Origin of the sequence: Streptomyces griseus (assembly GCF_001715295.1) — a bacterium.
In the GTDB taxonomy this organism is placed as follows: domain Bacteria; phylum Actinomycetota; class Actinomycetes; order Streptomycetales; family Streptomycetaceae; genus Streptomyces; species Streptomyces griseus_G.
Genome location: NZ_MDKB01000004.1, coordinates 404,788 through 520,130, shown reverse-complemented (window position 1 = coordinate 520,130; position 115,343 = coordinate 404,788). Strand labels below are relative to the sequence as shown.

The following is a 115,343-nucleotide window of genomic DNA, read 5'->3' as shown; positions in this document are numbered from 1 at the left end:
TGACGTCGTCGGGGGTGGGGTACTGGATGTCCTGGCCGGCCTGCCAGGACCAGGGGGCGGTGGAGGCGTGTTCGATCACGATCAGCCGTCCGCCGGGTGCTACGGCCTGGGCGGCTCGCCGCAGGACGCTCTCACGGGCGATGGTGACGGGGGTGTGGAAGTAGGTGGCGGTGACCAGGTCCCAGGCGCCGTCGGGGAACGTCTCGGAGAGGTCGTGCTGCTGGGGGTGGATCCGGTCGGTGAGGCCGCTGGCCGCGGCGGCTGCCGCCACGCGGTCGAGGGCGGTCTGCGAGACGTCGACGGGTGTGACGTCCCAGCCCTGGGCGGCGAGCCAGAGTGCGTCGCCGCCGTGGCCGCAGCCCAGGTCCAGGGCTGTGCCGGGGGCGGGGGCCAGGTCGGCGAGCAGGGCGGTGAGGACGGCGTTGGGCTTGGTGCCCCACTGCGCGTCCATGCCGGCGTAGTGCTTCTCCCAGAACGCGGCGGACTCGTTGGTGCTGTTCATGTGCGGGGCCTTTCGGTGCGGGTGGTCAGGAGGTGGCGGCGCTGGTGCGGCGGCGGGTGATGAGCAGACCGGCGGCCGCGAGGGCGAGGGCGAACAGGGCGGCGCTGGCAAGGAAGGCGACCCGGTAACCGCGCACGTATCCTTCCAGCCGGACCGCCTGCGACACGGCGCCGGTGCGGTCGGCGAGAAACCCGGTGAGGGCGGAGACGTACAGGGTGTTGAGGAGGGCGGGGCCGACTGCGCCGCCGACCTGCTGCGTGGTGCTGATCATCGCGCTGGCGACACCGGTGTCGGACGGGGAGATACCGGCAAGGGCGGTGTTGGGCAGGGCGACGAAGAACGCGCCCAGACCGAGACCGGTCAGGATCATGGCGGGCAGCACGACGGTCAGGTAGCCCTCGGTGGGCTTGAGCAGCGTCAACACCAGGGTGCCGGCCAGGGTGACGGCCGTGCCCGCCGTCATCAGCGTCTTCGGACCGAGCCGGGTGACCAGCGGGGCGCCGAAGGCGGCCGCGGCGATGATGCCGGCGCTGAAGGGCAGGAACGCCAGCCCCGCGCGCAGCGGCTGGTAGCCGAGGTTGACCTGGAGGTAGTAGGTCAGGAACAGCAACAGGCCGAACATGCCCGCCCCGATCAGCAGGGAGGCGAGGAACGCGCCGCCGCGGTCCCGATCCCAGATGACGCGCAGCGGCAGCAACGGGTCGGCGGTGCGCCGCTCGACCAGGACGAACGAGGCCAGCAGCGCCAGGCCGGCGACGAGCAGGAGCCAGGTCGCCGGAGTGTTCCAGCCCGCTTCCGCGGCATGGGTGAAGCCCCAGACGACGGCGACCAGGCCGGTGGTGACCAGCAGGGCGCCAGGGATGTCGTAGCGGCGAGGGCCCTCGGCGCGGCTCTCCTTGAGGACCGGCAGGGCGGCCAGGGCCACGGCGAGGGCGATGGGGGTGTTGACGAACAGGCACCAGCGCCAGCTGGTGTACTCGGTCAGCAGGCCGCCCGCGATCAGTCCGACCGCACCGCCCGCACCTTGCAGGGCGCCGTAGACGCCGAACGCCTTGGCCCGCTCGCGTGGGTCGGTGAAGGTGACCGCGATCAGGGACAGTGCGGCGGGGGCCAGCAGGGCGGCGAACACGCCTTGCAGGGCGCGTCCGGCGAACAGCGTCATCCCGTTCGGGGCGATGCCCGCGAGCATGGAGGCGGCGGCGAAACCGACCAGGCCGATCAGGAAGACCCGCTTGCGGCCGACGAAGTCGACGACGCGACCCCCGAGCAGCAGCAGACCGCCGAAGGTGAGGGCGTAGGCGGTCACCGCCCACTGCCGGTTCGCGTCGCTGATGCCCAGGTCGGCCTGGGCGTGCGGGAGGGCGATGTTGATGACGGAGGCGTCCAGCACCACCATCAGCGTCGCCACCGAGATCACTGTCAGCGCCCACCAGCGCCGTGGGTCCGAAGCGTCCTCGCGGCGGTCCACCGCGTCGGTTTCCGTCGTCATCGCAGGGGTCAGTCCTCAGCAGATCAAGGGAAAAGGGCAGGTCATTCGCGGGCCGCCGGGCAATCGGGCGGGCCACCGGTACGACACTGCGATGGCCACTGCTGGAGTTGCAAAGCCTCATGCTGTTTCAGCATGCTGGTGGGTATGAGCGCCGCACAGCACATCGGGAAGAAGGACCGGCTGGCCGCGGTCGGGCCACGCCTGCGGGACCTGCGCCGACGTCACGGCCTGACGCTGGCTGCCCTGGCCGAGCAGACGGGGATCAACGAAAGCACGCTTTCCCGCCTCGAAGGCGGGGGTCGCAAACCGACCCTGGAGATGCTGCTGCCGCTCGCCGAGGTCTACGCCGTACCCCTGGACGAACTCGTCGGCGCGCCGCGCACCGGGGACCCGCGCATCCACCTCAAACCGGTCACCCGCGACGGCATGACCTTCGTGCCGCTGAGCCGGCCCGGCGGTGTCCAGGCCCACAAGCTCCTCATTCCGCCCCGGCCCGGCACCGAGCCGCAGCTGAGTACCCACGAGGGCTTCGAATGGGTCTACGTCCTCGCCGGCCGGCTGCGCCTCCTCCTCGGGGAGGAGAGGGTGATCCTCAAGCCCGGTGAGGCCGCCGAGTTCGACACCCATGTGCCGCACTGGCTCGGCCCCGACGACGAGCGGACCGTGGAACTCCTCGTTCTGTTCGGCTCCCAGGGAGAGCGGGCCCACCTCAAGGCCCGCACCACCTGAATCACGCCCCCGGCGAAGACGCCAGCACCGCTCGCGACCGTCCGCGAGACCCTCCAGGCCATGCACGCGCGGGCTCAGCACCCGCCGCGACACCTCGGCCTCCGAGCGCCGACCCGGCCCTCGACCACACCCGCGCCCAGACCAGCCAGCTGCTCCCCCTGCTCCTGTGCCAGCCCCGCGCCCTCGTGCAGGAACAGGGTGACTTCATGCCAACCGACCAGGCAACTCCTCTGCCGCACCTGGTGATCGACGGCCCGCGCCGCTGCCCGGGCCGGAAGCGATCCAGAATCTTGCCGAAACAGCATGGTTACTGGGCACCGGACAGGTGCCGGGTGAGGCTACTGGCGTGACGTCGCGGGCGTCTTCACACCCGAGGCGGAGGCGGCCCTTGCGAGCAGGTCACAGGCGAACGCCGCCACGGCCTGGACGGCCTGTTGCCTCTCGGGCCGTCACAGCGGGGCTGACGCACCCATGCCCGCCCCCCGGCCGTCAGGTGTTTCGGGCCCGCGGATGGGCGCGCTCGCCCTGGCTGCCGAACAGCACCAGCAGTTCGACCGGCCGGGCATCGGCCGGCCCTGCCGGACAGACCGCCACCGTCATCGCCATCCGCCGCCTCGCCACGTGGCCACCGACGGGCCACCGCCGACAGACACAGCCACCCCAAGGAGAACCCCAGATGCCCGACCTGTTCAGCCCCGTAACCGTCGGCAAGTGGACACTGCCCAACCGGATCGCCATGGCCCCCATGACCCGCAACCGCGCCGACGCCTCCGGCGTGCCCGGCGAGGCCACCGCCACCTACTACCGGCAGCGGGCCACTGCCGGCCTGATCATCACCGAAGGCATCCAGCCCAGCGCAACCGGACAGGGCTACTCGAACACCCCTGGCCTCCACACACACCGTCAGATCGGCGGATGGAGCGCCGTCGCCGACGGCGTGCACGAGGAAGGCGGCCACATTGTCGCCCAGATCATGCACGCGGGACGGATCGCGCACCCGGACAACAAGGACGGCCACGAAACCGTAGCCCCCAGCGCCCTCGCCGCGCCCGGCGAGATGTTCACCCCGAGTGGGCCCAGGCCACACCCGGTACCGCGGGCCCTGACCACGGCGGAGATCCCGTCCGTCATCGAGGAGTACGCGGACAGCGCACGCGCCGCCGTCGAAGCCGGCCTCGACGGCATCGAACTGCACGGTGCCAACGGCTACCTGATCCATCAGTTCCTCGCACCGTCCACCAACCACCGCACCGACACCTACGGCGGATCCACGACAGGCCGGGCACGCTTCGCGATCGACCTGGTGACGGCCGTGGCCGAGGCGGTCGGCAGCGAACGCGTGGGCCTGCGTATCTCGCCGGGCATCAACCTGCACGGAGCGATCGAGGACGACCCGGCCGAAACCGCCGCGACCTACCGCACTCTCATCGACGCGATCGCCCCGCTGGGGCTCGCCTACCTGCACACCATCGGTGACCCCGCCACACCCCTGCTCACCGACCTCCGGACCCGCTTCGACGGCACGCTCATCGTCAACGACGGCTGGTACCCGATGACCGACGCCACCGCTGCCCGCCGGCACATCGACAGCGGCCGGGCAGACCTCGTCTCCGTCGGCAGGGCCTTCATCGCCAACCCCGACCTCGTCCGGCGCTGGCAGAACCACGCCCCCGTCACCGAACCCGATCCCACCACGTTCTACGGTGGCGACACCCGCGGCTACACCGACTACACCACGCTCGCCGACTGACAGCGATACCGCGCAGGCAGAAGATGGCCCATGCGACACCTCGGCCACGCAGAAGCCGCACCAGGACCCGGGCAGGGGCGAGGGCCCCTCGACCGCCATCTGGCGGGCCGTCGGCATCCTGGTTGTGTGCACGATCATCGCAGTGATCTTCATCAGCACCGGCAAGCCGGGGACCGCCGCCCTGTCGTCAAACGATGGCACCCTCAAGTCGAGCTCGCCATCGTTTGCCGACAGGCAGGCGGCGCGTCCGATGAACCCCCGCAATCCAGGGTTCGCGGCGCCGCGAATCCCATCAGATCCGATGGCGATTGCTGACAGGGTTTAACGACAGACAGGGTCCGATCCTTCGTACGGAAGGGGCCTTTCGGTGGCGAACCTGGTTGGCAAGCGGGCCTCGACCGACCAGCAGTCCACCGCCCGGCAGGACCTCGTCCTGGAGGGATCGAAGACCCGGTCGTCTTCGTGGAGGGCCCTGGCACCTCCAGCCGCCTCCACCCACTCCGACGGCCGGAGTTCCGCGAGCCGCTCACCTCCGCGCGGCCGGGCGACACCGTGCACATCTCCGAGATATTCCGCCCCGTCCGCGGCACCGGGCACATCCTCGACATGCTCGACGTCCTCCACCAGGAGCAGCCGAAGCGGAGGAGCTGGAGCAGCTTGTCGAAGATGATCCGGTCGCTGATCCGCGCGCGGTGGCGGCCCAGTGGGTGGGTCGGATCGTAGACCGGCCGGTGGGGCAGCGCACGTGATCCACGCCGGAGACGAAGACCGCGTCGCGAGGCTGCGCCGCGAATGGACTACGGCCCTGCTCCTCAACCCTGCCGGCGCTCCCCTCGAGGTCCGGATCGCCGACCTCGACGCCGGGCCGGCCGACGTCGTCACCGTCGCCGCGGCCGCTCCGGCCAACCCAGACCTGGCGGCCCGCCTCCAGGCGGACGCCCCGCTGAACGCCCGCACGCACCCGCGCCGACGCAGCACCGCCTGGACGAGGTCGGCGATCCGTGCCCTCCCTACGCCGGGCTGTCCGGCGATCGGCAGCGGGAGGGCGGCGCCTCTCGCAGCCCACCCCGTGCTGGCGTGACCTACCCACATGAGCGATTCATGTGCGATCCAATGTGGGTATGATGTAGAGTATCCAGTGGAGGTGAGCCCTGTGCCCACTGAAGACGAGCTGCTCGGCAACGTGGACGCGCTGCTGGAACAGGTCGCCCAGGGCGGCCTGCCCCCGCCTGCTGAGCGCAGGCGCCTACGCGAGGCTGCCGGGCTGAGCCAGGCCCAGGTCGCGAAGACCCTCGACACGCGCCGCGAGGCGGTCGGGAACTGGGAGGCCGGCCGGACCGCGCCGCGGCCGCCGCAGCGCGCCGCCTACGCGAAGCTCCTGGAGAAGCTGGCCGAATGCTTCCCCGTCCCCGATGACGAGGCGCCCGGCGAATCCGTGTACGGCGACAAGCTCTTCTGGCTCTCGGTTGTGATTCAGCGCAAGTACGCCCAGATCTGTGCCGAGTTCGACCTGACCTCCTCGCAGGCCACGCTGCTCTGCGCAGTCAGGGACGAGCCGCGGCAGATGGCTGACCTCGCCGCGTCGTTGGGTATGACCAAGAACGCGTTGAGCCAGCTGGTCGATCGCACCGCGCGGCGCGAGTTGGTCGGCCGGGCAAGCTCGGCGCAGGACCGACGGGTCGTCATGCTCAGTGCCACGCCCACGGGGAAGGTGCTCGCCGAGGCCCTTTACGCCGAGGTCATCAAGCGCCTGCCCGAGATCGCGAGGAACCTCGACGCCGACGGGCAGCGCGACTTCGAGCGTGTGGCCACCGCCCTCGTGGACACCTCGGACCTCTCTTCGCCCACCTCGAACCAACCCGTCACACCGTGAGGTCCCGCTACACCCGCACCTTGACGACGTTCATGCCATGAACTAATTTCGTCCATGTCATGAACCAGTGAAGGGTGGCAGCGATGAGCACACGGACGACCGGCACCATCGCAGTCTTCGGCGCGACGGGGCGACAGGGCGGGGCGGTGGTCGACGCGCTGCTGGACCACAAGGCGCGGGTGCGGGCTCTGGTCCGTAACCCGCAGTCCGACCGGGCTCACGCGCTGGCCGCCCGCGGCGTCGAGCTGGCGGCCATCCGTATCGATGACCCGGCGTCGCTGGCCGCCGCGCTGACGGCGGTCGAGGCGTTCTGCTTCATGACCCCGGAAGCGAACAACCTCGAAGAGGTCGAGACGGAGATCCGCATCGGCACCGCGCTCGTCGACGCGGCGGTCGCGGCACGCGTCCCGCACGTCGTGTTCAACTCTGCCTTCGGCGCGGACCGGGAGCGGGGTGTGCCGCACCATGACTCGAAGCACTCGATCGAGGAGCACCTGAGGAAGTCCGGCCTCAGGGCCGCGATGGTTCGCCCGACCCCCTTCATGGAGGAGATGGCACCGAGCCTGGAGCACGGAGAGATCGTGGTGAGGCTGCCGCTGCCGGAGGACGTCGCCCTGAAGATGATCTCGGTCAGGGACGTCGGCAGGGTCGCCGCCGCGCTCCTGCTCGACACCGCGGAGGCACCCGGCGGAGCCGTCGAGCTCGTCGGCGACGAGCTGACGGGTCCTCAGATCGCCGCGGCGTTCGGCGCGCGCGCCGGGCTCCCGGCACGGTACGAGGCCCTCCCGTTGAGCGTGCTTCCCGACGACCTCGACAGGGCGATGTTCCGCCAGTTCGCGAAGGCGGCGGAACACCCGTCGGATCTTGCGGTGGTGCGGGCGATCGAGCCGGCCACCCTCGACCTGGCCGAGTGGATTCGATACACCGGCTGGACCGCGCCCACGAACGTGGCTGGTTCCTGAGCCCCCGAGCCGGAACCAGTCGACGTGCCGGTGCGGCCGCCACCGGTCCCGGCCAAGTCGATCTTTCCCCTGGAGCGAGACGCCGTGTACGACGCCGCGGGGGCAGGCGACCTGGAGGTGTCGATCGACCTGCGCGGGGCACCGACCGGATCATCACCATCGCCGATCTGAAGGCCGCCGAGCTGGGCGTCACCTTCTCCGGCCCCGGCGCGCCGTTCGGTTCCCGCCTCGGCGAGTACGCCCGCCTCGCAGCCGACGGCAAGCTCACGGTGCGCATCGCGCAGAGCCTTCTGCTGGAGGACGCCGCGAAGGCGCTGGAACTGAGCGCGAGCGGTCACGCCGCCGGGAAGCCCGTCCTGCGGCCGTAGCTCAGCGCCCGGCCGCGCTGGGGGGCCTGTTTCAGGACCCATGGGGCGACGTTCGCTCCGGCGCGACCGGTGCGGGTGCTGCCGAGAGTGATCGCGATCTTCGGCAACGTGACTCCTGTGGGTGAGAGGTTTCCGGGTGAGGGAGAGCTGGGTGCGGTGGGCGTGCCGGCCCTGGGTAAAGGCCGGTGGGGCCCGCCGCCGCGTGGTCGTAGGGGGGTGGGGGTTACGGGGCTGCCGGACCGGTGGTGAGGAACGCCGTCATCTGCTCCAGGCCTTGCGGGCCGAACATCGTTTCCAGGCTCCGGGCGGAGTCGGCGGCGGAGGCTTCGCTGCGCGGGAAGAGGGCTTCCTCGTAGGCGGTCAGGGCGGCCTCGGTGTCGCCGGGGTGTGCGGCGATGGCCAGGGCGAGTTCGGCGCCGTCGAACATGGCGAGGTTCGCGCCCTCACCGGCGAAGGGCGACATCACGTGGGCGGCGTCGCCGAGCAGGGTCACGCCCGGCACGCGGTTCCAGCGGTGGCCCACCGGCAGGGCGTGGATGCGGCGGGGGGTCATGGTGTCCGCGTCGGTGATCAGGCCGCGCAGGGCCTCGTCCCAGCCCTCGAAGCGGGCGAGGACGGCCTGCTTGGCCGCCGTCAGGTCGGCGAAGTCGACCGTGTCGAGCCAGCCCTCGTCCGCCTTGAGGGCGGTGTGGACGTGGAGGCTGCCGTCGGTCTCCTTGTGGGCGAGGAAGCCGCGCTCGTCGCCGAGGCAGATGAAGAACCCGCCGCCGATCACGGCCGCGCTGCGCGGGTGGCGGGTCTCGGCCTCCAGCAGGTCGGTCTCGACGAAGGAGATGCCGGTGTACGCGGGCCTGGCGTCGGAGAGCAGGGGCCGCACGCGTGACCAGGCGCCGTCGGCGCCGATCAGCAGGTCGGTGGTGATTGCGGAGCCGTTGGCGAAGGTCACCTCGTGGCGTCCGCCGTCCAGGGCGCGGACTCCGGTGACCTTCCTGCCCCAGCGGACGGTGCCGTCGGGGAGGGCGTCGAGGAGCAGGTCGCGCAGGTCGCCGCGGTCGACCTCGGGCCGGCCGCCGGTGCCGTCGTCGTCCTCCGAGACATGGACGGTGCCGTCACGCCCGAGCAGGCGCATCGCCTGGCCGCCCTCGTGAATGATCTTGAGGAAGCCGTCGTGGAGGCCGGCGGCGTGCAGGGCCTTCTGGCCGTTCTCCTCGTGGATGTCGAGCATGCCGCCCTGCGTGCGGGCCTCCCGCGACGGCTCCAGCTCGAAGACGGCCGCCTTGATGCCGTGGACGTGGAGGACACGGGCGGCGGTGAGGCCGCCGAGACCTCCGCCGATGATCGCGACGGGGTGGTGCGTGTTCATGGGGTCCTCCTCGGGGTGCGGGGAATGACGCTGCGGCCGCCCTGGCCGACCCGCACTTCCACCGTAACGAACATGTTCGTAGCGAACAAGTTCGTCCATGGGTTGCGTCCCTCGCGCGTCCTTCCTGTGCGGCATGGGCGCGGGCCGAAGCGCAAAGCGGCGTCCCGAGCGGGACGCCGCAGCCCTCGGAGCCTCCCGGAATCAGCCGGTGGCGCCCGGGACGGGGGTGTGGAGGATGCCGTTGATCACGAGATCGAAGCCCCAGGACAGCCGGGCGTCCTGGGTGCCGGACAGCAGCGCCGGCAGGTGCGCCTCGATCATCGGATGCTCGGCCTTGTCCACGCCGTGCGCGGCACGGGTGAGCGCGTCCCAGTCGTCCTGACTCATCGGGTCGCGCTCCTGGGTGCCGTGCTCGGCCGCGGTGGCGGTCGCGTACTGCAGGAGGTTGTCCACTCCCCAGGCGACCTGCTCGCGCGGGGCGCCGCTGCGGGAGAGCAGCAGCAGGAGGCGTTCGAGCAGGTCCAGGTAGTTCGCGCCGCTCGGGCGGGCGATCAGGGCGGAGCGGGCGAGCTGCGGGTGCTCGAAGAGCAGGCGGGTGTAGGAGGTCAGGACCGCGACAAGGTCGTCGCGCCAGCCGGCCCCGGACCGGTCGGCGGGCAGCTCCACCTCACCCAGGAGCGCGTCCAGGACGGCGGCGTGCAGCTCGGCGGTGTTGGCCACGTAGACGTAGAGCGAGGCGGGGCCGGTATCCAGCTCCTGGGCCAGGCGCCGCATGGTCACCTTCTCCAGCCCCTCGGACCGCATGACCCGCACCGCCACCTCGACGATCCCCCGCCGTGTCAGGGCCGGCTTCGCGGGTCGTTCACGCCGGCTGATCGGTTCTCGCTTGGCAGTCATACGCCGATCGTAACGAACATGTTCGCCGCCCAGAGCGGTGTGGAAACACGCCTTGCCCGCTCCGCCCGCCGAGCCGGCGCCCCCTGGGCAGGCTCCTTCGCCGCGGGCCGCCGGGCCGGTACGCCGGCCAGGCACGTGCGAGAACCGCCACCGGCCCCACGGTGCCGAAGCCCTCCGGGGCCCGTGCCCCGGGGCCGCCGCCAAGACGCCCACTACTCCCAGCGACGACCCTCCCGCCCGTGCCCGCCGGCTCCCGGCCACGGGGCCGTCGGCGCAACGCTCCGCGGTCTCCCGTTCCGGGCCAGGCCCGTGCCCCCGCCGTGCGGGTTGTGGCTCGTGTGCGGGTTGCGGACCGCGTCCCCCGTCCCCGCCGTGCAGGCCGACGTTTCAACGCCCGGCTCGGACCTGTCCGGTCGTCCGGGTTCCGCTATCCGCAACTGATCTCCGGCTGAGTCCTGGCCCTGACGTCCCCGACGGAGACGTTCGGTGCCAGTTCGACCAGACGCAGGCCCTCGGTGGTGACGTCCAGGACGCACAGGTCCGTGATGATGCGCTGCACGGCCCGCTTTCCGGTGATGGGCAGGGAGCACTCCTCGACGATCTTGAAGCTCCCGTCCCGAGCGACGTGCTCCATCAGGACGACGACCCGCCTGGCACCGTGCACCAGGTCCATGGCCCCGCCCATCCCCTTGACCATCTTTCCGGGGATCATCCAGTTCGCGATGTCCCCCTTCGCCGATACCTGCATGGCTCCCAGGACCGCTGCGTCGATCTTGCCGCCCCGGATCATGCCGAAGCTGGTCGCGGAGTCGAAGAACGAGGCGCCGGCGCGGACGGTGACGGTCTCCTTGCCGGCGTTGATCAGGTCGGGATCGACCTCGTCCTCGGCCGGGTAGGGGCCCGTGCCGAGGATGCCGTTCTCGGACTGGAGTACCAGCTCCACGTCCGCCGGGATGTGGTTGGGCACCAGCGTGGGCAGACCGATGCCGAGGTTGACGTAGTCACCGTCGGACAGTTCCGCCGCGGCACGGGCCGCCATCTGCTCGCGGGTCCAGCTCATCGCACCGTCCTCTTCTCGATCCGCTTGTCGGCGGCCTGCTCGGGCGACAGCGCGACGACACGGTGTACGTAGACGCCCGGCAGGTGCACGTGGTCGGGGTCGAGTTCGCCGGGCTCGACGAGTTCCTCGACCTCCGCGACGCAGATCCGGCCCGCCATGGCGGCCAGGGGGTTGAAATTGCGGGCGGCCCTGTCGAAGACCAGGTTGCCGTGCCGGTCCCCGCGGGCGGCCCGTACCAGTGCGGCGTCCGCCACGAGGGCGTGCTCGAGGACGTAGGTGCCGCCGTCGAACTCCTGGGTCTGCTTGGCCGGTGAGGCGATCTCGACGTCACCCGCGCTGTCGTACTTCCAGGGCAGGCCGCCTTCGGCCACCTGCGTGCCGACACCGGTGGCGGTGAAGAACGCGGGAATGCCGGAGCCGCCGGCCCGCAGCCGTTCGGCCAGCGTTCCCTGGGGCGTGAGCTCGACCTCCAGTTCACCGGCGAGATACTGCCGGGCGAACTCCTTGTTCTCCCCCACGTAGGAGGCGACGATGCGGCGGATCCGGCCTGCGGCGAGCAGGAGACCGAGTCCCCAGTCGTCGACACCGGCGTTGTTGGAGACGACCTGGAGCCGGTCGGCGCCCGACCGGAGGACGGCGTCGATCAGCACGGAGGGAATGCCGCACAGGCCGAAGCCGCCCACTGCCAACGTCGCTCCGGAACCGATGTCCTCGACCGCTTCGGCGGCGGAGGGAACCACCTTGTCCATCAGACCTCCCGGCCGTGTCGCGCGGCGACGATGCGCCCCCGCGCCTCACCGAAGCCGACGCGGGTGCCGCCGGCTCCGGGAGCGGTGGCGCGCAGCACCACCTCGTCGCCGTCCTCCAGGAACGTCCGCTGCTCCCCGGCGACCGTCACCGGCTCCGCCCCGCCCCAGGTCAGCTCGATGAAGGCGCCGCGCTGCCCCTTTGCCGGCCCCGAGACGGTGCCCGAGGCGAACAGGTCGCCGGTGCGGGTGGGTGCTCCGTTGACCGTGAGGTGGGCCAGCATCTGCGCGGGCGACCAGTACATGGCCGCGTACGGCGGCCGGGAGACGACCTGGCCGTTCCACTCGACCTCCAGGCCGATGTCCAGGCCCCAGGGCTCGTCGAGCGCGAGGTAGGGGAGGACCTCCGGTTCCTGGACCGGGGTGCGCACCTTGGCTTCCTGCAGGGCCAGCAGCGGAACGACCCAGGGGGAGACGGTCGAGGCGAACGACTTGCCCAGGTTGGGCCCGAGCGGCACGTACTCCCATGCCTGGATGTCCCGGGCGGACCAGTCGTTGAAGAGGACGGCGCCGAAGAGGTGCTTCTCCGCCTGCCCGGCCGCGACGGGCTCACCGGGCGCGCTGCCGGTGCCCACCACGAAGCCGAGTTCGGCCTCGATGTCGAGGCGTACCGACGGTCCGAAGACCGGTGCCGGGTCGTTCGGGCCCTTGCGCTGTCCGGCGGGGCGGATGATGTCGGTCCCGGAGACGACGATCGAGGCGGACCGGCCGTGGTAGCCGACCGGGAGGTGCTTCCAGTTCGGCATGAGCGGCTCGGGGTTGTCCGGGCGGAACAGCCGTCCGAGGTTGGCGGCGTGGTGCTCCGACGCGTAGAAGTCGACGTAGTCGGCCACGTCGAACGGCAGATGAAGGGTCACGTCGGCGACGGGGTGCAGCGCGTCCCGGGGGACGTCCTCCTTCAGCGCGGCGGTGACGGCGGATCGCACCTGGACCCAGCGGTCGTGGCCCTGGGCCATGAACGGATTGAGCGTCGGGCCCGCGAACACGTCGTCGCCCAGGAGCGTCGCGAGGTCGACGACGTGCTCGCCGTAACGGGTGCCGACCCGGGGGTCGCGGCCGGGCAGCGAGTACACCCCGTAGGGCAGGTTGTGGATACCGAACAGGTCTTCTCGGGGCACGTCGAGGCGGACGGTGGCGGATGCGGTCACAGGAGGTCCTTGGTCAGGTCCGGGCCGAGCAGGTCGAGAGCCGCGAGCTCACCGACCGGCTCGGCGAGAGAACAGGTACCGAAAGAGCGGGAAGGCCTTCCGGACTTCCGGCGACAGGGCGCGGACGAGCCCGGCGACCGTGGCGGCGACGTGTTCCAGGTGCGCGGGCACCGCCTCGGCCAGCGGCGTCTCGCCGGGCGGGAACACCGCGGCGTCGTCGCGGAACGAGGCGAACAGCTCCGGTGGGACCTTCCGGCGCCGGGAGTCATGCCCGTCACCTGCCCGTCTCCTTGCCGCTCCTGGCCCATGAATAGGCGTAGACGCCGTCGTCGCAGTCCCGTGCCGCCGCACCGAGTTCCAGCGGCCGGAAGGTGTCCACCATGACCGCCAGCTCGTCGAAGAACTCCGCTCCGACGGAACGCTCGTAGGCGCCGGGCTGCGGTCCGTGCGGGTGGCCGCCGGGGTGCAGACTGATCGAGCCCTGCCCGATCCCGGACCCCTTGCGGGCCTCGTAGTCACCGCCGCAGTAGAACATCACCTCGTCCGAGTCCACGTTGGAGTGGTAGTACGGGACCGGGATGGCGAGGGGGTGGTAGTCGACCTTGCGCGGCACGAAGTTGCAGATGACGAAGTTGTCGCCCTCGAACACCTGGTGGGCCGGCGGCGGCTGGTGGACCCGGCCCGTGAGGGGCTCGAAGTCTCGGATGCTGAAGACGTACGGGTAGAGGCAGCCGTCCCAGCCGACGACGTCGAAGGGATGGTGCGGCAGCGTGTGCACCGTGCCCGCGATTCCCCCCGGGCCGTTGCCGCGGTGCTTGATGTACACCTCGACGTCCTGCTCCGCCACGACCCTGGGGTTCTCGGGGCCGCGGAGGTCCCTCTCGCAGAACGGGGCGTGCTCCAGGAACTGCCCGTAACGGGAGAGATAGCGCTTGGCGGGGGTGATGTGGGAGTTGGCCTCGATGGCGTACAGCCGGACCGTGCCGTCCGGGACGATCCGGTACGTCGTCGCGCGGGGGATGACGACGTAGTCGCCGTCGTTCACCGGCAGATCTCCGAAGACGGTCTCGACCCGAGCCGCACCGGACTCGACGTAGAGGCACTCGTCACCGATCGCGTTGCGGTAGTACGGGCCGGCCGTACCGGCGACGACGTAGGAGAGCCGCACGTCCCCGTTGCCCAGCAACAGCCTCCGGCCGGTCACCGCGTCGGTCTCCGGAGCGTCCTCGCCGAAGAGGCCGTGCGTGGAGAGGTGGCGTGGTGTCAGCGGATGGTTCGGGACGAGCGACTGGTCCGGCAGCTCCCAGCTCCGGTACGCGGTGATCGCGGACGGGATGTTCACGTGGTAGAGCAGCGAGGAGTCGGACGAGAAGCCTTCCTCCCCCATCAACTCCTCGAAGTACAGCGACCCGTCGGGTGCGCGGTGCTGAGTGTGGCGCTTGGGCGGGACGCTTCCCGCCACGCGGTAGTACGGCATGTCTGTCCCTCCTGTCGGCGGTTCGCCCTGTGGCGGTGGACACCCGCAGCGGCGGACGCAGGCGGCACCGGGCAGGTGCGACGCGGGGAAGGGCTGCGAGCTGCGCCGGGTGGTGCGCGTAGGCCGTGCGGCCTGAGGACATGCCCGGCGACGTCGTGCTGGAGATGTCGCCACTGTTCCCAGATGTGCGCCTGGCGCACACTTTTGTGCGCTGTCCGCAACCTGGATGCAACATAGTTCGCGTCCAGGGTGCGGTCAAGAGCTGCTGTGCCGCTCATCGGCCGAGTCGGGGCCCCGTAGGCGCGGCCGTGGCGGCGGCGGACGCGGGGAGCCGTCGGCACGCCGGGCGGTGGGGGTGACTAACCTTCGAGTGGCCGCACTCCATGCCCGGAGCCGCGGCGCGCTACGCCCCGCGGAGCCGACACAGGAGGAAGCCCACGTGGCCACCTTGCAGAGCCTGGACCGTGGCCTGCGTGCCCTCAGCCTCATCTCCCTCGCCCCCGAGGGCCTCACGGTCGCCGAGATCGCGACACAGCTCGGCACCGACCGGGCGACCGCGTACCGCGTCGTCGACACGCTCGAGCAGCACGCGCTGGTGGCCCGGGGCGTGGGGAAGAAGATCCGGCTCGGGGCCGGCGCGGTCGTCTTCGCGAGCCGCTTCCAGCCCCAGCTGATTCGCGCGGCCGGACCGGTTCTCCAGGAACTCGCCGACGCCGCCGGGGTGGCCGCGTTCCTCTCCCTGGCCCAGGGGGACGACGCATGCGTCCCCGTGCTGTCCGCGGAACCCGCCCGGCAGACGATCTTCCAGGTCAGCTACCGCATCGGGGCCGGTCACCCGTTGGACCGGGGAGCCAACGGCATCGCTATCCTGGCGCTCCAGCCCGCGGCGGAGAGCGACTCCGAGGCCGTCGGACGAGCACGGGAGGCCGGGTACAGCGTCACCGCCGGGGAGCTTCAGCACGGAGCCGTCGGGGTGGCCGCGGGCTTCGAGGTGCCGCACCTGCTCGGCGCGTCCGTCGGCACGGTCGCCATGGGTGAGGTCGACGTCGATCGTCTCGGCGGGCTGGTGAGGGAGGCGGCCGCCCGGCTCGCACGGCTCAGCCGCGCCTGAACTCCGCCTCACCCGCACCCCGGACGCCGCGCCCCGGGACCGGCACGGTGTTCCAGCCTTCACGGGCGCCGCCCCGTCAGCAGACCCGCGGGCGGGCGCCGGACGCGCCGTCGTCGCGGCCGGCGCCCCGGGTGTCCGACGGGGGCGGTGCCGCGGACGTCGAGCGGGGCGGCGGCCGCCGGAGCGACCGGCCGGGCCCGTCAGCCGAGCAGTTCGCCCAGGCTCCTCGCGGCACGGGCCACCCTGGTGCCGAGCTGGTCGAGGTCGGTGTACTCGAAGACCGAGACACCGATGCTGGCCGCCGCCGTCCCGTTGCCCGACGGAACCGCGGCGGAGACGCCGGTCACGGCGGGGATGACCTCGCCCGTGGTGACGGCGTACCCCTTGGCGCGGGCCTCGGTGACCTCCGCGCGCTCACCCTCCCGGTACGGGCCGTGGGCGAGTACGGCGACGCCGCCGGAACCCTGCTCGATGGGATGGGTCTGACCGGGCCGGAAGGACACGTGGACCAGGGCGCCGCGCGGCTCCACCACCATGAGCGCGCGCATCTGGGTGACGCCCTCCTGGACCAGCAGGTGTGCGGTGGCCCCGGTGCTCTCGGCCAGCTCGTCCAGAACCGGACGGGCCAACGCGCGCAGATCCTGCTGTACGGGTTCGGCCAGCGACACCAGTCCCGTGCCCAGGACGATCCGGCGCTGGTGGTCGCGGCGGCACAGCTGATGTGCCTCCAGGGTCCGCACCAGGCGGTGTGCGACCGTGCGGTGCACCGAGATGGCGTCCGCCAGTTCGCTGACGGTCAAGCCCTGCTGCTGCTCCGAGAGGACTCTGAGCAGCAGCAGTCCGTGGTGCAGCGTCTTGGACATACCAGCATCGAGTTCGGGGACCGACCTGGTCGGCGGAGGTGAAGTCACGAATTCATCCCTTGACGGGTTTCAGCCAGCTACCTATGCTCCCATTATTCGCACAGGTGGTGCGAATATCGCACACCGCCTTGATGTCTCGCAAGCTCTCCTCTCCAGCGGCTCGGACGACTGCCGGAGCAGGACACGAGCCGAACGGATCTCCGTATGCACCCCAACGCGCCCGCGCCTTCAGCCAGCGCCCGGCTGGCCGAAATTCACCAGCTGTACCACGTCCAGAGCCACCTCATCGACGGTGGCCGCGCCGCGGAATGGGCAGCGACGTTCACCGCGGACGGCAGCTTCACCTCACCCTCCTATCCCGCCCCGGTGACCGGCACCGCCGAACTGACCGCGTTCGCGCAACGGTTCGCCGCCGACTGTGCCGCGGACAACGTGGTGCGCCGGCACGTGGTCAGCAATGTGGCGCTGACCGGCGACGACGGAGCCGGAACCTTGCGGGTGGCGGCGTATCTGCAGATCGTCGCGACACCCGGCGGCGGTACCCCGCACACAGAACGGTTCACCACACTCACCGACCGGGTCGTCCACGACGGCGCCGGCTGGCGGATCGCCGCCCGCGTCGTACGCCGCGACGACGCTCCCGCCGGCCCCCAGGCCTGACGCCCCGGGCCCGCACACAGCACGACACCCCTACGGCGACGTCCGGCCGGGCCACGACCCGGAGCGTCGGTGAGAAGTCCGGGCGACGACCGGCACCCCCTCCCGCCGAAAGCACCGGCACCCGTCCCGACCCGCACTGCCTCGGACATGTGACAGCGACCCCGCCCCGGAAGTCGCCCATGCCCTTCAGTGCTCCACCCAAGCTTTCGCGCGTTCTAAGGACCCATCCATGGCAGACCTGGCACCCGAGCCGACGCAGACGAACCGACCAGGAGAGGCGTTGTCCGAGGCCGCCGCGAACCCGGCCTCCACCCTGAAAGTCATCCGAGCGGCCATCCTCGGGACCGTCGTCGAGTACTACGACTTCGGCATCTACGGCTACATGGCCACCCTCCTCGCCGCGCACTTCTTCGTCGAGAGCGACCCGAACTCGGCACTGCTCTCCACCTTCGCCGCGTTCGCGGTCGCCTTCTTCCTCCGGGCACCCGGAGGCATCCTCTTCGGTCACATGGGCGACAAGTACGGCCGCAAGAAGGCCCTCACCTGGACCATCCTGCTGATGGCCGTCGCCACCACCGGCATCGGGCTGATCCCCTCGTACGCCACGCTCGGCATCTGGGCAACCTGCCTCCTGGTGCTGTGCCGCTGCCTCCAGGGCTTCGCGGCCGGCGGCGAACTCGGCGGCGCGAACGCCTTCGTGTCCGAACACGCCCCGGCCCACCGACGCGCGTTCCAGACCTCGTTCGTGAACACCGGCACCTACCTCGGCTCGCTGGCCGCCTCCCTGGTCGCACTGGTGCTGACCTCGGCTGTCAGCGAGGACACCCTGCACGACTGGGCCTGGCGCATCCCCTTCCTCCTCAGCGCGGTGATCGGCCTGATCGGCCTCTACATCCGCAGGCAACTGCCCGAGACCGAGCAGTTCGAGGCCGTACAGGAGAGCGACTCGGTCGAGGTGGCGAAGTACCCCATCGCCGACGTGTTCACCCACGCCTGGCGCCAGATCGTGCTGGTCATCTTCCTCGGAGCGCTGATCGTCGGCGGCTACTACGTGGCCGGAGTGTACGCAGCCAGCTACCTCCAGACCGAGGGGGGACGCTCGGCCGACTTCGCGTTCACCTCCACGTGCATCGCCATGGTCGCCGCGGTGATCAGCCTGCCCATCGCCGGGTACGTCGGCGACCGCATCGGCCGCCGGCCCGTGTTCTTCTTCGGCAGCGGCATCACCGCCCTCATCTCCCTCCCGGCCTTCATGGTGATGCGTGACGGCAGCCCGGTGGCCGCCGTCCTCGCCCAGTGCTCGTTGACCTTCTTCATCGGCCTGGTCAACGGCGTCTCGTTCGCCACCTACGCCGAGATCTTCCGCGCGCGCTACCGCTACAGCGGCATCGCGATGAGCAACAACGTCACCAACATGGCGCTGGGAGGCACAGCGCCCTTCATCGCCACGCTCCTGATCAGCACCACCGACAACAACCTGGCGCCGGCGGGATACCTGATCGCCACCGCCCTCATGACCTTCATCGCCACCTTCTTCCTCAAGGAGACCCGCGGAACGGAGCTACAACTGTGAACCGCACACGGACCGGCCGACGTAGGTTCGAAGGCTGTACCGTCCTGGTCACCGGCGCTGCCGGGGGCCTGGGCCGTGCCGACTGCCTGGCACTGGCCTCCGAGGGCGCGCACGTCTGGGCCACCGACATCGACGTCGCCGCAGCCGAGGCGCTCGTCCCCGAACTCGCGGCGGTCGGCGGATCGGGGCAGGCCACCCACCTGGACGTCGCCGACGCCGCGTCCTGGAGTGCGCTGGCCGACGAGGTGGAGGCCGCCGGGCCGCTCCACGGCCTCGTCAACAACGCCGGCGTCAGCCTGCGCGCGGGCATCGCCGACACCACCGTCGAACAGTGGCAGCGCGTCATGGACATCAACCTCTCCAGCGTCTTCTACGGACTCAAGACCCTCACCCCCGCACTCACGCGCGGGGCCGACGACGGCGGCGCCGCAGTCGTGAACGTCTCCTCCATCGCCGGGATGGTCGGCTACTTCTCCGCCACGTACGGCACCAGCAAATGGGGCGTCCGCGGGCTGTCGAAGGTCGGCGCGCTCGAACTCGCCGCGCACGGCATCCGCGTGAACTCACTGCACCCGGGACTCACCGCCACGCCCCTGCTCCACCAGGCCCCCGACACCGCCTTCGTGGACGAGAGCGTGCGGTCGGTCCCGGCGGGCCGACTCGCCACTCCCGAGGAGATCGCGCGCGTCGTCACCTTCCTGCTGTCCGACGACGCCACCTACATCACGGGCGAGGAAGTCGTCGTCGACGGCGGACTGACGTCCGGAGGGCTCTACCACCGCATCCTCGCGGGACTGGCCGAAAGGCCCTGAACCGCCCACCGGGACCGGCCGACGACCGACGCGCCGACGACCGGCGCGCGTCGGCACCGGTCCGCGACCCACCCCACCCCCACCTGAAGGACCTCCCATGACCACCACCAACGCACCCGACAGCAACCCCGGCCGCGTCAACCACGACGCCCTGCCCGCGATCAACCCCGAACTGGTCGGCCGCACCGTCGTCGTGACCGGCGCCGGCCGCGGCATGGGCGCACTCTTCCTCGAGGAACTGGCACGCCGAGGCGTCAACGGCGTCGGCGGAGACCTCGACCAGGAGGAGATGTCCTCCGTCGCCGAGAAGATCAATGCCCGCCTCGCCGGCACCAGCGGCGCGGGCCGCGTGGTCGGCGTCGGCGCCGACGTCACCGACCCGGCCGCCGGCGACGAACTGGTCGACACCGCCCTGCGCGAGTTCGGCCGCCTCGACCTGTGGGTCAACAACGCCGGCGTCTTCCCCCAGGCCGGGTTCACCGACATCACACCCCAGCAGCTCGCACTCACCTACGGCGTCAACGTCAACGGCGTCGTGTACGGCGGACAGGCCGCTGCCCGCCACTTCCGCACCGTCGGGGGCGGCGCGATCGTCAACATGTCCTCGGTCGCCGCCGTCCGCGCACGGCCGACCCGTGCCACGTACAACTCCTCGAAGGCCGCCGTGCGGCACCTCACGACCTGCATGGCCGTCGAGCTCGGCCCCGACAACATCCGCGTCAACTCCATCGCCCCGGGCTACATCGACACCGAGATGACCCGCTGGATCCGCGAGGACCAGGCAGCGATGGACCGCGCCCTCACCACGGTCCCGCTGCGCCGGATCGGCGCGCCCATGGAGGTCTTCGCCGCCCTGTACTTCCTCCTCTCGGACAGCGCCCGGTACATCACCGGCATCAGCATCCCGGTGGACGGCGGTTCCCAGCATGTCTGAACCCCACGACACCGCATACGACTACGACGTCATCGTGGTCGGCGCAGGCGGCGCCGGCCTGGCGGCCTCCGTCTCGGCCGCCCAGGCGGGCGCACGCGTACTGCTGCTGGAGGCCGAGGACGAGATCGGCGGATCCACCCAGCTCTCCGCCGGGCTGCTGACCGCCTCGGCCACCAGCGTCCAGGACAGCCTCGGCATCGACGACTCGCCGCTCCGCATGTTCCAGCACTACATGGACCTGAACGGCTGGCGGGTCCGGCCCGGCCCCGTCAGGATGTTCTGCGAGGAGTCCAGCAGCACCGTCGAGTGGTTGCTCGAACTCGGAGTCGAGATACCCGCCCAGGTCTCGCGCAGCGCCCACCAGCCGGGACTCACCCGAGCCGGCGTGGAGGACGTCTGGCGAGGCCACGTCCCCAAGGACCAGGGCTACGGACTGGTGCAGGTGCTCGACAAGGCCCGCGCACGACTCCATGTGGACCTGGCCCTCGGCAGCCGGGTGGAGGACCTGGTGGTACGGGACGGCGCCGTCCGCGGCGTCCTCCTGGACGGTGAGGAGGCGACCGCCCCGGCCGTCGTCATCGCCAGCGGCGGCCTCGCGGCCGACCCCGACCTGGTCCGCCGGTTCCTTCCCGACGCCGAGACCGCCGGGGACGCGCTGTTCGTGGTGGCCGCGCCCGGCTCACGGGGCGACCACGTCGGCATCGCCGAGCGACACGGCCTCGCACTGTTCGGCCAGGGCTGGGGCCTGCTCCTGGTGACCGCCGAATTCCAGCGGTACCACCACTGGCAGAGCGGATTCCCGCCCGCCTCCCGCATCCACGTCGGCCTGGACGGCCGACGCTGCATGGACGAGGACGCCCCGTACGCCGTCAGCCCGGGCATCCTCAAGGACCACGGCGGCTGGGTCTGGTCCGTGTTCGACGACGACGCCCGCCTGTCCCTGCCCTCCGGCTACGCCGACTGGGACGCCGACCGGATCCTGGAAGAGGTCGCCAAGGGCGTCGTCCTGCGCGCCGACACCCTCGAGCGACTCGCGGACCTGATGGAGGTGCCCCCGGATCACCTGACCGCGAGCGTCACCCGCTTCAACGCCCTGTTCGCCGACGGCACGGACGAGGACTACCTGCGCCACGAATCCCTCGCCGCCAAGGGCGCCGACCCACACCTCGCCCCGATAGCGAACGGACCGTTCTTCGCGGTGCGGATGCTCCCCGCCGAACTGGTCTGCACCCACACCGGCCTCGAGGTGGACGCCCGGACCCGGGTGCTGGGCACCGACGGCCGGGCTATGCCAGGCCTGTACGCGGCAGGCGAGGCAGCCGGCGGAATCCTCGGCGAACGCTATGTGGGCGGCGGCAACTCCGTAGCCCACGCGCTGGTACTCGGCCGGGTCGCCGGCCGTGAGGCGGCCGCCCTCGCGGTCGCGTCCTCATCCCCGACCGACAAGGCCCCCGCATGAGCCGCGCCGACGACCGTTTCGAGATCCAGGACGTCCTGTTCCGCTACGCCCGGGCGGTGGACCGACTGGATTACGACGCCGTAGCGGCCTGCTACTTCGACGACGCGGTCGACGTCCACGGCGGGTACACGGGGGACGCCGCCGGGCTCGTCGAGGACATCCGCGCCCGGCACCGCACCATCGACTCCTCCCAGCACTTCGTCTCCAACGTGCTGGTGGAATTCACGGGCGAGCACAGTGCCGACGTCGAGTCGTACTGCCTGTGTTTCCTGCGGCAGGCCCCCGCCGAACCCGGCGGGGGGCAGGATCTGGCGATCATCCGCTGCCGATACGTCGACCGGTTCGAGCGTCGCGACGGTTCCTGGGGCATCGCCGACCGGGTCGTCGTGTTCGACGAGTCGCGCGTCGTCCGCATGGCCGACGGCCTGGCTCCCGACTGGGTCGCCTCGCGACGTGACGGAACCGACCCCGTGTACAGCTGGGGGCATCGGAGCCACGCGTAGGCCGTGAGCAGTGGGGGCGAGCGCCCGTCGGGGCCGGCCGCGCGGCGCGGGATCGTGTGGCCGGCTTCCGCCGTGGCTGTAGCGACGCAGAGCCAGTGCGGTGGCCGGCCGGCGAGGGCGTACGGGTCGGGTCCGTCAAAGCCCGTGACCCCGAACCGGACTCGATCGGTACCATCTTGTTCCTCGGCGGTGCATACCTGAGCAAGACTGGCCATCAACCCACCGACCCCACCCTGAAAACCTCAGTGGTCGAGGTCAGCATGGGGGAGATGCACCACCCTGACCTTCTACGTGAGCCGGTGGAGCCCGGAGAGGATCGGCGACTTGATGGCCGGCGTCGAGGCCGTCGCCGACGAGACCGGCCTCCGGCATCCCATGCCGCCGGCCTCCCTCATCGGGGTCGAGTACCTCTTCATGCCGGACCTCCTCGTCGAAGTCGACGCGACCGCACTGCTGGACTGATCCCTCCGACAGGGCCCCCGGGCCGCCCCCGCGCGGCCGCGTGGAGAGGGCTTGGGCAGGCCGCCCGCCCTTGGGCCGGACGGACGTCCCCTCCGGCGGTTCGGGGGCCGGTGTGCCCGGGCGGTCGGTGGCCCCCCACCGCCCGGGGCCTCGTGTGTCCGGGCGATCGGACGGCTCCCTACCGTGGTCAGCGGCGCAACAGGAGGGAGGTGACCCGGAGCCGGCCGCTGTGGATCCAGACGTCGGAGTATTCGACGGGCCGGTCGTCGGCGAGATAGGTGACTTGCTGGAGGTACTGGACCGGGTCGCCCTCCGTGAGGTCGAGGGAGACGGCGACGTCGGTACTGGCGGCCTCGGCGCCGAAGGTGCGGCGGGCGGTGGCGATCTTCAGCCCGTAGGTGCCCTCGAGGACGCCGAAGAGGCTGGCGGAGGTGAAGTCGACCTCCTCGATGCCGGGCGCGAGGTCGGTGCGCACGAAGTTGAACAGCAGGGCGACCGGCCCTTGTTCGGTGCGCCGTACTCGTACCAGGCGCAGGACAGGGGTGCCCGGGGTCACGTCCAGCAGGGCGGCGACCGGCTTGGGCGGCGCGATCAGAGCGCACTCGCGTACCGTCGTCGTGGTCACCACGCCTTGGTCGGCGAAGTCCTCGGACAGGGTGCTCAGCTTCTGCGCGATGGCGGGTTCGATCGTTGTCGAGGTCACGAAGGTGCCCCGGCCGCGGACCTGGCGCAGCAGGCCCTCCTTGATCAGCGTGGTCAGCGCCCTGCGCAGTGTGCCGCGGCTGACCCCGAACTCCTGGGCCAGCTCCGGCTCGCTCTTGAGGCGGTAGTGCGGCGGCCACTCGCCACCGGCGATCCGCAGCCGGATGTGCTCCGAGATCTGGACGTGGATCGCCGTGGGGACGTCCCGTTTGATGCCGGGGAGCTCGCCTTTGTCGGCCGTCACCGTGGTCGCATCTCCTTCTTTCTGCTCTCACCGGGGGGCGGGTGTCGCTCCGGTGCGGAAGCCGTACCCCGGCCGCGGCGGGCGGCTGGGGTACGGCGGTGGCGGGCGGTCAGTAGCTGGCGGTGGACGCGTCGCCGGAGTCGGTGATGATCGCCAGGCCGGCGCTGGTCCCGAGGAGGGAGGCGCCCGCCCGCAGGAGCTCCACGCCCTGGCTGTAGCTCTTGATCGAGCCGGATGCCTTCACCCGGACCCCTTCCCGTGCCCGGTCAACAAGGTAACGAACGCTGGTGGGATTCGCAGTCTCGATCTGGCCGCTGCTGGCGTTCTTCAAGAAGGACGCCCCCGCCTCCATGGCGAGTTCGACTGCGGCCTCCTTCTCGGCGTCGGTCAGCAGAGGCAGTTCCAGCATGACCTTGACGGGCAGGCCACAGGCGCGAACGACGCCCGCGATGTCCTCGCGGAAGTCGTCGTAGCGGCCGCTCTTGAGCCAGCCGACCTGCACGCCGATGTCGAGCTGGTCGGCGCCGAGACGGGCGATCTCGGCGGCCTCGGCGGCCTTTCCGGCGCTGGTCATGACGCCGACGGTCGGGAAGTCCAGGGCGGAGGCCACCTCGACGCCGGTTCCCTTCAGTTCGGCGACGACGACCGGCAGCCAGGAGGCGGGAACCATCGCCGCGTTGAAGCCGTGGGTGACGGCTTCCTGGGCGTGGGCGATCATCTCGTTGCGCGTCGCGTCCGGGTCGATCTTGGTGTGCTGGATGAAGGGCGCCAACTCGGCCGGGCTGAGGTTGAGTTCGGCGGTATTGACGGTGGTCTCGGACACGGGGTGATCTCCCTTGGGTGGGTGGGGGCGGCAGGAGCCCGGCGGATCGGCCGCCGGCCTTCTTCCTTGGCTGCCGCCACGGGTTGACGACGGTGTCGGCGCGCGCGTGCGGGCCGGCGCGGCTCAGACCTTGGAGGCGTACTGCTCCGGGACGACGACGCCTTCGCCGCCGAACCAGCGGGGCGCGTCGACGCCGCAGTAGAGGCCGATGTTTCCCCAGGGCTCGAAGGCTCCGGTGCGCACGACCACTTTTGCCTCGCGGGCGAGGTCGCCGAGGACCTCGGCGTGCGGGCGGGTGGTGAACTCGGCGCCGGCGAAGCGCTCGTGCAGCCAGGAGTCGAGGCGGGGGTTGTGGCTCGGGACGTCCTCGGCGCGGACCACGCCTTCCACGACCAGTTCGTCGGCGATCAGGCCCAGGACGGTGCGCAGGTCGGGCAGGTTCTCGGCGAGGGCCAGGTCGATGCGGTGCGCGTCGCGCGGCACGGGGAAGCCCGCGTCGACGACGAGCAGCAGGTCGGTGTGGCCGAGGGTGGCGAGGGCCGCGCTGAGTCGGGCGTTGAGGATGCCGGAGCGCTTCACGGTGGGTTCCTTTCGAGTGGGGCGTGAGGGTGAGCGGCGGGTGTGCGGGGCGGGCGGGATCAGGCCGCGGCCGGTGCCGCCCCGGTGGCGAGGGTCATCACGGATTCCTCGGTGGCGTCGGCGGAGTCGACGACGGCCACCAGGCGGCCTTCGCTCATCACCGCGATGCGGTCGGTCAGGGTGAGTAGTTCGGGCAGGTCGGAGGAGGAGCAGAGGATCGCCAGGCCCTTGTCGGCGAGCGCGGTGAGCTGGGCGTAGATCTCGGCCTTGGCGCCGATGTCCACGCCGCGGGTGGGCTCGTCGAGGATGAGCACGCCCGGGTTGATGGCGAGCCAGCGGCCGAGGACGGCCTTCTGCTGGTTGCCGCCGGACAGGCTGGTGATGGGCTGGGTCATGGTGGCGGTCTTGACCCGCAGCCGCTGGGCCTGATCGGTGGCGGCGGCGTCGAAGGCGCGGCGGCGGATCAGGCCGAGCCGGCTGTACGCCTTGGTGGTGAGGGCGCCGACGTTCTCGCCGACGCTCATCGTGGTCAGCAGACCCTGGGCGCGTCGCTCGCCGGGGACGAACGCCAGACGGCGTTCGACGCTGGCTATGGGGTTGCGCCGTCGGTAGGGCTCGCCGAGCAGTTCCACGGTGCCGCCGGTGCCCGGGTCAGAGCCGAAGAGGTTGTGGAGCAGTTCGACGCGGCCGGAGTCGGGGAGGCCGGCGACGCCGAGGATCTCCCCGGGGCGCAGGCTGAAGGAGACGTCCGTGTGTCGTTTGCCGCTCAGTCCGCGGACGGTGAGGGCCGGTTCGGCGGCGGGCGTGGCGGTGGCCCCGGCGCGGCGGGTGAACTGGCCCAGTTCGCGGCCGACCATGGCGGCGACGGCCTGGTCGGGTGTTGTGTCCCGGCTGCGCCAGGAGGCGACGTGGCCGCCGTCGCGCAGAACCTGGATGTGGTCGGCGAGTCGGAAGACCTCCGGCATGCGGTGGGAGACGTAGAGCATGGTCGTCCCGGCGGTCTTGAGCTTGCCCATGAGGGCGAACAGGCGGTCGGCCTCGGCGGGGGTAAGCATGGCCGTGGGTTCGTCCAGGATCAGGACACGGCACCCGCGGGCGAGGGAGCGGGCCACCACGATGAGCTGCTGGGTGGCCAGGTCCAGAGTGCGCACGGAGGCGTTGGGGTCCAGGTGGAGGTCGAGTTCGGCGAGGAGTTCGGTGGTGCGCTCCCGCATGCGGCGCTGGGAGGGGAACCAGCGGTTGCCGGGTTCGACGCCGCTGAGGACGTTCTCGGCGACTGTGCGGTCGGGCAGCAGCGACAGTTCCTGGGGGACGATGGCCACGCCGTGCCGGCTGAGCATGGAGGCCGGTTCGAAGGAGGTGACCTCCTCGCCGAAGACGGTGACGCTGCCCTCGCTGGGCGGCTGGAGGCCGGCCAGGATCTTGAGCAGGGTCGACTTGCCGGCGCCGTTCTCCCCGAGGAGGGCGGTGATGTCACCGGCGGGGACGTCGAAGGAGACGTCGTGCAGGGCGCGGATCGGGCCGAAGTTGCGGGTGAGACCGCGGATCTGGACGGCCAGGCCGCCGGTGCCCGGGGCCGCGGTGCGGTCCGGGCCACCCGGGGAGGCGTCGTGGGGTGCGCGGGTCATCAGTCCTCCACGGTCGCGTCGGCGAGGTTGCCTGGGGTGACGAACTGGGCGCCGGTGTCCACGCCCTTGATCTCGGTGCCGTCGGTGAGGAAGTCGTGCAGCACCTTGACGGCCTGGTAGCCCTGCTCGGTCGGGTTCTGGCTGATGCTGAAGTTCAGGACGCCGCGCTCGATGTACTCGGCGGTCTGGGTGAGCAGGTCGAAGCCGCCCATGGTGATGTTGCCGGCCTTGCCGGACTGGGCCACCCACTTGGCGGCGGCCGTGGTGGAGCAGCAGTCGAGGCCGGCGACGGCGACGACGTCGGACTGGCCGGACATGGTGGACTCGACGGTGTTGTAGGCGCTGTTGGGCTCGTTGCCGACGTTGACCGGGCCGACGATCTTCAGTCCGCTGCCGTCCAGGCCCTCCTTGAAGCCGTTGAAGCGGTCGTGGGACCAGCCGGCGCCGGTGTCGACGGAGAAGACCACGACGGACTTGCCGTTGACGTCGCCCGTGAGGTCCTTGCGCAGCTGCTCGGCCTGGGCCTTGCCGGAGCCCTTGAGGTCCTGCCCGACGAAACCCATCTGCTCGGAGTCGGGGTTGTCGGTGTTGAAGGAGATGATCGGGATGCCCGCCTTGTACGCCTGGCTGATGACGGGCTTGAGGGCGTCGCTGGAGGCGGAGGAGACGGCAAGGCCGTCGACGGCCTTCTGCTGGATGAGCGTCTGGATCTCGGAGACCTGCTTGGCGGCGTCGCCGCCGGTGGGGCCGATGAGGGCGACGTCGGCGCCCAGCTCCTTGCCGGCCTTCTTCATGCCGGCGCCGATCGGCGTGGCGAAGGCGAGGGACGGGTCGTGGTAGCTGAGCTTGATACGCATCGGCTTGTCGTCGTCGAGCCGCTGCTGGATGTACGGGGCGAGCGTGAAGGAGCCGTCGCCGGAGCCGCCGGAGCCGCTGTCGGCGGAGGTGACGGCGCCACACGCGGTGAGACAGAGGGCCGCGGCGGCGGCGGTGGCGGCGGTGAGGCTTCTGAGGAGAGTGCGCGGGGACATGAGGGCTCCTTCGTCGGGTCCGTGGGTCTGTAGGAGGCGGGGGAGGAAGGGCCGGTGGGGCGGCGGTGGCGGGGCGGTCCGAGTCACCGGTGGTGCCGGTGTGCTGGCTTCCGCGGGGGTGTACGGGTGCGGGGCGGCGTGGGTCAGGCGCGGGTCTTGCGCTTGCGCTGCCAGGTGTCCGCCGCGACGGCGGCGACGATGACGAGACCGGTGACGACGGTCTGCCAGAAGGACGAGATGCCCTTGATGTTGAGGATGTTCTGGAGGAGGCCGATGAAGGCGACGCCGATGACGGTGCCCCACATCGTTCCGGAGCCGCCGAAGAGGGCGGCTCCGCCGATGATGACGGCCGAGATGACGGTGAGTTCCAGGCCCTGTCCGGTCACGCCCTGCACGTAGGAGAGGAAGGACAGGCCGAGGACGCCGGCGAGGCCCGCGGTGAAACCGGACAGGACGAAGGCGGTCAGCTTGACCCGCTTGACGTTGACGCCGACGAGCCGGGCGGCCTCCTGGTTGCCGCCGACCGCGTAGGTGTTGAAGCCGAAGCGGGAGCGGGCCAGCACCACGACACCGAGGGCGGCGACTGCGGCGAAGAAGACGAACTGCATGGGCACGAGGCCGAACAGCCGTCCCTGGCCGAGCAGGTTGAACTCGGCGACGCCGGGCCGGGAGGAGCTCAGCGAGATCGGGGCGCCGTCGGAGATGAGCAGGGCGATGCCGCGGAAGACGCTGAGCGTGCCGAGGGTGACGATGAAGGACGGGACGCCGAGGACCACAACGGCCAAGCCGTTGAGGAGTCCGGCGAGGACGCCGACCGCCAGGCCGACGAACATGGCCGCGGGCCAGCTCCAGCCGTCCGAGATGAGCATGCCGGTGGAGATCGCGGACAGCGCGTAGGTGGAGCCGACCGAGAGGTCGATCTCACCGTTGAGGATGACGAAGGTCGCCCCGACGGCCATGATGCCGATCTGTGCGATCTGCTGGCCCACCGAGAGGAGGTTGTCGGACTGGGCGAAGGTCGGCGAGAGCACGGTGCCCAGGAGGAAGAGCAGGACGAGCGCGGCGAAGACGCCGGCCTCCCGGGCGTGCAGCAGTCTGCGCAGCGCGAGCGGGGACTGCCGGGTGCTCGCGTCGGACGACGGTGCCGCGGTGGCGGGCGGCTTGGTGGTGGTCGAGGTCACGAGGCACTTCCAATCAGGGCGTTCAGCTGGGCTCTGGTGGGCAGGGCGGGGATGACGCCCGGGATCGACACGGTGTGCGAGCCCGCGACCGCGGCGAACTCCACGGCGCGGTCGACGGACCGGCCCTCGGCCAGGGCGACGGCGAAGGCGGCGGTGAAGGAGTCCCCGGCGCCCGTGGTGTCCACGACCGTCCGGGCCGGATGCGGGGGCACCGTGGTGACGCCGCTGTCCTGGGCGACCAGCGCGCCCTCGCCGCCCCGGGTGATGACGACGGTGCCGCCGGTGCGCCCGTGCAGCGCGCGGGCCAGGTCCTCGTCGCCGAGCCCGTGTCCCTCGTCGAGGCCGAGGAGGACGGGGGCCTCCGTCTGGTTGGGTGTGAGCACGTTGACGAGGGGCCAGCACTCATCGGGCAGCGGCCGGGCGGGAGCCGGGTTCAGCAGGGTGCGGGTGCCGCTCTCGTGTCCGGCGCGGAGGGCGGCGACGACGGCTTCCTCGGGGATCTCCATGGAGACGACGAGGATGTCGGCGGAGGCGATCTCGGCACGGAAGGCGTCGACGGCGGCGGCGCCCAGCTCGTCCAGGGCCCCGGGTGCGATGGCGATGCGGTTCTCCCCGGACGGCTCGACCAGGATGAAACCGACCATGGTGGGCGCCGTGGCGGTGACCACGTGTTCGGCGCTCACCCCTTCGCGCCGCCACAGCTCGCGCGCGGAGCGGCCGAACTCGTCGTCGCCGACGGCGGTGAGGAGTGTGACCTCCGCGCCCAGGCGGGCGGCGCCGACGGCCTGGTTGCTGCCCTTCCCGCCGGCGCCCGAGTCGAAGAGGCCGCCCGAGACGGTCTCACCGGCTGCGGGCGCCTTGGGGACCCGCATGGTGAGGCCGGCTCCGTAACTTCCGACAACCGCGATCTTCATCGGCACGCGCCTTTGTGTATGGACAACCATGGACAAGCGAGATCGTAGGTATAGGGATGTCCATAGTCAATGGTCGGGCGCGCAGGGAATGTCGGGCATGAGGCACCCAGCCCCCGGGCCCCTCCGCCGACGGTGAATCAGCAGCTCCGGAATCGCCGTCGCCCCACCTGTACGCCGCTCGGCCGCCCGCCGAGGTCTTCGCAGAGCAGCTACGCTCGCCGCAACAGTCCGGTGTTGCAACGACTGGTTGAACTCGCCCAGTCCGCTCACGGAAGTTCGTGTCCGTTCTCGCACGTCACGACCTGATCGGCTCCATGGGCCGGGTCGGTGCGGCCGGCAACAACGCGGCGACGGAGAGCTTCTTCGCGCTGCTGCAGAAGAACGTCCTCGACCGCCGTACCTGGGCCACCCGCCAGGAGCTGCGGATCGCGATCGTCACCTGGATCGTCTGCCAGGCCGTCGTCATCGCCACCGGCGTCATCCAGGACGGCGGCCGCGAAGTCGTCGGCGTCACGGTCGGCGACAGCGAGACCGAAGTCTTCTGGGCCCCGTTCCTGTGTCACCTGCGGGAACGCGGCCCGAGTGGCGTCCGCCCGGTCATTTCCGACAGCCACAGCGGTCTGGCCAAAGTGATCCGCACGGTCATGCTCGGCGCCGCCTGGCAGGGCTGCCGGGTCCGCTTGGCCCGCGTTACCCAAACGATTGGCGCAATCGTTTGGGTAGAGCATACTGGCCACCAGGGAGCATCCGGCTACGGCAACGGGGAGGCTTGATGAGGTGGTTGGGCAGACGGCGCGAAACAACGCCGGTGTCCCCTGACTTCATCGCGGCGCTGCGGGAGAGCAGCGAGACTGCGGAGCTGATCGGGCGTCAGGGCAACGCGGAGCTTGCGGCGGAACGGTACGGCGAACTGGTTGCGGAAGCGGAACGCGTTCTGGGCCGGCGAGATACGGATACCTTGGCGTTGCGACACCAGCTGGCCCACTGGACCGGTGAGTCAGGTCGGGGCGAAGCCGCAGTCCAGCTGTTCACGGATTTGTTGGCCGACCGGGAGCGGCTGCAGGGGCCGTGCCATCCGGACACCGAACTGGCCCGGCACCAACTCGCTCACTGGCACGGGCGGTCGGGCCGGCCGCAGGAGGCGGTGCGCCGCTACGAGGCCATGCGCCGGTTTGCCGAGCGGGAGAACCGTAGAGAGACCGCCCTCACCCTGCTGTGCGAGGTGGGGTACTGGCAGCAGAAGAGCGGGGACAACGCGGCGGCGCTGCGTGTGTTCTCCCAGATGCTGCAGACCGCGCAACGGGAGCTCGGCCCGGGCCACCGGCTGGTCGGCATCGCACGTCAGCGCTACGCCGAGGTCGCCGGCGTACTGCCGTTCGGCAATGAGGGCGGCCGCGAGGGGCTGCGGGACTTTTTCGCGACGGCTGCCGCGGTCGAGGCCGCCGGAGACTTCCCGCGCGCCGTCCGGATGTACGGGGAGACAGCCGCACGGTTCGAGGAGCTCGACGGTCCGGCCGGCTCCGAGACCCTCTCCGCGCACGTCGCGCAGGCCAAAGCGGCGGTGCGGGCGGAGGACTACGCGACGGCTGTCGGCTGTTTCGACCGGGTGCTCGCGTGCATGGAGCTCCAGGGGCAGCTGCCGGGCTCCTCGATGTATGACACCGTCCGCGGGCAGCGCGACGAACTCGCCCGTGCAGCCGGCCGCACGGTACTGCGCATCGCGGAACGGACCGCGACGCTGCTGGGGGAGGCGGTACAGGCGGCGCCGGATGCGGCATGTGCGGTGCTGGCACGCGAGGCCGGCGCAACCGACACGACCCGCCTTACGGTCGTCGACGACGGCGCGGACGACCCGGCAGGACACGCGTGGACAGCGGGGCAGTGGGGCGATGTGCTGCGGGATCTGGCAGGCCAGGGGTATGAGGCGACGGCCCTGTGCTTCGCCCGTGCCGACCGGCGGCCAGCGCCCGAAGAGGCCTCTGTATGCGCGGAGTTGGGACTGCCGGGTGTCTACGTGTCCCGCTTGAGTGACGAGCACGTAGAGGTCGAGGTGTTCGTCTTCGGGGAGGGCGGGCCGGAGAAGGCGCGGTTTGTCGTGGTGAAGGACGACCAGGACCAGCGGCTCACGACGAGTGACCTGGATGCGCGGCCGACGACGTCTGCGGGAACCGCGGGTGTGGGCAGGATCGCGGTGCACCCCCAGGCCGTGGCCCTGGGTGGCTGGCGCGAGATGGAGCGGGCGCGGCCCGCGGCCGGTACGGACCGGCCGCGGGCTTTCGGCACGTACGAGGTGCTGGAGTGTGTCGGCGAGGGCGGCTTCGGGAGGGTCTACCTGTGCCAGGACGCTGACGGGCTGATGGTCGCGGTCAAGACGCTGCACGCGCACCTCGCGGCGGCTCCCCCGATCAAGCGGGGCTTCGCCGACGAGGTGCGGGCGGCCCAGCGGGTCGACGGACGGTACACCGTGCCGGTGATCGCAGCGGACACCGGCGGTGCGACCCCGTGGATGGCGGTGCCGTACGTGGCCGCCCCTTCGCTGCAGGAACTCGTCGAGCACTGCGGCCGGCTGGAGGCCGACCTGGTGCGCACGCTGGGAGCGGGCATCGCCCTCGCCCTGGGCGCCATTCATATCGAGGGCATCGTGCACCTTGATCTCAAGCCGGCCAACGTACTGCTGACCGAGGACGGCCCACGCGTGATCGACTTCGGTATCGCCCAGATCGAACGGCTCACCGGACCCAGGCGTGGCTTCGCCGGCACCTACGCCTACGCCTCCCCCGAGCAACTGCGTGAGCAGCCCACCTTCACACCCGCGAGCGATGTCTTCTCCCTGGGCACCGTCCTTGCCCGCCTCGCCCTGGGGCGCAGCCCCTGGGGCCGGGACACGCCGTCCGTGGTCGCGAACATCCGGGCCGGCACACCCGATCTCGCCGGGCTGCCGAAGGACCTCATGCAGGTGGTCCGGTCATGCCTTCAGCCCGATCCGGACCAGCGGCCGACGGCCACCGCCGTGGCCGAGACACTGGTTCCGGGAGCCGGCGACGGCAGGATCGACCCGCCGCCGCTGCCGGAACAGGCGCGGGCTCTGGTCACGGAGCACGCCACCATGCCTGCCACACGCCATCACGAGACGCTCGCCCACACGCGAGCTCATGCTGCTGAAGACACCGCCTGGGCCGCGCTGCGGGCTTCCCCCGCGGTCGACGCCACAGCCACGGCCACAGCGTCCTCTCGCGATCCGGCCGTGCAGCCCGCCGAGCAGGGTGAGTGACTTCGTCGAGTCATAGCCGACGTCGAGGTGCACGCAGATGCAGTCGGGTAGCAGCCCGACTCCGGCCAGTGGATCCGGAGCATGGAGAGCTGTAAAGATACTCTCGTCGCGAATGCCCTGCCCTTGGAGGCCGCCGCCGAGCATGCCGGCGCGGTGACCCGGCCGCGGGTCCTGAGGCCGGCCTGCCGAACCCCTTGCGCCAATGGCGGTCGTGCGTACCAAGGAGGGGCTATCTATGGGCTGTCCCGCAATTCCCGGTGGATCAGTGTGCGGCGTCAGATGCGGTGCATCGCAAGGCGGATGGGCGTCCGCATACTGGATGTATGGGGACGTTCCGACAACGCGGCGAGGTGCCGTAGCTGCCGTCGCGCGCCCGCCGGGGATTGCGGGACAGTCCTTAGGTGGAAGTGCGGTCCGGCAGGGCGGGCCGCGTCGCGCTTTCCAGCTATCGCCAGGAGCATGCGGGCCACCGCCGTTCCGCCGTGCGGGACGGGGTGAAACTGCCGGAATCACCGAGGGCGCGCGGTGTGATGAAGCGCGCTGGCCAGTCGCCGGGCACCAACAGTACGGTCTCGGCGGTTGCGGGTTCGCTTCACGCTTCACCGTCGGCCGAGACCACCCGTACCCGCGCGGTCGCGCAGGTACGGGCGGAGCGGCGCGAAAGGTCACGGCACCAGGATCTGCTCTGCGGACTCCACCCGGACGATGTCCGAATTGCTCGGCTCCATTTCGTAGGCGGTCTGCGCCCATTCCTGTCGTGGGACGGCGCGTAGCGCCACGGGCATGCGCCGCCCTGACCGCAGTTCCTGCCCGCTCGTAGCGATCGGGTGATGAGTGCATCGGTGCGTCGAAGAGCCGCCGACCACGGTCACGCCGCAGATCGGTCCATGCGCCTGCGGGCGACGTTCTCAGCTGAGTGCGGGCCCGATGGGAGCGCCGCTGGAAGCACGGGTGACGAGCCCGGGGCGCAGGTGCTGGGAGGTGGCGGGTTCACCGGCGATGCGGTGCAGGAGTTGTCGTACGGCCGCGCGACCGAGTTCGGTCATAGGTGAGTGGACACTGGTCAACGGTATGGGCAGTTCGGCGGCGAGAGGGGTGTCGTTGAAGCCGACCAGGGCGAAGTCGCTGCCGGGGCGCAGGCCCAGGTCGCGGGCGGCGCCCATGGCGCCGAGGGCGGCGAGGTCGTTGACTGCGAAGAGCGCGGTGGGCCTGTCGGCGAGCGCGAGCAGCTCCTTCGCGGCCCGACGTCCGCCGGGGATGTCGAAGGAACAGTGGCGCAACTGGTGGCCCGGGACCGGCAGGCCGGCCTCACGGTAGCGGTCCCGGAAGCCTGCCGCGCGGTCGGTTCCGGTGCTGGCGAACGGTTCTCCGGCGATCACCGCGACCCGGCGGTGCCCCAGTCCCAGCAGGTGTTCAGCCGCCATCCGCCCGCCCAGGAAGTCGTCGCAGGTCACGGCGGGATGATCCCCGTCCGTGCGGCGGTTGACCAGGACGTACGGGACGCGTCGCAACGCGGGGTCGGCCAGCACAGCGCCGTCGAGATGAGCGTCACCGATGATCAGCCCGTCCACCCGGCGTCCCAGCACCATTGCGATCCGCTCCCGCTGCACGGCGGGATCGTCGCGGGTGTTGGTCACGAAGACCGACAGCCCGTGTGCAGCCGCCTCCTCCTCCACACCCTCGTAGATGGTGGCCACCACGATCTCCGACAGACGCGGAAAGAGCACACCCACCAGGTTGCTGCGCCGGGTACGCAGACTGGTGGCGTGCGGATTGGGCCGGTAACCCAACTCCCGGGCAAGGGAACGAATGCGCTGCGCCGTCTCCCCGGACGCCGCCCGGCCCTGCACGTCCGCCTTGCCGTTGAGGACCCGCGACACCGTCGAGACATGCAGCCCCAGCCGCTCTGCGATCCCCTGCAACGTGGCCGGCTCGTTCGTACCCGTCGTAGCGCCACCCATCTCATCCACGGTCCCATTGTGGCCGAGTCCGCCACAGCCCCTGACATGTGCGCACGCAGGACCCTCTCACCGCCACCCGCGGGAGCGGCCTGTCAGCCGAGCTCCGGCTGACCTGGGGTCTGTCCAGTCAACGGCTGATCTTGGTTGTTGATTGTCAGTAGCCTCGGAGGGGGAGACGCCCTTCGAAGGCGATCTGGAAGGCGTTCAGAGGCGCCTTCCAGCGCATCGTCCAGCGGCGCCGGCCCTTGCCGGTCGGGTCCAGGCTCATCAGCGCCATGCAGACGCACTTCAACGCGGCGGCCTCCGTCGGGAAGTGGCCGCGGGCCCGGACCGCCTTGCGGATGCGGGCGTACGCTCTCGATCGCGCTCGTCGAACAGATCACCTTGCGGATCTCGATGCCGAAGGACAAGAAGGGAGGGGACCATCTCGGCCCAGGCGTCGGACCACAGCTTGATCACGGTCGGATGCTTGCTGCCCCACCTCTCGGAGATCTCCAGGAACCGCTCGGTCGCGGCAGCCTCGCTCGGCGCGGTGTAGAAGGGCATCACATCACGCGCGACCTTGAGCTCTTTCCAACTTCAGGCTGACGCGTGGTGGTGAAGGACGAGGGCGGCCTTCACCATGTCGGTGATGCGGTTGGTGCTGAAGCGGAGCTTCCGCAGGAGCCGCCGGCCCTTGAGGGTGGCCATGGCCTGCTCGCCGAGGCAGCGGATCTTGGCGTGGGTGATGTTGTGACGGCGCTTCCGTCTATTGAGACGGCGGCCCCGAAACGGGCCTCGGACGGTTCCGCCGGCACCTTGATACGCCTGTCAGCCGAGCATCTGAGTCCCGCTTCAGCGAGGGCTTCGATAATCCCGTGCTGGCGCGCGGCGGTGAGGTCGTGAGTGGAGCCGGGCAGCGCGGGCGAGGCCAGAGCAGTCGTCCGAACGGGTCGGTGAGGACTGGGACGTTCATGCCGTGGCGCTTGTGTTTCCCGGAGTAGTACGGGGTGTCGGCGGCGATCCGGTCGATCGGCAGCAGGGTGCCGTCGAGGATGACGAACGCCTTCGCCCGGATCGTCTCGATCTTCCAGTGTCCCCTGATCCAGGCAGCGAGCTGGGCGCCGGTCACCGCGCCGGGCGGCAGGCGGGTGATCAGGTAGACGCGCTCGATGGTGAGCTTGTCGCTGTTGAAGTCCTTCCTCCAGCGCACGACTCGAGCGGCAGCGACACCGATACCGTACGGATATAGTCGCCGTTCATGGAGCTGCGCACGCTGCGCTATTTCGTGGCCGTCGCCGAGGAACGCCACTTCGGCCGGGCCGCCGTGCGGCTGCACATGAGCCAGCCGCCGCTGAGCCGAGCGATCAAGCGGCTGGAGAAGGACCTCGGTGTCGTACTCCTGCACCGCTCCGCCACCGGCGTGGCGCTCACCCCGGCCGGCGCGACGGTGCTGGACGAGGCGCGCACCCTGCTCCGCCAGGCCGACCAGATGCGCGTGCGCGTGGCTGCCGTGGCCGGCACCGCGACCATCACCATCGGCATGCTTGCGGACAGCGCCGACCCGGGAGCGATGCGGCTGGCCGTGGCGTATCGCCGAGAGCACCCCGGAGTCGAGGTCCGCATCCGCGAGACCGATCTGACCGATCCGACCTGCGGGCTACGCGCTGGGCTGGTCGACGTCGCCCTGACTCGCGGGCCGTTCGACGAGACGGGCCTGGCCGTGTACGAGTTGCGCGCAGATCCGGTGGGAGCACTGCTGCGCGCCGACGACCCGCTGGCCCACCGCGACAGCCTGGAACTGGCCGATCTGGCTGACCGCCGCTGGTTCCGGTTCCCGGAGGGCACCGACCCCGCCTGGCAGTCGTACTGGAACGGCGGCGAACCCCGCGATGGTGCGGTGGTGCGGGCCGTCCAGGAGTGCATCCAGGCGGTGCTCTGGAACGGCACTGTCGGGATGACCTTGATCGGGCATGGCCAGTCCGAGGAGTTGGCCGTGGTCCCGCTGATCGACATGCCGCCGAACCGCGTGGTGGCGGCGTGGAACAAGGGGGACACGAACCCGCTGATCCGGTCGTTCGTCGAGATCGCGCAGACCGCCTACCAGGAGTGATGTACGGGCTCTCGGCCGCATCTGTTCCGTCACGGCGTGATCGCGGTCTGGCTGCGGACGAGGTCGCCATCTCTTGCTTGCCCGCCATGAAACCTGGTGGGCTCCGGGTCCGGACGTTGACGTTGAACAACTCAGACGCCATTGAGCGCCGGTGAGTCGGGGTTGGTGTTGATCAGTTGAGCAGCTTCGGGATCCCGTCGTAGGCAGAGACGTCGTGCGACGGGACGATGTGCATGGCGTCCGCGAGTGCGATCATGCGAAGCATGTCCTCGCGCACCAGTTGGGGATCGGTGTCGGCGAGCATGCGCATCAGGAGGGGCCGCTCGGCACGACGGCGGATGGCATCGAGTTGCCAGGTCAAATCGCCGATGAAGGCGTACCGCTTACCGGTCGGCAAAGTGACGAAGACGATTACGGAGCCATTCGTGTGGCCACCGGCGGCGGCGACAACTACGGAGCCGTCGTCATAAACGTCAAAGGTCGACGAAAATCCAAGATAGGATGCCGTCTTGAACTGATATCGGTGCAACCTGCGACTTTCGGAAACCTCGCGGAAAACTCTTCCTCCCTTACCTTCACCCGCATATTGCAGTTCGTCGTCATTGATCCAGATGGGAAGCTGGAGATCGTCGAGACCGCTCACGTGGTCCCAGTGAGAATGCGTTACCAGCACACCACGGAGCCTGCCGTGGTCGTAGCCGCTGGCTTTCAATTGCTCGCTCACGGTCCGGGTCAACCGGTGAGGAGCGCGCTCCATCCGGGGGAGAGTCTGCATGTGCGCCGCAACCTGGGAGCCGAAGCCCGCATCGATCAGTAGGTCACCCTTGGGGTGCTGCACCAAGACCGACGTTGCGGCGAAATTGCGCTTTTCGTGGAATGAGCCGCCTTTGAATGCGAAGACCGCCCTGGTTTCGTAGGTCCCCGTAGGCAACTGGTAGACAGCCATGTCAGATGGCGGCGCAGCCTCGGGGAGGGGACCCGCCCAGGAAGATGGCATGGGAAGAGGTGACATGCTGGCTATTCTCTGGCGCCAGTACCCGGGTGTCCAATACCTGATCCGAAGGCCCGATACCCCTGAGGTATCGGGCTTCTCCGGGCCTTAGAGCGGTATTGGCGACGCCATTCCAAAGAGCACGCAGCACCCGCCGGCTCCTCGTCGGCGGCCGTCTCCTGCTGGGCCTGTGGGGCCCTCCCACTCTTCGGAGGGAATTCCCGTGTGAAGGGCTCTGCTGAGGAATGCGTGATTCGAGCAGGCCGAGTCGTTGGTCCCCATGGTGGTTGCGGTTGTGGCTGGGAGGGTCGGGAGAGATGTCGCTGGAGCCAGGGCTGATCACGGGGTGCCGGGACTGACGGCTAAGGGCTGTCCCGCAATTCCCGGCGGGCGTGCGACGACAGCTACGGCACCTTTGTCGGAACGTCCCCATACATCCAGTATGCGGACGTCCCTCCGCCTTGCGATGCACCGTATCTGACGCCGCACGCTGATCCACCGGGAATTGCGGGACAGCCCTTAGGAGGGCTTGGTCAGGTTTGTAGGGGTGTGGGTATGTCGCGGTGGCAGGTGGGGCAGGCGCCGGTCCAGGTGGCGAGGAGTGTCTGTAGCTCGCGGACGGCTTGGTAGAGGCTCAGGCCGGCGCCGTGTCTTTTGGGTGACGGGCCAGTCGTTGCAGGGTGCAAAAGGCGTGGGCGGCGGAGACGAGGGTGACGTGGTGGTGCCAGCCGGGGAAGGTGCGGCCCTCGAAATGGGTCAGGCCCAGGGCCTGTTTCATCTCGCGGTAGTCGTGTTCGATGCGCCAGCGGAGTTTGGCCAGCTGCACCAGGGTGGTCAGCGGCATGCCGGAGGGCAGGTTCGACAGCCAGAACTGCACCGGTTCTCTCTCGTCGGCACGATCTTGAAGTCCTGAGGGCTCGGCCCGCGCATTTCAGAGGGCCCGGCCGGTCTTCTGCCAACGGCAGACGACCGGCCGGGCCGGACTCGACGATCACTACAGTCCAGTCTCATGACGGCGATTACGACGCGTACGGTCGAGTACCCGGCGGACGGTTTGACGATGATCGGGCACCTCGCGCTCCCGGCCGGTGTCGACCGTCGGCCCGCGGTGTTGCTCGGACCGGAGGGCATGGGGCTCAGTGACGTCGAGCGCCGCCGAGCCGATGCTCTCGCCGAGCTGGGATATGGAGTGCTGGCCTTCGACCTTCACGGCGGGCGCTATGTGGGTGACCCCGAGGAGATGCTGGCCCGTTGCATGCCACTGCTCGCTGATCCCGACCGGATGCGGCGCATCGGCCATGCGGCACTCGACGAGTTGCGCACCGAGCCCCGGACCGACCCCGACCGGATCGCCGCCATCGGCTACGGCACCGGGGGCGCCATCGCGCTGGAACTTGGGCGAAGCGGCGTCAACCTGCGCGCGATCGGGACAGTCAACGCAACTACCACGGGCCGGCCGGGCGAGGCGGCGCGCATCCGCTGCCCGGTGTGGGCCGGGGTCGGATCGGAGGACCCGATCATGCCGCCCGCGCAACGAAACGCGTTCACCGCTGAGATGCAGGCCGCGGGCGTCGACTGGCGCCTCATGGTCTACGGCGGCGCCTTGCACGCCTTCCACCACCCGCCGGTCGACCACCCCGTGGTCCCTGGCGTCGGCTACCACCCACAGCACGCGCAGCGAGCCTGGCGCGACGTCGTCGACCTGCTCGCCGAGTGCCTGCCCGTGACGGAGAATCTGAGGGCATGAGCCAGGCAAAAGGCCTGGCGCCAGGCCTGGCCCGCGTCATGCGCTGACAGTCCCCTCCCCTCACGTCCGCACAGCAGAACCACATTCGAGGGGATGCTCGATAGATCCCGAACCGTAGGCACCGCGCTACTCGGTGCGCAGCGCCGTGGCTGTACGCGCCCTGGCCGCCCAGCCGGCCGGGATCAGCGCGCCCAGTACCGCGATCAAGACCCCGCCCAGCCCCAGCAGGAGCAGCTGGACAGGCTCGTACACACCGAGGACAGGCGACGGCAGACTGGTGCCTACGGCACGCCCCATCACCGGCATGACGAGGCCGTGCAGCGCGTACCCCGCCGGCACGCCGATCAGCGCGCCAATCACGCCGATCGCGGTCACCGAGGCGAGTACGAGGCTCATGGTCTGCCGCGGCGTCATGCCGATCGCCTTGCAGACGCCCAGGTCGTGGATGCGTTCCCGGGTGTCGAGGACCACGGAGTTGAGTACGCCGAGACCGGCCACGGTGATCAGCATGAGGGTGAGCAGCACCGCCATTGCGGCCATGACGAGGATGACGCCGTCCTGCCCCGACTCGGAGCCGGTCGTGGCGTCGCCCCCCAGCGGCTGTACGACCGCGGCGACCTTCTGGGCGTACTCCTCGGCGGAGACACCGGACTTCGTCTCGACGAGGAAGGTGCTGGGCTCGGCCGACGTGAAGTCGGCCATGTCCGCGTGGATCTCCAGTTGGCTGCCCGACGTGTCGAAGGACTCGCCCACGATCCGCAGGTTCGCGGTCTCCTTCTGGTAGGTCACCCTCACCGTGTCACCGAGCTTGGTGCCGGTCCTTTCCAGGAAGCGTGAGGGCACCACGACCTGCCCCTTACCCGTGATCCAGTGCCCGGAGAGCATGTCGTAGCTGCCGGGATGCGAATCGCCCTCGTAGAGGCTGGCCTGGATCGATGCTGAGACCCCGGCCACGGCGACCTCGGTCTGGGCTTTGCCGTAGTCCGACTTCATGCCCGGCTGCGACGTGACAGCGGACCGCACCTTCGCCGGGTCGGCGACCTTGGGCTTCTTGGACGTGCTCGCCGCTCTGTTCTCCACGGGAGGCGGGCCCGACTCGCTGCCGCCAGGGGAAGGCGGATCTCCCGCGTCGCCCCCCGCAGGAGGCGGCGGTGGGGGAGCGACGTCGATCGCCTTGGTCGTGGTGACCGTGACCGCGGCACGGTTCTCGGGGTTCTGTGAGGTGCCGATCGCGTTCAGGGACGAGGTCAGCCCCACCGCGAACGTCGCCGCGACGGTGCCGAACGCCACCGCGAGCAGCATCGCGAGGGTACGGACCGGATGCGTGCAGGGGGTGGCGAGACCGTAGGTCACCGGTCGCGGCAGCGGCAGCGTCCCCATCGCCCGGTGCGCCCACTGGCCGCGCCCCGTGCGCGGTGCCCGGCCGACCGCGATGGCCTCGATCGTACGCAGCCTTCCGGCCCGCAGCGCGGGAATCAGCGCCGCGAGCCATACGACGACCAGGGCGGCGGCCGGCACTGCGACGTCCACCCACCAGGCCACCGAGAGCGAGACGCCGCCGTACACCGACTCGGTGTCGGCCAGCAGCGGCACTGCCAGGACGTTGCCCAGGACGACACCCAGGGCGATGCCGACGACGGCTGGGATCAGCGCCTGGGCCACGTAGGCGCGTACGACCTCGCGCGGAGTGAAGCCGATCGCCTTGAGAATGCCGATCCTGCGCAGGCTGGTGCCGACCGCGCCACTGATCACACTGCTGACGATGATCACCGACATCACGATGCCGAGCGCGCCGAAAGCCATCACGAACGGGACGGTCGCCGCCGCACCCTGATCAGCGGCGCGCTTGGTGTCCAGCCAGGACTCGGTCCCGAGGAGCGCTCCGGATCCCACGGACGCGGCGAGCTTCTTCCGGTCGGCGAGGATCTGCTGCTTCGTGCTCGCGGAGTCGAAGCGGTAGAGCATCTGACTCGAGACCGGGTTGCCCTTCGAAGCCAGCGCGTGGATCTGCGCGGGGGCTGCCCAGGCCTCGGCGGACTTGCTGACCGACACGGCGAAGCCGACGATCGAAAGGGTCGGGGCGTCCTTGGCGCTCGACGTCCTCATGGGGGTGCCGACCCCGAGGACGGGCCCCTCGAACGACGCGTCGAGCACGATCTCGCCGGGCTTCTGCGACCACCGGCCGGACTTCAGAACCACCCGGTCCACGGCGCCGTCCGGAACGGACCGCCCGACCAGGGTCAGCGTCGGCAGGTGGAAGCCCGACCGGTCCACCGGGCGGATCGCCGTGGACGGGTACGGTCCCGCGCTCGCGGTGACGCCGGGCAGCTTCCCGGTCTTCGCCAGCTGCGCCGTACTCGCCTTGGCCGGATCGAACTGCGCGGTGATGTGTGAGCCCTGCTGCTTCTTGAATGCCTTGTCGAAGGGCGCGGCCGCGGCGACCATCAGCGACCCGGCGACCACGGCCGAGGCCACGGCCATCATCGTGGCCACGGCGATCACCACGGTCTGCACCCGCCGTCGACCGACGCCGGAACGTACGACTCGGCCCAGCGCGCCGGTACCGAGCAGGCTCATCGGACGGCCTGCACGTACGTGTCGAGGGCGACGTGACCGTCGACCAGGTGGATCGTGCGGCTCGCGCACGCCTCCGCCAGCGTCAGGTCATGTGTCACCAGCACGATGGTCTGTCCGGCGCGGTGCAGATCCATCAGCAGATTGCGGACGTCGTGGCCCGAGGCGGTGTCGAGCGCACCGGTGGGCTCGTCGGCGAGCAGCAGCGCGGGCCGGTTGACCAACGCCCGGGCGACCGCGACCCGCTGGCGTTCCCCTCCGGACAGGCGGCCCGGGTAGGCGCGGGCATGCTTCCGGATCCCCAGCACCTCCATCAGCTCACCCGCGCGGGCCGCGGCCTTGCGCCGACTGGTCCCGGCCAGCTGGGCCGGGAGCTGGATGTTGTCGGTGACGGTGAGGTCGTCGAGAAGATTGAAGAACTGAAAGGTCCCTTCCGGCAGCGGCAAGTCCACGCTGCTGAACCTTGTCGCCGGCCTGGACAAGCCGACCGTGCACCGCCTTCGCAGCACCTCCGGCCGCAGCACGGTCGCCCTCGCCTACGTGGACGCCGGCAACGGCTCGGCCACCTACGATGTCCTCACCGCCTGGGACCCGATCGACATCCCGCTTAAGCCCGACGTGGCGTTGCTACACACCGGCGCGATCGCATGCGCCGCGCCGGCGCCCACCCACCCACCACGAGATCGACTCTGTCCTCTCCAGCGCCCGGGCCCGACAAAACCTGCAGGCATGACCAGGAACGCGGTGCCCGCTGACCAGGCAAAACGGCACGTCACTGCAATCAAGAGCGCTCCGCTACCGCTGATTTCCGAACGGATCTTCCGGTCTACTCGATCGACTGCGTGGACAGGGTTCCTGTGGCCGGCGTCCTGGGTTGACGAGTCGCTTCGTCTACAACCTTGCTCCGGCTTCGACAGGGCCAGCGCTCGGCTGCGCGGAAGTGTTCGGCGTGCGGTTCTCGGCGGAGACCATCCATGCGAGCTGCTCGAGGCGGCCGATAAAGCCGTGGAGGAGGTCGGCGGTCGTCGGGTCTTCCTCGTCGACCTCGTCGTGGACGTCGCGTATGGTGCCGGTTGCCTGGTAGAGGCGCAGGGTCATCTGGTCGATGGCGTCGTGGGTCGTGATCTCGCCCTCGGGGAACTGGTCGAGGTGGCTGGAGGCGGCGACCGTGGAGGATCGCCCGTCCGGGACTGCGTAGAGCGCGCGCATGCGCTCGGCGGTGTCGTCGGCGAACTCACGAGCGGCGTCGACGATCTCGTCGAGCTGCAGGTGGAGGTCGCGGAAGTTGGTCCCGAGGATGTTCCAGTGGGCCTGCTTGCCCTGCAGGTGCAGGTCGATGAGGTCCACCAGGACGGCCTGGAGGTTCTTTTGAGGGTGGGCGATGCGTTCATGAGTGGTGTTCCCTTCGAGGGAGCGAGTCCAGCAGATCGGTGAGGAGGGCGGGGCAGTTCGGTCGCGGAGCCGCCCCGGTGTTGGAGTCGGGAGCGCGAGCCTGACCGGAGGCCACGCGTGTCGTTGGGGCGCTGCCCGATCGGGAATCGTTCACCGGAGGCTTTTGTGCGCCGGCGGCTTGAAGCGGGGAGGGCTGTTGATCCTGCGTGTGATTGCAGATGCCGACTCATCGCGAACGCGTGGCCTCCACGCTGTCGGCAAGGGGGGAAGGCTGAGCCGAGACATTCACGATCATCGGGCGCTTGGCGGGTGATGATCGTGGACGTCTCGGCTCAAGTACGGTCAGGGCTGCTGGACGAACGCGAGGATGTCAGGGTTGATGTCGCTGGCGTTCACGGTGAGCATGCCGTGCGACAGGCCCTCGTAGATCTTCAGGGTCGCATTCTGCAGGAGCTCCGCCTGCTTGAGGGCGGCTTCCTGGTACGGGACGACCTGGTCGTCGTCACCCTGGAGGACGAGCACCGGCACGGTGATGGCCTTGAGGTCTGCGGTCTGGTCGGTTTCCGAGAACGCCTTGATGCCCTCGTAGTGGGCAAGGGCGCTTCCCGTCATCCCCTGGCGCCACCAGTTGTCCACGACCTGCTGCGAAAGCGGGACGCCGTCCCGGTTGAACCCGTAGAAGGGGCCGGAGGCCACGGCGTGGAAGAACTCTGCCCGGTTGGCCGCCAGTGCGTCGCGGAAGCCGTCGAAGACCGAGACGGGAACACCGTCGGGGTGCTCTGCGGTCTGCACCATCAGCGGGGGTACCGCCGCGACGAGTACCGCCTTCGCGACGCGGCCCTGGGGCTGGCCGAACTTCGCCACGTACCGCGCGACCTGTCCGCCGCCGGTGGAGTGGCCGATGTGTACGACGTTGCGCAGGTCCAGGTGCTGCACGACGGCGTCGATGTCGCTGGCGTAGTGATCCATGTCGTGACCGGAGCCGATGTCGGAGGAACGCCCGTGTCCGCGACGGTCGCTGGCGATCACGCGGTAGCCGTGGGAGAGGAAGTACAGCATCTGCGCGTCCCAGTCGTCCGAGGACAGCGGCCAACCGTGGTGGAACATGATGGGCTGGGCGTCGCGCGGGCCCCAGTCCTTGTAGAAGATCTCGGTGCCATCTTGCGTGGTGACGAACGGCATGTCTTACTCCTTGTCTGTGCCGCCGGGATTTGGCGGCACGCATGGCGTCTCGACGGCTTCGCCGCGACGGTGAGCCGCGTCGGTAGGACGGCAGCGGCGAGGCGCCTGGCCGGGGGCGCCGGCTGGTCGGAGGCAGAGGCCGCATGGGGCTGAGCGGTCAGCCGCCCGCGGGTGCTGTGAAGTGGGGGGCGGACCCGGACCGGTCGCCTGACCGACGCCGGTTTGGGGTCTCCGCTCAGCGAGTGGGACCGAGCAGGCGCTGCTCGGTGCGGGCGACGATTCCGAGGAAAGTCGCGTCGCCGTATACACGCGCCAAGATCAGCCCGCCCTGTATTGGTGGCCGGTCAGAGGCCGAGGTCGCTCAGGCCGGGGTGGTCGTCGGGGCGGCGTCCGAGGGGCCAGTGGAACTTGCGCTCCGACTCCTTGATGGGGAGTTCGTTGATGGCGGCGTAGCGGTGGTGCATCAGGCCGTTGGCGTCGAACTCCCAGTTCTCGTTGCCGTAAGCACGGAACCAGTTGCCCGAATCGTCGCGGTATTCGTAGGCGAAGCGCACCGCGATGCGGTCGCCGTCGAAGGCCCACAGCTCCTTGATGAGCCGGTACTCCAGCTCCTTGTTCCACTTGCGGGTGAGGAAGGCGATGATCTCGTCACGGCCGGTGGCGAACTCCGCGCGGTTCCTCCAGCGCGAGTCCACGGTGTAGGCCAGGGCGACCTTCTGCGGGTCGCGGGTGTTCCAGCCGTCTTCCGCCAGGCGGGCCTTCTCGATGGCGGTCTCCCGGCTGAACGGCGGGAACGGGGGGCGTGCTTCGTCAGTCATGGCGCTTCCTTCGGGTCTGTGCGGTATCGCCGCCGACGGGTGTGGGTTCCGCCGACGTGGGTGCACCGTGCGAGAACGTACGTTCTCTCTGGCAGGAACGACGGTACGGGAACGAAGGTTCTCGCGCAAGACCGGACACCCACGACCTGGCAGCTCTCCCTCGGTCGGGCTATCGCGCGCCTCGGCTGGTGGAGCGGCACTTCCGAGGCAAGCCGCCGTGAACGGAGGGAGTCGACGGCCGGGCCCGCACTCGCAGCCGCCCTGTGCGGAAACCTGTCGTGCTGGGGCGGACAACGTGACGACGCAGTTCCAAGTTGTGAAGCGCACGACCCTCACCACGGTCTTGCCGGGCCACGCGATTGCCTCGGAACCGGGCATCCGTAGGAAGCAGCGTCGTTGTCATCCACCGGGGCGGCGCCTGTGTGACTGCCGCCGCCTTCGCATTCCGGCAGGCCTTGCTGGCGTGGCGACCCCCGCGCCGTAGATCCGGGCCCGACGCCGGATCCACGGCGCGGCCGTTCGTGCGTGAGGCTGTACCTGCGGCAGGGGTAGCCGCGCGCATCGAGGGCTTTGGGCTCAGGATTCCCTCGCAGCCTTGAAGACCCTCTCACCTGCGGTGAGCGTGGGCGTTACTCCGGATTCTCGGAAGTTCGGCGTATCCCTCCTGCGCGGAGAACGACCGTTCTGTAGGCTGGCCTCATTCAGTAGAATGATCGTTCTCAGCTGGAGGTTCACAACACTGTCATCGCTGGCCGGACGGATTGCCGGTTCGGTCGCCGCGAGTGCCGCAGGACCGCCGCCTGGGCCCTGACGCCGGCCCGCTCCAGGGCCGAGGGCAGAGAAGCTGCAGAACACGAGCCGGTTGATGGCTCGGAAAGTTCAGGTGGGTGATCCCATGACTCTCTCGCACACCGCGATGCGACCCCCGCCGATGGCGCTGCCCTTGTCCGGCGAGCAGCCCCGGCCGGCCTCCGTGACCCCGGCGCTGGCCCATGCCCGTACGGGCATGCACCGGCACGGCGTGATCGCCCTTCCCGCCCGAGGAGCGCTGGGTACACGCCGCCCGCCACTTCGCCGCATCCCTGCTCGCCCGATGGGACGTCGTCCCGGAGGATCGGGACTCCGTCCTGCTGATCGTCGGCGAGCTTGCGGGGAACGCGGCCCAGCACGGACGGGCCGACATGATCGTGAGCCTCACGTTCGAAGGCCGCGCCGTGCATATCGAGGTTGCCGACTCCGGCGCCACGGCGCCCTCGCCCCACCCTCGCTGCACCGGTGCCCCTGATGAGCACGGCCGCGGCGCGGGCATCGTCGAACTCCTGGCGGACTGGACCGAGACACTCGAGGAACGGGATCACCGGCGGGACCGCGCCGGTCTCCGCGTCGCCACCGCACCGGCTGAGCAGCCCAGGCAGACCTTGCGCTCGCTTGAGTGGGCAGCGGGCAACACGCCCGCCTCGATCCGGGCAGGCGCATTCGGCGACTGGCTGGCCCGCGCCCGGGAATTTGCCGTGCGACATGGTGGCTGTACCGTAGGAGAACGACCGTTTTCGAGAATGGGTGAGCGAAGTGGAACCCGAGAGGACCGAGCAGCGGATCCTTGACGCTGCCGAGGAACTGTTCTACGGCCGAGGCATTCAGTCGGTGGGAATGGATGCGATCCGCACCGCCTCCGGCGTGCCCCTCAAGCGCCTGTACCAGACCTTCCCTTCCAAGGACACTCTGGTCGAGGCGTACCTGAGGCGGCGGGACGCAAGGTGGCTCCGGGATCTTGCCCAGTACTCGGATACCTACGACTCACCCGAGCAGCGGATTCTGGCGGTCTTCGACTGGCTGTTCCTCTGGTTCAGCGAGCAGGGGTTCCGCGGCTGCGGCTTCATCAACTCCTTCGGGGAGCTGGGGGCAACGTCCCAGACCGTGGCCGACATCGCGAAGGCCCACAAGGATGCCTTCCGGCGATATCTTGCCGATCTCGTGGCCGCCGCAGACGCGCCCGCGTGGCTGACCGACCAGCTCGTCCTCCTCGCCGAGGGCGCGATGACCACAGCGGCCATCTCCGGGACTCCAGAGCCCGCCCGTCACGCCAAGGACGCCGCCCGCACCCTGCTGCGGGCCGCTCACGCAGAGGTGGTCACCGCTGCCTGAGCGCGCCGTCGCCTGCACTCACAGCCCCGCTTCCGTTCTCTCCGGGGTGCCACCCAGTGAGCAGGGCGCACCTTACGCGCCCAACACCTGCCTGATCTCCAACGGCCTGTCCGCAATGGGCTTCGCACTGCCCGGAGAGCTCGCCGTGGCCCTGGCTCCACCGGACGTCAAGGTGCTGGCCGCGGTCGGCGACGGTTCGTTCCTCATGCACTCCCAGGAGATCGAAACTGCCGTCCGCGAAGCCATCCCGCTTACCGTGCTGATCTGGGAGGACAACGGCTATGGGCTCATCGAGTGGAAGATGGACCTGACGCTCGGCGAACACCACGCCACCGCCTTCGGCAATCCCGACATCGTCCGCTACGCGGAGAGCTTCGAACCACGGGATACCGGATTGCCGACGCAGAGGAACTGCTGCCCACGCTGCGAACAGCACTGGACGACCCCGGAGTCTCCATCATCGCCTGCCCCGTCGACTACAGCGAAAACCTCAGGCTCACCGCCCGCCTCGGCCAACTGGACGCCGCACTCTGACGCCGTTCTGACTGATCCCGTGGCCCAAGAGAGCGCAAGGCCCCGCCGCCTCACCGCGCCCCCATGTCGTGCTGGGGGCGCGGGAAGCGGCGGGGGAGCCCTGTAATGGTGGCCCTGGTCGCCCGAAGCGAATCGGCGTGCCGGCCCAGGCGCCATATCGGCAGCGGTCGCCGGCACGGCGGACGGCTGGGTCAGAAGGGCTTGGTGGGCAGATACTTGCCGTCCAGGGTGATCACCGCGCGCTCGCCGCCCTCGGGGTCGGCGACCTTCTTCACGTCGAGCTTGAAGTTGATCGCGCTGATGATGCCGTCACCGAACTGCTCGTGGACCAGGGCCTTGAGCGTGGTGCCGTAGATCTGGACGATCTCGTAGAAACGGTAGATCGTCGGGTCGGTCGGGACGCCGCCGGGAATGGATCCGCGGACCGGGATGGCCTGAAGCAGCACGGCCGCCTCCTCATCCAGCTCCAGCAGCTCGGCGACCGCCCTGGCGGCGGCCTCCGGCAGCGGATGCTGACCCAGCAGCGCGGCGGTCGTGAACGCGACCGACAGGCCGCTGGCGTCGGCGAGCTGCTGCCAGGTCAGGTCCTTGCGCGTCTTCGCCTCGACGACTTCGGCAGCCAGAGCCTGGCGGGCAGTGGGGTCGAACTGGGCGTGCACCATGAGGTGTTCCTTCCTATGTGCCGGCCCGCTCCACGGCGGGCACAGCAAACTCGAACGGTCGGGGGACCAGAGCGCCGGACGGCGGCCTGGGGAAGAGAGGCAGGGCGGCTCAGGCCGTGAGGGCGGCGGATGAGCCGGTGCCAGGGTCGAGTTGGTCGACCGCGCCGGTGGGGATGTCGTAGACCCAGCCGCGCAGCGTGAGGGTCTTCGCCGCCAGTGCCCGGGCGACGCTGGGGTGTGTTGCCAGGTTCGCCAGCTGGGCGATCACGTTGTTCCGTACCAGGACGCTCACCTTGTTCTCGCCGGGCTCGGCACTGGCCGCGTGCGGCGCACGGGCCAGGGAGGCGTCCGCGTGTCGCAGCCAGTGGGCGACGGCCGGCAGGTCGGCGAGGTCGTGGCCGTCCGCCAGGGCGGTCATCGCCCCACAGGCGGAATGACCGCAGACGACGATGTCGGACACGCCCAGGACGGCGACGGCGTACTCGATACTCGCCGCGATCCCATCAGCGTTCGGGGTATAGGCGGGCACCAGGTTTCCGGCCGTCCGGATGACGAACAGCTCGCCCGGTTCGCTCTGTGTGATCAGCTCCGGTATGACGCGGGCGTCGGAGCAGCTGATGAACAGGGTGCTGGGCCGGTGCGTGGTGGCCAGGTGCTGAAAGTGCGCCGCCCGGGCGGGGAAGACGCCCCGCTGGAAATGTGCGACTCCCTCGGCGAGGTCTTGCATGATCACTCCTTTCGGCCAGTGCCCGACTGGTGCGGGTTGACGAAATCCACCATGCATGAACTGTGCTTATAGAGTCCAAGACGCCCTGAATATAAGACCTATTGGCCTCATCTATAGTGATGTCATGGGCTTCGAACTGCGTCATCTGCGCTATCTGCTCGCCGTCGCCGAACAAGGCAGCTTCACCCGCGCCGCCGAAGTCCTGCACATCTCCCAGCCGACCCTGTCCCAGCAGGTCAGACAGATGGAACGCCTGATGGGCACGCAGTTCCTTGACCGTACGGGTCGTGCCGTGCGCCTCACCGACGCCGGCGAGACCTACGTCCACTACGCCAGTCGCGCCCTTCAGGAACTCGCCGCTGCTGAACGCGCCGTTCACGACGTGGCCGACCTCTCCCGCGGCAGTCTGCGCCTGGCGGCCACCCCCACCTTCACCGCCTACCTCATCGGCCCCCTCACCGGACAGTTCCACGTCCGTCATCCCGACATCACCCTGAGCATCAGGGAGATGACGCAGGACCGCATCGAGTCCGCCCTCCTTGCCGATGACCTCGACCTCGGGATCGCCTTTCGCGGTGCCCACCTGCCCGGCATCACCACGGACGACTTGTTCACCGAAGCCCTCAGCCTCGTCGTCGGCACCCACCACCCCTACGCCGACCGGACAGACCCACTACCCGTGCGAGAACTGGAAGGCCGCCCCCTGGCCCTGCTCAGCAGCGACTTTGCCACCCGCAGGCACATCGACACCTACTTCGATCAGCACCGCACCACACCGCGCATCGCGCTGGAAGCCAACTCGGTCAATGCAGTCGCCGAAATGATCCAGCGCACCCCTCTGGCATCTGTGCTGCCCGAGGCCATCGCCCAGGATCACCCGCATCTGCGTGCCGTCCCCCTCGACCCGCCCCTGCCCGAGCGCACTGTTACTCTGCTCTGCCGCTCGGGCTCCTACCAAAGCGCTGCCGCCCGGGCTTTCACCCACCTCACCCGACAACGGGTCGCCTCCAGCGGATACTCCTCCTCCCCGTGAGGTCGCGGAGGCAGCGGTCGGTGGCCCATGGCGCAGGGATGCCGTCTGTCGAGCGGACAGGTCGAGCCGTGGAACTCTCCCTTCGTACGGCACACCCTCTGATCGGAGGAATAGTCAAATTCTGTGGACCGACCGGACAGTCCAATGACCGGTCGATCAAGCGAGCGGCTTGCGGTAACGGACATACTCGTTTTGTCTCCGGAACCCCACGCTCTCGTAAAGATCGTAGGACCGGTGCGGATTTGCCGTGCCCGTGTACAGCCTGGCAGTCGTTGCACCCTGCTCGCGTAGGCTTCGCAGCCCGTCCCGCAGCAGGATCCGCCCGATTCCGAGGCGTCGTTGGTCCTTTCGGACACTCAGCTCTTCCACCTCGCCCACGGTGTGGTCGTGACGGCGGATGGAGCAGAGGGCCACGCCGAGTATGTTCTGCCCGTTCCAGGCAGCCCTTCAACATGCCGGGTCGGCGGTGTCGACAAAGTCCTGGAAGGACCATTTCCGAGTGAAACCGGTGTCCGCATACGAATCGACGACCGTCCTCCAGGCCGCACGGTAGTGGCTGGTCCCGATCGGCCCCGTCCTTATACCGGCCGGGAGTTCGCTGCCCGGCTCGGGCAACTGCTGCAGATCGCCCAGCTCTAGCTCGACCAGACTGAAGACACGTCGGTAGCCGACTGCGAGCAGAAGCGCCGTGGCGTCCTGCTCGGAGACCATGGGGTTCGCACCGATCACTGCAGTCCGCGCCGTGCCATGTTTTTCGACGAGCTGACGGATCCGCTCTTCGGCCCAACTCAGCATGGCTGATCCGATGCCCCGGTCGCGATGCTCGGGCAAGAGGTAACCGCGATGCAGGTACAGCCACGTATCGTTCCGCTCCTGCCACCACCGGATCGTGGAGTAACCGACGACGCTCCCGTCGCGCACCACCAGGACCTGGTTCTATGACGGCTCGTCCAGCTTGGCAGATGCCTCGGCGATCCCGACCGCTGTCGGGAGCCCTTTCACAACCGAACGGGCGTCGACCCGGTCCCGTTCGACACATCCCAGCCGCACCGCGGCCATGGGGCCGTGGTCCTCGTCGCCCCGATAAGGCCGGAACCCAAAGACGGCTGGGAGGCCCTGTTCTGGCGTGTCATCCGACATGATCGGATGATCTCGAACTTCGAGGCAGGTCCGCCACCCTGTTCATGATGCATGCTGCGGTCGTCTGCGGCCGTTCCACCAGGTAGCCGCGTTCGACACGCGTGGGCGGCAGTGTCTGCCGCCCACGCGCTCGTCTGGGGGTCAGCGGCACTTTCCGGTCATCCAGGACCTGAACTCCTTCGGCCATGTGGTGACCATCGGTACCGAAGTGACCGGGGAGCCGTACTGGTTGAGCTTCTCCTGCCACTGGCCGTAGTTGCCGGAAGCCGCCGGGGCGGGCTCCTCCCAGCCGAACTTGTCGACCCAACGCGGGTAGTTCGTGAGTGTGCCGCCGAGACCGGCCGCTTCCATGCGCTTCTTCAGCTCGGCTCGCAGGTCGTCCGCGTCCACACTCCCGTAGATCATGATCTTCTGCGTAGCGGCACGCTCCGCGATGGGTGCGATGACCTCGTTCCATGCGGTCTCGCGGATGGACGCGTCGTCGTTGAGCAGCGACTGCCTCGCCTCACGCTTGAGCTCGACGAACGCGGCCATATTCTGCTGCTTGGCGCTGTCGAGCCATTCACGGAAGGTGTACACGGTCTCGCCGGCGTACGGACCGTGGTCGATCGTGCGGCCCTTGAGCTGATCGGCGCCGGTAGCCCACCAGATGTCCGTGATGCTGGCCTTGGGACCCGTGAGCCCTCTGGTCGTACTGTTGTGCCACATTACGCCCTTGGTGCCATCCTTGGTGAGCTGGAGGTCAGCCTCCACACCGCGCGCTCCCCAGCTCTTCTGTTGCGCGAGCCCCGCGGGGTGGTTCGGCTGGCGAACCTGGTCCCGCTCCCAGGCGTTGTCCCCGGTGGGGTAGCCGCCGTGCCCGTAGACCGTGGGGCAGAGGGGCGGGGAGCTGTTGTAACGCTCCACCATGTGGACCCTGGCGAAGGTCCAGCCGTTGTCGACGTTCCAGCTGTGCAGGGGGGCATCGAGGGTGCCGTCGGTCTTGGCGGTGAAGGTGATGGTCTTCGCCCGGCCGTCGCTGTACCCGTAGTAGGTGGCCAGGTCGTCGCGGCCGTCACCGTTGTAGTCGCCGGTCACGAGATACATCTGGTACCGCTCGTACCAGCCCTCCGGCGCGTTCATGAGCTCGCGCCGGTTGCCGAACCTCCCGGCGTCGTCGAGGTCGAAGCCGATCAGGGCGTCGTGCCCGTCGGCGTAGTCGTACCACGCGGCGAATTCGTCGCGGCCGTTGCCGTCGAAGTCACCGGCGTGCACGCTCACCCGGTCGAACTGCCAGCCGCTGGACTCCCAGCCGCGTACAGGCTCACCGAACCCGCCGTCGGCCTTCGCGGCGAAGGCCATCAGCCTGACGGTTCCGGCGGTGTAACTGTCCAGGACACCGATGTCGTCCCGGCCGTCACCGTTAAAGTCACCGGTGGCGAACTTCATGCGCTCGACCTCCCATCCTTCGGCGTCGGTGCGCGCGAAGGAGGAGAAGGGGCTGGAGAAGCCGCCGCCGGGATCGGAGAGGAACGTGAAGAGTTTGTCGTCGCCGTTCCGGTAGTCGTACCAGGCGGCGACGTCGTCCCGGCCGTCACCGTTGAAGTCACCGGCCTGGGCGTTGATGGCGTCAAAGGTCCAGTTGCCAGGTGCCACCGCCCAGGAGGAGAAATGGGTGGCGAAGGTGCCGTTGCCCTTGCCGAGCCAGGTGAAGAGGGTGACCCGTCCGTCGTCGTAACCGTAGAAGGCCGCGACGTCCCCCGTCCCGTCCCCGTTGAAGTCACCGGTCACGCGCTTCATGTGCTCGGCCCAGAAGTTCCCCGCGCCGGTCTCCCAGCCCACGCGGGGAGCGAGGAAACCGCCGTCCGGACCGGCGACGAAGGTCTGCATGGCATCGTGGCCGTCGGCGTAGTCGTACCAGGCGACCATGTCGCTTCGGCCGTCACCGTCGTAATCGTGACGGGGAGCGGAGCCGTCGGCCCGTACGTTCGCTGCTCGCGTTCCGTCCTCGGCCTGGGCGGAGACGGAGCTGACAAAGGGCACCTGTGGTGCGGTCGCGACACTGGCGCCGGCATCGGTGGTGGTGGACGCGACGGCCGACGCGAACCCCCTGTCCGCCATGGCACTTGCGTTGCCTGGACCCGTCTGCAGACCGAGCAAGGCGCACACGACAGCGGTGCATATTATGCCGATAGGTATCTTCATGCGGCTTTTCATTCCCCTTGTTCACTCTCGCTGTCACAGGACGGAGAGCGCGCCCGCCTTCCACAGGCGCGCGTCACTGTGCCGACCCGGGAGAGATTCCCCCCAGGCTGCCGGGCCCCCGTGACCCGGCAAAGCCGTCGACGATTACATCACCGCCACGTATTTGCGAACAGGTTGTTTCAGGCGGCTTCGGTGCCGGGTACCGAGCGCTGAATCGTTCCCAGGAGGCCGTGGCGGCCGGCCGGCGGGCTGTTGCCCTGCTGGCCGCAGCTCAGGACTGGTTCCGTACCAGGGAGGCGTGGGGTCAGCTCGCCGCTACCCTGGCCGCTGTCGGGGCCGATCCGTTCACACCGGCCCGGCCCAACGCATCGCATCAGAACTCACAGCACCAGCCGCCATGAGATGAAGCCCCACGACAGCAACGCCCACCCACGACCTCTGACCTCATGACAGGGCATGTGGTGATCGACGGTGAGCCGTGCGGCGTGTCCAGCGCGGTCGCGCCGGGGTTGTCGAGGCGGGCCCCAGCCAGAGACAGCACGCCGCCCACCCGAGCACGGGCCACTTTGACTTCTCCGTGGGCGGTAAATCCGTGCTCCAGGGCGAGGTCTGCGTGGACGCACAGGTTTTCGGCGTCCAGGCCGGGCAGGTGGCAGCCGGTCATGCGGATCAGAGGGACGGTGGCGTGAGAAGCCGTATCTCAACCATCGTGGAACGTGCGGGTCGAACAGGTTTCCCGCCGGGGTGATCTTCCCGTTGTGCGCGCATGAAGGCAGGGTTGTTCGGTAGCTCGGGGATGCGAATCCAACCGAGCAGTGCCGGGAGGCCCTGGTGTCGTTGTTGTACGCGTCCAGCCCGTTCAGTTCAACTCGGCAGCTCCATCGTGTGATTGGCGCATGTGTACGGCAACGCGGCCGACCGTCCGAACCCGGAACGCCGGTATCCCTCGGACGTGTCGGACGCGGAAGCCGTTGTTGACGTCGCGAAACTGCCAGAAGGTGGCTCCTGTCCCTGCTGAAATAGTGTCACACTTCATGTGATGCCCAACACGGGACGGGATTCATGTCCACAGCAACCACCACTTCCATCGACTCGCCTTCATTGCCGGCTCGATCACCATTGGTATCGTGGCTGGCGGTGATTTCGGTGATGTTGGGGATCTTCTCGATCATCACCACCGAGATCCTGCCGATCGGCCTCTTGACTTCGATTGGCTCGAGTTTCGCAATCTCCGATGGAATGGCTGGTCTGATGATGACCATGCCTGGTTTTCTGGCCGCGGCATCGGCGCCCGTGGTAACTGTCGCCACGGGGCGCATCGATCGTCGGCTCATGCTGGCTACGTTTATTCTGTTGCTGGCATTGGCGAATTTCCTGGCCGCGGCTGCGCCGAGCTACTGGCTGGTCCTGGTCTCACGTGTATTGGTCGGGGTCACCATCGGTGGTTTCTGGTCCATCGGCGCGGGGCTGGCAAGCCGGCTGGTTCCTGCCGAATCGGTGGGCCGGGCAACCGCCGTGATCTTCTCCGCGGTGCCTCTCGGGTCCGTGCTCGGAGTTCCGCTGGGTACGCTCACCGGAGACGTTGCGGGGTGGCGTACCGCGTTTCTTATCATGGGGATTCTGACCCTCTGTGTCTTCGCCATGTTGCTCCTGGTGGTCCCGCCGCTGCCGACCGATGAGCCGACTCGTCTGAGTGCGCTCACGGGCATGCTCAGGAGTGTCAATACTCGGTTTGCCTTGGTGATGACGTTCCTTGTGGTGCTCTCCCACTTCGGTGCCTACACCTATATCACTCCCTTCCTGGAGCAGGTGACTCATGTGAGCGCCGGGCTCATCACGGTCTATCTGCTCGTGTACGGAATTGCAGGAATTGCCGGGAACTTCCTGGGCGGATCGGCTGTGGCGCGGTATCCGATGGGCACCTTCGCAGCCGCCGCCCTGATGATCGCCGGCGCGACTGTGCTGCTCCCGGTGCTTGGCAAGGATGATCTCGGCGCCGTGGCCCTGCTGGTTTTGTGGGGCGTTGCCTACGGTGCCGTGCCTGTCTGCTCGCAGACCTGGTTCGCCAAGGCCTCACCCGATTCACCCGAGGCCTCTTCCGTGCTCTTCACGGCCTCGTTCCAGGCCACCATTTCCATCGGGGCGCTGGTCGGAGGCGTCGTGGTTGACCACTCCTCCCCATCCATGGTCATGACGCTCGCTGGCACAGCCGCTGCCCTGATGGTGCTGGTCGCCTGGTCCCACTGCGCCCGGAAGATTCCGTTGCCTGACCCGGCCAAGCCGTAAATAGCCGCATCTCAAACGATCTTGGAACGTGCGGGTCTGACAGGGTTCCTGGTCGGGTGGTCTTCCGGCGGTACGTGTATGAAGGCAGAGCCTCTTGGTAGCTCGGGGGTGCGACCCCATCCAGGACATGACGGACGCGGAATGGGTGGCGGTGCGGCCCTTGCTGCCCACGCCTTCCTGGCTGGAGGCCGGGGCGGGCAGCGAAGTAGGGGCCCATCTCCATGAGGAAGTCCCAGCCCTCGCGCTGGGTCGTGTCGTGAGGAAGCCAGCCTGCGCGCACCCGGCCATGTGAAAGCCGGTCAGGGCATGGGCTGCAAACGGGCTGGACAGCGCTGCCCGGCTCAGCGGATCCGGGGCAGCGCCTGTCGGGGTGCGCGGTGTGGACGTAGCGGACGGCGGTGCCGGGATGGATGCCGAACAGGTGCACCAGGCGTATCGGGCCGGCGGTCTGCCGGGCGCAGCGCCCGCCGGAACGTCGAGGGCACCATCTTCGGCGCGACCAGCGGCAGCGCGAGGCGTTCTTGTGCGAGCAGGAGATACGTCCAACACAGTTCTCGGACCTGCTGACATGCAACAGATCCCACGCAGAGATCATCTACGAACCCGTGTGTACTCCAGTTGTCAGGTGAGCAGGCTGCTTCCGGGCGGCGCGCTCGGCTTTGACGTCGCGGAGCCGGGCCCGGTGCTGCAGTGGGGTGAAGTTCAGTCTGCTGGTGTTCCAGACCACCAGTTCGGCGTCGACGACTGCCTCGACGCCGAGCGTGGCCGCGGTCTGGGTGATCTCCGGGAAGGCCGGTCCGAGATCGGCGCCGCGCCTGGACTGGAAGTACGGCTTGGGGCCGGGGAACACCCGGACGCGGAATCCGTCCGCCTTCTGCCCGAACAGCACCAGCCTTGCCCTGGAGGACGGCAGAGCCGTCACGGAGCGGGCCAGCATCGGCTCGACCGGCGGTGGGAGGTGCACCCTCTACGCCTACGCCTTCCGCGCCCTGACCGCCTGCGCGCCGCGCGGCCGGCGGCTCACCGGGTGTGTAGCGATCGGGCGGAAGGTGATCGGCTGCCCCGGCCCGGCCCGCGGCTGCCGGACGCCGGCGATTTGCCGACCACCCTGGGCCTGCGGAGCTCCCTCGGGGCGCCGCGGCCGAGCCCGGTCACAGCAGTCGCCGGACTGATAGACCCCGCACCTAAGGGCTGTCCCGCACTTCCCGGTGGATCAGCGTGCGGCGTCGGATGCGGGGCATCGCAAGGCGGAGGGGCGTCCGCATACTGGATGTATGGGGACGTTCCGACAACGCGGCGAGGTGCCGTAGCTGTCGTCGCACGCCCGCCGGGAATTACGGGACAGCCCTTAGCTTGACTCTGTCGGGGATCTTGGAGTTTCCCAGTGCGGCAGCATGGTCGACGGGCATGCTCGGGTAGTTCCGTCGTCCGATGAAGCTGTCGAGGTGCCCGTTGTCCCTGCGCCCCCGTTCCGGTGAGCACGTTCCGCCTCTGACCGCGCAAATCGCGCGGGCGAGCAACCCGGGTGGTACGACGGCGATATGGGTGCGTGACCGGCTGGACGGGCTGTGGTGCGACGAGGACTTCGCCGACTGGTACCCCAGGGACGGACGTCCAGGGCTTTCGCCTGCTCAATTGGCCACCGTCTGTGTACTGCAGTTCCTGCTTGGCCTGTCGGACCGGCAGGCCGCCGAGGCGGTCCGCTGCCGCATCGACTTCAAGTACGCGATGGCCATGGAGCTGGATGATTCCGGCTTCCACCACAGTGTGCTGGCCGACTTCCGCGACCGTCTCACCGGGGACGGCCGTGCCGACCGCCTCCTCGACCTCGCACTGTCCCGCCTCAAGGAGGCCGGACTGGTGCGCGAGCGCACCACGCAGCGCACCGACTCCACCCACGTGCTGGCGGCGGTGCGTGACCTGACCCGCCTGGAGCTGATCACCGAGGCGGTCCGCGCCGCCCTCGAAGAAGTCGCCGGCACCTCCCCTCACCTGCTCGACGGGCTCATCGATGAGGACTGGGGGCTCCGCTACGGCCGGCCGGTCCGTCTGGGCAAGAACCCCACCAAGCCCAAGACCAGGATCCTCACCACCGGGAACGACGCCGTCCGGCTTCTGAAGCACCTCTACCGGCACGCAGCAGGCCGCGCGTCCGGCCCCCGTGTCCAGGCCCTGCGCCAGATCATGGTGCAGAACTACCACCGTGACGCCGCAGGACACCTGTGCTGGCGCACCGCCGAGAAGGAAGGCGGGGCCGGGCTGCCACCCTCGTCCCGGGCTATCGTCTCGCCCTACGACACCTCGGCCCGCTACGCACGGCACGGACACATCATCAGCTGGAAGGGGTTCGCCGCCCATCTGACCGAGACCTGTGCGTCCGACACCCCCAATGTGATCACGGACGTGGCCACCACCGCGTCCACCACCCACGACAGCCAGGTCCTGCCTGGCATCCACGCCCGCCTGTCCCGCCGCGGGCTGCTGCCCGCCGAGCACCTGGTCGACGCCGGCTACACCTCCCTGCCTCATCTGGAACAAGCCGCGCGTGAACACCAGGTCACCGTCTTCGGACCGCTGAAGAGCAACCCCACACTCCAGCACCGTCGAGGCGAGGGCTTCGCCCGGGACGACTTCCACATCGACTTCGACCTTCGGCAGGTCACCTGTCCCCAGGGCCAGGTCAGCGCGGGCTGGCACGGCCCCTACCCGACATCCTCGCCCACCGCTGCCCCGCTGATCGTGGCACGATTCACCAAGAGCCAGTGCCGTCCCTGCCCGGCTCGCGCCCAGTGCACCAGCACGGCCGACAGCGCCCGCACCGTGGGCTTTCCCCCGCGCGAGCTCCGCGACCTGCAACTCCATGTCCGTGCCGAGCAGCAGACGCCCGAGTGGAAGGCCCGCTATGCGGTCCGCTCCGGAGTGGAGGGCACGGTCAATGAGTTCGCCCACGGACACGGCATGCGCCGCTGTCGCTACCGAGGGCAGAGCAAAGCCCACGTCCAGCACGTCCTGACGGCCATCGCCATCAACATCGAGCGCCTCAGCGGTCTCCCACCGGCCGGGGAAGCACTCCCTTCCCGACGACCGACCGCCTTCCAGAGCTACCTCGACCGGTGCGAGATCTTCAGGCCAAGATCCTGGCGCACCCTGGGCACCTGACCTCGGCAACTCCAAGATCCCCGACAGAGTCAAGTTAGCTAGCGGCGCCGGAGGTCGGCGACACACTGGAAGCGGTTCACCAGCGCGTCTTCCCGGCGAAATACTGCGCCGCTTTGTGCAGGATCTCCCGTTCCTCCTCCAGCTCACGGACCTTCTTCCGCAAGGCGGCGTTCTCCGCCTCCGGCGGCGCCGGCGGCAGGGCTGGTTCCCGCGTCCGCCGTCCTCGGGGACGGCTCACCCCGGCTCCCCGAACCCAGTTCCGCAGCGTCTCCGGGTTGATCCCCAGATCGGCTGCGACCGACCTGATCGTCGCTTCCGGCCGCGCTTCGTCCAGCGCGACCGCATCCGCCTTGAACTCCGGCGGATAGTTCTTCATGACCGCGAGATGTCCGTTCTCAGATCCTCAGGATCCAGTGTCTCGTGTGCTCAACATCCAGGGTCAAGGGCCATGAGGATGGCGCGGTGGCTTGAAATGCTCTCTGAGGGGCGCGTTTTGTTGACACTGATGTGGCGCCTGTGCCCTCTAATCAGGTATGAGATCTCACATGCACGACCGCACGACATGGCGGGTACTACTGACCGTGGCCCTCGCGTTGGCCACGTCGCTGACCATGGTCGTTCTCACGTCGAAGCCCGCGCGTGCCGAAGGCCTGGATGAGCGGACGACCATCACCTGGAATATGCAGGGCGAGAGCCTGGGTGGCGAGTCCGGTGTCAAGTGGCGGCACGTGCAGAACTACTTGCAACAGGCATCGGTCCTGCTGTTGCAGGAGACCGGCGCCGGTCCGCCGTCGAGCATGCGTGACGACGCGGGCCACCGCCTCAGCTCGACCACGTATACGACGGTGGACGGGCACCGGTACCAGAACAGCCTGTGGAACCCGGAGGGTTCGGACAGGGGCACACCGTACGAGGTGTTCTTCCTGCAGACGGATTCCAACGGCGGGACCGGCAGCGGCGGCCGGGTGAACGTCTCCATCATCACCCGCAGTACGCCGGACGAGGTCCGGGTGGTCGACAACCCCGTCAACGCCGGCCGCCGTGCCCTGGGCGTGCGTTTCGACAACCACTGGTACTTCACCTTCCACGGCCTGTCCGGTGGCGGCGGCGACTCCGCGACCATGCTCGACGCGATCGACCGCACTGTCCAGTCCTGGAACGACCACTTCGAGTGGACGGTGGGGGGCGACTTCAACACCACCCCGCAAGTACTCGAGAACCGGCGGGACTTCCCGGAGGTGGCGTGGACTCACACCACCGGTCTGCCGACCCACCGCGGTGACCCGCCGCGCGAGCTGGACTACTTCGTCAGCGACCAGTACCAACCCCACGTCATGATGCAACGCCTGGACCCGGGGGTCTCCGATCACTGGCCGGTGCAGGCGGGCCCCGACCAGCCCTACGAACCCCACTGGCCCGAGGACATGGACCTCATGGCCATGGGTGACTCCATCACCCATGGGGTCAACCACAGCCAGGACGACGGATACCGCAGCGACGTGAAGAACCATCTCCTGTGGTCCAACTGGGCCGACGACACAGGTAGCTACAGGAAGCGCGACATCGACATGGTCGGCTCCCAGCGCTCCGGGAACATGGAAGACCGCGACCACGAGGGCGTCCCGGGTGACCGGATCGACGAGATCGCGGACCGGGCGAAGTGCTCAGTCAAGGTGCACCGGCCCAATGTGGTCACCTTGCTCGCCGGGACCAACGACATGAACCAGAACCACCAGCTCGGAACTGCGCCGGAACGGCTGGGCGACCTGATCGACCAGATCCTGAACGATGCACCGGAAGCCGCGATCATGGTGGCCACGTTGCCTCCCTCCACCAAGGCGGGCATGCAGGACAAGATCGACCGGTACAACGCCGAACTGCCCCGCATCGTCCAGGACCGCCAACGGCAGGGCAAGCACGTCCGGCTCGTCAACCTGGGCGACCTGACCACCGCGGACGTCGACGGCTCGCACCCTCACGACGAGGGCTACCGAAAGATCGCCGACAAGTTCCACGACGCGTTGCTGCTCGCCGAGAATCAAGGGTGGATCAAGAAGCCCGTCCCGGGGGGCGGCGGCGAATGCGGCGACACGGACGAGAGCAAGGCCGGACCGGGCTGGCGCTCGCTGGGTGTCGTCGCTCCCGGCATGACCTATCCCTCGGGCCGCACCGACCTCGCGGACTTCGACGGCGACGGTCGCGACGACTACGTACGCGTCGACCAGAAGAACCGCACCCTGCGCATCGCCCTGAACCGCCCGAGCGACAAGCCCGGCTCCCCGGTATGGAAGCAAGTGGACACCGATGTCCACGGCGCCCTCGACAGCGCGTGGTTCCCGGGCCGGAAACTCGACTTCGCCGATGTCAACGGAGACGGCTTGGACGACATCGTCCTGATCCCGGCCTCGGACACCGACAAGGCAGTGCTGAGCATCCTGAACCAGGGCCTCAAGAGCACCAGCAATGGAAGCGCGATCTGGTGGGAAGGCAGTGGAGGGCCGATGGGCCTGAACCTTGACCACGTCGAGCAGGACGCCGTCCGGTTCGCCGATGTCAACGGTGACGGCCGCGACGACTACCTCAGGGTCGGCAGGGACGGCTCCGTGCACGCCTACTACAACGTGGAATCGGACACCGGCTACTGGAAGTGGGAGGAGCACCTGAACTGGGCACCCGGCGTCTTCTACGGCTCACGTGACAAGCTCCGCCTCGCGGACGTCAACGGCGACGGCAAGGCCGACTACCTCATGGTCGGAGGGCGCGGCAACGTCCACGCCTACATTAACGAGGGCGGCCGGGGCAACGGCGGCTTCACCGAGCACCGCGACTTCGTCAAAGAGACCGGATACCCCGGTGACAAGTCCACGTTCCGCGACGTCAGCGGCGACGGCAAGGCCGACTACGTCGTCGTCTACGACGGCGGATCCGTCCGGGCCTGGCTCAACCGAGGCGGCAACACCTAGAGCCCCCACCCGATGCCCCCGGTCGGGGCTCGGTGCATGCAGCCACCGAGCCCCGACCGGGACCGGCCTCGCTCTACGACCACTGGAACCCGGGCACCTTCGCCGCGCTGGATCGCTGTCGCACGAACCGGCGGCATGATGTACGACACCCTGGAGAGGCGCTGGACGGCCAGCTCCAGCAGCCGGTGCCCGCCCGCCGGCGCGCCACCACCGGCGCCGAGACCGACCTGCTGACCCGTGCCCGCGACGCGCTGGAGCACACCGGGCTACCAGTGTTCCCCTCGACGAGTAGCACATCCGCGCCCGCCTGCAGGAGGCGATGGCCCGCCCCGCCGTCCCAGAAGGCCCCGCCCCGGCGGCGGCCACCGCCCATGACGAGGCTCATGCCCAGGTCCTTGCCGCAGGTTCCGTTGCACCCGGAGTGGACCGGTGACCTGGGTGCTGAGCACCGTCATCTCCCTGCTACTGCGCGCGACCGGCCCCCTCCTCCGGCGCGGACTGCCCCACCTCGCCATGGCCGCCAGGCCGCGCACGTGTGCGGAGCATCCCTCGCCGCCGCACGCGGGCTTCTCTGCATACCCCTGTGGTCACCGGCCGAGGAGTGGCCGTTGGTCACCGTCCTGGTCGGACTGCTGGGAGCTACGGTCTGCCTGGCCGCGCTCGTGGGGCTGCTCGCGGTGGGCCTGCTCCTGCCGCTGGCCATCACGGCCGACTGCCTGAGCCGACGGCCGGGCACCGAGAGAGGATCGCTGGGGTCTTGAACGCGTTGGCCTGTGTGCTGAGCGCGAGTTGGACGCTCCTGCGTGACGGCGAAGCTCCTGGTAGATGGGTTCTCGACCAAGATCACCCGTGTCCGCCAGGAGCTTCGTGTGCTTGTCTATCCGTCGTCGATCGATCTGTCCACCCGCACCCTGCGGTTCCTGGCCGGGCAACTGACAGCCAGACGGAGGGAGATCGGCACGCGGTGGCGGCGGCTTCTCGCAGCGCGACAGGCTCTGCCGGCCCTGGCCCACCTGCGGTGCGGTGACACCTACGCACAGCTCGCGGTGTCGGCGTACTTCGTTGAGTGCTCCACGAAGTACGAAGATACGTGCACCACGCGAGGCGAGGTGGAGGGCAGGACGGAAGGACGTCAGATATCCCGTTGCCGTCGGCAACGGGGGCACCGACCATGTGCATCCAGGAAGAAGGGGTGCCATGGGGCTGTGTCTGTTCCCTGGTGACGGCGATCTCGATGGGCCGGATGCTTGCTTCTCGTATGGGGGCTTCGATCAGTTCCGCCGGCGTCTGGCCCACGCGGAAGGCTTCGACCTCGGCGAGATGGTCGGCTTCGGAGGAGACCGGCCATGGGCGGAGGTCTCAACCGAGCTCGAGCCGTTCCTCAATCATCCAGACGACCACGGCAAGGACTTGGCTCCCCAGGATTGCGCCGCGTTTCTCCCCAGGCTGGAGGCGATCTTGGGGCAGTGGACATTGGGAAGTCGCGATTCAGGCGTGGAGAGACACATCGAGGACATTCAGCGGCTTTCAGTCGTGCTGCGTGTCTGCATCCGGAAGAACGTTGATCTTTACTTTGGATGACGGATCGCAAGCAGTGGTGGCTCAGGCAGCGGCGTCCCGGTCTCGTTCGATGGCGGCGAGCCGGTTCTTGAGGCGGTAGCTGGGGCCGTTGATGGAGATGACGTCGCAGTGGTGCAGGAGTCGGTCGAGGATGGCGGTGGCCAGGACCTCGTCGCCAAACACCTGTCCCCCTTCGCTGAAGGGACTGCTGCATGATCAGGGAGTGGATACGGCCGACGCCGCATTGCTTGCCGTAGCTGTGCGAATAGATGATGCAGGGGCCAGTGCTAGAATCCGCAGCCCAAGCAGAGTTCTCCGCCCGGTACGCCAGAAGCTCTGCTGCCAGCGCCGCTGAGGACTCGTTTGGCATCTCGGTGTGAAGCCGCTGATCGCCCGCCGCGGCACCGCGCACGGTTTCGGCCTGGGGGCTCAACGGTGGGTGGTCGAACGCGCATTCGCCCACTTGCACTGGTTCCGCCGAATTCGGATCCGCTGGGAGAGACGCGATGACATCCATGAAGCGTTCCTCATCCTCGGCTGCGCTCTCATCTACCAGGGGCTTCACCACGTTGTCAGCCCAACCGGCTCGCTGCTGCAAGTTGGAAAGGGCTCAGTAGCTTGTGCACTGGAGGGGGGTCGCCGGCCTCCAGCCGTGCCGCGCGCCGTGCCTCGCCCCGGGCGCGGTGGTGCGCGCACCGGCACGCGGCGTCGGCGGCGAGCAGGCTGGGCGCGGCTCACACGACGAGGATGCCCAGCAGCCACTCGTGGTGGACGAGGAGCCAGCCCGCGGCGGCCAGCTCGGCGAGGGCGAGGGCGCGGCAGGCGCGGGCGACGGTGAGGTGTCGGGTCACCGGTGGCTCCCGGTGGATGGGCTGTTCATGATGCGATTGCGGATGCCCCGTCCGGCCCGCCTCAGCCCGCCGGACGGTCGCCCACGTGGTTCGGTGAGCGCCGGAGGCGGCCGTCCACGCTGCCCCGGCCGCAGCCGTCGTCGCCGTGCGCGAGCCGGGCCGGAACACCACCGTGCCGGTGCGCGACATGTCCGGCCGACGGCCCGTCCTCGGCCGGCGTCACTGCCGGTCTCGCGGCGTCGTCGGCCCTGTTGTCAGTGGTGTGCAGCATGATGCGGTGCAGGTGACGGCCCGTCCGACGGGGATTTCCGAGGCCGTCCTGGACGAGGGGGTGCTGTGCGCAGGCCGGTCACGGGCGAGGTGCACGTTCACTACGGTCAGATCTACGCCGAGAGCGATCCGGACGGTACGACGCCGGGTCTCCCGGAGGCGTTCGCGGGCCAGAGCGGCGGGTTGTGCGGAGCCGCGGTCCCGGGCGCGCTCTGGCTGCACACCGGACTGCACACGGGCAATGTCGGCTTCGTCGTGGAAGTCCACGACGTACCCCCGGCAGTGGACCCGGACTGGGAGGAGGTGGTGGAGGTGTCCTTCCGGCCGGTGTCGGAACGCACCAGCCTGGTGCAGTGGGCGGGCGAGGCCGTTTGGGACCTGGATCTCACCCGGACCGATTACCGGGTGCGGTACTGCGCCCGGGGAATGGACCGGGGACGGGAACTCGACACCCGAGTGACCGGGGAGCCGCAGGCGGACAGCTACCTCCTGCAGTTCTGGCCCGCGCCGCCCCGCCCGGACCGGGTGATCCGCCGGACCTCCCAAAACGCCGCGTACTGGCACCGCTACGCCAGCCAACTTCCGCCACCGCCCACACCCGAGCAGCGCGCCGAGTCCGAACGCCAGGCCCGCCAGGCGCAGGAGCGGGCCGCTGAGGAGCAGCGAGTGCACCACGAGCGCTGGCAGTGGGGCGGACGGCTGCCGAGCCGGGCACTGCGCGATGTCCGTGAGAGCAATGTCCTCGGGCTGCTCCGCTTCGACAGCGACCTGGTGCACGCCCTCGACGCGGCGGGACCCGGCGTCCAGCGTGCGGTGGCGCTGCTGACCGCGCGGCGGGCCTGCGAAGCGGCGGGCCTGACCGATGTGCCGTGGGTCGCCGAGGCGCTCACCGCGTTGGTGCAAGAGCGTCCGCTGCCGCCGCCGTTCGACGACACGGCCCGGATGTGGGAGACCCTTCGCTGCGATCCGCGCGTACCGGACCGGTCAGTGCTCGAGGCGATACCTCCGGAGCGAGCGCCGTACCGGCCGCCGACCCCTGCGGGCCGACCGCTGCTGCAGCAGGTCCCTCCGACGGCGGCGATGGCCGGAAGGAAGAGAAGGTGGGTCTCGGCCGTGGAGTCGGGCCAGGACGCACCGAGCCGGCCGGGCCTCGGCCGGGTACTGGGCACGCTCGCACCGATGCCACCCGCCGACCGGAGCACGACACCGGCCGCAGGCACGGGACACGATGCCGCCGTGGTGGTCCACGCCTCCGGTCCCCCGCGTGAACTCTCGCGGATCTCGCAGCCGCACTTCGCCCTTCCCGCCATACTCGCCGCGGCCGAGCCCGTCCCGCTCAAGGCGGCACTGGACGCGGTGTGGCACGCCCTGAACACCTATGGCGAGCACTACCCGGAACTGCTGGAAGAGATCCGGGCGGCGTGCGCCGAGCGGACGGGGGAGTAGGGCCACCCCTCCCTTCCGTCAACGGTGCCTCCACGGACCTTGACGGAAGAAGCCGAGCCGTCCATTTCTCGCCCTGCCCCCTGCCCGCAGGCTGCAGGCCGGCTCACCGCAGGCGTCGTGCACTACCTGCCGGGCCGTCCCGGACCGGCGGGCGGGCGGTGCAATCCGCGGGTAGTCGTCGGTAGGCTGCGGTGGTGCGCACGGTTGAGCTTCTGTTGGACGAGACGGCAGAACTGGCGGTCCGGGAGGCCTGGCGGCGGCTGGCGGATGCGGGGCTGCCCAGTCAGGCGCGCCACCGCTCACCGACGAACAGCCCGCACCTGACCCTGGCCGCCTGCCCGGAGCTGACCGCCCCGATTCGCTGGGAGCTCGCCGAGGCGGCTGCCACCCTGCCGCTGCCGGTGCACTTCACCGGCGTGGTCCGTTTCGAGCGGCCCACCTCCGTGCTGGCCTGGGCGCTAGACCACGACTCCGTGCTGGCCGGTCTGCACCGCCGGGTGTGGGAGGCGGTGGCCTCGGACAGCCCGCCCCAGACCCTCAACCCCTTCCACGCACCGGGGAGCTGGAGCCCGCACATCACCCTCGGCCGGACCCGGCGGGCCGGTGCCTTCGCCGGCCGGAGGGTCCCCGAACTGCTGCCGGCGCCACCGCTGTCGGCCCGGCTCACCACCCTGCGCAGCTACGACACCGAGACCGGCACCTTGGAGGTCCTGGCGCCACGCCCCTGACGAACGCCGTGGGGGCCGTAGGCGTCGAGACCCTGCTCCCCGCACGCGCGGGGATGGTCCCCCGGTCGGGCGTCGCGCGCTGCCATTCCCGGTCTGCTCCCCGCACCCGCGGGGACGGTCCCAGGGCCGCAGTCTCCTGCCACCCCTTCATAGTGCAGTGACGGGATCATTGTTGGCCGCACGGTGACGCAGTGGCGGATCTCGTGCTGAAGAAGATGGATACCGAGCAGCAACAGGTGCTCCTTGCCCGGCTTCTCACCGCGCACAGCGATGTGGCCAGCAGCTGAGCCGCAACACCCCAATAGGGCGCGGCCGCCCACATACGGCTCTGCCGACGGGCGACCGGATACAGCGAACGCCCCGCGACTCGAGGTCCGCGGGGCGTGCGGTGACAGGCAGTCCACGGTGGAGGCCTGCGTCGCCTTGCGTCCTGGTAACGACGGGCTCCGCAGTGCCGTTACGGTGCCGTCGCGCTCAGGGCACGGGTGGGCATGGCAGAACTCTCCTTCATGGGGTGGTGGCCTATCGCAGGAACAGCTTGGTCTGGGCGCTGTTGATGTAGTCGAAGGTGACGCTGAACGTTCTGCGAGTGCCGGAGCCGCAGGCCTCGAACTCCCGGGTGGTTCCGGCATCGGGGTCGATCCGGACGACCGCGCACTTGCCGTCGGTGCGGGTGTCGTCGACCCAGCCGTAGACCTTCAGGTCTCCGAGGTCGCATTCCGTCCCAAGTGGTACCCGCCCCCGGCTGTTCGGTGCCCAGGCGCATGCTGCGGCCACCGCCGGGCCGCTCCTCGAAGTGGATCCGCTGTACGTATCCCCGCTGCTGCAGGACGTCGGCAGTGACGGGCACACCGGGCCCGAGGATGACCTCCCAGAAGTCCTCGGCCCAGGCGACAGGCCGATTACGGTCCAGGTGCAGCAGGAAAGTCCGGCCGTCCTCCAGCCTGGCCGGCACCGCCGAGCCCATCGGTTCGGGATAGCTGAACTCGGCACCCACTCCCTGGGAGCTCAGCCATGCCGCCAGGTGAGCCTTCGCGAACAAGTGATTGGCGCTGTCCTTGCCCTTCGCCTTCCGGCCGCACCGCTCACCCGCCCCGCCGGACGCATAGTGGGCGAAATGAAAGATCCGGTCAGTACATAGACGTGTCGTCAGCCAGCGCCCGCACCCACCCTCGAACATGGTGCCGCACCAGATGGTGTCGTTCTTGTGCCCGAGCCGGAAAGCCTCCAACTCCTCCACGGTCTCCGGGCACACAGCAGGCTCGTCCGACCCCGGGTTCCCGAGAACCGCAGTCCGGATCAGGCGTCGATCCATGGTGCTCCCATCCCTCCGCCATGCCCCGACCAGCAGGATCAGCAGACCTCACGAAGCACTACCGAGACCGTGTCTCCCATGGTCGGTTCGAGGAGCCCGTTCGTAGCAGCGGGGGGCGGCTGCCGGTCCGGGAAAGGCCAGGTGGTTGCCTGGTTCGCGCCGGTAGCGGTGGTGGAGCCGGCGGTCGCTGGCCGGGACGTAGACGACCCGTCCGCGCCGGCCGGAGTCGGTGTCCTTGCGTGCGATACGGAACCGGGCACGGTCGGCCACGCGCGCGGCAGGGACCGGCTCCCGCAGGGGCCGGCCGCCGCACCGATGCGGCGCCCGGATCCGCCGGAGGGCTACCGCGAGGCCATCGCCGGCTACCAGGCGTCCGGCATCCCTGCCCGCACGGTGGCCTCCTGGCTCCAGCAGATCCGCACCGGCTCCGGGCTCAGCGGGATCGACGTCCTGGTCGTGGACGAGGCCACTATGGTGGACGACCGGGCGGCCGAGGTCCTCATGCGCGAGGCGGCCCGCACCGGGACCAAGGTGATCGGCATCGGCGACCCTCTCCAGCTCCAGGCCATCGGCGCCGGCGGATGGTTCAAGGACATCCACGAACTGGTCGGCGGGCTCACCCTCACCGAGAACCGCCGCCAGGAGGACGCCTCCGAACGCCACGCCCTGGAGGTGTGGCGCACCGGGGACCACGACCAGGCGCTCCGGCTGTTCGCCGAGCGCGGCCGCGTCCACCCCACCGAGTCCGCCGACGAGGCTCGCTCCCAGATCCTCACCGTTTGGGACGAGCTCCGGCGCGACCGCTGGCCCGACACCCATGACCTACTCGACAAGCTGGTCGTCCTCGCCGCCCGCAACAGCGACGTGGACGCGCTCAACGCCGGGGCGCAGCAGATTCGCCGCGCCGCCGGCGAACTCGGGGAGGAGCGCACCTACGCCCTGCCCGGCGGTGACCGGCTCACCCTCGCCGAGGGCGACGCCGTACGGGTCCGCGCCAACGACTACCGCAGCCGCCGCGGGGAGGGGCCTGACCTCCTCTACGGGTACCGGGCCGTCGTCTCCCAGCTCGCCGACGACGGGCGGGTCGAGGTCACGTGGCGCACCCGAGAGCGCGGCCCGGACGACGCCTACGCGTCCGCGTGGCTGACGCCGGACCAGATCGCGGGCGGAGCCCTGTCGCTGGGGTACGCCATGACGATCGCCGCCTCGCAGGGCATGACGTACGACACCAGCCTGATGTACGGGCACGGAGCCAACGCGTTCGCCGCGTACCCCGGGCTGACCCGGGCGCGGCGGGAGAACCACCTCTGGTTGCCCTTGCAGGTCATCGAATCGGAGAACACCCAAGCGAGGCTCGGTGCGGCCCGGACCGAGAAGGAGCGCCTGGAGCGCGCCGTCGACGCCTACGCCCGGTTCCTCGGGCAGTCGCGGCCCGACAGCATGGTGTCCGACCTGTTCCACGAACCGCCGGCCCCTGCGGTCGTCGTGCCGTCGCCGACGCCCATCCGAGCCGTCAGCAGCGCGGCCGCCCGCGCACGATCCCCACGGCACGTCCAGCAGCGAGAGGAAGAAGCCACCGCCCCGCGCGAGTACCGGCTCACCGACGAGCAGAAGCAGCGCCTGGAAGACATGCGAGAGGAACGAGAACTCGCCGGGACGCGGGCCTGGAACCAGCGCCCGTACGGCGGCCACACCGACCAGGAGCTGACCCGGCTCATCGCCACCGGCCCCGTCGACGCCCGCCGGGAGGACCGGGACGCGGCCGCCGCCGACGAAGCCAAGGCCACGCTGCTGCGGGAGATTGAGGACGCCGCCGCCGGCGGAACGACCCCGGGGCAGATCGAGGTCGCACCGATCTACGCGGTGCTGGACCAGGCCGACGAGCACCTGGCCCTCGCTCGTACCGAGCAGGCCCGGGAGACGGAGGCCGCCAAGGTCGCCGCGACCGCCGACGAGCACTTGCGCGTGCTCGCCCTGTCCGACGGCAAGGGCCGCTTGGCCCTACGGATGGCGGGCACCTCCCGTAAGGAGCACGCCCAGCTCAAGAAGCAGGCTGAGGCGGACCGGGCGGCCGGGCACAGTGAGGCCGCCGACGCACGGATGGCCGCCGGGTGGGCAGCCGCGGACGCCTGGAAGACCGTGCGAGAGAGCCCGTACGCCTCCGTCCTCGGAGCCACCGAGCACCGGGTGCCGGACGTCGACACCGTCGCGGCCCGGCTCGCCGAGATGCGCCAGACCAAGGTGCCCGCCCGCGCCCAGCAGAAGGACGCCGGCGACCAGAAGCGCATCGCCCGCTTCAACGCCACGGCGAACACGGCGAGGAAGGCCGCCTCGATGTACCGGGCCGTCGCCGACGACGCCCGCACCGAGAAGGCCCTCCGTCAGCGGATCGCCCAGCAGCACCCGGAGCTCCACCGCGCAGAGACCCGGGCACGGGCTGACATCCAGCAAGCGCAGCAGGCGCAAGCCGCCCGCGTCGAGCAGCAGAACCACCGGTACCAACCGCCCGCGCCAAGCCGCTCGGGCCCCAAGCGCGGTCTCTGAACAGGTACACGTATGGAACTCGTGAGACCGTCCCACGCGCGTGCGTGCGGGAAGTCCCATCCCTGGTCACGGGGTTACTGGACTTTCTGGACCGCTCTACGCGGGCGCGCGATGAGACCCGTGAAACCCGGCTTCTCGTCAGGGGGCGGGCGGCGCGTAGGTGATGCCGACGTCGCCAGCGGACGTCGCGGCGAGAGCCACCACCCGCCAGATCACTGCGGGGACGCCGTCCAGGGGCCCGTCACAGGCGTGGTTGAGGAGGTCCACGACCAGAGACACCGACGCGCCGTCCGGCCCGTGCGCCGACAACTTGGCCTGCTGCGCCGTCCAGGGCTGTCCCTTCGGCGCCGCGAACTCCACCAGGGCGTGGTAGGCCACGAGGTCCGTGCCGTCCTGGGTGAGGACGAGCGTGCCCGCCTGGAGGTCGAGGCCGACGGCGACTTGGGTGTCCTCCTGCGTCACGACGGGTTCGCCGGTGGCGCTCAGCTCCATGCTGCTCTCCAAGGTGAAGGCGGGCTCGTCTGCCGAGCATCGCAGCCGACCGTCTCCCGTGGGCGCCGGTTGGCCAGCATGCCAGCAAGCCGACGTGCTGGCGTGCTGACGCGTGATCCATTCGGAACGGGGGGCGGAAACGGTCCCCTCGGATCCCGAACCTCACTGCAACCGTCGATCCCCGAGCGTTGTCTTGAGCCTCATGGCAGCCAACCGCGGGCCGCGACCCGCTCCGAATGATCGAGAGTTACGACTGTGGAAGGTTGGCCGCGCGCTCGGTCTGGCCTTCGCCGGTGCGGTCCTGGCCGCGGGCGGCATCTTCTACACCCTGGTGGTGCTGCTGGACTTCAAGGAGATCGATTCCACCGCGAAGCTCGACGCGAAGACGCTCTTCGACTTGGTGAAGCTCTCCTTCGGGGTCGTGGCCGGGGCCGGCGCGCTCGTCGCCCTGGTCGTCGCGTACCGCCGCCAGCGCGTCGACGAGGCCGGCGCCCACCGCGAAGCCACCCGGCTGCACACCGAGCGCTTCTCTCAAGCAGTCGACAAACTCGGCTCCGACTCCCCGGCCGTCCGGCTCGGTGGCGTCCACGCCCTGGCCGGCCTCGCCGACGACGCCCCCGACGACAGCCTCCGCCAGACCTGCATCGACGTCCTGTGCGCCTACCTCCAACTCCCCTTCACCCCCGACCCAGGAACCGATCACACCCACCAAGAGGAGCACCACCGCTACCTGGCATTTCGCAAGGTGCGCCACACGATCCTGCGCCTCATAGGCGACCACTACCGACGCCAGCGGGGGGCACACCGCTCCTGGCAGGGCTGCGACCTAGACCTCACCGGCGTCATCATCGACGGCCCCTTGAACTTCGACGGCGCGAGTTTCTCCGGCTCCAGGGTGTCCTTCGACGGCGCAACATTCTCCGGCGGCACGGTGTCTTTCTACGAGGCGAGTTTCTCGGGCGGCAGGGTGTCCTTCGGCGGCGCAACATTCTCCGGGGGCGATGTGTTCTTCGGCGCCGCGACGTTCTCCGACGGCGAGGTGTCCTTCGGCGCCGCGACGTTCTCGGGCGGCACGGTGTCCTTCCCTGAAGCGAGGTTCTCCGGCGGCGATGTGTCCCTCCACAGCTCGGTGTTCTCCGGCTGCATGGTGTCCTTCGGCGGCGCGACGTTCTCGGGCGGCAGGGTGTCCCTCGGCGGCGCAACATTCTCCGGGGGCCATGTGTCCTTCCGTCGCGCAACGTTCTCCGGCAGCAACGTGGACTTCGAAGACGCGACGTTCTCCGGTGGCGGGATGTCCTTCTCTCGGGCGATAGGTGAAGCTCCGCGTGGGCTTCCTCTCGACAATCCCCCCGCGGAGGTGGGGGACATCCCCGCAGAGTGGCGAGTAAATCCGTAGCCAGTGGGGGCGGAAACGGTCGATTGCGCCCCCATGTCTACCGTCCATTCATCGAGTCCGCCAAAAGGGTCATACCCGGTCATGTATCCAATGGATTCCATTCGTGTATTGCCCCCCTTTTCGCCCCCAAGGGTGGCTGTCTCACCCGTCACCACCCCGAGGGGTCTCCATGGCTGACCTGCTCTACCTCCGGCACTCCACCGATAGCCAGACCGACGCACGGCAGCGTCACGCCCTGGCCCCGCTGCTGCCGCAGGCGCCCCGGTGTTCGAGGACCCGGCGACGTCCAGCCGGGTGCTGTCCATGGACCGTCCGGGATTCAAGCAGCTGCTTGATGCCGCGGCCGTCGGCGACACCATCCGCATCGCAGACGCCGCGCGGCTGTTCCGCTCCGTGGCGGACGTCCTGGCCCTGCGGCCCGTGCTCATCCGCCGGGGCCTGCACCTCAAGGTCGCGTCCGGTCTGCTCTCCGGCATCGACCTCGCCGCCGACGACCCCGGCACGAAAATGGTCGTCTCCGTCCTGGCCGCCGTGCTGGAGTTCCAGCGCGACATGATCAGCGAGAACACCCGGGAAGGCGTGGCCGCCGCTGCCGCATCCGGCAAGACCCTCGGACGCCCGAACTCTCTCAGCGAAGACCAGGCCGCCGAGGTGCTCAAGGCGTACCGCGACGGAACCGCCGTGAAGGCACCGGCCCGGCAGTACCAGGTCGACCCGAAGACGATCCGGCGCGTGCTGGACAGCGCCGGGGCCCGCGCCGTTCCCGACGACCTGGAGAAGCCGAGTCGCCCGCCACAGGGCCTGAGCGACATTGAGCACCAGGAGGAGAAGGCGGTCGCGCCCGAGCGCATCGTGACGATCGACGTCCCGGGCCTACTCGCCGACCACCTGCGGGACAGCGAGGACGCCGAAATCCGCGAAGTGCTCCGCGACGGCCAGACCATCCGGCGCGGACAGGGATTCTCCGTCCCGCTGGCCGTCCCGCTGTCGACACACCGGACCGTCCTGCACCTGTGCGCCGCCCTTGCCGGCGGGCCGGGCGTCGACTCCACCCCCGCGGAGCGCAAGGCGTACCGGGTCTACTCCGACCGGATCGAGGGAACAGCAGTCGCACCATCCGCCAAGCACGGCAAGTCCCAAGCGGCTCCCAGTCCGAGCATGACGGCTCCGGACCTCAGCGGGCAGCCGGTCAGCACACCTGTCGCTGTCCAGCCCGGGAATGCGTCACGTGACGAACCCGCCGTGCGGTCCCGCCGGATGACGAAATCCCGGGCCGAAGCCGTCGCGGCCGGCGCCCGGCTGGTCCTCGCCGACCGCGCCACGAGCAGCTACGACGTCGTCGCCGAGAACGGAACGGTCCTCGGTCACGTCGCCGCGGCCTACTCCGGCGCCCGCCGCACCGGCTGGCAAGGATGGGCCCACGGCTCCCCGCAGGGCGGCGCCACCCACCGCACACGGGACCTCGCCGGAGCCGCCGCACTCGCCTCCTGGATCCGCATCGCCACCGCCGCACGCCGCTGAGCGCACCGCAGCACCTCAAGGGCCCGCCCCGTGAGTTGGTGCGGGCCCGACGCTTTCTCGCGCGAGCAGACCAAAAAGGCGACGGCTGGCACGGTCACAGACGTGGGAATCCCCTGAGAAGCCGTATCTCAACCGGTCATGGAACGTGCGGGTCGAACGGGTTTCCCGCCGGGGTGATCTTCTGGCGGTAGGTGCATGAAGGCAGGGCCCCTTGGTAGCTCGGAGGTGCGAACCGAACCGAGCAGTTCCAGGAGGCCCTGTTGTCGCAGTTCTACGCGCTCGCGCCCGCATCGTTCAACTCGGCTGCCCGATCGTGTGATTGTCTCGCGCACGTGTACGGGAACGCGGCTGATCATCCGGACCGGGTGCGCCGGTACCCGTCGGATATGACGGACGCGGAGTGGGCGGCTGTGCGGCCGTTGTTGCCGGTGCCGGCCTGGCTGGAGGGGAAGGGCGGACAGCCCGAGGGCTACTGCCACCGCTCGATGTTGGACGCGATCCGGTACCTGGTCGCGGGCGGGATCTCCTGGCGGGCGATGCCCGCGGACTTCCCCGCCTGGGGCCGCGTCTACGCCTTCTTCCGCCGCTGGCGGGAGCACGGACTGATCGCGGAGTTCCACGACCGGCTGCGCGAACAGGTCAGGGTGCGCGAGGGCCGGGAGGCAGAACCGTCGGCGGGGATCATCGACGCGCAGTCGGTGCGGGCTGCCGCGTCCGTGCCGGCTTCCTCGAGCGGGTACGACGGCGGGAAGAAGGTGCCGGGCCGAAAGAGGCACATCGTGACGGATACGCTCGGTCTGCTGCTGGCTGTCTCGGTGACGGCTGCGAACGCGGGCGACCGGGACGCGGCCGTGCCCCTGCTCCAGCATCTGCGGTCACTGCACCGGGAGATCACCCTCGTCTGGGCCGATGGCGGCTACACCGGCGGCCTTGTCCCCTGGTGTCGTCAGAAACTCGGTCTCGTCCTTCAGGTAGTCAAGCGCACCGACACCATGGAGGGCTTCGTAGTGCTGCCCCGCAGGTGGGCGGTGGAGCGCACGTTCGCATGGTTGATGCATTCGCGCCGTCTGGCCCGCGACTACGAAACCCTGACCACTACCACAGCCACCCACGCTCCGCCAGACGCCTCGCCTTCGACCGCACACCCTCCACCTTCGCCGGCGTCGGCTCCAGACCCAGCACTACCGCAACCTCCTTCGCCCGCACCGGCCCCTGGCCCGACCGGTCCGCCACCATGCCCAGGATCCGCTGGTAGTCCGGCGCGAGAACCGCCACGGGCAGCCCTTCCCGCCAGGGCGGCACTGTCGTTCCCGGCAACGGCGCGGGCGCGGGCACGGATTCTGCGTCCGTCTCCGGCTCGGTCACGGCGGTGGTCTCCGCAGCGGACAGGGCCAGGGCCTCGACGAGTTCCTCCCGCGCGATCACCCGCCGGTCCAGCTCGATCTCCGCCGCCTCCAGCACGGCAGCCGCCCGGGCCGCCGCCTCCCGCAGATCCTCGACTCGCACACGAGCAGCCACTTCCCGTGCCTCCAGCAACCCCAGCATCGACGCCACCGCACACCCCTCACCGAACAGACGGAACAGAACGTCGAAACTCTCCCTCACTCCACCCAAAACCATGCCTGACCAGCAAGAATCAAACGATCACGTTCGGTTGAGATACGGCTTCTGAGCTCTAGTCAGGGGACCACAACAGAAGCAGCACTTGCACGACTCTGCCAGGAGGCACCCATGACCACCGACCGAACCGCCAGCGCGCAAGGGGCTGAGTTCCGTCAGGAACGAACGAGCAGCGCATCACACGGCAAAAAGCTTCGTGATGCTTGTCACCCAGTCAAAGGCAGGCGCGGACCCGGATTCAACACTGCCGCAAGGCTCTGACCTGTGCTCTTCATGCGAAATCCGCGTGAGAACAGACCTTGGAACAGAAGGTAACCCAGCTTCAAGCAAACGTTGCCCCCGGTCCGTTTTGATCTTGCTCTGCAAGAGCTGACAGGGCAACTGACCTGCAGCAAAGGCGTGTTCGGCCCAGTACCTTGTGTCACCCAACGACCTGGAAGGGCGGGGAGGCTCGGTCAGCCGCGAAGCATTAGCCGCACCTCCCCGCCATGCCGCCAGGCCCGTTCCGACATACGGAAGAGGAGCCCGACAAGGTGACCAACCTTGACACAGCAGACCGCAGAGGAAAACTTCAGCCCACGAGTGCCGCCCTGGCGTGGGCGCCGTACATCATCTCCGCACTTGCGCTTTCCGCAGCCCTCGTTGTTGCAGCGGTTGGCGGCCCGACACAGTTGGCCGTTGCATTGGCCGCAGCGGCGGTCATCGGCGGAGGGGTACAGGTCACCGTGCACATCCGCCGGTAACGCGGGGTCCTGAGGTTACTCACGGGTCGCTTATCACCTGGTTCGCCTCTCGTTAACGGCACCCCACCTTGCGGCTGGTGTCCGAGATGGGGTGCCGGTAAGAACGCTGTCACCAGCCACAAGCAGCTACCGGCCATCTCCACCACCGATACGCCATGACGTCCCCCTCAACTCTCGTAATCCCCGGGGGAACTCATGCACCGCCGCACCATCGCCATCCTCGCCGCCGCCGTCATAGCCGGGGCCGTCACCGGCCTCGTCATCTGGCTGTCCCAGCCCTCCTACGACGACATCGCCGACAACTGCGTGGCCGCACTCAAGGAACGCGCCGACGGCGACAAGGCCAAGCCGAAGGCGTGCGACGGGCTCACCGACGACGACTACGACGCTCTCCTGATGTCACACATCATGGGTGACCTGGGCTGGCTGGACGACGAGGGCAGGTTCGACAAGAACAGGATGCTCGAGGACACCCTGAACAACGACTGAGGGGCTGCCGCTTACGCCGCGGTCCCCGGACCTGCCTCCCGCGGGTCCCCCAGCGGCCGAGTCAGCCCGTCGTCCGCGGCCGTCCGCCGGGCCGGCTCCGTCGCATCCAGCTCCCAATGGTGCCGGCACTCCTCGCAGCGGACTCCATCCACCAGCACTTCGTCCTCCCCGTTCGGGCAGTCCGCGCCGTCCCCACGCCCCGTACACGCTTCTCTCGTGTCCCCCATGGTTCGACCGTGCGCCGCGCCCACGGCGGCCGGGAGAGTGCCTGCGGGAGCGCACAGGCGCTCACACCCGGCACAACGCCTCAGCACCCATCAACCGTCCCAGTTCGGGGCCGTCATGGATGTGACACCCCCTCGTTTGCGGTTGGTGACAGCGTTCTTACCGGCACCCCAACCACGACCTGTTCTACGGCAAGGACGGCGACCTGACCGGCTCCGACAAGGAGTCCCAGGAGGTCTCCATGCTCGCCCTGCACCTGCTCCAGTCCGCGCTGGTGCACGTCAATACCCTGTCCTCCAGGACATCCTCGCCGAGAAGAGGTAGCAGAAGAGGCTCACCGACGCCGACCGGCGGGCCCTGTCCCCGCTGTTCTGGACGCACGTGAACCCCTACGGCCGGTTCGAGCTGGACATGAACTCCCACCTCGACCTCGCCGCCGTCATGGCGGCCTCGGTGCCCGGCCCGCGCAGCGACGAACGGGTCAGGGCCCCGGTCTGACGGGCCTACGCCGGGGCCCGCCGCCGTCAAGATCTTGCGGGCGGCCTCGGGCAGCCCGGGATGGGCGTGGAAGGACTGGGCCGTGTTCAGCAACGTCCGCCACGGCAGTCGGACGACGTCGTCGTCCGACTGCCGTGGCGGTCAGCTCGTGTGCGGCAAGCTCGGCGGACCGGCCTAGGGAGGCGGGGCTACGGGGCAGTTGGCCGTTGGGGTCAGCCGAGTTGCTGGAGCAGGGGCAGGATGTTCTTGGGCTGGGCGTTGACCTGGGCGAGGACGGAGATGCCGGCCTGCTGGAGGATGCTGGCCTGGGTGTAGTTCGCGGTCTCCAGGGCGTAGTCGGTGGCCTCGATGCGCTCGCGGGCGGCGCTGAGGTTCACCACGCCCGTGTCCTGGGTGCGGATGTTCGACTCGCAGCGGCTCTGAACGGCGCCGACGATCGAGCGCAGGCTGGTGACTTCGACGAGCGCGGCGTCGATCTGTGACAGTGGGTCGATGAGGAAGGTGCCGGCCGCGGTCGCGTCGGCTTTGCTGATCGTGGCGATCTGACCGTCCGGGCCGATGTAGCTGACCTTTGTGGGGTCGGTCTCGTCGGTGAAGGCGAGCGTCTTGGTGACGTCGTAGGAGTCCAGGCCCAGGGTGTTGACGTTCAGCATCTTCATGGCTACGGCGATGACGTCGCCGTCATTGGCGCCGGTCTGGAAGTTCATGCTGGTGTCCTTCGCCAGCACCTTGACCCCATTGAACTGGGTCTGCCGCGCGATCGTGTCGATGGCCTCCAGCCGCTGGGCGACCTCCTGCTGGATCGCGGCGCGGTCGGTGACAGCGTAGATGCCGTTGGCGGCCTGGACGGTCAGCATGCGGATGCGCTGGAGGTTGTTGGTGACTTCCTTCAGTGCGCCCTCGGTGGTCTGTGCGAGGGAGATGGCGTCGTTGCTGTTGCGCGAGGCCTGGACAGATCCGTTGATCTGGGCGGTCATCCGGTCGGAGATGGCCAGGCCTGCGGCGTCGTCCTTCGAGGAGTTGATGCGCTTGTCGCTGGCGAGCCGCTCGGCCGCGACTGCCATGGTGGAGCCCGTGAGGTTGAGGTAGTTCTGCGTGGTGAGCGACATGATGTTGGTGTTGAGCGTCAGCATGTGATCATTCCCAGTCGGTGGTCGGTAAGGGTGTCGGGAAGCGCTACGCGGACGTCACATTCACGTCGTCCTGCGCCAGGACGAACCGCAGGACATCGACATCGACCCAGCCGTACGGGGAGACCGCGTCGATGAACATGGGCAGGGTCCGCGTCAGCTCTGCGACGACCTCGCTCCTGTCCAGGCCTCGCGCCGCGGCCGCCTCGGCGATCTTGTCCTCGCCGAGGGCCCCAACGAGCTGCTCCTCGGTGAGCGGCTCGTTGGGGCCGTAGCCGAGCCAGGAACCGCTCTGCGGCAGGGCTGCCGCAAGGGTCCGGGCCTCGGCCACGATCTGTTCGGCAGCCGCTTCCTCCTCGGGCGTCAGGGCCGCGATCTTCGCGGCCGCCCGGAACGCCTCGATGGTCGCGGCCGGAATCACGTCCACCAGAGCGGGGATCTCCTCGGCCAACGAGGCCGCGGCTTCCGCTTCACTTACCTGCGCAAGCTCGGCCAGCTGCTTGAGCATGCCAGCGGGAGCAGCTGCAGCCACTTCTTCTGCCGTCAGTGGCTGGTTGGCGCCCTGGCTGGTCCAGGACTCGAACTTGGCCGCCGATCCGGGCGCGGCCGCCAGGGCCGTCAGCAGCTGTCCCAGCACCGGGGCCATCGTGGTCTCGCTCATCGAACTCCCTCAATAGTGATCTTGCCGACGCCCCGATGCTACTGAATGCGATCGCAGCGATACATTCAGTAAACAAGCCGCAACGGACCGGCCACCCGCAGCCGGTGAGACCGCCCGGCCTGGCTTCACGTAAAGCAAGAGGAGCCGCACGCGCGGCGGCTCCTCTCGCAAACGGTCGTTTACGAGAAGCCCGGGTCTCAATCGGCGCTGCCGCGATCCGCCGGTCGGCTGTTCCCCGAGGCTGGATCTCGGCGGGCGTGGGGAAGCCAGTTCCCCCCAGCACGATGACCACGTCGGGCTCGCGGGGGATCTCCGGTGCCGTTGTCCATGCCGTCCGGCGTGCCGGCGACGTCGACACCACCGGCCGCCCCGCCGTGCAATGCAGTCGGCCGGCCGCCGCTCGTCGACGCCCGCTTCACCCCGTCAGCCCCGATTACGTTCCCGCGTAAGGGTGCACTGCCTCGGTTCGAGTCGAATACGGAATCCATTACCGGGATCCTGTAGGCGTTCGCCGAACGGCTCTCTTCGAGGATCGGAGTGAAACCGATGAGCATGGCACAGCGGTACGGGGACCTGGAATTGTCGTTCGTCGCGGCCGAGGGAGGTGCGGGGATCGGCGGCGATGTGGGAATCTACACCGCCTTTCCCGAGGGAAGTCAGGGCAGTGACTTGAGGGACTTCTTGCCCAGCGGCCACAAGCTCGGCCCGCGGGACATGGCCGGCAAGGCCGGGGTGCTGATGTTGAAGGACCTCAGCCCCGACAAACAACTGCTGCGGCCCCCGGACAGGTGGGAGTGGATCAACTACGTGGGCGCAATCCCTGGGATCCAGGGAGCATGGCGTCCGGTCCCGCCGCCGGGGTATGTCGCGCTCGGCGACATCATCGCCCATACCGACCCCGATCTGCACGGACCGGATATCTGGACGGCGTGTGTGAAGGAGGAGCCGTACAACGGCCACACCTACGTCACCGAGGGCGAGTGCGGCACCCTGCTGTACAGCTTCCTCGACGTGAATCTGTTGTCCGTCGTGGCCCCGTCGTATCCCGACGGCGACCTCGACGAGCACCTGTACCTGCCCTGCGGGAACTTCACGCACGTGGCCACCGACAGCGCCACCCCCGGCCCGACGGCGACCACGTGGATCCTGGACCTGCCCGCCGTGGTGGAGAAGCACGACGGGCCGGAGGCCCCCGTACTGACCTCCCACGACCGCCCGCCGCTACAGACGGCCATCATCGACCGCACCGTCACCGTGCCCTACTACCTGATCGACGACAAGAACCGCGACGAGAAGTGGAAGATGGAGAACTCTCCCTTCTACACGATCCGGCGCAAGCGCCACTACGAACTCGTCCTCCACCGCGACAACCGCAACGGCTCCACCGAGCAGCAGGAATCCCAGTCGATCACCACCGGCGTCACCGTGGAAAGCAGCGAGTCCTTCAGCGAGACGACCGGAATGCAGGTGGGGACGTCGGTCGGAGTCACCGTAAGTGCCCTGCCCTTCGGAATGGGCGCCGAGACGAGCGTCACCAACTCGGTCTCCACCAGCACGGAACTCGGATACGAGCGCCGCACCGGCATCGCCATCATGCGCGAGGAAACCAAGACCCGCGGCCTGAATATCCCGGCCCACAGCTCGGGGTGCCTGTGGACGGAGCACCACGAACTCCTCCCGGTCCGCGCCGACGGTAAGCCCCTCAGTAACCAGGCCAACCTCGGCTTCGGTACCGTGTTCTACACCACCGGCGAGTACCCCGAGGGTGCGGGCGTCACGACCTTCGAGGAGGAAGCCGACGGCACCCGCGTCGCCATGCCCTCCCACCACCTGGCCCCCGACACCCGCACCGGCCGACCCGAGAACGCCGACAGCGCCCGCGCTGGCGACCCCGCCGTGTAGGACCGGCCCGCCCGACCGGCAGGCCCCGCACTCGGCCGACGGGCAGCGGCGGCTTGCTGCTCGTTTCAGAATGCCGTCCGGAGTCGTCGGAGGCAGATGATGCCGCAGGCGAGTTCGAGGAAGCCCTGAGCTTGTTGTTTAACCAGTTCGTCGGGGTTGGTGCCGACCTTGTGATGGGCCGGTCGCTGGTACGGCTCGCTGCCCGTGAGGGCTCGTCCCACGTCGTGGCGGGTAGCGGGGCGGTCGACGATCAGATGGTGCTTGGAGCCGGGGCGGCCGCGATCGACGGGCGAGGGACCGACGTGATTCCCTCCTTTGAGCGCCCGGATATGGGACCCGTCTACGGCGCCGTCGTCCAGGTCCACAAGGTCCTCACGACGCAATTCGGTCAGCAGGGCGGCGTGCAGGCGGGGCCAGACGTGGGCCTCGGTCCAGTCCCGCAGCCTGCGCCAGGCGACACCAGTCCGCAGCACGTACACGATGCCAGCGAGAGCTGTCCGGAACGCGAAGTCTCCCGTGATGGGGGTGCCTTTCACCAGGACGTGCCGGAAGCCGGTGGAGTGCTGCGCGGGCTCGGTGAACGTCGCGTTGTCCTGCACGGTGGCGAGGTCGAACACCACGATGTCGGCGTCCGCACCGACCTGGAGCCGGCCCTTGCTGCGCATCTGCGGCACCGACTCCTCCAGGATCTGCGCCGGAATGAGGCTCGTCCTGCGGATCGCCTCGACCAGCGACACCTTGGGCTTCTCTCCGGGGCCACCGCGCGCCCAGCGGGAGAGGAAGCGGGAGAAGGCCTGGAGCCCAAGGCCGATCTGGTGTGGTTCCAGGAGGCGTTCTCGCGCGACGGCTGGCAGAACAGCCTGGCCGACGACGGTGAGGTCGAGCGCATCATCGACCGCGTCGAGAAAGGGCTGCTGGAGGGCGGCCTGGGCATCGGCATCAACGGCGGCTACGCGCCGGGCTACGGGCGCAAGGAGTACCACGCGCTCGCCAAGCTCGCCGCGAAGCACAAGGTGCCGACCTTCACGCACGTGCGCTACCTCTCCGTCCAGGAACCGGAAAGCGGCTTCGAGGCGCTCGGCGAACTCATCTCCCTCGCTGCGGCGACCGGCGCGCACATGCACATCTGCCACCTCAACGCCGACGCCGGCCGGGACGTCAAAGCGTGTGTGGAACTCATCGCCGAAGCGCAGGGGAACGGCGTGCCGGTCACCGTCGAGTCGTACCCCTACGGCGGGTGCTCCAGCACCGTGGGTGCGGAGGTCTTCCGGGGTGACTGGCTCGCACGCTGGGGGGCGGAGGACGCCTCGGTGATGGAGCTCAACGGCGAGCCGATGACCCAGGAGAAGATCGACGAGCTGCAGAAGAACGCGCCCGGCACCGTCGTCAACATGCACTTCCTGCACCCCGACGACAAGCCCGAGGACGCCGAGCTGCTCGACCTCTCCGTGCTGTACCCCGGGGCCGCGATTGCCTCCGACGCGATGCCGTGGGTGAACAAGGACGGCACTCTGGTCGAGGGCGATGTATGGCCGCTGCCTACGGGCGCCTTCGCCCACCCGCGGTCGGCCGGCTGACGTTGTCGTAGAACTCCGAGATCGGCAGCAGTCCCGATTCGAGTTCGAGCGCGGTGGTCACCCCGTCGAATGCCTGCATCCACGCGGCGGGCAGCTGCTGGCCGTGCATCACCGAGTTCGACGGCTGGACCGGCGGCGTCGACATCGACGGCGTGCAGGCCTTCGCGTGCACGCTCTACCTCGCCAGGCACCCCGAGAGCGCCAGATTCTGGTGGCGGTTCGCCGCCGGAGCCGGACACAACGGTGCCGCGTACTGCCTCTATCTGGACCACCTCGGGCTCGGTGAAGAGCGCGAGGCCCGGTTCTGGAGGAAGCAGGTAACCACGACACTGTTCCGGTCCGGCCCCAACCCCGATCCGGAGGAGTTCCTGAAGGCCCTGGATTCCCTGACCGGGTACTTCGTCCGCAACCCGACCTGCCGGGCCGTCACCACTGGGCGCCTGGAGGCCGATGCCGAGCGCGTGGTCGACCGGTTCACCGACGGCCTCGTCTGCCGCCCTGACGCCCGGATCGCCGACCACATCCATACCCTGGCCGGCCGCCCCTGACCAGAGACCAGCGGGGCCGAAGGTTCCTACGCCGCCCAGCCCCGCCGGACTCCATCAGCACCCGAAAAGAACGGAGCGCCACCATGCAGACTAACCGCCGACCCGAACCCCAGACGGCTCCTCGGAGAATCAGCCCGTACGCAACTGGCTGGCCCGCCGACGCCGCGCCCTGCTCTCCGCCGCGATGCGTGGCGCCGCCTACGCCACTGGAGCCGGCGTCGTCGGGCTCCTCTTCTGGGCGATCCAGCAGGGTCTGCAGAAGTAGGGTGTCCGGCTCAGTCGCGCCCGACGGGGTTTCCGAACCGTAGTCCGGGGCTGTTTGCGGTGGCTCGCCGAGCGTACGCTCCGGCCATGACACCTCCCGCATCGTTCCACCCACACCGTCAGGACCCGGACCCCGGCTGGGGCTTCACCACCGCGCTCTGAACGCCCAAACGCCCTCACCGATTGCCGATGGTGAGGGCCTCCTGCTGTGCTACGTCCAGCTGGTCGCCGTCCAGACCGGTACGGACGGCCGCCAGCCGGTGCGCGGCGGTGATCTCAATCGTCGCCGGGAGCGTGCGGGAGTCCGTCGTCCAGGACGATGCGGATGGTCTGGCCTTCGCCGTCGACCGCGGTAAGGTCGGCCGCGATGCGGTTGTAGGCGGTCGTGGCCAGTGCCCAATCAGCTTCGAGCGGCGTGGCGGCCGAGCGGGTGTCCCACAGTTTGATGAGCAGGCCGATGAGGGAGCGGCCGGACAGGACGGTCTGGACGCGGCCTTCCTTGACGTCCTCGACCGAGGGCGGGGTGCGGAAGTGGTCGTGGTCGACGGCCAGGGCGGTGAGCCACTCCCAGGTGTCGCGGTGAGCGACCAGGTCCACGGAGGCCACCCCGGCGGCCTTCAGCAGCAGAACACCGTGGGTAACCCGCGGGTCCTGCCCATCGGCGGTGGCCGGTGGTGCGACGGCAGAGGGCTGCGCGGTGGGGGTGCTGTTGCCCTGGTAGGCGGCCTCGATCTTCTGCTTGAGCGCGTCGTCCTGGCCCCGACGCTCGGGCTCGGGCTGCGCCTGGCGGTCGTTGTCCTCCATGGTTCCCCCCTGGGAGTCGGTGTCGGGTGAGGTGGGCAGCTGTACCGCCGTGGGCACGGTCGGGCCGGTCCCGGGATCTGTTTCCGGTGCCGGTGGCGCCGGCTCGGCAGGAGGCGGGTAGGCGTCGCTGGGCTCTTCGGCCGGCCTCTGGAGGTCCGCGAGGGGACGCAGGATGTCGGCGAGCTCCAGCAGCTGCCGGAGCTCGCCGCGGGTCTCGTTGAGGTCGCTGATCATCCGGTCCTGGCGGCGGCGTACCTCGCGGTTCTCCTCCCGCAGTCCAGTGATGCCTCCCTGGAGCGTCTCCAGGATCTTCAGGCGGGTCTGGGCCAGCTCGCCGTGCAGGGCGGTCAGCCCGACCGTCGGGTCATCAAGACGGCCGACCGGTGCCAGCAGGGCCCGTATCGCCTTCAGTTCCTCCATCGCGCGGCCGAACGCGTCTTTCCACTTCACGTAACCCCCTGCTTGCTCAGAGCTGCAACCGGCCGTATCTCCCCATAAGCACTCCATGTGACGCGCCGCTTTCCAGCCCTTCCCTTGGCCGGGACTACCCCTTCGGCCCCCGAACGGCGAGGACACTGCGGTGCGCTGGCTCCCGGCGTCAACCTGCCGCCTGCTCGACCGTCCTTTTCGGTGACCTCGATCTCGCATTCCGTTCTGGGAGGTGCGTTCGTGGCCACATTCGCGGACGTGACCGACCCCGACCCTCCCGGCCTCGCCCCCCCGATGCCGGGACTGGATAGTCGAGCTGGGCATCGGCCAGGGCCGGCCTCCGATCGAGGTGCACGCCGGCCACTGCCGCGCCGCAGCAAGCCGGCGCCGGGCCATCGACCGGGACCAGGCCCGTGCCCTTCTCTCCGAAGCGATCCGAGCCTGCGAGCACTGCCGACCCGATACCGATCTCGCGTACTGGGACAATCACGCGATCAATCACGCTTTGACGGGAAAGAAGTTCCTCTGCGCATGGCGCGCCGTGTGGATCGAAGGTGCGGAAGCCAGCAATTCATCGGCGACTTACGCACCTTGACGAGCAAAGGGGGCCGGGGCACCGATCGTTCTGCATATGATCTGACCTGGGTTCAGGAAGGGGGCTGATCGTGGCGTGGGATGAGAGCAGCAGGGACGGTACACCGGCCGGCCCGTTAGCTCCGGGCGGCGGGGGTCTGTTCGGCTCGTCACCGGCGGAAAAAAATGCGGCGGCGAACGACATCGAGACCGAGTTGGAACCGGACACCAAGAAGGTCTCAGATGGTGCGAAGGAGAGCACCAACACCGCGGCCAGGACGCTTGACGGCTGGGAGACTGCCTCCGGCCTGAAGAAGGTCGTGGGGACCTGGGACCAGCAGGTGAGAGTGCTGATGAGGCGACTTGCCGCGGATAAGGCTTCTCTACGCAATACCTCGGGCCTGTTCTTGCAGAACGACGTAGGCACGGGCAGCGAATTCCGAGGTGTCAGATCCAGTCTTGACGATCTTTAGGGGATCGGTCCGTGCTGACGTATCAGGAAGTCATGACAACCGATCTCAGTGTCCTGACGAAGGCTGCCGAGAAATGGGAAACCATGGCAGCCGACCTCGCCAAGGTCGAGAAGCGCTACGGGGAGACCGTCCAGAAGATCACGTTGGGACAGAACTGGCATGGGCTCAGCGTGGAAGCGGCACACACGAAGTTCGCGACGACCCGACGCGAGTACAAGTCCGCGCAAACCGAGGCAAAGTCGGTCGCCAAGATCCTGAGAGACGCACACTCCGACTTCGTGGACTTGAAGAAGAAGGTCGAATCAGCCCGGGACGACGCGGTGGCCGCCGGCATGGCGGTCTCGTCAGCAGGACGCGCCGCCTTCGACTTCACACGCCTCCAGGATCCGGCGCAGGAGCATGCCCTGCGCCACGACCCGGACCTGAAGGGTGTGGAGGATTCCTGGACCTCGCACATCGCTGCAGCTGTACGCGCCGTGGACGAATTCGACAAGGCTGTCAAACAAGCGCTCGAAGCGGTGGTTGTAGATGGAAACCTGCTTGACGGCACGGTCGGAGGCTTCAACGCCACCGCCACACCAGTCATCCCCCCGACGGGGCAGGAGCGCAGCGAGCAAAAGTTCAGCGACGCGGAGAAGTGGATCTTTGAGGAGATGAAGCGGAACGCGAAGTCGGACACCGTCGGCAACATAAAGGCCCTGCTTGATAAGCCGGAATGGTATGAGTTCGGGCGGAATTACGGTTCCGACATCAACGCGGCGATGGTGATGTGGGGTGCGAAGGTGGCCCCGGGCCAGGACTGGGACCATAAACCCCAGCTCCAGCAGCGGTACGACCTTCAGACGATCGACGACTACTACTTCAAGCAGCCCGGAACGAACCGCGAAGTCTTTTACGACATCTACTCCAACGTTCACTACGGATACGTCGGCCGGGCCGCCGGCTTCGACACGGAGACCCTGATCCAGGGCGCCTCCCTCGGAGAAACGGTGCTCACGGGAGACGACGACCAAGGCGATCAGATCACGATGCGGGTTGGGATCGACCTCTACGAGAAGTACGGTGACGACCTGACCGAGGAACAGCTCCGGCAAGGAATCAACGACGCGATGGACCAGATGGAGCAAGCGCAGCGCAACGGCGAGAACGTTCCGCAGGTCAGGACCCGTAAGTGACGCGCGGGCAGTGGGGCTGTGTGGCCGCCCCCGTGGGCGGCCTGGCCACCGGCGTGCTCGGGTCTGTACTCCTCTCGGCTGCCTGGCGGGCATGCGACGTCGGAGTGAACGGCGCGGCCAACGGCCTTGCGCTGATCTTCTACGGGGCTCTGCTCACGATCATCTCGGCGGTGTGGTGGGGTGCGCTCGTCGGCTACGTGGGGCGTTGGAACCTCGCGGTTGCCCTCCTTGGTGGCACGGCCGGCGCTGCGGTCATGGTCTGGATCTTCGTGGCTCTTCTCCACGTTCCGAACGGCTACCGCTGCTGATGGGGTACGAGCCGCACCGCACGCCCGGGCGAGGGACGTAGCGCACACCACCAGCACCGACGGGTCGATCGTAGAGGAGCGCAGCAGGTCAGCCAGTGTGCCGGTCAGGTAACACCGCTTGGTGATCTATGAGGTCGATAGCCCGAAGCGTCATCTTGGTGGCAGAGTCATTTCGAACCAGACCACCTTGCCCGTCGACAGCCGGGTCGCCCCCCAGCGCCTCGCCAGCCGGTTGACCAGAAACAGGCCGCGCCCGCCCTCGTCCGTCTCCCGGGCCCGGCGCTGCCGGGGCAGCTGCGGGGAGTCGTCGCCCACCTCGCAGCGCAGCGTGTCCGTGCGCAGCAGCCGCAGGGTCACCGGCCGCTCCGCGTACCGCACGGCGTTGGTCACCACCTCGCTGACGAGCAGCTCCATCTCGTCCGAGAGGTCGTCCAGCCCCCACCGGTCGAGTGCCCTGCGGGCGAGCCGGCGGGCCCGCCCCGGGGCGGCGTCCTCCGGATCCAGGGACCAGTAGGCGACATCGCTCGGCGCGATCCCGTCGAACCGGGCGGCCAGCAGCGCGATGTCGTCGTCCCGGTCACCGGGGCCGAGCATGTCCAGCACCTCGTCGCAGAGCGCCTCCAGCGGCGGCGAGTGGTCCGGCCCGGTCAGCTGCGCGGTCGCGGCAAGGCGTTCGCGGTCCGCTTCTCCGCACCGGCCGCGAAGGTCATCGACACCCTGCCCGAGCACGTCGAAGACACCGTATGGGACGTCCTGGGCACCGCCGCCGCAGACCCGTGGGGGTTCCGGCAGTGGAACGCGGAGGACCTCGAGGGCGAGGACGTGCGCTACGCGTCCGTCGGCCAGCTCTCCCGGTGTTCCGGCTGGTCGGAGCGGCAGACCGCCGAGGGTGATCCACGCTTGGATCTTGCGCTGACCTGCACGCATCACGCTGATTCAACATTGTTGCGTCTGATCTTGGGCCACGACCGCAACGTAAACAGCTGGCCAACATCGCGTCGCCGGCTGGCCCGACGACCCTGGCCAACCGCCGATGGCCCCGCTTCCGAGGGAGGTCGTACACCAGCCGGAGTGCTTCCCGGAAAGACGCTTCACGGGGCTTGGGCCAAGCAATCGCATTCATGGGTGCGAGGGGACCCCAAAGAGCAGTTCCCTCACACCCACGCGCGATCCCGAGGCTCAGCCGTAGTTCTGGAGCCACACCTCGGTGGTGTGCTTCTTGCCGAAGATCCCCACATCGGCGGTGTACCAGCCGCCTACCTTGGCGTCGTTCATGCGGGTGTGGATGGTCCGGCCATTGCAGAGCCATTTCCTGGACGCGTGTACCTCCTGGTAGTGCCCATTGATGCGTTGCACGATCTTGATCCGCACCTTGGTTCCGTCGCCGCCGTTCCAGCACCGGAAGGCAACTTGCAAGACCCTGGACCGTGACTTGACGGTGGGTGTATTCCAGTCCCCCTTTTTGGAGCCGTGGTAGATGGTGAACCACCTGGCGGACGCCAGCGAGTTGGCGTGAGCCGCTGTTTCAGCATTGGATACGGCTGTAGTGGTGGCCGACGCGGTCACGGCCGTACTGGTGATGGCGTTAGCCGGTGCGGGAGCCGCTGTGGCTGGTGCTCCGAGGGCGAGGCCCGATCCGAGTGCCGCGGTCGACAGGACGACGATGGCGCGTTTGCGCACGTTCATGCTCGTGATTCCTCCGTTGGTGGATGCGGCCGGGTCGGCTGTGACCCGGTCCATGTTGTGCGTCGAGGACGATGCGGGTGGACCGCACCGTCTGGCTTGCACCACCGAGATTGCTCGTCATTCCGGAGCCGGACCAGCGAAGTCCGTCCCGTTGGGACACCGTGGGACGTCCAGGGCGTTGACCTGCGGGGACGTCCGGCAGAACGCGGCATGGCTGGGACGGTCTTCCCAGTGGAGGCTGGCCGAAAGACGTGGGCATGGCGCCTTGGCCTGAGCTCACGGCGTGTGCGCAGGGGTATCTAACGGAGAACAAGATGGTGAAGGCCTTGGAGCTCCATGACGCCGTACGGGGTGGGGCATGTCGCGTTGGCAGGAATTGCCGGATTCGCTGGACCAGAAGGTCCGGCAATTCGTGGTGCAGTTACGGAGGCTGAAGGACCGCAGCGGGCTGAGCCTGGTCTCGCTCGCGTCGAAGACCGGATACAGCCGTTCGTCGTGGGAGCGCTATCTCAATGGCAAGGCGCTGCCACCACGGGCCGCGGTGGAGGAACTGGCGCGGGTCGCGGGGACAGATCCGGTCCGACTGCTGGTGCTGCACGAAGTGGCCGAGGAAGCCTGGCAGCAGCCGATCGTGCCGTCATCGTCAGCCGGTGCGAAGGACGGAGGCACGCTGGGAGTACGGGGCGAGACTGCTGCCGAGCGTTCCGGTGCGGCAGAGGGCTCTGCGGCGTCGGCGGAGGGGCCCAGGATTCCGGAGGAACTGCCTGCGATTGCGCAGCCGCCAGGCGTGCGCAGGCCCGTCGCCCTCGCCGCCGTGGTGGCCGCCACGCTCGTTGGGGTGGGCACCGGAATGCTGACTGCCGCGCCCTGGGGCGATGACGACGGCGGGGGCGACAAGACGAAGACGGCGGTGGGCGGCCCACTGCCGAGCAGCAGTAGCGGCGGCGCTACCGAGGGGCCGGGCCGGTACGTCTTCGAGCCGGGCAAATCCTACTTCTGCAAGGTCCACAGGGCCGGCGCGGCAGGCGGGGGGCTGTTCGCCGGATACAGCACGACGCGCACCGCCGTCCTTGCCGGACCGGGCTGGGACGTGGTAGAGGCCCAGTGCTTACTGAGTTATCACAAGATGGAGCCAGGCCCTGTCGACGGGGTCTACGGGCAGCAGACCATCGCGGCCGTGATGCGCCTGCAGAAGAAGGCCGGACTGCCGGCGGACGGCGTCGTGGGCCCCCACACCTGGCAGGTGTTGCGATGATGACCGCCCCTGCACCGGAGTGCGTGGCACTGGCCGAGGGGCTCCGCGAGGTGAGGACGCGTACGGGCCTGAGCCTGCCCGCGCTGGCCGACTGCACCGCGTATAGCAAGTCGTCGTGGCTATCTCAACGGCAAGAAGCCCGTGCCCCGCCAGGCCGTCGAGGCGCTGTGTGCCTGTCGGCAAAGGATCGTTTGACGAACAGAAGGGCGGTCGGGAGGCCATCACCATTCGCGGTGCCGGTAGTGATGTAGGACATGGAACCCAACACGGTCTTCGAATCGATCACCGGCGTCCCGGCTCCCCGGGACGAGGCCGTCGTCGCCGAGCCGATGAACATGGAGAGTGCGGGAGCCGCGTGTGACTTCTACCCCAACGGCCCTATCGTCGGCAACGAGTCGCCCCCGGTGATGTGGGCCTTCCCGGCCGGCCAGGTCGAGTCCGCCGAACTCATCCCCGGCTCGAAGGCGGGTGGTCTGCCGCGCCGCCTGCGGTGGACGGCCTGGTTGGCTGAGGTCTCACCGCCATCGTCACCAGGACTAACCCGTGTGTGTGCGGAGGAGGCTGGAGAGACGGTGTGGCGGCCGCCGCTCCGGCCGTCTTCGTAGGTGTCGAGGCGTCTCGTATGCTCGCCCCGTGGAGCGGGGAATGCTGATCGCGGACCGTTACGAGCTGATCGGCCGTCTGGGCCGGGGTGGCATGGGCGAGGTGTGGGCCGCGCGGGATCGCGTGCTCCACCGTGAGGTCGCGCTCAAGCTGCTGGATCTCGACGGGATTGCCCAAGCTGACCTGCCCCGGCGGTTCGAGCGCGAGGCGGTCGCCGCTGCCCAGATCGTCCACTCCAATGTCGCCGCCCTGTACGACCGGGGCATCCACGACGACGTGTTGTTCTTGGTCATGGAGAAGGTGGACGGCCAGACGCTCACCGCGCGTCTCCAGGCTGAGAGTCCTTTCCCCCTGACGCGTGCCGTTGCCATCGCCAGCGGCGTCTGCGCCGCGCTGGAGGCCGCCCACCGGGCCCGGATCATCCACTACGACATCAAGCCCCACAACGTCATCATCACCGGCGACGGGCTGGTGAAGGTCATCGACTTCGGGATCGCCGGGTTCGTCCAGGCCGCGTTCACCGTGGCGCACTCCTCCCAACTGACTCCAGCAGGAACGCCGGAGTACGGCGCACCGGAGCAGTTCCTCACGGAACGCGGCGACGAACGCTCCGACCTGTACGCACTCGGTGGGATGCTCTTCGCGATGCTCGCCGGCCGACCGCCCTTCACCGGGCACAACAGCATCGCGGTCGTGCGGCGCAAGCTCGACGAGGAGGCCCCATCCCTCGACACGTTCCGCCCCGGCCTGCCGCCGGAGGTGAGCGCGCTCGTCGCCGAACTACTGGAGCGCGACCCCGACCGGCGCCCCCAGTCGGCGAAAGAGGTACAGCAGCGGCTTCAGGCACTCCTGGCGTCGTGCACGGCAGCGGAAGCTCCCACCGCGGCAATGCCCCCGACCCCGCGTACCCGCCTGATGGACGACACGCAGCGCGCGCCCCGGCCGCCCTCTCCCGACTCCTGGAACCGCGCCTCCACCGACGAGACACCGTTCACCGCGGACGCCCTGTTGCCGCGGCGGTTCACCAACGACATGGACATCGAGTTCGCCCGGATCGCCGAGGACACCCGCCTCTCCCGTGAAGCGGGCCCCAGCGACCTGGTTAGGGAACTCGCGCGCCGTGACTGTACCGAAGTGGTCGCCGGCGTCTACGCGGAGCAGCCCGGTCCCCACGCCACGCCAGAGAACCCCGTCTACGTCTCCGTCCAGGTCTTCGCGTTCCCCGACGTGGCGACGGCCCAGGACGCGCACAAGTACCTGGGCGACGGGGGCGGGGCCTGGCGCCTCACCATCTGGAGCGCCCGCGGGGGCGGCCTCGCCCCCTGTCCCGACAAGGTCCACCGTAGCCTCCGATGGAAGCAGACCTGGCGCCAACACCGCTACTTGGCCGTGGCGGTGGCCTACCGCGCCGACCTCACCAACGACGGCTCCATCCGGCCCTGGCTCCACTCAGCCGCCCGCAGGGCCGCGGTCTCCACCGGGCCGCAGAACCACCACGGCTAGTCCGGCTCGCCCCCGTCGTCGTCCTCGTCCAGTTCCGGCCCGTCTGGATCGCGCAGCGGGCGCAGGGCGCCGGCGGCCGGGGTAGAGGCGGTGAAGCTGTAGCGGCCGAGCAGGTTCAGGTTGCGGTGCTTGAGCGGGGAGAGCCGGGCGATGTCCTCGTCCCGAATCTCGTGGCCCTCGACCTGGAGCTGGGAGACTGCGGCGTCGATGTACTTCGTGGTCCAGAGCACGATGGTGTTGAGGACCAGGCCGAGTGCGCCGAGCTGGTCCTCCATGCCGTCGCGGTACGCCTGGTGAATGGTGCCGCGGAACCGGGGGCTGAAGTTGTCGCCGAGGATCTTGAACAGGCAGAACACCATGTCGGAGTACGAGGCGTTGTCGGTCGCCACCATCTCCGGCTTCACGCCGCCGTCCAGGTTCAGCAGTGCGTCCAGGATGTGCAGGGAGTCGCGCGGGGTGCCGGGCACGACCATCTGCCCGATGCCCGCGACCTGGTCGTTGACGGCGTTGAGCCAGGTGATGCCCCGCTTGAACCCGAAGTACTTCGGCGAGGGGGCGGCGTTGACGGTGCGCACCGGCACCTGGAAGCGCAGCCCGTCCACGGAGGCAAGCAGCCCGTCGCCCCAGTAACGCACGATCGGGACGCCGGCCTGGGCGGCGATCAGCGCGGCGTTCGCCGCGCGCAGGTAGTACTGGTCGACGTGCACGAGCCGGGCCCGGGTCAGGGCCTCGTAGCCGGGGTTCACCACCGGGGCCAGGCCGAAGTTGCACGCTTCCGAGACGAGCAGCGCGACCACCGACGTGGGCAGGTCCTTCATCCGGGTGGTGCCGTCGCCCAGGCGGACGAAGGCGTCGAGGAACCCGGTCCAGGCGTTCACCTCGAACAGCAAGTCCGGCAGGTCGATCTTCGGAAGCATCTTCTCGACCCGCTTGCGCAGCCAGGTCAGGGACTTCGGTTCGCCGAGCGCGCCGAGTTTGTCGACGTTCAGCTTCACCCGCCCGTCGTCCTGCACCTCGATGGAGACCTTCGCCGTCGGCCCCGCCTCGTCCAGGCGTTCGGCGAGCAGCTTCCACCCGGCGTCCAAGCCCCGCACCAGCTCCGCCAGATGCTCCTCCACGGGCATGTCCAGGCTCAGCCCGGCCAGCACGTCCTCCTCGACCGCATCCCAGTCCCGCCCGTCCAGCAGACGGGTGCGCGGGTTGGACCAGCGGTGCGAGGGCGAGGCGAACACGTCGCGGTTGTTCAGGGCCCGGTGCAGCTGCTCCAGCACGCACACTACGTAGGCGTCCCGGTCGACCGCGCCCTGCGGCAGATCGGGGTTGGCGTACACCGCCTTGCGCCACGCCGGCGGCACGAGCTTGTCGTCCACCTCGCGCGGCAGCAGCGGCTTGACGCCCACCTTCCGCCGCGCCAGCGCCGGAAGGCCGCGCACCCCGGCCAGGACCCGCTTCCCGGCGCTCGCGGCGTCCAGAGCCTTCGACTCGCCCAGCAACGCGAGGAACGGGCGCACCGTGGCGTACCGTGGCGTACCGGTTCGCGAGCGCGGCCCGCATGGCGACCTCGGCCGAGTTCTCGTCCTCGGGCACCAGCGAGACCACCGTGGCCGCCGCGGTCATCACGGCGGCACGCGGGGCGACCTCCTCCAGCGCCGCCCACAGCGCGGCCACGTCCAGGTCCGCCTCCTGCTCCTCGACCAGCTCCAGTTCCTCGAACAGCACCTCCGCCGCCCGCGCGAGCGTGCGCGACGCCTTCTCCAGCTGCAGCAGCGTCGACAGCCGCTCCTTCTCCGTCTTGCGCTTCGCCGTGTTCAGCAGCCGGGTGGCCATCAAGACCTGGAACAGGTCCAGGGCCTCGTCAATCGCTTTGGCCTCCAGGTGCCGCATCACTGCGGTGAGCATCGCCGTGCGCTTCGGTTCCGGCGCCCGCTCCAGCAGCGGCGCCTTCGACCCCAGCGCGTACCGGGCCAGCGCCGCCATCCGGTTCGGCGGGATCTGCGACAGCTTCAGCCGACCGAGCCGGTACGCGCCGATCTCGTCCACCCGCTCCAGCGCGCGGGCGAACGCCGTGCCCGTCGTCCGCGTCGGCGGCCGGCGCAGCCGCTCCAGCTCCGAGAACCGCGAGCCCTCCAGCGTCTTCAGCGTCGCCACCAGCTCCCCGGCGCAGTGCCGGGTCCGCCCGCCGCGCGGCCCCCGCGACCGTGGCGTGCAGCCGCTTCTCCGCGACCGCCCGGACCTCCGACACCTGCCGGGCCAGCACCGACACCCGGGGCAGCAACACCCGATGACGACGCAGCCCGCCCACAGCCTGGTTTAACAGTGCCACCGGTCCCTCGGCGTGCGTCTACGCCCGGCCGTGCAGGAAGGTGTGGAACCGCCGCGACCACTCCGCGTCCTCGTACTCGCGGTACTCGTAGGCCTCCCGGATCTCCCACGCGTGCTCGTACGCCGTCGGCTTGCGCTCGGTGTACCGCTTCACGCACGAGACGTCCTCGATGCCGAGCTGCGCGGCCAGGTGCTCGGCCACGACCCACGGCACGTCCAGCGGGTCGTCCGGGAGGAACCGGCCGATGTAGCGCACCGTGCACATCTAGAGAGCGAACCCGAGCCGACTGTGGTCCCCGCGCCTCTTCGCGATCAACTTGCGGTCCTCGTCGTCCAGGAAGAAGAAGCGCTCCAGCTCCGGCCGGGTCGGCTCCTCGTTGAACTTGCCGTACGACGCCGCATGTTCGTCGGTCAGGAACTCCACTGGCATGAGCGTGAAGCTATCGGCGCCCGGAGCCGCTCAGGAATCTTCCGCCGAACCTCGCAGCCGAGCCCGTCACCTGTGCTAGGCGCCATAATCACCGGCTCAGCGTTAACCGCTGTACCGATGTTCCCCGAGGCCGGGGGAGCGCAGACCAGCGTGACCGACGATCTTGTTGCCGGTTCCGCGTCGAGATCGCCCCCACCGGCGGCTGGATCGACGGCTCCCGCGTCCTCGCCCGCTACCCCGACGACGTCGACCGCGTGAAGAACTCCCCGCTGGTCGGCACCGGCCTGTAGACCAGCAGGGCGGCGGGCATGATCGGGACGCAGGTGTGGAGGCTGCGGGCTCACGCGAGGTGCCTCCTGCGGGATGCTGGCCCCGCTCGGCGAGGGCCGGGACTTCGAAGGGGCAACCCGGTCAGGCACGGACGTGTGCGAGGCCTGTGCGGGGCGTCCGTGCGCCGATACAGGGCGAGGCCAACAGCGGCCAGCGTGTGCAGGGCCAGGGCGGCTGCGGGCGCGTATCGGCTGCCTGCGGCAAATCACGTCATCAGCGGGCTAATTCAAGTCGTTTGGATCAGATGTTCGGTATGCGGTCGAAGGGCTCCGCATGCTGAGAGCCGACAGGGCTTCGCCAGCGGACGAGCGGCGAGACGCAGCGGCAGGAGCGGTGGTGGCAATGATCGAGAGTGTATTCAGCACCGGGGACGTACCCAAGGCGGACCGATGGGCCAGCTGGTACGAAACTGGAACCAGGTCACATCTGCCAACGCTGATCCGCACCGACCATCAGGACGACTTCCACGGCGAGATACGCCTGCTCGATCTCGGCTCCCTGCAGGTGTCCACGCTCACCTACAGTCCGTTGCGCGTGGACCGGACCCCTAAACTGATACGGCAATCCGACCCTGGCGTGTATTTCATCGTGGTCCACCGGCACGGACGGCTTGGGGTTGCCCAGGGCGGCCGCGAAACTCTGCTCGGCCAGCAGGACCTGGTGCTCTACGACACCTCGCAGCCCTTCACCAGCTGGGCGTCCACCGAACACGGCGGGGTCGCCAGCTGCATAGTCATGCAGGTACCGAAGAAGCTGTTCCCCATCCGCCCGAAGACGCTCAGTGCGCTTACCGCTGTGCGACTGCCGAGCAAGGAAGGGCTCGGCGCCCTGGTCGCGCACCAACTCACCCAGCTGGTCAAGCACGCCCCCAGTTACACGGCAGCCGACACCACCCGCTTGGCAACCATCACTCTGGACATACTCGCCGCTCTGTGCGCCCACGAACTGGAATCCACCGGCGCGCTGCCGGCGGACACCCGACGGCAGTCGCTGCAGGCACAGATCCACGAGTTCATCCGGCAACGGCTCGGCGACCCCACTCTCTCACCCGGCACCATCGCCGCAGCTCACCGGATGTCCACTCGTCACCTCTACAAGCTCTTCCAAGACCAAGGTCTTACAGTCGCCGACTGGATTCGCCAGTGCCGACTCGAACGCTGCCGACGCGATCTCGCAGATCCCAACCTGCATTCCCGCCCAGTCCACGCCATCGCGGCCCGATGGGGATTCACCAGCTCAGCTCACTTCAGCCGCGCCTTCCGAACCGCCTACGGTATGCCGCCCAGCGAGTACCGGCACGCGGTCGCATCCGAGCAGTCCGTGCAGGCATCGTCAACAACCCGCACGGACAGTCAAGGACAAGCCGACAACGGACAGGCATGCTCATGCCTGTCGAGATGAAGGGGTGACAGCTGCCAGAACAGATCGGACAGGACAACGACCACCAGGAATAGGGAAAAATTCGCATTCGTCAAATCCTTGCGCTGACCGCCACGGGCAGTGCACTTGCCCTCAGCGAAGTGACCATGTCGGGGTGTAAGTAGTTGCGGTGCGGGAAGTGCCACTGAGATTGATCATGGCCATCGCCGGTCAGTCTTCGTCATCTTCCGGAGTGTCGGCGAAGATCGGGTACAGCGACAGAGGCCGGACAGAATGCCGGACAGGGCTGTGACCAGCCCGGACAGACTTTTGCTGTCCGGGGCACGCGTGGACTGTTGTCCCACCCGCTCCAGGCCGCCACGCTTCAGCAGACCGTCGGCAAACACGGCCCTACATTGCGTCCCACGACAGGCGCCTGCTGAGTTCGTCGTGATTGACACAGCCAGCACAACAGCCGCAAGACGAGCAGCGTCTGCGTCCGGCAGTACACGGCCAGCCCACGAATGAACCATCGATCAAGAGGGAGAGCACTGTGCGCACAAAGCAATGGACCTTTGTCGGAGCGCTGGCGGCAGCCGTCGCGCTGACCGCCCCTATGTCCCCTGCCACAGCGGCACCAACCGCCAGCTGCACGTCGGACTCCATCTTCCTGAGCGGCGCAAAGGCCTACTACGAGGAGTGCACCGACGACTACATGCGTACCCGGGTCAAGGGATGGGTCGAGGACACCGACGCAGACGGGAAATGCGCCTACCTCAGCGTGTACATGGACAACGGCTACACCAACCAGTGGAAGGCGTGCCCCAAGGGCACTCGCACACCGGTGGACACCGGCTACCAGAATGCGTTTCATGCCGAAGTCCGGCTCGGCATGTGGTGATCGCCGTGCCATCGGCGGACGTGGCCGGTTCGCCGACATCCCACGCGCGCCCCTGACGGCGTGCTCTGGTCGGACCTGTTAGCCCTAACAGGTCCGACCGAGGCTGACCTGTGTCGGATCGGGCGAGGCCGGCAGGAGCGGTCAGCCGAGAAGGGCTGCGCGGCGCTCCCCCATCGGGGGGATCAGGCGGCCGGGGTGTAGCGGACGATGGTGTCCTCGCACGGGCCGTCGGCGTAGACCTTCAGCGCTTCCATTTCGCGGTCGTCGGCGGTGAGCTGCCAGCGGAGCTTGGTGGCCGTCCACTCCGCGACGTACCGGCACTGGGCGTCCGGGGAGGGCGGCATCCAGTCGGACGGGTCCTGGTCGCTTTTCTGTCGGTTGCTTCGGGCCGTCACCGCGACGAGCGAGACGTACGTCCCCTGGTCGTTCGCTTACGCCTCTCGCCGCACTGCAGTCCAACCGGAGGCTCCGGAGTCCCAAGCCTCGGCCAGCGGGACCATGTGGTCGATGTCGAGCGCACCGGCGCTGGTGATCTCCTGGCCGTCGTAGTAGCTGATCCAGGTGCCGCCGGTGAGCTTGCAGCCGGCCTCCACGGTCGGTGCGACGACCGCCTCGGCGAGGAGCACCTCGTTGCGGGTGTTGCACCCGTCGGTCGTGTCGGCGCCCGAGTTCCAGTGCTTGAACGACGAGCGCGAGTAACCAGTGCGGTTCTCCTCGGTCACCTCAATCAGGCCGACCGCGTCGGCCAAAGTCGTCACCTCCGCCGTCGGGGCGGCCCGTGCGGGGGCGGCAGAGAAAACGGGAACGAGGGCAAAGGAGAGCGCGCTGAGGCCGCGCGCGAGGTTCTTGATCACCAAGGAGTTCTAACGACCGCACCCCGCGCCCGACGAAGCCCACCGCCCTGTGGTCGCCCACACGGGCGAGCGGGTTCACCGCAGGAACGCTTCCGCACAACGCGCCGCAGGAGCTTGCCCGTAGGACTCCTTCCGCCGCAGCGAGACAAGCGAGGTGGCACGACCGCTCAGCGGGCACAGGAGCCCGTGTTGCCTCCACTCCGGCTTCCGTGTTGCCAACGTTGCACAACTCCTTTTGGCAACGCGCCGCTGGGCCAGCGGCCTGATCTGCCCTAACTGGCCGGCCCATAGCGTGGTGGGCCTGAAGCAACAGCAGTTTCGTTGCCTCTTGCCTCGATCACGTACGACAACACCCTCGTTACGCCCCATGCTGTTTGTCACCCACTTGGCGGCCTGCCGAGCGGGAGCACCCTCCGCGCCTCCACGACGCGGACCAGACGAACGGGGAATCGCGTGGACCGACCCTTACTGCCGCTGAGATCGGCCCTGGTCTTCCTGCTCGCCGCGCTCAGCGGCGTAGCGGCAGGAGGACTGTCCTGGCTGGCGGGGGAAGGCGCCGCCCGCGGCGTGCTCGCCGGCTTCGCCGTCACCGGCCTGGCGACTGCGTTCTACGACCGCCTGATCACGCCGGGATCCGGCGAGGTATGCGGGAAGGCACACGACCATGGGTGAACTGCGCCCCCCTGGGGCAGGACCTGACGAAGGAATCGAGGGCACTCGCCGAGGTACTGCGCGAGCTGTTCGAGGGACTCGGAGTCTCGGTACGCCGGTACGCAGCACGGCGCCAGCGCGACCCGGGAACATTCTCCCGCTACCTCAACGGCACCCGGATGCCCCCTTGGTCAGCAATCATGGACATGCTGACGGATCTCGCCGAGCACCGCGGCACCACCGTCACCCCCGAGACCATCGAGTACGTGCACGGCCTCTATGAGTCGGCGTTCGACGCCAACTCGTCACCCAAGCACGCGGCGCAGATCATCGAGCAACAGCTGGCCGACGCGGACCACGTCTCGCGGCGCTCCAGCGTCCGCGGCGACGTCCTGGGCGACGCCCTGCTGGACCGCAAGCACCGCATCGCCGACCTGGAGGTACGCCTCAACCAGATGGAGGCGACGCTCACCGCCGAGCGCGAGCGCGCTGGCCAGCTGGCAGCCGCCCACCCCGAAGTCTCCGAACTTCTGGGAGAACGCGACGTCCTGCGTCAGGAAGTGACCCGGCTAGGCAACGAGCTCCAGGAGGCGCGGGAGCAGCGGGCAGGTGCGGAGGCGCGATGCGATCTACTGGAGCGCCAGCTCGAAGCCGTCGAGCACCCCGCGCTGCCGCAGCCGCAGCCGCAGCCGCAGCCGCAGCCGATGCCCAAGGTCCTCGTCGTGGACGACCAGCCCGACAACCTGCTCGCCATGACTGCCGTGCTGGAGACGCTGGATCAGGAGCTCGTCACCGTCTCCTCCGGGCGTGAGGCCCTGAAGGCGCTGCTCCACCATGACAACTTCGCCGTCATCATCATGGACGTGCAGATGCCCGGGATGGACGGCTACGAGACCGCCGCCCACATCAAGCGACGCCCCCGCAACCGGGACGTGCCGATCATCTTTCTCACCGCGATGGGCATCGACCCCGAGCACACCGCCCGCGGTTACGCGGCCGGCGCGGTCGACTACATCAGCAAGCCCTTCGACCCCTGGGTGCTGCGCGCCAAGGTCGCCGTCTTCACCGAGATCCACCTCGAACGACGTCTCAACCATCCCTCGGCAGTCGTTGCGGTTGCCGGGCAACGGTTGGCCGACCACGACGACGCGCTGGGTGTCGGCGTCGATGACGACCTGGTGATTGGTGGAGTACCGGTAGTTCTTGGACCGCTCGGCCACCGTGTGGTCGCGGGTGGGGACCAGAGTTCCGTCCAGGATGAGCACGGTGTCCTTGCGGAACCGTCTGCGGGACTTGAGCGCGAGCCGGGGGCCGAGGTGGCCGACGATGCGGCCGGCCGCGGACTTCGAGACGCCGAAGAGCGGTGCGAGCTGGCGCAGCGTCAGGTTGGTGCGCCAGTAGGCGGCCACCAGGAGCAGCCGGTCTTCCAGGGGAATCCCCCACGGCCGGCCGCGCCGAGCGATGTCGGCGCCTTCGCGCCGCAGCGCACGCACCACCCGGCTGAACTGGCGCGGAGCCACACCGGAGAACGGGACTATCCAGGACGGCTCCGAGGCCGTGATCACACCAGGCATGACAGAGATCATTTACATCGGCATCAGCCGGGGCAATCTCAGCCGAGGAAGTCCTTCCAGAGTGGGACGGATGCCTGCGGATTCCAGGGTCGGGTCCTCTAACCGGCGGGCTCGTTCACGGACCTGGCAGCGCAGGAGCTCGTGAACGACCTGGTCGGTGCCGTCGTCCCGCCAGACGGCGAAGTAATAGTACGTCGCGCTCCTGGGCGGAAGATCGTGCGGGAGGTAGGCCCACTGGCAGCCCGTCCGGCCCTGGTAGAGGATCGCGTTGATGATCTCCCGCATTTCGTAGGCGCCCTGGTGGCCGCTGACTGAGCGGTGCCGGTCCTTCCACGCGGCGATCACTGGCTCGAGCAACGACCACTGCTCGTCCGATAGGTCGCTCGGGTACGGCTTGCGTTCACTCACATCACCACACCAGCGGACGAGCGGCTGAGGACCGGCGAATTCCGCCCCGCACCCACACCATCAGGCGACGGCAAAGCTGCACAAAACCTCACGAACCGCCCTCTCATGGGCGTCGGGCCACCGTTCCCTGGGGAGACCCGTGATTTTCCGTCCGGTTATGGCCCCACCTTGGTAGTGAGGACCGCGGTCACAGTTTCGGGGGCCTGCGTGAGCTTCACGGTCCAAGTGGCACTGTCGTCTCCGACGTAGTTGCCGTCGGATGTGCAGGTCAGTCCTGCGCGACAGCCGCCGTACGTGCTTGGGCCGCTCGGTGATCGCGCCGTGGGCATCACCGGCTTGGAAGGGGCTCCCTGGGTAGCGCTGTCCCCCACGCGAGCTACACGCGGATGGCACTTCGGGGGGACGCCCTGGGGTTATCGAATCCGTAGGATTTTCAGGTTCGCGGGTATTGACCGCGCGCTATTTTGAGGGGGGACGTTCATGAGAAGACCCGGGTGGCTGACCGCGCTCGTCTTAGCAGTGACGCTGATGACGGCAGGGATGGCGGAACCAGCCGAGGCGGCAGGGGAGGCATGTGCCACGGCCGGATCGAACTTCGCCAGCCAGACGATCGCGGAGAGCACGGCGACGTTACGGATGGGATGCGCCCGCGACGCGGGATCGCTGCGGCCACTGGCGAGCAGTGACACCGACATGGTGGCCGCCATCGACTTCAACACCGCACAGCGACCGGACGCGTGGCAGCGGCAGATGTCGCAGATGGTCGACGCGGTGCGTGCCGACAAGGACAAGGGGCTCACCCTCAGCGAGTCCTTCGACCTCCAGGCGCAGAAGAACAGCGTGGACTTCTACGACCGGCAAAGCGACGCCCGGTTCGACGGCAGTATCCAGGTCGTCGGCGACAGCCTCGTCATCGTCATACCCGCGGGCGAGGTGAACGCTTCGGCGAACTGGTGGCAGAAGATGATCGCCATCGCGGTCGGCTACGCGGTGTGGGCGGTGGCCTATCAGGTGTGCGAACTCTCCTTCGGCCCTGCCGCGCCTTTCGCCATACCGATCTGCTCGGCCATCTCTTCCGGACTGGCCGGGCTCACCGGTGACCTGATGAACTCCTACTTCGACGGGCGGTCGCTGGGCGACGCGGACGTCTGGAAGGAGGCGATCGCCGTATTCGTGGCGAGCGCGTTGGTCGGGTTGGGCTCGGCGGCCCGCGAGAGCCTGAACGCATGGGCCGCGAAGGGGATAGCCTGGGTGGTCGAAGCGGTGCAGAAGACCGCGCGGAACCTCAGTACCCGGCTCGGCTCGTGGGGGTCCCCGATGCAGTACGTCAGCAGCCTGCTCACTGACGGCTTCGCGCAGGGGTTGAGGTCGGCCATCGAACGAGCGTTCCAGGGCGGGCGAGCCACCGCCTGGCCTTCGACGATCCGGCTGATGGTGGTCGGCGACTCGATCAGCCAGGGCCACGAGGGCGACTACACGTGGCGCTACCGGTTGTGGCAGTGGTTCCAGGAGAACAACATCTCGGTCGACTTCGTGGGCCCCTACCACGGCACGTTCACCCCTGACCAGCCCTCCCCGCCGAAACCGCCGCTCTTCGTCGGTGAGAAGCCGGCGGACCAGGGCATCCGCGTCGACGGTGGTTACGCGGCCGGGGTCGCCTTCGACAGCGACCACTACGCGCACTGGGGCAGGCAGGCCGCCCAGATCAAGGACGACATCCGCAGGCAGGTCGAGACCTACCAGCCGGACCTCGTCCTGCTCGCGGCCGGCTTCAACGACATGGGCTGGTTCGTCAGCGACGAGAACGGCACCCTGGACAGCGTCGAGACCATCATCGACCAGGCCCGCGCGGCTCGGCCGGGGGTCGACTTCGCGGTGGCCACCGTGCCGCAACGGTCGAAGATCGGCGGCCGGGACGATCTGATCACCAAGACCGACAACTTCAACCGGCTGCTCGCGAACGCGGCCCCCCGGTGGAGCAAATCCATCTCCCAGGTGGAGGTCGTCGACTGGCAGAAAAAGTACTCCTGCGCCCCCGCCGCCTGCCCGGCCGCGTACGACGGCCTGCACCCCAACGCCTTCGGCGAGTACCAGCTCGCCATCGCCTTCGAGCAGACCCTGCACGACCGGTACGGCCTGGGCCGGGGCCCGATACCCTTCCCGCCCGAGAACCTGCCGGTCCGGCCGACACCCGTGCCGACCGGCCTGAAGGCCGAGTCCAGCCCCCAGGGCGTGACCGTCACCTGGAACCCGGTGTACGGGGCGTTCGGCTACGACGTGCGGTCGCGGATCGCCGGCCAGACGACCTGGGGCGAGGGCCGCGTCAACAGCAACCGGACCGACACCACCTGGACCGTCGACGGTATCCAGTGGGAGTACCAGGTGCGCACCGTCGGCGGTGAAAACGTCAAGGGCCCTTGGTCCGGCACGGTCAGCGCGGTCGCCCACCCGAAGACGGCGCCGCCGCCGCGGATCGTCGCCAGCCGGCCCATCGGCCAGGACGGTATCGAGCTCGAGATCGCACCACCTGACTACCCCACCATCATCGACCGGTACGAAGTGATCCTCTTCGACAAGGACACGCCGGGCGCCTGGCTCACCGGCACCGGCTTCCGCGGCAACCGGGTGCAGATCTACGGGCTGAACCCGGGCCACCGCTACCTCGTCGCGGCGGCTACCTGGAACGCCGCCGGCGGCGGGCTGCCCGGACTGGCCCGGCCGGTGATGGCCGGCGGCGGCGTCCCGGCCGCCCCGACCGGCCTGCGGGTGACCACCGTCGATCCCACCACGGTGGAACTGGACTGGAACGGCGCGAAGTCGGCGGCCGGCTACCGGCTGTGGGTCTCCAACATCAAGGACGGCGGCACCACCCCGCCGGAGGCCGACGAGAACATCATCGAGGGCACGCACTACGGCGTCGGCTTCCTGTTCCCGGGCGTGTGGAACTACGAGTTCTGCGTGACGGCCGTCAACGGCTCCCTCGAGTCCGGCAAGTCCAACTGCGTGATCCCGCCCCATCTCGACGGCAGCGCACCGACCAACCCCGGCGGCAGCGCGCTGAACCTCTCACCGAGCGCTCGCACCGCAGGGTCGGACACGGTGGACATCGGATCGCTCATCACCCTGAGGAACCCGGACGGCACGGGGAGTCCTGTCGCGGTCGGGGCCGGGGTCAACGGTGGTGATCGCTAACCGGCCTCGGTGTCCCGTGGTACTGCCGCGCACGCGACAGCACCACGGGACACCAGTAGCGGAACAGCCGACGGCGAAGGCGAAGACGTGCATCGCCACGCGGCCCCTCACCACCCCCTCCGGCAGGTGCCGTACCGCACGGTCTTGCCAGCCTTCCAGCGGAACGGCCGCGTAGTACACCCCTGCGGGACCTGGGCAGTGTCTTCAAAGGGTTCTGATGGGGGATCATTTCGGTATGGTGCGTCGTCATGAGCTGACGGATGTGGAGTGGGAAGCGCTGTCCGGGCTGTTGCCGCGGTCGTCTTGGGGGCGGCCTCGACTGGACGACCGGCGGGTGCTGAATGGGATCGTGTGGAAGCTGCGGACGGGGTCGGCATGGCGTGATGTGCCGGAGCGGTACGGGTCCTGCAGGACTTTGTACACGCGTTTTCGCAGGTGGGCTCTGGACGGAACGTTCACACGGATGCTGACCGCGGTCCAGGCGGAGAAGGACGCCGCCGGTGACATCGACTGGCTGGTGTCGGTCGACTCCACGGTCGCTCGGGCTCACCAGCATGCCGCCGGCGCCCGAAAAAAGGGGCGGAGTCGGGGGACGAAGTATGTGATCACGCCCTCGGACGATCCCGAGGCGGACTGACCACGAAGATCCACCTCGCCTGCGACGGTCGCGGCCGGCCGCTCGGCTTCGTCCTCACCGGCGGCAACACCGCCGACTGGACCCGCTTCGAGGACGTCATGGACACCGTCCGGGTCCGCAGATCCGGGCCCGGACGCCCCCGAACCCGCCCGGACCACGTCTTGGGCGACAAGGGCTACAGCTCCCGCACGATACGCGCCTACCTGCGCAAACGCGGGATCGGCCACACCATCCCGAACGCCGCGACCAGCGGGCACACCGCACCCGCAGAGGCCGTGACGGAGGCAGACCATGCGCCTTCGACAAGCAGCTGTACAAGAAGCGCAACGTCGTCGAACGCTGCTTCAACCGCCTCAAGCAGTACCGCGCGATCGCCACCCGCTACGACAAAACCCGAGAGTCCCACCAAGCGGCCGTCACCATCGCATCCCTCTTCCTCTGGCTCAACCCTCTTTGAAGACAACGCCTAGGAGTCCCCTGCACGGTGGCCCCAGCCGTGTATCGCTTCACGCACGCGGCTGGACCTGTCACCGACCCGGCTGCCTCTTTTCTGAGAACCTCAACCCGAGCGACCGATTTTCGGTTCGAATGGTGCCGTGACAAGGAGAACGCCCCGAGCAGGGGCCCGCAGAGTGCAGCTTCAGCGCGTCCTGCAAAGGAGGAGACGGGCACCGCTCCGGCGAATCTCCGCCCCCTTGGGAGCGCGACAACGCGGGCAGCGAAGAGGAGCCGTTGAACGAACAAGCACGGGCAGTAGTGCATCCCGCACTGTAGAAGCAACCGCGAGTGGAGATGACGGTGCCCCCGTCAGTTGGTGGTCGCGTCTCGAACGTGCCGTCGGGCTGCTCGATGGCCACGCTGGCAGTCGCCGCTTTCACCTGGATATCGATCACGCAGGTCCGGGATGAACAGGGAATTGCCCGCGAGGCACAAATTACTGACAGGTACAATGCAGCTATCGGAAACCTTGGCGATGACTCTCCCGACGTCCGCCTCGGCGGCGTCTACGCCCTGCAACGCATCATGCAGGACTCACAGCGCGATCAGCCCACCGTGATGAACGTGCTCTCGGCGTACGTCCGCGCTCACGCTCCCCTTCCCAAGGATGACAAGCCCGGCCCGTCGGATCCGCCCCACGATGTCGCGGCCGCACTCGTTGTCCTGAGCAACAGAGACCGACAGCGCGATGGAACAAGCACCGTGGACCTTCAGTGGAGCTACCTCAGGCGCGCGGCATTGGGTTCCGCAGACCTCGGTAGGGCGAAACTGGTCGGCTCGGACCTGAGCGATGCATGGCTATACGGTGCGAACCTGGAGGGCGCGGACCTGGACCTTGCGATGCTGCAGGGTGCATACCTGGGCGAGGCGAACCTGCGCAAAGCACAACTGCTCAATGCAAACATGAGGGGCGCGGATTTGAGCGACGCGGACATGGGCCGCGCGAACCTGGACGAGGCGGATTTACGCGATACTTCCCTGACGGGGGCGAACCTTCACAGTGCTTACCTCAGCGGCTTGGACTTGCGCGGCGCCTCCCTGATCGACGCGGACCTCCGAAATGCTGTCCTGGAGCATGCGGATCTACGCGGCGCGAACATCGGCCGCGCGGACCTGCGCGGCGCGAGCCTGCTAACTGCTAATTCGCGTGACGCAGATTTGGACGGCGCGGACCTGCGGCGTGTGGACCTTCGCGGGGCGGACCTTTCCCTTAGTAATGTTCGCAGGTCACAGTTGCTAGTTGCCTACCTATACCCGAGCACTAAGCTTGCCGTTTAACCTCGGTGTCCGATGAGACCGGCAAGTGACTCTGTGGGCCAGCAGAGCCACTGAAGGAGTGGGTTGGTGACCACGAAGTAATGGGCGCTGACCCAACCTCGCTTCTTGTCCAGGATCTGCGGGGCCTCATCGCGGTAGACGTAGCGGAGATAGCGGCGGCGGATCGGTGCTCCTGTTATCAGCAGTACGGGTGAGGCGACAAGGATGGCCAGCGAGATCAGGGTTTTCACGGCCGCGAGCTTGGCTCTCTCCTCATAGCGCATGCGCTCAGTGTGCTGGTCCTCTCTGTCGCTCGTCAGCCTGTTCGGCGGGGTTTGGTGCTGACCTTGTGGTGGGTGGGACGGCTGTATGCCTCGCCGGTGGCGAGGACGCGTCCCACGTCATAATGGATAGCCGGAGAGCGGTTCTTCGAGCCGGGCGGTCGGCCGGGGCCGGGGCGGGACGGTTTCGGTGCACCGGTTGGCGAGCCGGTCTTTGCGTAGAGGTTTCTGAACCCCCTGCGGACGCGGGCGGGCGTGAGCCTGTTCGGCTCGGTTGGCTTCTCCCAGGGCCTGCGGAGGTCGGTGGCCAGCGGTCGGGCGAGCCGGAGCTGGGCATAGACAGCGATCACGAGCCAGGTCCACCGGTCGGCCGCTTCCGAGCTGCGAAGCCGGGGCTTGGTCCAGCCGAGGGTCTGCTTGAACAGGCGGAATGTGTGCTCGATGTCGAAGCGGCGGAGGAAGGACTGCCAGCAGCGGTCGACGTCAGCTTCGGTGGCGCCGGTGCGCGACCACCACAGCCATACCGGCTTGTTGACCCCGCCACTGGGCAGCTTCTGAACGACCAGGCGGATGACGGTGCCCTCGATGACGGGCAACGGCCCGTCATGCTCGAGCCATGCGGCCCGGCGGGTCAGCCGCGGGTGCAACCGGTCCCGCGCCTGCGCGGTCGCCTTCCCGTATAGCCGGGTGTCCGTGACCGTCACGGCCTGCTCGGTGATCCAGGTTGCGGGGTCACCGAACACGAACTCGCCGCCGTGCTTCGGCGGCCGGCCGCCCTTGGGGTTGGCCAGGTGGAATTCTTCGCGGGAGGGTGTCGGACGCCTCATCACGCGATCGGACCTGAGCCGGCCGAGGATCTCGACGGGCAGGCCATCCAGCAGGTGGGCGATGCGCGAGGCGTCGTATCCAGCGTCCAGCACGACCAGGACCTCCGGGTCTCCCTGGTTCCACTGGCCGGCGGCGACCAGCCGCTCGACGACCTCACGGATCTGCACGGTGGTCACCGCGGCGGCGTCGGCGCCGGGCTCCAGTCGGACCGCGTCCAGCACTGCCGTCCAGGAGGTACGGCCGGTCTCCAGCGCGGCAACGACCGAGTACGGCCAGCCGGGCACCATCTGATGCTTGCCCTCACCACGCCCGAAGGTGTGGCAAAAGGCCCGGTCAGCACATGTGTTGGCGTCCGGACGCAGCCACGGCGAGACATCCACCGCCAGCACGAGCCGACCGTCCGCCGCCCGCGGCAACGGCACCCCGGCCAGAGCACGACGCAGCCGGGCAACATCGATCCGGCCCTGGTTGAGCCCGCCGTACAGAGCCCCGTGACCACGGCGGTGTTCGGGCGCGAGCGCGAGATCAACCAGCGTTCGGACCGGCCCGTCCGTGCACAGCAGCGCGTCGCACAACTCGGACAAGGCGTCGCCCCGCGCGGTCAGACACGCGTACAGCTCCGACCGGAAGTGTGACACTTCCGCGAACGCATCCCGCAGGACTCCCTGATCTACCAAAATCACGACCACGGCCTTCGCGCTGATCCACTCTGTGACGGAGCACAGGATCAGACGAAGGCCGCTTACGTGTCCGCTGCACGGCGAAAAAGCCGACCAAGTTCGAGCCACGTTCGACACCGGACCATAAACGACAAGCTAACAACGGCTAGCACAATGAGGTGGACCGACGCTGGTCGCCGTGTCTGGTACGGGAGTTGGGCGTTCGGTGCGGTGTGGGGACATCGCCGTGGATCGTGTCGGATGAGTTGTGGGATCGCATAGAGCCGTTGTTGCCGCGGCGCGAGCGGCGCTTTCGCTATCCAGGCCGAAAGCCGCTGCCGGACCGGGACGTGCTGTGCGGGGTCCTATACGTGCTGCACACCGGCATCCAGTGGGAGTACCTACCCAAGGAGCTGGGCTTCGGCTCGGGCATGACCTGCTGGCGTCGACTGCGGGACTGGAACGAGGCCGGAGTCTGGCAACGGCTGCATGAGGTTTTGCTGGCCGAGCTGAACGCGGCCTCGCGGCTGGACTGGTCCCGCTGCGTGGTCGACTCCTCCCACGTCAGGGCGCTAAAAGGGGGAGCCATACGGGCCCATCGCCGGTCGATCGGGGCCGGGCCGGCTCCAAACACCACTTGATCACCGACGGGCACGGCACACCCCTTGCCATCCTGTTGACCGGCGGCAACCGCAACGACGTCACCCAGCTCTTGCCGCTGCTTGATGCGATCCCGCCGGTCCGAGGCCGCATCGGCCGTCCCCGCCGCAAGCCCGACTCGCTGTTCGCCGACCGCGGCTACGACCACGACGTCTACCGCGACCGGGTCCACGCCCGGGGCATCGTGCCCGCGATCGCCCGCCGCGGCGCCCGTCACGGCACCGGGCTGGGCACCTACCGCTGGGTGGTGGAGAGGAGCTTCGCCTGGCTGCACGGTTTCCGACGCCTACGCATGCGCTGGGAACGACGAGCCGACATCCACGAAGCGTTCCTCAAACTCGGCTGCTGCCTGATCGCACTGCGCCAGATTCACTCCTTGTGTGAGCCGGCGTGAGGCGTCCGCGTCAGCCGAGCATCTCGACGGCGATGGCCCCCACGGCACCGGCCAGCACCAGGCCGACCAGCAGGCTCGTGAGGACGCCGTCTCGCTCATATCCCGGCAGTTCGATCCTCGTTGGCCTGGCCGGGTCGTACCGAACGCTGACCTTGCTGCCCACGCCCCGGCCACACTCAGGTGGATAGGGCTTGCCCGACAGGGACTTGACCTCGACTGGCTCTCCGTCTGGAGGGGTGAAGGCGACAACAGGGTAGAAACGCGGGTCGCCGTCGGTGTCCTTGTCCTCGTCCACACGGACGATCTCGGCCTCGATCCACCGTCCTCGCGCATTGAGACGGTACTTGCCCCACGCTCCTGCGAAGAAGCCGAGGGCGAGCCCTCCCAACACAACGGCGAAGAACCATCCGAGGGCATGTTCCCAACTCATGCCCGCAGGCTACGGGCTTGCTATGGCAAGGGACGAGGCAGCGGAGGCCCCACCGCTTCGCTCGTGAAGCCAACGAAGAGGCCCAGCCGGAAACGAAAGGCGCACGGCCCGGTCGATCTCATAGATCATTTCGTTAGGACTTCTAAGCTCCCGGCGAAGCTCGCGAAAGATTCACAGCTACAGGCGGCCCTTAGAAGCGAAGATGACTGGCCGCCTCCGCCCTGAACGGCGCTCACGTCCGGTGAGGGCCATGGTGGCGGTGGGATCCGCCGCACCGCCGGGAGACCGCCACCGAGGCCGCGGCCGCGCTTGACCGAGGACGCCCGGCTGCGGCCGCACCCGGACCGAGACCGCGAGAACCTGGCCGACGACGAATGCGGTCCGGCCGCAGTTGCTGAGTGGTGGCGCCTCACGCACGGCTCCCGGCACATCTGGCCCCTTCGGCGTGGCGTCCGGGACTCACCGGTACGGCGGGCCGGTGCGCCGGTCAGCCCGGGACGGCGTGGCGTCTTCGGGGGTGCGGTTCCATGCCTGCCGGTAGAGCTGAGGGTCGTCGTCGGGGAGGTCCAGTTGGCCTTCGACGCGGATGCTGGTGGTGTCCCACGGTGGGTTCCCGCCGCGGCGGGGGGTGAGCAGGACACCGAGCGTGGCGATCGGTTCGGCGCTTTCCCTGTTGTCCACCGCTTCCTGGCTCAGTACGGGTTCGTTGCTTTCCGCGCGTTCTCGCTGGTCTGTTTTGTCCTGGCGTTCTCGTCACGGCTTTCGGGCCACGACGGCGCACGCTGTCTCCGCCACGCAGCCCTCATCCCCTGGGCCGTGCGTGCTTCGCGCCCGCCTGCCGATGGAAGCGGAACCCTTCGGATGGCCGGGCACATTGTCGTGAGCGCACTACCTCGTCGTGGTGTCCTTGCCGGTGGGGGTGGGGGTGGTGTTCGTCGGCCGGTTTCGCCGGGTGGTGAAGCGTTGTAGGGGTGGGTGGTTACGGTCAGGACGCGCTGGGGACGGCCGGGTCGAGGCCGCGGGAGGTGACGAACTGGGCGCTGCCGTCGGCCAGGCGGTAGGACAGTCCGATCACGGCGGTCCGGCCGGTGGCTACTGCCTCGGCCAGGACGCGGGAGCGCTCCAGCAGGAGGTCCACGGTGTGTTCGATGTGTTCGGCGAGGATCTCTTCGGCGCTGTCGCGTCCGGCGGCGCGGGCGGCCAGCACGCTCGGGGTGACCCGCTCGACGATGTCGCGGACGAAGCCGCCCGGTGTCTGCCCGTTCTCCAGGGCGGAACGGGCTGCGGCGACGGCGCCGCACGAGTCGTGGCCGAGAACGACGACCAGCGGCGTGTTCAGGACATTGACGCCGAACTCGATGGAACCGAGGACTTCGGTACCGGCGACGTGTCCGGCGGTGCGCACCACGAACAGGTCGCCCAGGCCGCGGTCGAAGATGATCTCGGCGGCCAGCCGGGAGTCGGAGCATCCGAACAGCACGGCAAAGGGCTGCTGGGACGGCGCGGTCTGCGTGCGGCGGGCGGCGTCCTGGTTCGGGTGCTCAGGAACGCCTGCGACGAAGCGCTGGTTACCGGCCATGAGCAGGTCGAAGGCGTTGTGGGGCGTGAGGGTCTGGGTCATGGACGCAGCCTACGAGGTGGCGTCTACCGGCGCAGCGACTGGCCTCCCCGTGGCCTGTGGGCCGGCGACATCGCCGGCTCCGGCATCAGGTCCGGGTGCCGTGCCCGGACTGTTTCGATGCCGAACCTCGGTGCGTGGCGCGGCTGCCGGCCCCACGGCCCGCATCGTAGGTTTGTTCCCGCGGCGCTGCCTTCACCAGCCTACGAATCCAAAAGCACCGGCGCCGCTTCCAGGCTGCGCTCAGCGACCCCGGTGCGGACGAGACGCGGGAACTGTTCGGTTGGGCGGAACCGCGCGTGACCGCTTTTTTTCTTCGGCTCCGGCCCGTCCACGACATGGCTGACGGCCTGCAGGAACACGCGCCGCACCTGCTGCTGGCCGACGAGGCAGCGGGCGTCCGGCCTGTGGCCCCGTTTCCGGAGCACTTGGCCCATCTTCTTCGAGCAGATCGACGACGACACCCTCGACCGCTTCGAGATGGTCTTCAAGAAGCTCAAGGCCTGAACCTGCAGACAGGCACGAGGCCCGGGGCGCGGCCATGACAGCCTGGGGTCTCGCGCGTGGCCGGCAGGTTCAGTGCCGGCTGGGGCTGACGTCACGCCCACTTCACGCCCAGCACGGCAAGCGCGTCGAGTTGGTCGGCTGTGAGTTTGTCGCGGCGGGCCTTCGTGTTGGAGATCCATACGCCGAGCTTGACGACCACCGGCTCTGCCTCGCCGTCGACCGTGACCGGTTCACCGTGCCCCCTTGGTACGGGCCGGTCCGCGCCTTCCCGCTCCACCCACTGCGCGAGGGCCGCGAGCCCTCGCTGGAACGCCGCCTGCGCCTTGCTCGGGCCTTTCGTCTTATGAGCGGCCGCCGGGGCGGGAGACGCGCTCTCAGCGGGCTGTATGCCCAGCTTCGACAGCCGTTCCTGCTGCTCGGCCGACAGCAGCTTCCAGGTGGCCGGCTTCTTCTGTCGCTCCAGCCATCGTCCGATGTCGTCGCCGTCCATGAGGACACCGGGCTGGATGTCGGGCAGTATCCCACCAGGCTCGTCCTCGGCGAGGTCGGCGAGGTGGCGGTAGTGGCGCTGCCAGTCCAGTGGCCACGGGCAGTCCCAGTCCTCATCGACCGCGGCCAGTTGCTGCGCGCGTTCCTGCGCCCGCTTCGGGTCTTTCCCCAGGCCGCTCTTCCTCCGGAGGTTGGCCATGTGCTGCCCGACCGGCATTATCGTCTCTCCCTCGCCCCAGACTGCGTCCTGCCGGGGTGCGAGGTGCCCGGTGGCCCGCCGGTAGGACCGGAGCGCGGCGAGTTTGTTCTCCCACGCCTTTTCGCCCGGCTCCCAGAGCATCCCGGCCTCCGGCGCGTCGAGCAGGGTTTTGCGCCGCTCCTCCAGCTCACCCGCCCGCAGGGCCTTGCGCTGCTGGTGTACCCACCGCCCGAGGGGGAAGTCCTTGGTGACGCCGACCTCGACCTCGACGTCATATGGGATGGCGTAGACGCTGGTGATCTGGTTCTCCGCCCGCCAGCGCAGCAGTGCCTGGTAGCCCTCCAGCCACACCAGCGACTCCGGCCGGTAGACACGGGTGCGCAGGAAGGCTGCGATGGTGGCGGCGTCGCGTGGGCTGGAGAAGTGGAGCAGAGCGGACTTGGCAGTGGCGTCGGTGTCGTTCTGCTCCTGGTCCTCGCCATCGCCCTCACCGCCGGCCCCGACGATCCGCCCGTTCTCGTCCCGCTGGACGTGGATCTTGCGCTTGCCGTGGGTGAGGGCACGGGAGGCGAGATGCTCGACCAGGCGCTCGTCGTGCGAGCGCAGGCCCTGGAGCACGGCCACGAGCGGCTTGAAGCTCGCGGAGGCGACCATGTCGGTCGGGTCCTCGCCGGGCTCCAGGAAGACCGGCACGATGATTCTGGCCACCTTCGTGCTGCCGTCCTTGTTGAGGCGGAGCGCGCGGCCGATGTTTTGCACGATCTCCACTTGGGAGCCGCGGGTGTCGGCGAAGCAGACGGCTTCCACGCCCCGCTCGCCGGTGATGTCGATGCCTTCCCCGAGGACGCGGCAGCTGGCGAGGAAGGCGCGGTGGACCCGGTGCCCGGCGGCGTCGATGCCGTTTGCGAACTGGCGCAGGACCTCGCGTCGCTCGGACACGAGGTGGTCGCCGCACAGCCATGCCGACCAGACGCGGTCCGGGGGTACGTGGCGGCCGGCCTCGAGTTCGTAGAACTCCGCGTCGATCGAGGACTTCGGGAGCTTGTCCGCGGCGGCCAGGTCGGCGTCGGAGACATCGTTGACGTACAGGTCGGCTGCGGTCTCGGGCAGCTTGTCCGCGAACGCGGCGGCTTCCTGGACCTTCTGGTGGAACGTCATGACCGTGCGCAGGTTGTGCGCCGCGGCGTGCTCCAGGAGCGCGGCCTGCAGCAGAGCCAGACGCCGGCCCCGCCGCGCCTCCTCGGACTCCCCGAGGACGGGGGAGGGGTCGCGGATCTCCAGCACGTCGATTTCGAACCCGGCGAGGATTTCGCGCTCGATCGCCTCCGAGAGGCCTAGCTCGGCGAGCCACGCGCCGTAGGTGCCGTTCGGGTCGTCGGCCATGGTCGCGATCTCCGCCTCCTGCCCGTCCGCGCCGTTCTGCGGTGTGAGTGGGCGTGTTAGTGGCAGGGGTTGTGCGTCAGCGGTGTTCGGTTGTTGATTGCCTGGTCATGCGCTGTGGATGTGTGCTGG

General features: G+C 68.9%; 87 protein-coding genes and 25 pseudogenes (1 of these 112 running past the window's edge). 57 read left to right on the top strand and 55 right to left on the bottom strand.

Going from position 1 to position 115,343, the window contains the following annotated elements; genetic code table 11:
- Together BA175_RS23915 and BA175_RS23910 are read right to left on the bottom strand one after the other, a co-directional pair.
- Positions 1-502, bottom strand: the 5' portion of a protein-coding gene (locus tag BA175_RS23915) for a class I SAM-dependent methyltransferase (protein WP_069173543.1). The gene continues 131 nt to the left of window position 1, outside the view; the window shows 502 of its 633 coding nt (coding positions 1-502); it begins with the start codon at positions 500-502; the stop codon falls past the left edge of the window.
- 25 nt (positions 503-527) lie between these two features.
- The gene (locus BA175_RS23910) at positions 528-1,991 is read right to left on the bottom strand and encodes an MFS transporter (RefSeq protein WP_069173542.1); all 1,464 of its coding nucleotides are present in this window, start codon (positions 1,989-1,991) and stop codon (positions 528-530) included.
- A 144-nt stretch (positions 1,992-2,135) separates the two neighbouring features.
- On the opposite strand from BA175_RS23910, the gene BA175_RS23905 reads away from it, so the two are divergent.
- Positions 2,136-2,720, top strand: a complete 585-nt coding sequence (locus tag BA175_RS23905) for a helix-turn-helix domain-containing protein (RefSeq protein WP_079159788.1) — start codon at positions 2,136-2,138, stop codon at positions 2,718-2,720.
- A gap of 489 nt (positions 2,721-3,209) precedes the next feature.
- On the opposite strand, the pseudogene BA175_RS30690 reads toward BA175_RS23905, so the two are convergent.
- Positions 3,210-3,296, bottom strand: a pseudogene (locus BA175_RS30690) (XRE family transcriptional regulator); the annotation flags it as partial.
- Between the two features lie 100 nt (positions 3,297-3,396).
- Here BA175_RS30690 and BA175_RS23900 point away from each other — a divergent pair.
- From BA175_RS23900 to BA175_RS30055, 6 genes and pseudogenes are all read left to right on the top strand, one after another.
- Complete coding sequence (locus BA175_RS23900) at positions 3,397-4,470, top strand: alkene reductase (protein WP_069173540.1); 1,074 nt, start codon at positions 3,397-3,399, stop codon at positions 4,468-4,470.
- Positions 4,471-5,215: 745 nt separating this feature from the next.
- Positions 5,216-5,551, top strand: coding sequence for a hypothetical protein (locus tag BA175_RS23890; RefSeq protein WP_069173538.1), 336 nt, complete (start codon positions 5,216-5,218; stop codon positions 5,549-5,551).
- A gap of 72 nt (positions 5,552-5,623) precedes the next feature.
- Positions 5,624-5,896 (top strand): annotated as a pseudogene (locus BA175_RS30680) (helix-turn-helix transcriptional regulator); the annotation flags it as partial.
- Positions 5,897-5,905: 9 nt separating this feature from the next.
- The gene (locus BA175_RS30675) at positions 5,906-6,343 is read left to right on the top strand and encodes a MarR family winged helix-turn-helix transcriptional regulator (RefSeq protein ID WP_069173734.1); all 438 of its coding nucleotides are present in this window, start codon (positions 5,906-5,908) and stop codon (positions 6,341-6,343) included.
- A gap of 83 nt (positions 6,344-6,426) precedes the next feature.
- Positions 6,427-7,305 carry an NmrA/HSCARG family protein gene (locus BA175_RS23880; protein ID WP_069173537.1) on the top strand — a complete coding sequence of 293 codons (879 nt, stop codon included), beginning with the start codon at positions 6,427-6,429 and terminating at the stop codon, positions 7,303-7,305.
- Positions 7,254-7,673, top strand: a complete 420-nt coding sequence (locus BA175_RS30055; RefSeq protein ID WP_254667956.1) for a zinc-binding dehydrogenase — start codon at positions 7,254-7,256, stop codon at positions 7,671-7,673. Before BA175_RS23880 ends, BA175_RS30055 begins: the two co-directional genes overlap by 52 nt.
- Positions 7,674-7,896: 223 nt before the next feature.
- Here the strand turns inward: BA175_RS30055 and BA175_RS23875 are convergent, their stop codons facing one another.
- From BA175_RS23875 to BA175_RS23850, 6 genes are all read right to left on the bottom strand, one after another.
- On the bottom strand, positions 7,897-9,036 hold the full coding sequence (locus BA175_RS23875; RefSeq protein WP_069173536.1) for an FAD-dependent oxidoreductase: 1,140 nt from the start codon (positions 9,034-9,036) through the stop codon (positions 7,897-7,899).
- A gap of 201 nt (positions 9,037-9,237) precedes the next feature.
- Positions 9,238-9,933, bottom strand: a complete 696-nt coding sequence (locus BA175_RS23870; RefSeq protein ID WP_069173535.1) for a TetR/AcrR family transcriptional regulator — start codon at positions 9,931-9,933, stop codon at positions 9,238-9,240.
- 427 nt (positions 9,934-10,360) lie between these two features.
- Complete coding sequence (locus tag BA175_RS23865) at positions 10,361-10,993, bottom strand: CoA transferase subunit B (RefSeq protein WP_069173534.1); 633 nt, start codon at positions 10,991-10,993, stop codon at positions 10,361-10,363.
- Positions 10,990-11,742: a CoA transferase subunit A gene (locus BA175_RS23860; protein WP_069173533.1), complete on the bottom strand. Its 753-nt coding sequence runs from the start codon at positions 11,740-11,742 to the stop codon at positions 10,990-10,992. Before BA175_RS23860 ends, BA175_RS23865 begins: the two co-directional genes overlap by 4 nt.
- Positions 11,742-12,947, bottom strand: coding sequence for a fumarylacetoacetase (gene fahA / locus BA175_RS23855; protein ID WP_069173532.1), 1,206 nt, complete (start codon positions 12,945-12,947; stop codon positions 11,742-11,744). The genes BA175_RS23860 and fahA overlap by 1 nt, the downstream gene beginning before the upstream one ends.
- A gap of 274 nt (positions 12,948-13,221) precedes the next feature.
- Positions 13,222-14,424, bottom strand: a complete 1,203-nt coding sequence (locus BA175_RS23850; RefSeq protein ID WP_069173531.1) for a homogentisate 1,2-dioxygenase — start codon at positions 14,422-14,424, stop codon at positions 13,222-13,224.
- A 439-nt stretch (positions 14,425-14,863) separates the two neighbouring features.
- Here BA175_RS23850 and BA175_RS23845 point away from each other — a divergent pair, with 439 nt between their 5' ends.
- Positions 14,864-15,535 carry an IclR family transcriptional regulator gene (locus BA175_RS23845; RefSeq protein WP_069173530.1) on the top strand — a complete coding sequence of 224 codons (672 nt, stop codon included), beginning with the start codon at positions 14,864-14,866 and terminating at the stop codon, positions 15,533-15,535.
- Between the two features lie 200 nt (positions 15,536-15,735).
- Here BA175_RS23845 and BA175_RS23840 read toward each other — a convergent pair whose 3' ends face one another.
- Positions 15,736-16,398 (bottom strand): IclR family transcriptional regulator, encoded by a 663-nt coding sequence (locus BA175_RS23840; RefSeq protein WP_069173529.1) that lies wholly within the window; start codon positions 16,396-16,398, stop codon positions 15,736-15,738.
- Between the two features lie 204 nt (positions 16,399-16,602).
- Here BA175_RS23840 and BA175_RS23835 point away from each other — a divergent pair, with 204 nt between their 5' ends.
- From BA175_RS23835 to BA175_RS23805, 7 genes and pseudogenes are all read left to right on the top strand, one after another.
- On the top strand, positions 16,603-17,058 hold the full coding sequence (locus BA175_RS23835) for a nuclear transport factor 2 family protein (RefSeq protein WP_069173528.1): 456 nt from the start codon (positions 16,603-16,605) through the stop codon (positions 17,056-17,058).
- A 229-nt stretch (positions 17,059-17,287) separates the two neighbouring features.
- Entirely contained in the window at positions 17,288-18,631 is a 1,344-nt protein-coding gene (locus BA175_RS23830) for an MFS transporter (RefSeq protein ID WP_069173527.1), read from the top strand.
- Entirely contained in the window at positions 18,628-19,443 is an 816-nt protein-coding gene (locus tag BA175_RS23825) for an SDR family NAD(P)-dependent oxidoreductase (RefSeq protein WP_069173526.1), read from the top strand. The genes BA175_RS23830 and BA175_RS23825 overlap by 4 nt, the downstream gene beginning before the upstream one ends.
- A 97-nt stretch (positions 19,444-19,540) precedes the next feature.
- Entirely contained in the window at positions 19,541-20,377 is an 837-nt protein-coding gene (locus tag BA175_RS23820; RefSeq protein ID WP_069173525.1) for an SDR family NAD(P)-dependent oxidoreductase, read from the top strand.
- A complete protein-coding gene (locus BA175_RS23815; RefSeq protein WP_069173524.1) occupies positions 20,370-21,836 on the top strand; it encodes an FAD-dependent oxidoreductase in 1,467 nt (488 codons plus the stop codon). Before BA175_RS23820 ends, BA175_RS23815 begins: the two co-directional genes overlap by 8 nt.
- Entirely contained in the window at positions 21,833-22,339 is a 507-nt protein-coding gene (locus BA175_RS23810) for a nuclear transport factor 2 family protein (protein WP_069173523.1), read from the top strand. The genes BA175_RS23815 and BA175_RS23810 overlap by 4 nt, the downstream gene beginning before the upstream one ends.
- Positions 22,340-22,618: 279 nt before the next feature.
- Positions 22,619-22,801: pseudogene (locus tag BA175_RS23805) on the top strand (RidA family protein); the annotation flags it as partial.
- A gap of 187 nt (positions 22,802-22,988) precedes the next feature.
- Here BA175_RS23805 and BA175_RS23800 read toward each other — a convergent pair.
- From BA175_RS23800 to BA175_RS23770, 7 genes are all read right to left on the bottom strand, one after another.
- Entirely contained in the window at positions 22,989-23,747 is a 759-nt protein-coding gene (locus tag BA175_RS23800) for a GntR family transcriptional regulator (protein ID WP_069173522.1), read from the bottom strand.
- A gap of 109 nt (positions 23,748-23,856) precedes the next feature.
- Positions 23,857-24,570 carry a deoxyribose-phosphate aldolase gene (deoC, locus tag BA175_RS23795; protein ID WP_069173521.1) on the bottom strand — a complete coding sequence of 238 codons (714 nt, stop codon included), beginning with the start codon at positions 24,568-24,570 and terminating at the stop codon, positions 23,857-23,859.
- A 123-nt stretch (positions 24,571-24,693) separates the two neighbouring features.
- Positions 24,694-25,149 (bottom strand): D-ribose pyranase, encoded by a 456-nt coding sequence (rbsD, locus tag BA175_RS23790; RefSeq protein ID WP_069173520.1) that lies wholly within the window; start codon positions 25,147-25,149, stop codon positions 24,694-24,696.
- A 59-nt stretch (positions 25,150-25,208) separates the two neighbouring features.
- Complete coding sequence (locus tag BA175_RS23785; RefSeq protein WP_069173519.1) at positions 25,209-26,777, bottom strand: sugar ABC transporter ATP-binding protein; 1,569 nt, start codon at positions 26,775-26,777, stop codon at positions 25,209-25,211.
- Positions 26,777-27,808, bottom strand: coding sequence for a sugar ABC transporter substrate-binding protein (locus tag BA175_RS23780; protein ID WP_069173518.1), 1,032 nt, complete (start codon positions 27,806-27,808; stop codon positions 26,777-26,779). Before BA175_RS23780 ends, BA175_RS23785 begins: the two co-directional genes overlap by 1 nt.
- 143 nt (positions 27,809-27,951) lie before the next feature.
- A complete protein-coding gene (locus BA175_RS23775) occupies positions 27,952-28,989 on the bottom strand; it encodes an ABC transporter permease (protein WP_079159756.1) in 1,038 nt (345 codons plus the stop codon).
- On the bottom strand, positions 28,986-29,903 hold the full coding sequence (locus BA175_RS23770) for a ribokinase (RefSeq protein ID WP_069173517.1): 918 nt from the start codon (positions 29,901-29,903) through the stop codon (positions 28,986-28,988). Before BA175_RS23770 ends, BA175_RS23775 begins: the two co-directional genes overlap by 4 nt.
- A gap of 263 nt (positions 29,904-30,166) precedes the next feature.
- On the opposite strand from BA175_RS23770, the pseudogene BA175_RS31280 reads away from it, so the two are divergent.
- The 3 genes and pseudogenes from BA175_RS31280 to BA175_RS23760 form a co-directional block, all read left to right on the top strand.
- A pseudogene (locus tag BA175_RS31280) lies at positions 30,167-30,349 on the top strand (IS3-like element ISAar45 family transposase); the annotation flags it as partial.
- A pseudogene (locus BA175_RS30035) lies at positions 30,347-30,592 on the top strand (transposase); the annotation flags it as partial. The pseudogenes BA175_RS31280 and BA175_RS30035, both read left to right, overlap by 3 nt.
- A 119-nt stretch (positions 30,593-30,711) precedes the next feature.
- Positions 30,712-33,174: a protein kinase domain-containing protein gene (locus BA175_RS23760; RefSeq protein ID WP_175420905.1), complete on the top strand. Its 2,463-nt coding sequence runs from the start codon at positions 30,712-30,714 to the stop codon at positions 33,172-33,174.
- A gap of 908 nt (positions 33,175-34,082) precedes the next feature.
- Here BA175_RS23760 and BA175_RS23755 read toward each other — a convergent pair.
- From BA175_RS23755 to BA175_RS32315, 3 genes and pseudogenes are all read right to left on the bottom strand, one after another.
- Positions 34,083-35,135, bottom strand: a complete 1,053-nt coding sequence (locus BA175_RS23755) for a LacI family DNA-binding transcriptional regulator (RefSeq protein WP_069173514.1) — start codon at positions 35,133-35,135, stop codon at positions 34,083-34,085.
- Between the two features lie 154 nt (positions 35,136-35,289).
- Positions 35,290-35,678 (bottom strand): annotated as a pseudogene (locus tag BA175_RS30030) (transposase); the annotation flags it as partial.
- Positions 35,679-35,714: 36 nt separating this feature from the next.
- Positions 35,715-36,462: pseudogene (locus BA175_RS32315) on the bottom strand (transposase family protein).
- Here BA175_RS32315 and BA175_RS23750 point away from each other — a divergent pair.
- Positions 36,376-37,227: a LysR substrate-binding domain-containing protein gene (locus BA175_RS23750; RefSeq protein WP_069173513.1), complete on the top strand. Its 852-nt coding sequence runs from the start codon at positions 36,376-36,378 to the stop codon at positions 37,225-37,227. The pseudogene BA175_RS32315 and the gene BA175_RS23750 overlap by 87 nt on opposite strands.
- Positions 37,228-37,399: 172 nt before the next feature.
- Here BA175_RS23750 and BA175_RS23745 read toward each other — a convergent pair whose 3' ends face one another.
- On the bottom strand, positions 37,400-38,173 hold the full coding sequence (locus tag BA175_RS23745) for an MBL fold metallo-hydrolase (RefSeq protein WP_217493229.1): 774 nt from the start codon (positions 38,171-38,173) through the stop codon (positions 37,400-37,402).
- 679 nt (positions 38,174-38,852) lie between these two features.
- Positions 38,853-39,098, bottom strand: a pseudogene (locus tag BA175_RS23740) (transposase); the annotation flags it as partial.
- Between the two features lie 129 nt (positions 39,099-39,227).
- On the opposite strand from BA175_RS23740, the gene BA175_RS23735 reads away from it, so the two are divergent.
- Positions 39,228-39,965 carry a dienelactone hydrolase family protein gene (locus tag BA175_RS23735; protein WP_069173510.1) on the top strand — a complete coding sequence of 246 codons (738 nt, stop codon included), beginning with the start codon at positions 39,228-39,230 and terminating at the stop codon, positions 39,963-39,965.
- Positions 39,966-40,091: 126 nt separating this feature from the next.
- On the opposite strand, the gene BA175_RS23730 is transcribed toward BA175_RS23735, so the two are convergent.
- The 5 genes and pseudogenes from BA175_RS23730 to BA175_RS23710 all read right to left on the bottom strand — a co-directional run bounded on the left by BA175_RS23730 (position 40,092) and on the right by BA175_RS23710 (position 45,931).
- Positions 40,092-42,542: an ABC transporter permease gene (locus BA175_RS23730; RefSeq protein WP_069173509.1), complete on the bottom strand. Its 2,451-nt coding sequence runs from the start codon at positions 42,540-42,542 to the stop codon at positions 40,092-40,094.
- Positions 42,539-42,964 (bottom strand): annotated as a pseudogene (locus BA175_RS23725) (ABC transporter ATP-binding protein); the annotation flags it as partial. The gene BA175_RS23730 and the pseudogene BA175_RS23725, both read right to left, overlap by 4 nt.
- A gap of 466 nt (positions 42,965-43,430) precedes the next feature.
- The gene (locus BA175_RS23720; RefSeq protein WP_069173508.1) at positions 43,431-43,922 is read right to left on the bottom strand and encodes a Dps family protein; all 492 of its coding nucleotides are present in this window, start codon (positions 43,920-43,922) and stop codon (positions 43,431-43,433) included.
- Positions 43,923-44,273: 351 nt separating this feature from the next.
- A complete protein-coding gene (locus BA175_RS23715) occupies positions 44,274-45,113 on the bottom strand; it encodes an alpha/beta fold hydrolase (protein WP_069173507.1) in 840 nt (279 codons plus the stop codon).
- Positions 45,114-45,457: 344 nt separating this feature from the next.
- On the bottom strand, positions 45,458-45,931 hold the full coding sequence (locus BA175_RS23710) for a nuclear transport factor 2 family protein (RefSeq protein WP_069173506.1): 474 nt from the start codon (positions 45,929-45,931) through the stop codon (positions 45,458-45,460).
- A gap of 1,082 nt (positions 45,932-47,013) precedes the next feature.
- Between BA175_RS23710 and BA175_RS31935 the strand changes: the two genes are divergently transcribed.
- From BA175_RS31935 to BA175_RS30015, 3 genes and pseudogenes are all read left to right on the top strand, one after another.
- Entirely contained in the window at positions 47,014-47,535 is a 522-nt protein-coding gene (locus tag BA175_RS31935) for an ATP-binding protein (protein ID WP_254667974.1), read from the top strand.
- Entirely contained in the window at positions 47,501-48,076 is a 576-nt protein-coding gene (locus BA175_RS23705) for a TetR/AcrR family transcriptional regulator (RefSeq protein ID WP_069173732.1), read from the top strand. Before BA175_RS31935 ends, BA175_RS23705 begins: the two co-directional genes overlap by 35 nt.
- A gap of 73 nt (positions 48,077-48,149) precedes the next feature.
- Positions 48,150-48,610, top strand: a pseudogene (locus tag BA175_RS30015) (thiamine pyrophosphate-dependent enzyme); the annotation flags it as partial.
- A gap of 191 nt (positions 48,611-48,801) precedes the next feature.
- Here BA175_RS30015 and cynS read toward each other — a convergent pair.
- Both cynS and BA175_RS23690 read right to left on the bottom strand, forming a co-directional pair.
- Positions 48,802-49,272, bottom strand: coding sequence for a cyanase (cynS, locus tag BA175_RS23695; protein WP_069173504.1), 471 nt, complete (start codon positions 49,270-49,272; stop codon positions 48,802-48,804).
- A 109-nt stretch (positions 49,273-49,381) separates the two neighbouring features.
- Positions 49,382-49,999, bottom strand: a complete 618-nt coding sequence (locus BA175_RS23690; RefSeq protein WP_069173503.1) for a carbonic anhydrase — start codon at positions 49,997-49,999, stop codon at positions 49,382-49,384.
- A 124-nt stretch (positions 50,000-50,123) separates the two neighbouring features.
- Here BA175_RS23690 and cynR point away from each other — a divergent pair, with 124 nt between their 5' ends.
- Positions 50,124-51,032: a transcriptional regulator CynR gene (cynR, locus tag BA175_RS23685; protein ID WP_069173502.1), complete on the top strand. Its 909-nt coding sequence runs from the start codon at positions 50,124-50,126 to the stop codon at positions 51,030-51,032.
- 156 nt (positions 51,033-51,188) lie between these two features.
- Here cynR and BA175_RS23680 read toward each other — a convergent pair.
- Positions 51,189-52,172, bottom strand: a pseudogene (locus tag BA175_RS23680) (GNAT family N-acetyltransferase).
- 141 nt (positions 52,173-52,313) lie between these two features.
- Complete coding sequence (locus tag BA175_RS23675; protein WP_254667953.1) at positions 52,314-54,272, bottom strand: FG-GAP-like repeat-containing protein; 1,959 nt, start codon at positions 54,270-54,272, stop codon at positions 52,314-52,316.
- A 1,146-nt stretch (positions 54,273-55,418) separates the two neighbouring features.
- Here BA175_RS23675 and BA175_RS23670 point away from each other — a divergent pair.
- Positions 55,419-56,642: an MFS transporter gene (locus BA175_RS23670; protein WP_069173500.1), complete on the top strand. Its 1,224-nt coding sequence runs from the start codon at positions 55,419-55,421 to the stop codon at positions 56,640-56,642.
- A gap of 595 nt (positions 56,643-57,237) precedes the next feature.
- Here BA175_RS23670 and BA175_RS23665 read toward each other — a convergent pair.
- The gene (locus BA175_RS23665; protein ID WP_069173499.1) at positions 57,238-57,606 is read right to left on the bottom strand and encodes an ATP-dependent DNA ligase; all 369 of its coding nucleotides are present in this window, start codon (positions 57,604-57,606) and stop codon (positions 57,238-57,240) included.
- A 467-nt stretch (positions 57,607-58,073) separates the two neighbouring features.
- Here BA175_RS23665 and BA175_RS23660 point away from each other — a divergent pair, with 467 nt between their 5' ends.
- The gene (locus BA175_RS23660) at positions 58,074-59,801 is read left to right on the top strand and encodes an IS1182 family transposase (RefSeq protein ID WP_079159754.1); all 1,728 of its coding nucleotides are present in this window, start codon (positions 58,074-58,076) and stop codon (positions 59,799-59,801) included.
- 76 nt (positions 59,802-59,877) lie between these two features.
- On the opposite strand, the gene BA175_RS23655 is transcribed toward BA175_RS23660, so the two are convergent.
- A complete protein-coding gene (locus BA175_RS23655) occupies positions 59,878-60,177 on the bottom strand; it encodes a transposase (RefSeq protein ID WP_069173497.1) in 300 nt (99 codons plus the stop codon).
- Between the two features lie 169 nt (positions 60,178-60,346).
- On the opposite strand from BA175_RS23655, the gene BA175_RS23650 reads away from it, so the two are divergent.
- From BA175_RS23650 to BA175_RS23635, 4 genes and pseudogenes are all read left to right on the top strand, one after another.
- Positions 60,347-62,764, top strand: a complete 2,418-nt coding sequence (locus tag BA175_RS23650; protein ID WP_069173496.1) for a GDSL-type esterase/lipase family protein — start codon at positions 60,347-60,349, stop codon at positions 62,762-62,764.
- A 533-nt stretch (positions 62,765-63,297) separates the two neighbouring features.
- Complete coding sequence (locus BA175_RS23640) at positions 63,298-63,525, top strand: hypothetical protein (protein ID WP_254667952.1); 228 nt, start codon at positions 63,298-63,300, stop codon at positions 63,523-63,525.
- 108 nt (positions 63,526-63,633) lie between these two features.
- A pseudogene (locus BA175_RS30010) lies at positions 63,634-63,810 on the top strand (IS5/IS1182 family transposase); the annotation flags it as partial.
- 151 nt (positions 63,811-63,961) lie between these two features.
- Entirely contained in the window at positions 63,962-64,345 is a 384-nt protein-coding gene (locus BA175_RS23635; protein WP_069173494.1) for a hypothetical protein, read from the top strand.
- A gap of 21 nt (positions 64,346-64,366) precedes the next feature.
- On the opposite strand, the pseudogene BA175_RS30005 reads toward BA175_RS23635, so the two are convergent.
- Positions 64,367-64,525, bottom strand: a pseudogene (locus BA175_RS30005) (ATP-binding protein); the annotation flags it as partial.
- 172 nt (positions 64,526-64,697) lie between these two features.
- On the opposite strand from BA175_RS30005, the pseudogene BA175_RS31930 reads away from it, so the two are divergent.
- From BA175_RS31930 to BA175_RS23625, 3 genes and pseudogenes are all read left to right on the top strand, one after another.
- Positions 64,698-64,874 (top strand): annotated as a pseudogene (locus tag BA175_RS31930) (transposase); the annotation flags it as partial.
- A gap of 637 nt (positions 64,875-65,511) precedes the next feature.
- Entirely contained in the window at positions 65,512-66,891 is a 1,380-nt protein-coding gene (locus BA175_RS23630) for a hypothetical protein (RefSeq protein ID WP_069173493.1), read from the top strand.
- Positions 66,892-67,085: 194 nt separating this feature from the next.
- Positions 67,086-67,619 (top strand): 2'-5' RNA ligase family protein, encoded by a 534-nt coding sequence (locus BA175_RS23625; RefSeq protein WP_069173731.1) that lies wholly within the window; start codon positions 67,086-67,088, stop codon positions 67,617-67,619.
- 522 nt (positions 67,620-68,141) lie between these two features.
- Here BA175_RS23625 and BA175_RS23620 read toward each other — a convergent pair.
- Positions 68,142-68,396, bottom strand: a complete 255-nt coding sequence (locus BA175_RS23620; protein WP_069173492.1) for a hypothetical protein — start codon at positions 68,394-68,396, stop codon at positions 68,142-68,144.
- A gap of 853 nt (positions 68,397-69,249) precedes the next feature.
- Between BA175_RS23620 and BA175_RS31270 the strand changes: the two genes are divergently transcribed.
- Positions 69,250-71,478: an ATP-dependent DNA helicase gene (locus BA175_RS31270; protein WP_175420903.1), complete on the top strand. Its 2,229-nt coding sequence runs from the start codon at positions 69,250-69,252 to the stop codon at positions 71,476-71,478.
- Between the two features lie 138 nt (positions 71,479-71,616).
- Here BA175_RS31270 and BA175_RS23610 read toward each other — a convergent pair whose 3' ends face one another.
- Positions 71,617-71,970 (bottom strand): hypothetical protein, encoded by a 354-nt coding sequence (locus tag BA175_RS23610; protein ID WP_069173490.1) that lies wholly within the window; start codon positions 71,968-71,970, stop codon positions 71,617-71,619.
- A gap of 202 nt (positions 71,971-72,172) precedes the next feature.
- Between BA175_RS23610 and BA175_RS23605 the strand changes: the two genes are divergently transcribed.
- The 3 genes and pseudogenes from BA175_RS23605 to BA175_RS29975 all read left to right on the top strand — a co-directional run.
- Positions 72,173-73,366, top strand: coding sequence for a pentapeptide repeat-containing protein (locus BA175_RS23605; RefSeq protein ID WP_069173489.1), 1,194 nt, complete (start codon positions 72,173-72,175; stop codon positions 73,364-73,366).
- A gap of 303 nt (positions 73,367-73,669) precedes the next feature.
- A complete protein-coding gene (locus tag BA175_RS31445; protein ID WP_254667951.1) occupies positions 73,670-74,887 on the top strand; it encodes a recombinase family protein in 1,218 nt (405 codons plus the stop codon).
- Between the two features lie 386 nt (positions 74,888-75,273).
- A pseudogene (locus BA175_RS29975) lies at positions 75,274-75,969 on the top strand (IS5 family transposase); the annotation flags it as partial.
- 13 nt (positions 75,970-75,982) lie between these two features.
- Here the strand turns inward: BA175_RS29975 and BA175_RS23590 are convergent.
- The gene (locus BA175_RS23590) at positions 75,983-76,405 is read right to left on the bottom strand and encodes a hypothetical protein (RefSeq protein ID WP_368073323.1); all 423 of its coding nucleotides are present in this window, start codon (positions 76,403-76,405) and stop codon (positions 75,983-75,985) included.
- 1,040 nt (positions 76,406-77,445) lie between these two features.
- On the opposite strand from BA175_RS23590, the gene BA175_RS23585 reads away from it, so the two are divergent.
- Positions 77,446-77,739, top strand: a complete 294-nt coding sequence (locus tag BA175_RS23585) for a hypothetical protein (protein ID WP_069173487.1) — start codon at positions 77,446-77,448, stop codon at positions 77,737-77,739.
- Positions 77,740-78,145: 406 nt separating this feature from the next.
- On the top strand, positions 78,146-78,349 hold the full coding sequence (locus tag BA175_RS32230; RefSeq protein WP_107407626.1) for a Tn3 family transposase: 204 nt from the start codon (positions 78,146-78,148) through the stop codon (positions 78,347-78,349).
- A 325-nt stretch (positions 78,350-78,674) separates the two neighbouring features.
- Here the strand turns inward: BA175_RS32230 and BA175_RS23570 are convergent, their stop codons facing one another.
- Together BA175_RS23570 and BA175_RS23565 are read right to left on the bottom strand one after the other, a co-directional pair.
- The gene (locus tag BA175_RS23570) at positions 78,675-79,595 is read right to left on the bottom strand and encodes a flagellin N-terminal helical domain-containing protein (protein ID WP_069173485.1); all 921 of its coding nucleotides are present in this window, start codon (positions 79,593-79,595) and stop codon (positions 78,675-78,677) included.
- Between the two features lie 43 nt (positions 79,596-79,638).
- A complete protein-coding gene (locus BA175_RS23565; protein WP_069173484.1) occupies positions 79,639-80,253 on the bottom strand; it encodes a YidB family protein in 615 nt (204 codons plus the stop codon).
- A gap of 546 nt (positions 80,254-80,799) precedes the next feature.
- On the opposite strand from BA175_RS23565, the gene BA175_RS23560 reads away from it, so the two are divergent.
- Positions 80,800-82,155 carry a hypothetical protein gene (locus tag BA175_RS23560; protein ID WP_069173483.1) on the top strand — a complete coding sequence of 452 codons (1,356 nt, stop codon included), beginning with the start codon at positions 80,800-80,802 and terminating at the stop codon, positions 82,153-82,155.
- 242 nt (positions 82,156-82,397) lie between these two features.
- Here the strand turns inward: BA175_RS23560 and BA175_RS31925 are convergent.
- Both BA175_RS31925 and BA175_RS32310 read right to left on the bottom strand, forming a co-directional pair.
- Positions 82,398-82,655: pseudogene (locus BA175_RS31925) on the bottom strand (IS5/IS1182 family transposase); the annotation flags it as partial.
- Between the two features lie 33 nt (positions 82,656-82,688).
- Positions 82,689-82,967 (bottom strand): annotated as a pseudogene (locus BA175_RS32310) (amidohydrolase family protein); the annotation flags it as partial.
- A 3-nt stretch (positions 82,968-82,970) separates the two neighbouring features.
- Here BA175_RS32310 and BA175_RS23550 point away from each other — a divergent pair.
- A complete protein-coding gene (locus BA175_RS23550; protein WP_069173482.1) occupies positions 82,971-83,732 on the top strand; it encodes a hypothetical protein in 762 nt (253 codons plus the stop codon).
- Positions 83,733-83,785: 53 nt separating this feature from the next.
- Positions 83,786-84,280: a hypothetical protein gene (locus BA175_RS23545; RefSeq protein WP_069173481.1), complete on the top strand. Its 495-nt coding sequence runs from the start codon at positions 83,786-83,788 to the stop codon at positions 84,278-84,280.
- A gap of 540 nt (positions 84,281-84,820) precedes the next feature.
- Here BA175_RS23545 and BA175_RS23540 read toward each other — a convergent pair.
- Positions 84,821-85,798, bottom strand: coding sequence for a hypothetical protein (locus BA175_RS23540; RefSeq protein ID WP_254667950.1), 978 nt, complete (start codon positions 85,796-85,798; stop codon positions 84,821-84,823).
- A 286-nt stretch (positions 85,799-86,084) separates the two neighbouring features.
- Here BA175_RS23540 and BA175_RS31915 point away from each other — a divergent pair, with 286 nt between their 5' ends.
- From BA175_RS31915 to BA175_RS23525, 4 genes are all read left to right on the top strand, one after another.
- A complete protein-coding gene (locus tag BA175_RS31915; protein ID WP_438947376.1) occupies positions 86,085-86,372 on the top strand; it encodes a DUF6233 domain-containing protein in 288 nt (95 codons plus the stop codon).
- Positions 86,373-86,442: 70 nt separating this feature from the next.
- Positions 86,443-86,823, top strand: coding sequence for a hypothetical protein (locus BA175_RS23535; RefSeq protein ID WP_069173479.1), 381 nt, complete (start codon positions 86,443-86,445; stop codon positions 86,821-86,823).
- An 11-nt stretch (positions 86,824-86,834) separates the two neighbouring features.
- Positions 86,835-87,998 (top strand): polymorphic toxin type 44 domain-containing protein, encoded by a 1,164-nt coding sequence (locus BA175_RS23530; RefSeq protein ID WP_079159752.1) that lies wholly within the window; start codon positions 86,835-86,837, stop codon positions 87,996-87,998.
- Positions 87,995-88,306, top strand: coding sequence for a hypothetical protein (locus BA175_RS23525; RefSeq protein ID WP_014158412.1), 312 nt, complete (start codon positions 87,995-87,997; stop codon positions 88,304-88,306). The genes BA175_RS23530 and BA175_RS23525 overlap by 4 nt, the downstream gene beginning before the upstream one ends.
- Positions 88,307-88,456: 150 nt before the next feature.
- On the opposite strand, the pseudogene BA175_RS23520 reads toward BA175_RS23525, so the two are convergent.
- Both BA175_RS23520 and BA175_RS31265 read right to left on the bottom strand, forming a co-directional pair.
- A pseudogene (locus BA175_RS23520) lies at positions 88,457-89,116 on the bottom strand (ATP-binding protein); the annotation flags it as partial.
- A 369-nt stretch (positions 89,117-89,485) separates the two neighbouring features.
- On the bottom strand, positions 89,486-89,992 hold the full coding sequence (locus BA175_RS31265; protein WP_175420902.1) for a hypothetical protein: 507 nt from the start codon (positions 89,990-89,992) through the stop codon (positions 89,486-89,488).
- Positions 89,993-90,350: 358 nt separating this feature from the next.
- On the opposite strand from BA175_RS31265, the gene BA175_RS23510 reads away from it, so the two are divergent.
- The 3 genes from BA175_RS23510 to BA175_RS23500 all read left to right on the top strand — a co-directional run bounded on the left by BA175_RS23510 (position 90,351) and on the right by BA175_RS23500 (position 93,353).
- The gene (locus tag BA175_RS23510; RefSeq protein WP_069173476.1) at positions 90,351-91,247 is read left to right on the top strand and encodes a helix-turn-helix domain-containing protein; all 897 of its coding nucleotides are present in this window, start codon (positions 90,351-90,353) and stop codon (positions 91,245-91,247) included.
- A gap of 254 nt (positions 91,248-91,501) precedes the next feature.
- Positions 91,502-91,852, top strand: coding sequence for a hypothetical protein (locus BA175_RS23505; protein WP_069173475.1), 351 nt, complete (start codon positions 91,502-91,504; stop codon positions 91,850-91,852).
- A 28-nt stretch (positions 91,853-91,880) separates the two neighbouring features.
- Positions 91,881-93,353: a protein kinase domain-containing protein gene (locus BA175_RS23500; protein WP_139131409.1), complete on the top strand. Its 1,473-nt coding sequence runs from the start codon at positions 91,881-91,883 to the stop codon at positions 93,351-93,353.
- Here BA175_RS23500 and BA175_RS23495 read toward each other — a convergent pair.
- A pseudogene (locus tag BA175_RS23495) lies at positions 93,350-96,105 on the bottom strand (Tn3 family transposase). The gene BA175_RS23500 and the pseudogene BA175_RS23495 sit on opposite strands and share 4 nt — an antisense overlap.
- A 672-nt stretch (positions 96,106-96,777) precedes the next feature.
- Here BA175_RS23495 and BA175_RS23490 point away from each other — a divergent pair.
- Entirely contained in the window at positions 96,778-97,836 is a 1,059-nt protein-coding gene (locus BA175_RS23490; protein ID WP_069173473.1) for a helix-turn-helix domain-containing protein, read from the top strand.
- A 511-nt stretch (positions 97,837-98,347) separates the two neighbouring features.
- Positions 98,348-98,695, top strand: coding sequence for a hypothetical protein (locus tag BA175_RS23485; protein ID WP_069173472.1), 348 nt, complete (start codon positions 98,348-98,350; stop codon positions 98,693-98,695).
- A 182-nt stretch (positions 98,696-98,877) separates the two neighbouring features.
- Here BA175_RS23485 and BA175_RS23480 read toward each other — a convergent pair.
- A pseudogene (locus BA175_RS23480) lies at positions 98,878-99,549 on the bottom strand (HNH endonuclease family protein).
- Positions 99,550-100,002: 453 nt separating this feature from the next.
- On the opposite strand from BA175_RS23480, the gene BA175_RS23475 reads away from it, so the two are divergent.
- On the top strand, positions 100,003-100,221 hold the full coding sequence (locus BA175_RS23475; RefSeq protein WP_069173471.1) for a hypothetical protein: 219 nt from the start codon (positions 100,003-100,005) through the stop codon (positions 100,219-100,221).
- Positions 100,214-101,291, top strand: a pseudogene (locus BA175_RS31905) (response regulator); the annotation flags it as partial. The gene BA175_RS23475 and the pseudogene BA175_RS31905, both read left to right, overlap by 8 nt.
- Here BA175_RS31905 and BA175_RS29960 read toward each other — a convergent pair.
- Together BA175_RS29960 and BA175_RS29955 are read right to left on the bottom strand one after the other, a co-directional pair.
- Positions 101,262-101,774: pseudogene (locus tag BA175_RS29960) on the bottom strand (transposase family protein); the annotation flags it as partial. The pseudogenes BA175_RS31905 and BA175_RS29960 overlap by 30 nt on opposite strands.
- 84 nt (positions 101,775-101,858) lie before the next feature.
- Positions 101,859-102,182, bottom strand: a pseudogene (locus tag BA175_RS29955) (transposase); the annotation flags it as partial.
- A 480-nt stretch (positions 102,183-102,662) separates the two neighbouring features.
- Between BA175_RS29955 and BA175_RS23465 the strand changes: the two are divergent.
- The 3 genes and pseudogenes from BA175_RS23465 to BA175_RS23455 all read left to right on the top strand — a co-directional run bounded on the left by BA175_RS23465 (position 102,663) and on the right by BA175_RS23455 (position 107,787).
- Positions 102,663-105,374 (top strand): GDSL-type esterase/lipase family protein, encoded by a 2,712-nt coding sequence (locus tag BA175_RS23465; RefSeq protein WP_079159750.1) that lies wholly within the window; start codon positions 102,663-102,665, stop codon positions 105,372-105,374.
- 235 nt (positions 105,375-105,609) lie between these two features.
- Positions 105,610-106,468 (top strand): annotated as a pseudogene (locus BA175_RS30625) (IS5 family transposase).
- 335 nt (positions 106,469-106,803) lie between these two features.
- Entirely contained in the window at positions 106,804-107,787 is a 984-nt protein-coding gene (locus BA175_RS23455; RefSeq protein ID WP_254667973.1) for a pentapeptide repeat-containing protein, read from the top strand.
- Here BA175_RS23455 and BA175_RS23450 read toward each other — a convergent pair.
- Together BA175_RS23450 and BA175_RS23445 are read right to left on the bottom strand one after the other, a co-directional pair.
- Complete coding sequence (locus BA175_RS23450; protein WP_069173467.1) at positions 107,784-108,050, bottom strand: hypothetical protein; 267 nt, start codon at positions 108,048-108,050, stop codon at positions 107,784-107,786. The genes BA175_RS23455 and BA175_RS23450 overlap by 4 nt on opposite strands.
- Before the next feature lie 32 nt (positions 108,051-108,082).
- The gene (locus BA175_RS23445; RefSeq protein WP_069173729.1) at positions 108,083-109,558 is read right to left on the bottom strand and encodes an NF041680 family putative transposase; all 1,476 of its coding nucleotides are present in this window, start codon (positions 109,556-109,558) and stop codon (positions 108,083-108,085) included.
- Between the two features lie 209 nt (positions 109,559-109,767).
- Between BA175_RS23445 and BA175_RS29945 the strand changes: the two genes are divergently transcribed.
- A protein-coding gene (locus BA175_RS29945) for an IS5 family transposase (RefSeq protein WP_438947367.1) occupies positions 109,768-110,588 on the top strand; the annotation gives its coding sequence in 2 pieces (ribosomal slippage) (positions 109,768-110,091 and positions 110,094-110,588; 819 coding nt in all).
- Between the two features lie 10 nt (positions 110,589-110,598).
- Here BA175_RS29945 and BA175_RS23430 read toward each other — a convergent pair.
- The 5 genes and pseudogenes from BA175_RS23430 to BA175_RS23410 all read right to left on the bottom strand — a co-directional run.
- Entirely contained in the window at positions 110,599-111,018 is a 420-nt protein-coding gene (locus BA175_RS23430) for a DUF3592 domain-containing protein (protein WP_079159748.1), read from the bottom strand.
- 459 nt (positions 111,019-111,477) lie between these two features.
- Complete coding sequence (locus BA175_RS31260; protein WP_069173465.1) at positions 111,478-111,699, bottom strand: hypothetical protein; 222 nt, start codon at positions 111,697-111,699, stop codon at positions 111,478-111,480.
- Positions 111,700-112,003: 304 nt separating this feature from the next.
- A complete protein-coding gene (locus BA175_RS23420) occupies positions 112,004-112,639 on the bottom strand; it encodes a carbonic anhydrase (protein WP_069173464.1) in 636 nt (211 codons plus the stop codon).
- Positions 112,640-112,839: 200 nt separating this feature from the next.
- On the bottom strand, positions 112,840-113,136 hold the full coding sequence (locus tag BA175_RS23415; protein ID WP_069173463.1) for a hypothetical protein: 297 nt from the start codon (positions 113,134-113,136) through the stop codon (positions 112,840-112,842).
- Positions 113,137-113,234: 98 nt separating this feature from the next.
- Positions 113,235-115,259, bottom strand: a pseudogene (locus tag BA175_RS23410) (Helicase associated domain protein); the annotation flags it as partial.
- Between the last annotated feature and the right edge of the window lie 84 nt (positions 115,260-115,343).

Excerpts from the sequence above, each read along its gene's own strand:
- BA175_RS23910 (WP_069173542.1), bottom strand. The coding sequence starts at position 1,991 with ATGACGACGGAAACCGACGCGGTGGACCGCCGCGAGGACGCTTCGGAC.
- BA175_RS23905 (WP_079159788.1), top strand. The coding sequence starts at position 2,136 with ATGAGCGCCGCACAGCACATCGGGAAGAAGGACCGGCTGGCCGCGGTC.
- BA175_RS23900 (WP_069173540.1), top strand. The coding sequence starts at position 3,397 with ATGCCCGACCTGTTCAGCCCCGTAACCGTCGGCAAGTGGACACTGCCC.
- BA175_RS23880 (WP_069173537.1), top strand. The coding sequence starts at position 6,427 with ATGAGCACACGGACGACCGGCACCATCGCAGTCTTCGGCGCGACGGGG.
- BA175_RS23875 (WP_069173536.1), bottom strand. The coding sequence starts at position 9,036 with ATGAACACGCACCACCCCGTCGCGATCATCGGCGGAGGTCTCGGCGGC.
- BA175_RS23870 (WP_069173535.1), bottom strand. The coding sequence starts at position 9,933 with ATGACTGCCAAGCGAGAACCGATCAGCCGGCGTGAACGACCCGCGAAG.
- BA175_RS23865 (WP_069173534.1), bottom strand. The coding sequence starts at position 10,993 with ATGAGCTGGACCCGCGAGCAGATGGCGGCCCGTGCCGCGGCGGAACTG.
- BA175_RS23860 (WP_069173533.1), bottom strand. The coding sequence starts at position 11,742 with ATGGACAAGGTGGTTCCCTCCGCCGCCGAAGCGGTCGAGGACATCGGT.
- BA175_RS23850 (WP_069173531.1), bottom strand. The coding sequence starts at position 14,424 with ATGCCGTACTACCGCGTGGCGGGAAGCGTCCCGCCCAAGCGCCACACT.
- BA175_RS23840 (WP_069173529.1), bottom strand. The coding sequence starts at position 16,398 with ATGTCCAAGACGCTGCACCACGGACTGCTGCTGCTCAGAGTCCTCTCG.
- BA175_RS23835 (WP_069173528.1), top strand. The coding sequence starts at position 16,603 with ATGCACCCCAACGCGCCCGCGCCTTCAGCCAGCGCCCGGCTGGCCGAA.
- BA175_RS23830 (WP_069173527.1), top strand. The coding sequence starts at position 17,288 with ATGGCAGACCTGGCACCCGAGCCGACGCAGACGAACCGACCAGGAGAG.
- BA175_RS23820 (WP_069173525.1), top strand. The coding sequence starts at position 19,541 with ATGACCACCACCAACGCACCCGACAGCAACCCCGGCCGCGTCAACCAC.
- BA175_RS23815 (WP_069173524.1), top strand. The coding sequence starts at position 20,370 with ATGTCTGAACCCCACGACACCGCATACGACTACGACGTCATCGTGGTC.
- BA175_RS23810 (WP_069173523.1), top strand. The coding sequence starts at position 21,833 with ATGAGCCGCGCCGACGACCGTTTCGAGATCCAGGACGTCCTGTTCCGC.
- BA175_RS23785 (WP_069173519.1), bottom strand. The coding sequence starts at position 26,777 with ATGACCCGCGCACCCCACGACGCCTCCCCGGGTGGCCCGGACCGCACC.
- BA175_RS23780 (WP_069173518.1), bottom strand. The coding sequence starts at position 27,808 with ATGTCCCCGCGCACTCTCCTCAGAAGCCTCACCGCCGCCACCGCCGCC.
- BA175_RS23770 (WP_069173517.1), bottom strand. The coding sequence starts at position 29,903 with ATGAAGATCGCGGTTGTCGGAAGTTACGGAGCCGGCCTCACCATGCGG.
- BA175_RS23755 (WP_069173514.1), bottom strand. The coding sequence starts at position 35,135 with ATGGGTGGCGCTACGACGGGTACGAACGAGCCGGCCACGTTGCAGGGG.
- BA175_RS23750 (WP_069173513.1), top strand. The coding sequence starts at position 36,376 with ATGGAGCTGCGCACGCTGCGCTATTTCGTGGCCGTCGCCGAGGAACGC.
- BA175_RS23745 (WP_217493229.1), bottom strand. The coding sequence starts at position 38,173 with ATGGCTGTCTACCAGTTGCCTACGGGGACCTACGAAACCAGGGCGGTC.
- BA175_RS23735 (WP_069173510.1), top strand. The coding sequence starts at position 39,228 with ATGACGGCGATTACGACGCGTACGGTCGAGTACCCGGCGGACGGTTTG.
- BA175_RS23730 (WP_069173509.1), bottom strand. The coding sequence starts at position 42,542 with ATGAGCCTGCTCGGTACCGGCGCGCTGGGCCGAGTCGTACGTTCCGGC.
- BA175_RS23715 (WP_069173507.1), bottom strand. The coding sequence starts at position 45,113 with ATGCCGTTCGTCACCACGCAAGATGGCACCGAGATCTTCTACAAGGAC.
- BA175_RS23710 (WP_069173506.1), bottom strand. The coding sequence starts at position 45,931 with ATGACTGACGAAGCACGCCCCCCGTTCCCGCCGTTCAGCCGGGAGACC.
- cynS (WP_069173504.1), bottom strand. The coding sequence starts at position 49,272 with ATGGTGCACGCCCAGTTCGACCCCACTGCCCGCCAGGCTCTGGCTGCC.
- BA175_RS23690 (WP_069173503.1), bottom strand. The coding sequence starts at position 49,999 with ATGCAAGACCTCGCCGAGGGAGTCGCACATTTCCAGCGGGGCGTCTTC.
- cynR (WP_069173502.1), top strand. The coding sequence starts at position 50,124 with ATGGGCTTCGAACTGCGTCATCTGCGCTATCTGCTCGCCGTCGCCGAA.
- BA175_RS23675 (WP_254667953.1), bottom strand. The coding sequence starts at position 54,272 with ATGGCGGACAGGGGGTTCGCGTCGGCCGTCGCGTCCACCACCACCGAT.
- BA175_RS23670 (WP_069173500.1), top strand. The coding sequence starts at position 55,419 with ATGTCCACAGCAACCACCACTTCCATCGACTCGCCTTCATTGCCGGCT.
- BA175_RS23660 (WP_079159754.1), top strand. The coding sequence starts at position 58,074 with ATGAAGCTGTCGAGGTGCCCGTTGTCCCTGCGCCCCCGTTCCGGTGAG.
- BA175_RS23655 (WP_069173497.1), bottom strand. The coding sequence starts at position 60,177 with ATGAAGAACTATCCGCCGGAGTTCAAGGCGGATGCGGTCGCGCTGGAC.
- BA175_RS23650 (WP_069173496.1), top strand. The coding sequence starts at position 60,347 with ATGCACGACCGCACGACATGGCGGGTACTACTGACCGTGGCCCTCGCG.
- BA175_RS23635 (WP_069173494.1), top strand. The coding sequence starts at position 63,962 with ATGGGGCTGTGTCTGTTCCCTGGTGACGGCGATCTCGATGGGCCGGAT.
- BA175_RS31270 (WP_175420903.1), top strand. The coding sequence starts at position 69,250 with ATGCGGCGCCCGGATCCGCCGGAGGGCTACCGCGAGGCCATCGCCGGC.
- BA175_RS23610 (WP_069173490.1), bottom strand. The coding sequence starts at position 71,970 with ATGGAGCTGAGCGCCACCGGCGAACCCGTCGTGACGCAGGAGGACACC.
- BA175_RS23605 (WP_069173489.1), top strand. The coding sequence starts at position 72,173 with ATGGCAGCCAACCGCGGGCCGCGACCCGCTCCGAATGATCGAGAGTTA.
- BA175_RS31445 (WP_254667951.1), top strand. The coding sequence starts at position 73,670 with ATGGACCGTCCGGGATTCAAGCAGCTGCTTGATGCCGCGGCCGTCGGC.
- BA175_RS23585 (WP_069173487.1), top strand. The coding sequence starts at position 77,446 with ATGCACCGCCGCACCATCGCCATCCTCGCCGCCGCCGTCATAGCCGGG.
- BA175_RS23570 (WP_069173485.1), bottom strand. The coding sequence starts at position 79,595 with ATGCTGACGCTCAACACCAACATCATGTCGCTCACCACGCAGAACTAC.
- BA175_RS23565 (WP_069173484.1), bottom strand. The coding sequence starts at position 80,253 with ATGAGCGAGACCACGATGGCCCCGGTGCTGGGACAGCTGCTGACGGCC.
- BA175_RS23560 (WP_069173483.1), top strand. The coding sequence starts at position 80,800 with ATGAGCATGGCACAGCGGTACGGGGACCTGGAATTGTCGTTCGTCGCG.
- BA175_RS31265 (WP_175420902.1), bottom strand. The coding sequence starts at position 89,992 with ATGAACGTGCGCAAACGCGCCATCGTCGTCCTGTCGACCGCGGCACTC.
- BA175_RS23510 (WP_069173476.1), top strand. The coding sequence starts at position 90,351 with ATGTCGCGTTGGCAGGAATTGCCGGATTCGCTGGACCAGAAGGTCCGG.
- BA175_RS23505 (WP_069173475.1), top strand. The coding sequence starts at position 91,502 with ATGGAACCCAACACGGTCTTCGAATCGATCACCGGCGTCCCGGCTCCC.
- BA175_RS23490 (WP_069173473.1), top strand. The coding sequence starts at position 96,778 with ATGATCGAGAGTGTATTCAGCACCGGGGACGTACCCAAGGCGGACCGA.
- BA175_RS23465 (WP_079159750.1), top strand. The coding sequence starts at position 102,663 with ATGAGAAGACCCGGGTGGCTGACCGCGCTCGTCTTAGCAGTGACGCTG.
- BA175_RS23455 (WP_254667973.1), top strand. The coding sequence starts at position 106,804 with ATGACGGTGCCCCCGTCAGTTGGTGGTCGCGTCTCGAACGTGCCGTCG.
- BA175_RS23450 (WP_069173467.1), bottom strand. The coding sequence starts at position 108,050 with ATGCGCTATGAGGAGAGAGCCAAGCTCGCGGCCGTGAAAACCCTGATC.
- BA175_RS23430 (WP_079159748.1), bottom strand. The coding sequence starts at position 111,018 with ATGAGTTGGGAACATGCCCTCGGATGGTTCTTCGCCGTTGTGTTGGGA.
- BA175_RS23420 (WP_069173464.1), bottom strand. The coding sequence starts at position 112,639 with ATGACCCAGACCCTCACGCCCCACAACGCCTTCGACCTGCTCATGGCC.